The sequence below is a fragment of the Nocardia sp. NPDC023733 genome, assembly GCF_040639775.1.
In the GTDB taxonomy this organism is placed as follows: Bacteria; Actinomycetota; Actinomycetes; order Mycobacteriales; family Mycobacteriaceae; genus Nocardia; species Nocardia rosealba.
In genome coordinates this window covers 2059090-2171944 of the sequence record NZ_JBFAAN010000001.1, presented here as the reverse complement: position 1 = coordinate 2171944, position 112855 = coordinate 2059090, and the positions used below count along the sequence as shown (strand labels likewise).

The 112855-nt window shown below is 68.7% G+C and carries 110 protein-coding genes (2 of these 110 running past the window's edge); 54 read left to right on the top strand and 56 right to left on the bottom strand.

Annotated features, from left to right (window positions below):
- From AB0F86_RS10065 to AB0F86_RS10055, 3 genes are all read left to right on the top strand, one after another.
- On the top strand, window positions 1-683 hold the 3' end of the coding sequence (locus AB0F86_RS10065; protein ID WP_356983331.1) for an aldehyde dehydrogenase family protein. Its footprint begins 826 nt before the window's first position; only the last 683 of its 1509 coding nucleotides appear in the window; its start codon lies off the left edge, out of view; its stop codon occupies window positions 681-683.
- A 29-nt stretch (window positions 684-712) separates the two neighbouring features.
- Window positions 713-1858 carry an acyl-CoA dehydrogenase family protein gene (locus AB0F86_RS10060; protein ID WP_181697360.1) on the top strand — a complete coding sequence of 382 codons (1146 nt, stop codon included), beginning with the start codon at window positions 713-715 and terminating at the stop codon, window positions 1856-1858.
- 79 nt (window positions 1859-1937) lie between these two features.
- On the top strand, window positions 1938-3311 hold the full coding sequence (locus AB0F86_RS10055; RefSeq protein ID WP_356983330.1) for an FAD-dependent oxidoreductase: 1374 nt from the start codon (window positions 1938-1940) through the stop codon (window positions 3309-3311).
- A 5-nt stretch (window positions 3312-3316) separates the two neighbouring features.
- Here the strand turns inward: AB0F86_RS10055 and AB0F86_RS10050 are convergent, their stop codons facing one another.
- From AB0F86_RS10050 to AB0F86_RS09995, 12 genes are read right to left on the bottom strand one after another with little or no spacing between them, the layout of a single operon-like run.
- Complete coding sequence (locus AB0F86_RS10050) at window positions 3317-4546, bottom strand: TetR/AcrR family transcriptional regulator (protein WP_225279510.1); 1230 nt, start codon at window positions 4544-4546, stop codon at window positions 3317-3319.
- Window positions 4547-4598: 52 nt separating this feature from the next.
- Window positions 4599-5201, bottom strand: a complete 603-nt coding sequence (locus AB0F86_RS10045; RefSeq protein ID WP_356983328.1) for a hypothetical protein — start codon at window positions 5199-5201, stop codon at window positions 4599-4601.
- 12 nt (window positions 5202-5213) lie between these two features.
- The gene (locus AB0F86_RS10040) at window positions 5214-6398 is read right to left on the bottom strand and encodes an MCE family protein (RefSeq protein WP_356983327.1); all 1185 of its coding nucleotides are present in this window, start codon (window positions 6396-6398) and stop codon (window positions 5214-5216) included.
- Window positions 6395-7510 carry an MCE family protein gene (locus tag AB0F86_RS10035; RefSeq protein WP_356983325.1) on the bottom strand — a complete coding sequence of 372 codons (1116 nt, stop codon included), beginning with the start codon at window positions 7508-7510 and terminating at the stop codon, window positions 6395-6397. The genes AB0F86_RS10040 and AB0F86_RS10035 overlap by 4 nt, the downstream gene beginning before the upstream one ends.
- Window positions 7507-8607, bottom strand: coding sequence for an MCE family protein (locus AB0F86_RS10030; protein WP_356983324.1), 1101 nt, complete (start codon window positions 8605-8607; stop codon window positions 7507-7509). Before AB0F86_RS10030 ends, AB0F86_RS10035 begins: the two co-directional genes overlap by 4 nt.
- On the bottom strand, window positions 8607-9620 hold the full coding sequence (locus AB0F86_RS10025) for an MCE family protein (RefSeq protein ID WP_356983323.1): 1014 nt from the start codon (window positions 9618-9620) through the stop codon (window positions 8607-8609). The genes AB0F86_RS10030 and AB0F86_RS10025 overlap by 1 nt, the downstream gene beginning before the upstream one ends.
- A complete protein-coding gene (locus AB0F86_RS10020; RefSeq protein WP_181697368.1) occupies window positions 9617-10639 on the bottom strand; it encodes an MlaD family protein in 1023 nt (340 codons plus the stop codon). Before AB0F86_RS10020 ends, AB0F86_RS10025 begins: the two co-directional genes overlap by 4 nt.
- The gene (locus AB0F86_RS10015; RefSeq protein WP_356983321.1) at window positions 10636-12060 is read right to left on the bottom strand and encodes an MCE family protein; all 1425 of its coding nucleotides are present in this window, start codon (window positions 12058-12060) and stop codon (window positions 10636-10638) included. Before AB0F86_RS10015 ends, AB0F86_RS10020 begins: the two co-directional genes overlap by 4 nt.
- 9 nt (window positions 12061-12069) lie before the next feature.
- Window positions 12070-12933, bottom strand: coding sequence for an ABC transporter permease (locus AB0F86_RS10010; RefSeq protein WP_356983319.1), 864 nt, complete (start codon window positions 12931-12933; stop codon window positions 12070-12072).
- 1 nt (window position 12934) lies between these two features.
- Window positions 12935-13786 (bottom strand): ABC transporter permease, encoded by an 852-nt coding sequence (locus tag AB0F86_RS10005; protein WP_181697371.1) that lies wholly within the window; start codon window positions 13784-13786, stop codon window positions 12935-12937.
- A complete protein-coding gene (locus tag AB0F86_RS10000) occupies window positions 13783-13980 on the bottom strand; it encodes a hypothetical protein (protein WP_181697372.1) in 198 nt (65 codons plus the stop codon). Before AB0F86_RS10000 ends, AB0F86_RS10005 begins: the two co-directional genes overlap by 4 nt.
- Window positions 13980-14204 carry a hypothetical protein gene (locus AB0F86_RS09995; protein WP_181697373.1) on the bottom strand — a complete coding sequence of 75 codons (225 nt, stop codon included), beginning with the start codon at window positions 14202-14204 and terminating at the stop codon, window positions 13980-13982. Before AB0F86_RS09995 ends, AB0F86_RS10000 begins: the two co-directional genes overlap by 1 nt.
- Window positions 14205-14562: 358 nt before the next feature.
- Here AB0F86_RS09995 and AB0F86_RS09990 point away from each other — a divergent pair, with 358 nt between their 5' ends.
- Complete coding sequence (locus tag AB0F86_RS09990; protein ID WP_181697374.1) at window positions 14563-15726, top strand: thiolase family protein; 1164 nt, start codon at window positions 14563-14565, stop codon at window positions 15724-15726.
- Between the two features lie 46 nt (window positions 15727-15772).
- Window positions 15773-16621: an oxygenase MpaB family protein gene (locus AB0F86_RS09985; protein ID WP_356983316.1), complete on the top strand. Its 849-nt coding sequence runs from the start codon at window positions 15773-15775 to the stop codon at window positions 16619-16621.
- A gap of 26 nt (window positions 16622-16647) precedes the next feature.
- On the opposite strand, the gene AB0F86_RS09980 is transcribed toward AB0F86_RS09985, so the two are convergent.
- The 4 genes from AB0F86_RS09980 to AB0F86_RS09965 are packed head-to-tail and all read right to left on the bottom strand — an operon-like array spanning window position 16648 to window position 21123.
- Complete coding sequence (locus AB0F86_RS09980) at window positions 16648-17388, bottom strand: oxygenase MpaB family protein (RefSeq protein ID WP_356983315.1); 741 nt, start codon at window positions 17386-17388, stop codon at window positions 16648-16650.
- Complete coding sequence (locus AB0F86_RS09975) at window positions 17385-18179, bottom strand: DJ-1/PfpI family protein (protein WP_356983769.1); 795 nt, start codon at window positions 18177-18179, stop codon at window positions 17385-17387. The genes AB0F86_RS09980 and AB0F86_RS09975 overlap by 4 nt, the downstream gene beginning before the upstream one ends.
- Window positions 18180-18184: 5 nt before the next feature.
- Entirely contained in the window at window positions 18185-19480 is a 1296-nt protein-coding gene (locus tag AB0F86_RS09970; protein ID WP_356983314.1) for a helix-turn-helix domain-containing protein, read from the bottom strand.
- Complete coding sequence (locus tag AB0F86_RS09965) at window positions 19477-21123, bottom strand: AMP-binding protein (RefSeq protein WP_356983312.1); 1647 nt, start codon at window positions 21121-21123, stop codon at window positions 19477-19479. The genes AB0F86_RS09970 and AB0F86_RS09965 overlap by 4 nt, the downstream gene beginning before the upstream one ends.
- A 270-nt stretch (window positions 21124-21393) precedes the next feature.
- Between AB0F86_RS09965 and AB0F86_RS09960 the strand changes: the two genes are divergently transcribed.
- Window positions 21394-22398, top strand: a complete 1005-nt coding sequence (locus AB0F86_RS09960) for an oxygenase MpaB family protein (protein ID WP_181697377.1) — start codon at window positions 21394-21396, stop codon at window positions 22396-22398.
- A gap of 25 nt (window positions 22399-22423) precedes the next feature.
- Here AB0F86_RS09960 and AB0F86_RS09955 read toward each other — a convergent pair whose 3' ends face one another.
- Both AB0F86_RS09955 and AB0F86_RS09950 read right to left on the bottom strand, forming a co-directional pair.
- Window positions 22424-23578: a hypothetical protein gene (locus AB0F86_RS09955; RefSeq protein ID WP_356983311.1), complete on the bottom strand. Its 1155-nt coding sequence runs from the start codon at window positions 23576-23578 to the stop codon at window positions 22424-22426.
- Window positions 23579-23590: 12 nt separating this feature from the next.
- On the bottom strand, window positions 23591-24517 hold the full coding sequence (locus AB0F86_RS09950) for a metal-dependent hydrolase (RefSeq protein ID WP_225279526.1): 927 nt from the start codon (window positions 24515-24517) through the stop codon (window positions 23591-23593).
- 139 nt (window positions 24518-24656) lie between these two features.
- On the opposite strand from AB0F86_RS09950, the gene AB0F86_RS09945 reads away from it, so the two are divergent.
- Window positions 24657-25283 (top strand): TetR/AcrR family transcriptional regulator, encoded by a 627-nt coding sequence (locus AB0F86_RS09945; RefSeq protein WP_067488834.1) that lies wholly within the window; start codon window positions 24657-24659, stop codon window positions 25281-25283.
- 270 nt (window positions 25284-25553) lie between these two features.
- Complete coding sequence (locus AB0F86_RS09940; RefSeq protein ID WP_255284010.1) at window positions 25554-25676, top strand: hypothetical protein; 123 nt, start codon at window positions 25554-25556, stop codon at window positions 25674-25676.
- Window positions 25677-25687: 11 nt separating this feature from the next.
- Here AB0F86_RS09940 and AB0F86_RS09935 read toward each other — a convergent pair whose 3' ends face one another.
- Window positions 25688-26389, bottom strand: a complete 702-nt coding sequence (locus AB0F86_RS09935; protein WP_356983308.1) for a class I SAM-dependent methyltransferase — start codon at window positions 26387-26389, stop codon at window positions 25688-25690.
- A gap of 111 nt (window positions 26390-26500) precedes the next feature.
- On the opposite strand from AB0F86_RS09935, the gene AB0F86_RS09930 reads away from it, so the two are divergent.
- Window positions 26501-27319 (top strand): hypothetical protein, encoded by an 819-nt coding sequence (locus AB0F86_RS09930; protein WP_181697381.1) that lies wholly within the window; start codon window positions 26501-26503, stop codon window positions 27317-27319.
- Between the two features lie 4 nt (window positions 27320-27323).
- Here the strand turns inward: AB0F86_RS09930 and AB0F86_RS09925 are convergent, their stop codons facing one another.
- Window positions 27324-28106 (bottom strand): crotonase/enoyl-CoA hydratase family protein, encoded by a 783-nt coding sequence (locus AB0F86_RS09925; protein ID WP_356983768.1) that lies wholly within the window; start codon window positions 28104-28106, stop codon window positions 27324-27326.
- A 185-nt stretch (window positions 28107-28291) separates the two neighbouring features.
- Between AB0F86_RS09925 and AB0F86_RS09920 the strand changes: the two genes are divergently transcribed.
- The 3 genes from AB0F86_RS09920 (at window position 28292) to AB0F86_RS09910 (ending at window position 31449) form a co-directional block, all read left to right on the top strand.
- On the top strand, window positions 28292-28711 hold the full coding sequence (locus tag AB0F86_RS09920) for a YciI family protein (protein WP_181697382.1): 420 nt from the start codon (window positions 28292-28294) through the stop codon (window positions 28709-28711).
- A 4-nt stretch (window positions 28712-28715) separates the two neighbouring features.
- A complete protein-coding gene (locus AB0F86_RS09915) occupies window positions 28716-29987 on the top strand; it encodes a DUF6596 domain-containing protein (RefSeq protein WP_356983305.1) in 1272 nt (423 codons plus the stop codon).
- A 79-nt stretch (window positions 29988-30066) separates the two neighbouring features.
- On the top strand, window positions 30067-31449 hold the full coding sequence (locus AB0F86_RS09910; RefSeq protein ID WP_220139185.1) for an MFS transporter: 1383 nt from the start codon (window positions 30067-30069) through the stop codon (window positions 31447-31449).
- Between the two features lie 4 nt (window positions 31450-31453).
- Here AB0F86_RS09910 and AB0F86_RS09905 read toward each other — a convergent pair whose 3' ends face one another.
- The 6 genes from AB0F86_RS09905 to AB0F86_RS09880 all read right to left on the bottom strand — a co-directional run bounded on the left by AB0F86_RS09905 (window position 31454) and on the right by AB0F86_RS09880 (window position 37701).
- Window positions 31454-31918, bottom strand: coding sequence for a nucleoside deaminase (locus tag AB0F86_RS09905; protein ID WP_356983304.1), 465 nt, complete (start codon window positions 31916-31918; stop codon window positions 31454-31456).
- On the bottom strand, window positions 31915-32895 hold the full coding sequence (locus tag AB0F86_RS09900) for an ornithine cyclodeaminase family protein (protein WP_356983302.1): 981 nt from the start codon (window positions 32893-32895) through the stop codon (window positions 31915-31917). The genes AB0F86_RS09905 and AB0F86_RS09900 overlap by 4 nt, the downstream gene beginning before the upstream one ends.
- A gap of 24 nt (window positions 32896-32919) precedes the next feature.
- Window positions 32920-33846 carry an ABC transporter permease gene (locus AB0F86_RS09895; RefSeq protein WP_356983300.1) on the bottom strand — a complete coding sequence of 309 codons (927 nt, stop codon included), beginning with the start codon at window positions 33844-33846 and terminating at the stop codon, window positions 32920-32922.
- Window positions 33843-34898, bottom strand: coding sequence for an ABC transporter permease (locus AB0F86_RS09890; protein ID WP_356983766.1), 1056 nt, complete (start codon window positions 34896-34898; stop codon window positions 33843-33845). Before AB0F86_RS09890 ends, AB0F86_RS09895 begins: the two co-directional genes overlap by 4 nt.
- Before the next feature lie 149 nt (window positions 34899-35047).
- Window positions 35048-36703, bottom strand: coding sequence for an ABC transporter ATP-binding protein (locus tag AB0F86_RS09885; protein ID WP_356983299.1), 1656 nt, complete (start codon window positions 36701-36703; stop codon window positions 35048-35050).
- A gap of 5 nt (window positions 36704-36708) precedes the next feature.
- On the bottom strand, window positions 36709-37701 hold the full coding sequence (locus tag AB0F86_RS09880; RefSeq protein WP_356983297.1) for a BMP family protein: 993 nt from the start codon (window positions 37699-37701) through the stop codon (window positions 36709-36711).
- Between the two features lie 160 nt (window positions 37702-37861).
- On the opposite strand from AB0F86_RS09880, the gene AB0F86_RS09875 reads away from it, so the two are divergent.
- Entirely contained in the window at window positions 37862-38581 is a 720-nt protein-coding gene (locus tag AB0F86_RS09875; RefSeq protein WP_356983296.1) for a GntR family transcriptional regulator, read from the top strand.
- On the opposite strand, the gene AB0F86_RS09870 is transcribed toward AB0F86_RS09875, so the two are convergent.
- A complete protein-coding gene (locus tag AB0F86_RS09870; protein WP_181697390.1) occupies window positions 38582-39484 on the bottom strand; it encodes a LysR substrate-binding domain-containing protein in 903 nt (300 codons plus the stop codon).
- A gap of 70 nt (window positions 39485-39554) precedes the next feature.
- Here AB0F86_RS09870 and AB0F86_RS09865 point away from each other — a divergent pair, with 70 nt between their 5' ends.
- A complete protein-coding gene (locus AB0F86_RS09865; RefSeq protein ID WP_356983294.1) occupies window positions 39555-40436 on the top strand; it encodes a dihydrodipicolinate synthase family protein in 882 nt (293 codons plus the stop codon).
- Here the strand turns inward: AB0F86_RS09865 and AB0F86_RS09860 are convergent.
- Entirely contained in the window at window positions 40427-40858 is a 432-nt protein-coding gene (locus AB0F86_RS09860; RefSeq protein ID WP_356983293.1) for an SRPBCC family protein, read from the bottom strand. The genes AB0F86_RS09865 and AB0F86_RS09860 overlap by 10 nt on opposite strands.
- Before the next feature lie 251 nt (window positions 40859-41109).
- On the opposite strand from AB0F86_RS09860, the gene AB0F86_RS09855 reads away from it, so the two are divergent.
- The 7 genes from AB0F86_RS09855 to AB0F86_RS09825 all read left to right on the top strand — a co-directional run bounded on the left by AB0F86_RS09855 (window position 41110) and on the right by AB0F86_RS09825 (window position 46773).
- Window positions 41110-42498, top strand: a complete 1389-nt coding sequence (locus AB0F86_RS09855) for a sensor histidine kinase (RefSeq protein ID WP_181697392.1) — start codon at window positions 41110-41112, stop codon at window positions 42496-42498.
- Window positions 42476-42886 (top strand): roadblock/LC7 domain-containing protein, encoded by a 411-nt coding sequence (locus tag AB0F86_RS09850; protein ID WP_181697393.1) that lies wholly within the window; start codon window positions 42476-42478, stop codon window positions 42884-42886. Before AB0F86_RS09855 ends, AB0F86_RS09850 begins: the two co-directional genes overlap by 23 nt.
- On the top strand, window positions 42886-43236 hold the full coding sequence (locus AB0F86_RS09845) for a DUF742 domain-containing protein (protein WP_067488806.1): 351 nt from the start codon (window positions 42886-42888) through the stop codon (window positions 43234-43236). The genes AB0F86_RS09850 and AB0F86_RS09845 overlap by 1 nt, the downstream gene beginning before the upstream one ends.
- A complete protein-coding gene (locus tag AB0F86_RS09840) occupies window positions 43211-43813 on the top strand; it encodes an ATP/GTP-binding protein (protein ID WP_181697394.1) in 603 nt (200 codons plus the stop codon). The genes AB0F86_RS09845 and AB0F86_RS09840 overlap by 26 nt, the downstream gene beginning before the upstream one ends.
- A 35-nt stretch (window positions 43814-43848) precedes the next feature.
- Entirely contained in the window at window positions 43849-45021 is a 1173-nt protein-coding gene (locus AB0F86_RS09835) for a cytochrome P450 (protein ID WP_181697467.1), read from the top strand.
- Window positions 45022-45430: 409 nt separating this feature from the next.
- Complete coding sequence (locus AB0F86_RS09830; RefSeq protein ID WP_356983290.1) at window positions 45431-46261, top strand: carbohydrate-binding protein; 831 nt, start codon at window positions 45431-45433, stop codon at window positions 46259-46261.
- A gap of 119 nt (window positions 46262-46380) precedes the next feature.
- Entirely contained in the window at window positions 46381-46773 is a 393-nt protein-coding gene (locus AB0F86_RS09825) for a hypothetical protein (protein WP_356983289.1), read from the top strand.
- A 54-nt stretch (window positions 46774-46827) separates the two neighbouring features.
- Here the strand turns inward: AB0F86_RS09825 and AB0F86_RS09820 are convergent, their stop codons facing one another.
- A complete protein-coding gene (locus AB0F86_RS09820; RefSeq protein WP_356983288.1) occupies window positions 46828-49386 on the bottom strand; it encodes an ATP-dependent Clp protease ATP-binding subunit in 2559 nt (852 codons plus the stop codon).
- 282 nt (window positions 49387-49668) lie between these two features.
- Between AB0F86_RS09820 and AB0F86_RS09815 the strand changes: the two genes are divergently transcribed.
- Window positions 49669-51735 (top strand): AMP-binding protein, encoded by a 2067-nt coding sequence (locus AB0F86_RS09815; protein ID WP_225279541.1) that lies wholly within the window; start codon window positions 49669-49671, stop codon window positions 51733-51735.
- A gap of 25 nt (window positions 51736-51760) precedes the next feature.
- On the opposite strand, the gene AB0F86_RS09810 is transcribed toward AB0F86_RS09815, so the two are convergent.
- The 3 genes from AB0F86_RS09810 to pruA form a co-directional block, all read right to left on the bottom strand.
- Window positions 51761-53188, bottom strand: a complete 1428-nt coding sequence (locus tag AB0F86_RS09810; protein ID WP_181697399.1) for an amino acid permease — start codon at window positions 53186-53188, stop codon at window positions 51761-51763.
- A gap of 114 nt (window positions 53189-53302) precedes the next feature.
- A complete protein-coding gene (locus tag AB0F86_RS09805) occupies window positions 53303-54265 on the bottom strand; it encodes a proline dehydrogenase family protein (protein WP_356983287.1) in 963 nt (320 codons plus the stop codon).
- Window positions 54265-55908 carry an L-glutamate gamma-semialdehyde dehydrogenase gene (gene pruA, locus AB0F86_RS09800; RefSeq protein ID WP_356983286.1) on the bottom strand — a complete coding sequence of 548 codons (1644 nt, stop codon included), beginning with the start codon at window positions 55906-55908 and terminating at the stop codon, window positions 54265-54267. Before pruA ends, AB0F86_RS09805 begins: the two co-directional genes overlap by 1 nt.
- Window positions 55909-56039: 131 nt before the next feature.
- Here pruA and AB0F86_RS09795 point away from each other — a divergent pair, with 131 nt between their 5' ends.
- Window positions 56040-57659, top strand: coding sequence for a helix-turn-helix domain-containing protein (locus AB0F86_RS09795; protein ID WP_356983284.1), 1620 nt, complete (start codon window positions 56040-56042; stop codon window positions 57657-57659).
- Window positions 57660-57692: 33 nt separating this feature from the next.
- On the opposite strand, the gene AB0F86_RS09790 is transcribed toward AB0F86_RS09795, so the two are convergent.
- Window positions 57693-58490, bottom strand: coding sequence for a VOC family protein (locus tag AB0F86_RS09790; protein WP_356983282.1), 798 nt, complete (start codon window positions 58488-58490; stop codon window positions 57693-57695).
- Between the two features lie 243 nt (window positions 58491-58733).
- Between AB0F86_RS09790 and AB0F86_RS09785 the strand changes: the two genes are divergently transcribed.
- The gene (locus AB0F86_RS09785) at window positions 58734-60776 is read left to right on the top strand and encodes a CocE/NonD family hydrolase (protein ID WP_225279546.1); all 2043 of its coding nucleotides are present in this window, start codon (window positions 58734-58736) and stop codon (window positions 60774-60776) included.
- A 7-nt stretch (window positions 60777-60783) separates the two neighbouring features.
- Here AB0F86_RS09785 and AB0F86_RS09780 read toward each other — a convergent pair whose 3' ends face one another.
- Entirely contained in the window at window positions 60784-61701 is a 918-nt protein-coding gene (locus AB0F86_RS09780) for an LLM class F420-dependent oxidoreductase (RefSeq protein ID WP_356983280.1), read from the bottom strand.
- A gap of 97 nt (window positions 61702-61798) precedes the next feature.
- Here AB0F86_RS09780 and AB0F86_RS09775 point away from each other — a divergent pair, with 97 nt between their 5' ends.
- The gene (locus AB0F86_RS09775) at window positions 61799-62281 is read left to right on the top strand and encodes a gluconokinase (RefSeq protein WP_225280322.1); all 483 of its coding nucleotides are present in this window, start codon (window positions 61799-61801) and stop codon (window positions 62279-62281) included.
- On the opposite strand, the gene AB0F86_RS09770 is transcribed toward AB0F86_RS09775, so the two are convergent.
- Entirely contained in the window at window positions 62272-63018 is a 747-nt protein-coding gene (locus tag AB0F86_RS09770; protein ID WP_181697406.1) for a M50 family metallopeptidase, read from the bottom strand. The two genes, AB0F86_RS09775 and AB0F86_RS09770, sit on opposite strands and share 10 nt — an antisense overlap.
- Window positions 63019-63143: 125 nt before the next feature.
- Here AB0F86_RS09770 and AB0F86_RS09765 point away from each other — a divergent pair, with 125 nt between their 5' ends.
- Together AB0F86_RS09765 and AB0F86_RS09760 are read left to right on the top strand one after the other, a co-directional pair.
- Window positions 63144-64130, top strand: a complete 987-nt coding sequence (locus AB0F86_RS09765) for an SMP-30/gluconolactonase/LRE family protein (protein ID WP_356983278.1) — start codon at window positions 63144-63146, stop codon at window positions 64128-64130.
- A 56-nt stretch (window positions 64131-64186) separates the two neighbouring features.
- Window positions 64187-64918, top strand: coding sequence for a glutamine amidotransferase (locus tag AB0F86_RS09760; protein ID WP_356983276.1), 732 nt, complete (start codon window positions 64187-64189; stop codon window positions 64916-64918).
- On the opposite strand, the gene AB0F86_RS09755 is transcribed toward AB0F86_RS09760, so the two are convergent.
- The gene (locus tag AB0F86_RS09755) at window positions 64896-65492 is read right to left on the bottom strand and encodes a pyridoxamine 5'-phosphate oxidase family protein (RefSeq protein ID WP_356983275.1); all 597 of its coding nucleotides are present in this window, start codon (window positions 65490-65492) and stop codon (window positions 64896-64898) included. The two genes, AB0F86_RS09760 and AB0F86_RS09755, sit on opposite strands and share 23 nt — an antisense overlap.
- A gap of 122 nt (window positions 65493-65614) precedes the next feature.
- Here AB0F86_RS09755 and AB0F86_RS09750 point away from each other — a divergent pair, with 122 nt between their 5' ends.
- A complete protein-coding gene (locus AB0F86_RS09750) occupies window positions 65615-66433 on the top strand; it encodes an NADPH-dependent oxidoreductase (protein ID WP_356983273.1) in 819 nt (272 codons plus the stop codon).
- 6 nt (window positions 66434-66439) lie between these two features.
- Here the strand turns inward: AB0F86_RS09750 and AB0F86_RS09745 are convergent, their stop codons facing one another.
- A complete protein-coding gene (locus tag AB0F86_RS09745) occupies window positions 66440-67432 on the bottom strand; it encodes an LLM class flavin-dependent oxidoreductase (RefSeq protein ID WP_356983272.1) in 993 nt (330 codons plus the stop codon).
- 144 nt (window positions 67433-67576) lie between these two features.
- Between AB0F86_RS09745 and AB0F86_RS09740 the strand changes: the two genes are divergently transcribed.
- Window positions 67577-68992 (top strand): amino acid permease, encoded by a 1416-nt coding sequence (locus AB0F86_RS09740; protein ID WP_356983270.1) that lies wholly within the window; start codon window positions 67577-67579, stop codon window positions 68990-68992.
- 132 nt (window positions 68993-69124) lie between these two features.
- A complete protein-coding gene (locus AB0F86_RS09735; protein WP_356983268.1) occupies window positions 69125-70390 on the top strand; it encodes a hypothetical protein in 1266 nt (421 codons plus the stop codon).
- 158 nt (window positions 70391-70548) lie between these two features.
- Here AB0F86_RS09735 and AB0F86_RS09730 read toward each other — a convergent pair whose 3' ends face one another.
- Both AB0F86_RS09730 and AB0F86_RS09725 read right to left on the bottom strand, forming a co-directional pair.
- On the bottom strand, window positions 70549-71958 hold the full coding sequence (locus tag AB0F86_RS09730) for an MFS transporter (protein WP_356983266.1): 1410 nt from the start codon (window positions 71956-71958) through the stop codon (window positions 70549-70551).
- Between the two features lie 89 nt (window positions 71959-72047).
- A complete protein-coding gene (locus AB0F86_RS09725) occupies window positions 72048-72794 on the bottom strand; it encodes an IclR family transcriptional regulator (protein ID WP_356983264.1) in 747 nt (248 codons plus the stop codon).
- A 210-nt stretch (window positions 72795-73004) separates the two neighbouring features.
- Between AB0F86_RS09725 and AB0F86_RS09720 the strand changes: the two genes are divergently transcribed.
- Genes AB0F86_RS09720 through AB0F86_RS09685 form a run of 8 tightly spaced genes read left to right on the top strand, consistent with a single transcriptional unit; the run spans window position 73005 to window position 80565 of the window.
- On the top strand, window positions 73005-74042 hold the full coding sequence (locus AB0F86_RS09720; protein WP_356983262.1) for an NrtA/SsuA/CpmA family ABC transporter substrate-binding protein: 1038 nt from the start codon (window positions 73005-73007) through the stop codon (window positions 74040-74042).
- Between the two features lies 1 nt (window position 74043).
- Window positions 74044-74859, top strand: a complete 816-nt coding sequence (locus AB0F86_RS09715; RefSeq protein WP_225279556.1) for an ABC transporter permease — start codon at window positions 74044-74046, stop codon at window positions 74857-74859.
- A complete protein-coding gene (locus tag AB0F86_RS09710) occupies window positions 74856-75611 on the top strand; it encodes an ATP-binding cassette domain-containing protein (RefSeq protein WP_356983261.1) in 756 nt (251 codons plus the stop codon). The genes AB0F86_RS09715 and AB0F86_RS09710 overlap by 4 nt, the downstream gene beginning before the upstream one ends.
- Window positions 75608-76633 (top strand): ABC transporter substrate-binding protein, encoded by a 1026-nt coding sequence (locus AB0F86_RS09705; protein ID WP_356983259.1) that lies wholly within the window; start codon window positions 75608-75610, stop codon window positions 76631-76633. The genes AB0F86_RS09710 and AB0F86_RS09705 overlap by 4 nt, the downstream gene beginning before the upstream one ends.
- Window positions 76630-77724 carry an LLM class flavin-dependent oxidoreductase gene (locus AB0F86_RS09700; RefSeq protein ID WP_356983258.1) on the top strand — a complete coding sequence of 365 codons (1095 nt, stop codon included), beginning with the start codon at window positions 76630-76632 and terminating at the stop codon, window positions 77722-77724. The genes AB0F86_RS09705 and AB0F86_RS09700 overlap by 4 nt, the downstream gene beginning before the upstream one ends.
- Window positions 77721-78890, top strand: a complete 1170-nt coding sequence (locus tag AB0F86_RS09695; RefSeq protein ID WP_356983256.1) for an LLM class flavin-dependent oxidoreductase — start codon at window positions 77721-77723, stop codon at window positions 78888-78890. The genes AB0F86_RS09700 and AB0F86_RS09695 overlap by 4 nt, the downstream gene beginning before the upstream one ends.
- A gap of 14 nt (window positions 78891-78904) precedes the next feature.
- Window positions 78905-79624, top strand: a complete 720-nt coding sequence (locus tag AB0F86_RS09690; protein WP_356983255.1) for a class II aldolase/adducin family protein — start codon at window positions 78905-78907, stop codon at window positions 79622-79624.
- Window positions 79621-80565 (top strand): ABC transporter substrate-binding protein, encoded by a 945-nt coding sequence (locus AB0F86_RS09685; protein WP_356983253.1) that lies wholly within the window; start codon window positions 79621-79623, stop codon window positions 80563-80565. The genes AB0F86_RS09690 and AB0F86_RS09685 overlap by 4 nt, the downstream gene beginning before the upstream one ends.
- Before the next feature lie 8 nt (window positions 80566-80573).
- Here AB0F86_RS09685 and AB0F86_RS09680 read toward each other — a convergent pair whose 3' ends face one another.
- Window positions 80574-81122, bottom strand: coding sequence for a hypothetical protein (locus tag AB0F86_RS09680; protein WP_181697424.1), 549 nt, complete (start codon window positions 81120-81122; stop codon window positions 80574-80576).
- 109 nt (window positions 81123-81231) lie between these two features.
- Between AB0F86_RS09680 and AB0F86_RS09675 the strand changes: the two genes are divergently transcribed.
- The 4 genes from AB0F86_RS09675 (at window position 81232) to AB0F86_RS09660 (ending at window position 83817) form a co-directional block, all read left to right on the top strand.
- Window positions 81232-82380 carry a histidine kinase gene (locus AB0F86_RS09675; protein WP_356983250.1) on the top strand — a complete coding sequence of 383 codons (1149 nt, stop codon included), beginning with the start codon at window positions 81232-81234 and terminating at the stop codon, window positions 82378-82380.
- Window positions 82377-83018 carry a response regulator transcription factor gene (locus AB0F86_RS09670; RefSeq protein WP_181697425.1) on the top strand — a complete coding sequence of 214 codons (642 nt, stop codon included), beginning with the start codon at window positions 82377-82379 and terminating at the stop codon, window positions 83016-83018. The genes AB0F86_RS09675 and AB0F86_RS09670 overlap by 4 nt, the downstream gene beginning before the upstream one ends.
- 195 nt (window positions 83019-83213) lie before the next feature.
- A complete protein-coding gene (locus AB0F86_RS09665) occupies window positions 83214-83504 on the top strand; it encodes a hypothetical protein (RefSeq protein WP_174550258.1) in 291 nt (96 codons plus the stop codon).
- Between the two features lie 61 nt (window positions 83505-83565).
- Window positions 83566-83817 carry a hypothetical protein gene (locus tag AB0F86_RS09660; protein WP_356983248.1) on the top strand — a complete coding sequence of 84 codons (252 nt, stop codon included), beginning with the start codon at window positions 83566-83568 and terminating at the stop codon, window positions 83815-83817.
- A 9-nt stretch (window positions 83818-83826) separates the two neighbouring features.
- Here the strand turns inward: AB0F86_RS09660 and AB0F86_RS09655 are convergent, their stop codons facing one another.
- The 8 genes from AB0F86_RS09655 to AB0F86_RS09620 all read right to left on the bottom strand — a co-directional run bounded on the left by AB0F86_RS09655 (window position 83827) and on the right by AB0F86_RS09620 (window position 93064).
- The gene (locus tag AB0F86_RS09655; protein ID WP_356983247.1) at window positions 83827-85077 is read right to left on the bottom strand and encodes a serine hydrolase; all 1251 of its coding nucleotides are present in this window, start codon (window positions 85075-85077) and stop codon (window positions 83827-83829) included.
- 347 nt (window positions 85078-85424) lie between these two features.
- On the bottom strand, window positions 85425-88145 hold the full coding sequence (locus AB0F86_RS09650) for a fumarate reductase/succinate dehydrogenase flavoprotein subunit (RefSeq protein ID WP_356983246.1): 2721 nt from the start codon (window positions 88143-88145) through the stop codon (window positions 85425-85427).
- Window positions 88142-88876: an ABC transporter ATP-binding protein gene (locus tag AB0F86_RS09645; protein WP_356983245.1), complete on the bottom strand. Its 735-nt coding sequence runs from the start codon at window positions 88874-88876 to the stop codon at window positions 88142-88144. The genes AB0F86_RS09650 and AB0F86_RS09645 overlap by 4 nt, the downstream gene beginning before the upstream one ends.
- The gene (locus tag AB0F86_RS09640; RefSeq protein ID WP_225279568.1) at window positions 88873-89775 is read right to left on the bottom strand and encodes an ABC transporter permease; all 903 of its coding nucleotides are present in this window, start codon (window positions 89773-89775) and stop codon (window positions 88873-88875) included. Before AB0F86_RS09640 ends, AB0F86_RS09645 begins: the two co-directional genes overlap by 4 nt.
- Window positions 89772-91199, bottom strand: a complete 1428-nt coding sequence (locus tag AB0F86_RS09635; RefSeq protein ID WP_356983243.1) for an ABC transporter substrate-binding protein — start codon at window positions 91197-91199, stop codon at window positions 89772-89774. Before AB0F86_RS09635 ends, AB0F86_RS09640 begins: the two co-directional genes overlap by 4 nt.
- Before the next feature lie 17 nt (window positions 91200-91216).
- Window positions 91217-91444, bottom strand: a complete 228-nt coding sequence (locus tag AB0F86_RS09630) for a ferredoxin family protein (RefSeq protein WP_019046727.1) — start codon at window positions 91442-91444, stop codon at window positions 91217-91219.
- Window positions 91445-92215, bottom strand: a complete 771-nt coding sequence (locus tag AB0F86_RS09625; RefSeq protein WP_181697431.1) for a GntR family transcriptional regulator — start codon at window positions 92213-92215, stop codon at window positions 91445-91447.
- A 177-nt stretch (window positions 92216-92392) separates the two neighbouring features.
- On the bottom strand, window positions 92393-93064 hold the full coding sequence (locus tag AB0F86_RS09620) for a PaaI family thioesterase (protein ID WP_356983240.1): 672 nt from the start codon (window positions 93062-93064) through the stop codon (window positions 92393-92395).
- A 67-nt stretch (window positions 93065-93131) separates the two neighbouring features.
- Here AB0F86_RS09620 and AB0F86_RS09615 point away from each other — a divergent pair, with 67 nt between their 5' ends.
- Window positions 93132-93815 (top strand): HAD family phosphatase, encoded by a 684-nt coding sequence (locus tag AB0F86_RS09615; RefSeq protein ID WP_356983239.1) that lies wholly within the window; start codon window positions 93132-93134, stop codon window positions 93813-93815.
- Here AB0F86_RS09615 and AB0F86_RS09610 read toward each other — a convergent pair whose 3' ends face one another.
- Window positions 93816-94340 carry a DinB family protein gene (locus AB0F86_RS09610; protein ID WP_225279572.1) on the bottom strand — a complete coding sequence of 175 codons (525 nt, stop codon included), beginning with the start codon at window positions 94338-94340 and terminating at the stop codon, window positions 93816-93818. It lies immediately after the preceding gene.
- A gap of 96 nt (window positions 94341-94436) precedes the next feature.
- On the opposite strand from AB0F86_RS09610, the gene AB0F86_RS09605 reads away from it, so the two are divergent.
- A complete protein-coding gene (locus AB0F86_RS09605) occupies window positions 94437-94913 on the top strand; it encodes a hypothetical protein (protein ID WP_181697434.1) in 477 nt (158 codons plus the stop codon).
- A 45-nt stretch (window positions 94914-94958) separates the two neighbouring features.
- On the opposite strand, the gene AB0F86_RS09600 is transcribed toward AB0F86_RS09605, so the two are convergent.
- Complete coding sequence (locus AB0F86_RS09600; protein WP_356983237.1) at window positions 94959-95219, bottom strand: hypothetical protein; 261 nt, start codon at window positions 95217-95219, stop codon at window positions 94959-94961.
- Window positions 95220-95393: 174 nt separating this feature from the next.
- Between AB0F86_RS09600 and AB0F86_RS09595 the strand changes: the two genes are divergently transcribed.
- From AB0F86_RS09595 to AB0F86_RS09580, 4 genes are all read left to right on the top strand, one after another.
- Window positions 95394-96395, top strand: coding sequence for a putative sulfate exporter family transporter (locus AB0F86_RS09595; protein WP_356983235.1), 1002 nt, complete (start codon window positions 95394-95396; stop codon window positions 96393-96395).
- A gap of 59 nt (window positions 96396-96454) precedes the next feature.
- Window positions 96455-97039 carry a YdcF family protein gene (locus tag AB0F86_RS09590; protein ID WP_356983234.1) on the top strand — a complete coding sequence of 195 codons (585 nt, stop codon included), beginning with the start codon at window positions 96455-96457 and terminating at the stop codon, window positions 97037-97039.
- Entirely contained in the window at window positions 97036-97956 is a 921-nt protein-coding gene (locus AB0F86_RS09585) for a LysR substrate-binding domain-containing protein (RefSeq protein WP_356983232.1), read from the top strand. Before AB0F86_RS09590 ends, AB0F86_RS09585 begins: the two co-directional genes overlap by 4 nt.
- A 100-nt stretch (window positions 97957-98056) precedes the next feature.
- Entirely contained in the window at window positions 98057-98887 is an 831-nt protein-coding gene (locus tag AB0F86_RS09580; protein ID WP_181697438.1) for an IclR family transcriptional regulator, read from the top strand.
- Here the strand turns inward: AB0F86_RS09580 and AB0F86_RS09575 are convergent, their stop codons facing one another.
- Window positions 98888-100579, bottom strand: coding sequence for an FAD-binding dehydrogenase (locus AB0F86_RS09575; protein WP_356983229.1), 1692 nt, complete (start codon window positions 100577-100579; stop codon window positions 98888-98890).
- Between the two features lie 92 nt (window positions 100580-100671).
- On the opposite strand from AB0F86_RS09575, the gene AB0F86_RS09570 reads away from it, so the two are divergent.
- From AB0F86_RS09570 to AB0F86_RS09555, 4 genes are all read left to right on the top strand, one after another.
- The gene (locus tag AB0F86_RS09570) at window positions 100672-100884 is read left to right on the top strand and encodes a hypothetical protein (RefSeq protein ID WP_067488734.1); all 213 of its coding nucleotides are present in this window, start codon (window positions 100672-100674) and stop codon (window positions 100882-100884) included.
- 316 nt (window positions 100885-101200) lie between these two features.
- Window positions 101201-101731, top strand: a complete 531-nt coding sequence (locus AB0F86_RS09565) for a cutinase family protein (RefSeq protein ID WP_308017121.1) — start codon at window positions 101201-101203, stop codon at window positions 101729-101731.
- A 43-nt stretch (window positions 101732-101774) separates the two neighbouring features.
- Window positions 101775-102353: a sugar O-acetyltransferase gene (locus AB0F86_RS09560; protein ID WP_356983227.1), complete on the top strand. Its 579-nt coding sequence runs from the start codon at window positions 101775-101777 to the stop codon at window positions 102351-102353.
- Between the two features lie 51 nt (window positions 102354-102404).
- A complete protein-coding gene (locus AB0F86_RS09555) occupies window positions 102405-103283 on the top strand; it encodes an NAD(P)H-binding protein (protein ID WP_356983226.1) in 879 nt (292 codons plus the stop codon).
- 114 nt (window positions 103284-103397) lie between these two features.
- Here the strand turns inward: AB0F86_RS09555 and AB0F86_RS09550 are convergent, their stop codons facing one another.
- The 5 genes from AB0F86_RS09550 to AB0F86_RS09530 form a co-directional block, all read right to left on the bottom strand.
- Window positions 103398-105416 carry an SDR family oxidoreductase gene (locus AB0F86_RS09550; protein ID WP_356983224.1) on the bottom strand — a complete coding sequence of 673 codons (2019 nt, stop codon included), beginning with the start codon at window positions 105414-105416 and terminating at the stop codon, window positions 103398-103400.
- 246 nt (window positions 105417-105662) lie between these two features.
- Entirely contained in the window at window positions 105663-106769 is a 1107-nt protein-coding gene (locus tag AB0F86_RS09545) for a glycosyltransferase (protein ID WP_356983222.1), read from the bottom strand.
- The gene (locus AB0F86_RS09540) at window positions 106766-108097 is read right to left on the bottom strand and encodes a glutamate-1-semialdehyde 2,1-aminomutase (RefSeq protein ID WP_356983220.1); all 1332 of its coding nucleotides are present in this window, start codon (window positions 108095-108097) and stop codon (window positions 106766-106768) included. Before AB0F86_RS09540 ends, AB0F86_RS09545 begins: the two co-directional genes overlap by 4 nt.
- A complete protein-coding gene (locus AB0F86_RS09535) occupies window positions 108097-109488 on the bottom strand; it encodes a GNAT family protein (protein ID WP_356983218.1) in 1392 nt (463 codons plus the stop codon). The genes AB0F86_RS09540 and AB0F86_RS09535 overlap by 1 nt, the downstream gene beginning before the upstream one ends.
- Before the next feature lie 6 nt (window positions 109489-109494).
- Window positions 109495-110505 carry a hypothetical protein gene (locus AB0F86_RS09530; RefSeq protein WP_356983216.1) on the bottom strand — a complete coding sequence of 337 codons (1011 nt, stop codon included), beginning with the start codon at window positions 110503-110505 and terminating at the stop codon, window positions 109495-109497.
- A gap of 227 nt (window positions 110506-110732) precedes the next feature.
- Here AB0F86_RS09530 and AB0F86_RS09525 point away from each other — a divergent pair, with 227 nt between their 5' ends.
- Together AB0F86_RS09525 and AB0F86_RS09520 are read left to right on the top strand one after the other, a co-directional pair.
- Entirely contained in the window at window positions 110733-111560 is an 828-nt protein-coding gene (locus AB0F86_RS09525) for a glycosyltransferase (protein ID WP_356983214.1), read from the top strand.
- Between the two features lie 6 nt (window positions 111561-111566).
- On the top strand, window positions 111567-112855 hold the 5' portion of the coding sequence (locus AB0F86_RS09520; protein WP_356983212.1) for an O-antigen ligase family protein. 82 nt of this gene lie beyond the right edge of the window; only the first 1289 of its 1371 coding nucleotides appear in the window; its start codon is at window positions 111567-111569; the stop codon falls past the right edge of the window.

Genomic DNA, 112855 nt, shown 5'->3' with positions numbered 1-112855 from the left:
GGCAGACCTGCGTGGGCACCGAACGCTGCTACGTGGTCGCCTCGGTGTACGACGAGTTCCTGACCGAACTGACCAAGCGGGTGCGCGAGCTCGTACCGGGCTCCGACGGTGACGCCGCCTACGGGCCGATGACGTTGCCGGCCCAGGTCGATGTGGTCGCCGAGCACGTCGACGCCGCCCTCGCCGACGGCGCGACCGCCCTGGTGGGTGGTGCCGATTCGATCGAGGCGCCGTTCGTCCGCCCGATCGTGCTCGTCGACGTCCCGGAGAACTCCCTCGCGGTGCGCGAGGAGACCTTCGGCCCGACCCTGACGGTGCGCAAGGTGGCGGATGTGGCCGAGGCGATCCGCCTGGCCAACGACTCCCGCTACGGACTCGCCTCGTCGGTGTTCTCCCGCAAACGCGGTATGGCCATCGCGCGCGAACTGCGGGCGGGCGCCACCTCGGTGAACAGCCCCGCCGCCTACGCCGCCATTCCCGCGCTGCCCTTCGGCGGCGTGGGGGAGTCCGGCGTCGGCCGGATCCACGGTGCGGCCGGGCTGCTCGGCTTCACCCGCCCGCATTCGATCGCGCGGCAGCGCTTCGCGATCCCCGGCATGGCGCTGCAGTCGTTCGCCAGAACCGAATCGACCATCGCGATGGTCAAGAAACTCACCGTGCGCCGCTTCGGCCGCGCCAAGTAGACCCAGCAATCAGGAAGCAGAGGAACAGTATGGGCGTCGAATTCACCTCGGAACAGAAGGATTTCGCCGCGGCGGTCGCCGCGTTCGCCAAGCGTGAGGCGGGCACAAGGGCCCAGCGTGACGAGCTCACCGATCACGACACCGAACAGCACAACCCGGCGGTCTACGCGAAGATGGCCGAGCTCGGCTGGCTGGGGCTGACGGTGCCCGAGGAGTACGGCGGGTCGGCGGCCTCGATGGTCGACATGTGCATCCTGCTCGAGGAGACCCACCGGGGCATGCTGCCGATCGGCGCGATCGGGCCGACCCTCATCACCGGCGGCGCCTACGCCAAGTTCGGCACCGACGCGCAGAAGGAGAACGTGCTGCGCGGCATCGTTCGCGGTGCGTCGCAGTCGATCTCGATGTCGGAACCCGAGGCGGGCTCGGATGTGGGCAACCTGTCGACGAAGGCGGTCAAGACCGCCGACGGCTGGCTGATCAACGGCCAGAAGACCTGGTGTTCCAACGCCCACATCTCCGAGAACATCCTGCTCGTGGCCCGCACCTCCAAAGAGGGCGGAAAACACGAGGGGCTCACCATGTTCCATGTGCCAGCCGACACCCCGGGGCTGCAGATCACCCCGATCGAGCTGATGGGCAACCAGAAGGAAACCAACGACCTGTACTTCACCGACTGCGTGCTCCCCGAGGACGCGGTGGTCGGCGAGGAGGGCAACGGCTGGCGTCAGCTGATGACGGGCCTGAACTTCGAGCGGCTGATCCTGGCCGCGATGAGTCTCGGTGCCGCCGAGCGTGCTTTCGCCGACACCCTGGAGTTCGTCACCCAGCGCAAACAGTTCGGCAGGCCGGTCGGCACCTTCCAGGCGCTGCGGCATCGGCTGGCCGATCTGGCCACCGAGATCGAGTGCACCAAGCTGCTGATCTACAGCGTGGCCCGCGAGGCCGACGCGAATCCGGACAAGATGCTGGCGCGTGAGGCCTCGATGGCCAAGCTCAAGGCCACCGAGACCGCCAAGCGGGTGGCGCTCGAGGGCATGCAGATGATGGGCGGCTACGGGTACGCGCGCGAGTTCGACATGGAAAAGCATGTGCGCGGCGCCCTGGTGTCGACCATCTTCGGCGGCACCAGCGAGATCCAGCGCGACATCATCGGGCGCACGCTGGGCCTGTGAGCTGCCGGGTTCTCGCCGCCGCTGTCGTTGGGGGGTGGCGGCGAGAACCCGCGCGCGCGGCTCTCGTACCGTGGGCGGCATGGCCGAACGCATGGTTGTCATCGGCGCCGACGCGACAGGCATGTCGGCGGCCTCGCAGGCGCGCAGGCTGCGCGGCGCCGACGAACTCGAGATCGTGGTGTTCGAGAAGGGCAGGCACGCCTCGTATTCCGCGTGCGGCATTCCGTACTGGGTCAGCGGTGACGTCCCCGAGGCCGACGACCTGATCGCCCGCACCCCCGAGGAACACCGCGCCCGCGCGATCGATCTGCGCATGCGCACCGAGGCGATTGAGCTCGATGTCCCTGGGCGGCAGGTGCGCTCGCGCGACCTCGACACCGGCGCCGAGACCTGGACCGGTTACGACAAGCTGGTGCTCGCCACCGGCGCCACCCCGATCCGCCCGCCCCTGCCCGGCATCGACGCCGACGGTGTGTTCGGCGTGCAGACCCTCGACGACGGTGAGGACCTCATCGAGGCGCTGGTTTCGGCGCCGGGACGCGACGCCGTCGTCGTCGGCGCGGGCTATATCGGTGTCGAGATGGCCGAGGCGCTCATCCGGCGCGGGTTCCGGGTCACCATGGTGACCCGGGGTCCGGAGCCCATGTCGACTCTCGATCCCGATATGGGTGCGCTGGTCCGAGAAGCTATGGACGGGATGGGAATCCGGTTGGTCACCGACACCGAGGTGACCGGTATGCGCACCGACGCCGACGGCCACGTGTGCGCGGTGACGACCGCCGACACCGAGTACCCGGCCGACGTGGTCGTCCTCGGCATCGGCGTGCGGCCGGCCACCGATCTCGCCCGGCGTGCAGGACTGCCGCTCGGCGAATCCGGTGGTCTGCTCACCGATCTCGCGCAACGCGTCCGCGGCCACGACAACATCTGGGCGGGCGGTGACTGCGTGGAGGTACTCGACCGGGTCTCGGGCACAATGCGCCACATCGCACTCGGTACCCACGCCAACAAACACGGTCAGGTCATCGGCACCGGCATCGGCGGCGGGTACGCCACTTTCCCCGGCGTCGTCGGCACCGCCGTCAGCAAGGTCTGCGATCTCGAGGTGGCCCGCACCGGGCTGCTCGAGCAGGACGCCGAGCGAGCCGGCCTGCAATTCCACGCCGTCACCATCGAATCCACCGGGCGCGCGGGCTATTTCCCCGGCGCCGAACCGATGACGGTGAAGATGCTCGCCGAACGTCGCACCGGCAGGCTGCTGGGCGCGCAGATCGTCGGGCGCGAGGGCGCGGCCAAGCGCGTCGACATCGCCGCGGTCGCGCTCACCGCGCGGATGACGGTGGAGCAGATGACGGCCCTCGACCTCGGCTACGCGCCGCCGTTCTCGCCGGTGTGGGATCCGGTGCTCGTCGCCGCCCGCGCCGCCACCCGTGCGGTGGCGCGCGGCGACTGAACGAATCAGCGGGGGAGTGGACGACCGAGGGTGACGGTCTGGAGCAGCCGGACCACAAGATCCTGCGGGCAGATCCCGTCGTCACCGAAGACCCGTCCGAGGTCGACCACCAGACTGAACGCGGCATGGACCAGGATCCTGGCCTCACCGATCGACAGCTCCGGCCTGGCCTCGGCGACGAGTTTCGCCCACTCGGTGATGATGAGTTGCTGCAGGTGACGCAAGGTCACCTGATCGGCCTGGTCGACATGGGTGAACTCGGCGTAGTAGACGAAGGTCAGCGCCCGTTCGTCGAAAGAGCCGGCGACATAGAGATCGATGAGCGTTCCCAGCGCCTCGGCGGGCATCTCGGCGGTATTGATCGCCGTCGGGATCGCCGCCGACACCCGGTCGGCGGCACGCCGGAACGCCGCCGCGAGCAGGTCGCTCTTGCTGCGGTAGTAGCGGTACACCGCGGAGGCCGCCGACAGATCGGCGGCTACGGCGATGTCTTCCATGCTCACATTGGGATAGCCACGCTCGTGGAACAGCTCGACCGCTTTGCGCAGCAGCAGTTCGTGTTTGAACGGTTGCGGCAGGTCGGGGCCCCGCCGCGCCGACGCCGTGCTCGGCTCACCGCGCAGATCGGCGTCGACCAGCGCCCAGCAGGTCGACTTCAGCAGCTGGGCAAGGGTTTTCGCCGACAGGCTCGCGTGGTGGTCGCCGATGCTGCTGACCACCGCGAACACCGACACCGCGCGCACGGCACGGTCGTGCCCGTCGAGTTCGGGGCGCACGTCACGGATCAGGCCACGCAGTGCGGCGATCGCGGTGACGAACTGCCCGGTGAAGTCCGTGAAGTCGGCGGGCTCGAGATAACGCCGCTCCCACCGGGCAAGTGCCACGGTCGGCCGGTTGGTGACGGTGGCGGCGATGATCGCGTCGAAGACATGATCCAGCCGTTCCCTCGCTGACCACCCCTCGGCCTCGGGCGGCAATTCGACCGCGGCGAGCGCCAGCCCCGACAGCCGCAGCAATTCCTCCCGGAACAACGCGTACTTGCTCGGGAAGTGGCGGTAGAGGGCGGCGGAACTGATGTCGAGCCGACGGGCGATGTCGTCCATGCTCACGCCGTGGTAGCCGTGCGCGCCGAAGGCCGCCGCAGATTCGGCCGCGATCTGGGCACGCCGGTTCTTCGGCCTGCGCCGGATCTGCCGCGTCGGGGCGGCGGGTTCGTCGATCTGCTTGCTCGTCATCTCGCCTGTCATGTTATCGCCTGTGCGAACCTGGTCAGCTCAGCTGATCGGGTCACTGGGCCGGCATCGCCGTCAGCGGGGAGTTCACCTTCTCGACCAGCCAGCGGCCACCGTCGTTGTGCAGACTCATCACCATCGACAACTGGCCGGGCTTGGCCTTGTGCTCGGTGCCGAGACTCGAGATGGTCGTGCCGATCACCACGATGGCCTCGGCGGAGTCCTCGTCGCCGGCGCGCAGCGCGCACTGGGTGTCGGTGGCCTTCGAGGTGACCTGGCCCTGGGTGAGGGCATCGCGCAGCTCGGTGCTCGTCGCTTCGAACTGCTTCTTCCAGTCGCCGGTGGCGCCGTCGAGGACGGCCTGGAAATAGCCGTCGAGGCTCTTGCTGTCGTAGTCGGCCAGGACCGGGGCGTAGCGGCAGGCGGCTTCGCGGGCGCCCTGCTGGGCGGCGAGCAGGTCCTTGCTCTCCTTGTTCTCGAGGAACAGGATCACCGAACTCGCCACCGAGGCGCCGACGACGAGTGCTGCCGCCGCGCGCAGGACGAGGGACTTGCGCCCGGCGGTCCACCGCGCGGCGCCGGCCGCTTCGGGCTTCGTGGTCTCCACGGCAGGTGCGTCGGCTTCGGTTGTGCCGGTGTCTTTTTCGTCTGTGCTCATGGGGTCATCTCCTCATCGGGGTGCGGGCACCGCGGGCTGGGACAGTTCGTCGCCGGTCACACCGGGCGGCGGGCCCGCGCCGTTGTCGGGGCCCGGGGGTCGTGGCGCGTTGGCCGAGCCGCGCACCTGCAGTGCGGGGTTGTCGGTGACGCAGTAGTTGTAGAGCCGCACCCTGGTGTCGGTGGTCGGCGTGGTCGGCACGATCGGGACCGTGTCGTAGTCGCAGGTCGGGCGCGGCCACGGATCGACGAGGGTGAAGAAGGCGTTGTCGTGGGCCGGGATGCCGACCGCTTCGGCGAAGCGGCTCAGCGTGGGGAAGAGCAGCTCGATGGCGGGCTGGCGCAGTTTGGCCGCCCGGGTGATCGCGACGAAGTTCGTCACCAGGTCGGTGATCGGGTCCTGGGTACGCGAGACGAACCCACCGAGCGTGGCCAGCTGCCCCGGCCCCTCCTCGAGCAGGTGCCGCAACTCCGCGTCGGCGGCGGTGAACTGCTGGAACAGCGCGCTGCCCGCGTGGGTGATGGTGCCGAGGTCGGGTTGGGCGTGCGCGGTGGTCGAGGCGATGACCTCCAGATTGCGCAAGAGGTGCTCGGTCTGCGGGAGCAGATCGGTGAGCCCGGCCATCGCACGGCTGAGCCCGGAGATCATGTTGCGCAACCCGTCGGGTCCGCCGGCGAGGGCTTTGTCGAGCTCGTCGACGATGACATTGAGCCGCTCGGGATTCAGCCCGCTCACCAGGCCGGTCATATTGGCCAGCACCGACTGCACCTGCACGGGCACCGCCGTGTCGGCGCGGGCGATCACGGCGCCGTCCTCGAGATAGGGACCGGTCTCGGTTTCCGGGCGGAAATCCAGGTACTGCTCACCGGCCGCCGACAGGCGGGCGACCGCCACCCGGCCACCCCGCGGGATCCGGGTGCCCTCCTCGATCTGTGCCACGGCGGCGATGCCGTCACCGGAGACACGCACGTCCTGGACCCGGCCGACCCGGACCCCACGGAACGTGACATCACTGCCCGCCGTGAGCCCGCCCGAGGTGGCCAGCTCGACGGTCACCTCGTAGGGCGAATCGGTCGGGTCGATCCGCAGGACCACCCCGCCCAGGTACAGGGCGCCGAGCACCAGGACCACGACGAGGCCGGCATTGGCGACCGCGACGCGGCGCCGCACCAGCCACTGCCACAAGGGTGAGTTCATCGCGGACCCTCCTGCGGTGTGCTGTTGAGACGGCCGGTGACCTTGGCGATCACCTCGGCGAGGCTGCCGATGAAGGCGGGCACATCGGTGCCGTCGGGCCAGCGGCTGCCGGTGGGATCGGTGACCGCGCCGACATCGAGGTAGGACAGGATCGCCCCGACCGAGAGGTTCGGCCCCCGCATGCTGTCCATCACCGAGGGATAGATCTGGTTGAAGCCGTCGAGGGCGCCGGTGAGGTCGTCGCCCATTCCCACGAACCCGTTCATCAGGTTCTGGATGCTCTGGAACAGGCTCACGAACTGCGGCCCGTTGGTGGCGCTGAAGTCACCGAGGGCGTCCATGGTGATCGCGACCCGGTTGATGAGATCGACGATCGCCTGATTGTTCTCGGCGAACAATCCGATCAACTGGGGGAAACTGTCGGCCGCCGCACCCAGTTCGGCTTTGCGCCTGGCCAATTCGCCCGTGAGCACCTGCAACCCGCCGAGGGTGGCGTCGAGATCGCCGGTGCGCTCGTTGAGCGCGGTGATGACCGAGGTCATCTCGCCGATCAGGTGCTGCAGCTGGGGCGCTTTGCCCGCGAAGATCGAGTTCAGTTCTGAGGTGATCTCGGCGGCCTGATTGATGCCGCCACCGTTGATGAGCATCGAGACCGACATCATGAGCTGTTCGACCGAGGCGGCCGAGGCGGTGTGCTCGGTGCCGATGGTCGCGCCCTCGCGCAGCGGCGGACCGGCGTTCGCTTCGCTCGGCAGGGTCATGGCGACGAAGACGTCGCCCAGTGGCGTCGCCTGCCGCAACTCCACGGTGGTGCCCTGCGGCAGCCGGATGTCCTCGCGGATGAGCATCTCCACATCCGCCAGGAACGAGGTGGTCGAAATACCGGTCACCACACCGATATCGGTGCCGCCGATCTTCACATGGGCCCGGTCGGGCAGGTTGAGTGCGTCGCGGAAGGTGGCGTGCACGGTGTACCCGGGACCGCCGATCCCGGGCTCGGGCATCGGCAACTGGGCGACGGTCATCGAGCAGCCGGCGCTCGATGCCGCGACGGCGGCCGCGCACAGGGCGGCGGCGACGGTCCTGCGCAGTGTCTTTGGGTGCATGGTCATTTCGTGAGTCCCAACAGCGCGGCGGTCAAGCCGAAATCCGGGCCCATATCGGAGATCTTGCCGGTGCGGCAGCCGTCCAGACGCATCTGCACGCGCTCACAGAACGTCGCGAGGATCTCGCTGTCGAGCACGATCTTGTCGAGCAGGCCGTGCAGGCGAAGGGCTCGATGTTCCCGGCTGATCGCGTTGTCGAAGTTCTGGAACATCAGCGGGCCCACGTCGATGATCTCGGTGAGATTGCGGGCGTTGGCCCGCATCTGGGCGGCGATGTCGACGAACTTGGTGAGCGCGCCCGCGAGCTGAGTCTCGTTCTGGCCGACCAGCGAGGACGTGTTGGTGATGAAGTCGTCGAGTTGCTTCAGCACCGCCTGCAAGCCGGGAGACTGCTGGGCGAACAGCGCGACCAGTTCGGTGATCCGCCCGCTGAAATCGCGCACGGTCTGGTCGTTGTCGGCGATGATCTGGGTGATCTCGCCGAGCCGGACCACGGCATTGGCGATCTGGTCCTTGTTGGCCAGGGTCACCTCGAAGGCCGCCGACAGTTCGTCGAGCGTGGTGCGCAGCCGGTCGCCGTTGCCGTCGAGCAGCGGGAACAGCACCCGGCTCGCCATCGGCCCGCTCTGGCTGTCGCCCTTCAGCGCCTCACCGAGCTGATCGAAGTTGGCCAGGATGCGGTCCAATTCGACCGGGGTCCTTGTCTTTCCGAGCGGAAGATGGGCGCCGTCGGCGAGCTCGGGACCCGACCCGGTGTAGGCGGGTGCCAGTTCGACGTGCCGGTTGGTGATCAGCTGCGGGGAGATCAGGGCCGCCATGGCGTCGGCGGGAATGCGTACATCGCGATCGACCTTCATCACCACCTCGACATAGCTGCCGCGTGGAGTGACCGAGTCGACGATGCCGACCGGGACCCCGAGCACCGCGACCTCGTTGCCCGGGTACAGCCCGGACACGTTCTCGAAGTCGGCGCTGATGGTCTTCTGCTCACCGAGCGCGCGGTCGGCGAACCCGGACACACTGTCGGGCACCAGAGAACAGCCGGTGGTCACGGCCAGAGCCAGGCACAGCGCGGCCAGTTTGCTCGAACGTGTCGTCCTCATCAGTTGCACCCCTGTACGGCCTGCGCGAAGCACAGCCAGTTGTCCGGGAAGATCCACGGTGCCCAGATCTCGCCGTAGGGGCCGTTGCCGAGCAGATTGTTGAACTGCCGCAACGTCACCGGGGCGATCTCGTAGAGCCGGTCCAGGTTCTCCTTGTTCTTGGTCAGGCCGTCCGCCATGGTGTTGAGATTGGTGATCAGCGGTGCGAGCTCGCCGTTGTTCTCGACGCCCATCTCCTGCAGCAGCCGCGACATCTGCGCGACGTTGTCGAGCAACTGGGTGAGCAGGGTCTGGCGTTTCTGCACGGCAGCGCCGATCGCCTCGCCCCTGGTGATCAGGACGAGCACGCTGTTGCGGTTGTCCGACACCAGTTGCGAGACCTGATCCAGGCTCTTCAGCAGGGTGTCGACCTCGTCGCGCCTGCTGTTGATGACCTGGGCCAGCGCGCCGATGCTGTCGAGGGCCTGCACCGCCATGGCGGGGGAGTCGCCCAGCTGGCTGCTGAACACATCGAGCGCGGTGCGCAGCTTGTTCGGGTCGATGCGTTCGATCCGCTCGAACGACGACGAGTACTTCGGGTCCTGGATCACCTTGCTCAGGTTGTAGGGCACGGTGGTGTTCTCGAGCTTGATCCGGTTGTCCGGCAGCCCTTTTCCGTCGCCGGGGCGCAGGTCGATGTGCAGCCTGCCGAGGATGGTCGACATCTCGATCGCCGCGTGTGCGTCGGCGCCGAGGCGGATGTCACGACGGATGCGCAGCGCCACGTCGACCCGGTCGTTCACCAGTTCCACCGACTGCACCTCGCCGACCTCGATGCCCGAGATGTCGACGGTCGCACCGGGCCGCAACCCGGCGGCTTGGGCGAATTCGGCATGAATCGTCTTGTCGCCCAGCTGGATCCGGGCGAGCAGATTCGAACCACCGAGCAGCACGAGCACCGAGGCGGCCGCGATCAGACCGAGGCGCAGATTCCGGTTGTGCCGCAAGAATTCCGGGACGCGGGGCCGGTTCATCGGCACACCCCCGACTGCGCGTTGCCGCCGACCTGCGAGAACAGGCCCTCGGGCAGCAGCACTCCCCACAGCGACACATCGAGGCGGCACAGGTAGGCATTGCCGTAGGTGCCGTACTGGGTGAAGCGGGCCACGCCGTTGAGGAAGTCGGGCAATTGCACCGCGCCGCGATCGAGGGCGGCACCGTTGGCCAGCAGCATCGCCACGCCCGTCGTCGCGTTGCGCTGGGCGTCCGATACACCGGGCTTGACCTGTTCGATAATCGTGACCAGCGAGTTCGTCGCACCGGCCACCCGTTCGACCGAACTCTTCAACGATTCTCCTTCGGTGTAGAGCCCGTCCATCAGGCTGCGGGTCTGGGTGATCAGGGTTTCCAGTTCGCCGCTGCGGTTGGCCAGCCCCGCCATCACGGAACTGAGATTGCTCAGCACGTCACCGAGGATCTGATCGCGTTCCCCGAAGGTGGCGGCCAGCTGGGCGGCCTGGGTGATGAGCGCCGACAGCGACACCTCGTTGCCCTGCAGCGCCTGGATGAGTGTTTCCGACAGCGAATTGATCTGGTCGGGCTGCAGCACGCTGAACAGCGGCTCGAAGCCCGACAGCAGCGCGGACACGTCGAACGACGGTTCGGTCCGCTCGAGCGGAATCTCCGATCCCGGTGCGACGACGGTGCCACCGTCGGTGCCCGGTGCCAGCGCGAGATAGCGCTGACCGATGAGATTCTGATACCGCACCAGCGCCTTGGTCGTGTCGGTCAGGCGCTGGCGTTCCTCGATCCGGAAATCGACACGGGCGGTGTAGTTGTCGGCGAAATCGATCTTGTCGATCCGCCCAACGCGCACGCCCGCCATCCGGACGTCGTCGCCGACGCGCAGCCCGAGCACATCGGTGAACACCGCCGAATAGCTGCTGGTGTTGCCGGGCACGCTGCGTTGCAGCGTCGACCAGATCGTGTAGGTGAGCACGGTCGCCAGGACAGCGAAGAGGCTGAACCCGATGAGTGCTTTGGTGGATTTCACTGTCGGACACCGTCTTCTGTGTCGGGAACGAGGGGCGTGTCGCCGAGGATCGAGCTGAGCAACAGCAACTGGCTGAACGTCGGCCTCCCGCCGACCAGCGCCGATATGGCGTCGATGCCGGTGAGCCGTTGTGCGGCCGGGGTGGCGGCGGGTGTGGGTTCGACCGCCGCGGCCGGTGCCGTGATCCCCGGGATGGCGGGCAAGCCCGGGATCGGGGGCAGGCCGGGGATCGCCGGAACGGTGATGCTCGGGAGCGCGGGGAGCTGCGGCACCGCGGGCACCACCGGTGCGGGCCCCGCGGCCTCGAGCCGATTCGGCAGCATGCCGGGCGGATACTCCTGCGGTGGTGCGACTTCCGGGACGGTCGGGCCGCCGCAGCGGGGGCCGGTCATCTCGCCGTAGCGGGGGCAGTCGGCGGCGGTGTATTGCTGGAAGGGCGTGAACGTCACATCCATTCGCCAGGTCATCTGCCTGCGCGGCCCGAAGTTGAAGACCTGCTGCAGATTACGCAGCGACACATTGAGGTTGGCCGCTGTCGTCTGCAGTGCGCCGGGATCGCGGGCGATGCCGCCGAGCAGGTCGTCCAGCCCCGCGACGAGTTCCTTGCCCGCGTTCGGGTTCGCACCGAACAGCACGTTCACCGATTCCACGGCACTGTTGCCCTGCACGAGCAGTTCGATCAGGTCGGTGCGGTGCTCGTTGAGGGTGCGGGCGGAGTTCACCGAATCGGCGAGCACACCGACCAGTTCCGGCGCCGACTGGCTCAGCGCCGTCGACGCGCGGCCGAGATTGCCGAGCAGGTCACCGATCTCGGGAATCTGGTGCACGGTCGTGAGCCACTGATCCAGGCGCTCGATCGTCGAGCCCGGCACGCGACCGGACGGCTCGAGCGCCGCCGACAAGGTGGCGAGCACCCGGCCGAGCTTCTCCGGCTGGATGGTGGTGAGCACGTCGCGCAGGGTGTTGAGCGTGGTCTGCAGCTGGATGGTCGCCTCGCTGGTGTCCTCCGCGATCACCGCACCCGCGCGCAGGCCCGAGGCGGCGGCGCCGTTGTCGACCAGTTGGATGGACGAGACACCGAAGATGTTGTCGGGCACCACACGGGCGGTGACGGTGTCCGGAATCGTCTCGGCCAGGCCGGGTTTCAGCTCGAGAGTGGCTCGCTGGCGTTCGCCTGCCGCGACCATCTCCACCGAGCCGACGACGCCGACGATCATGCCGCGGAACTTCACATCCGCGCGCTGCGGTAAGCCGTCACCGGTGCTGGTGAGGTCGGCGCCGACGGTCACCGTTTCCTCGAACTCGCCGTTGTAGCGCAGGGCGAGCAGATACAGCGCGACCGCGAACGCCGTGATCACCGCCAGGCCCGCGGCGGTGAGCTGCACGGGTTTGGGGCCGCGGCCGCTGAGATCGAGAATCATCCGATCGACCTATCCCGAGATCCGGAACCCGGGGTCGATGCCCCAGATTGCAAGCGTGAGAAAGAGATTCGTAAAGACCATGACGACGATGACCATCTTGATCGCGCGTCCGGCCGCCACTCCGACGCCTTCGGGCCCGCCGGTGGCGACGAAGCCGTAGTAGCACTGGATGAAGGCGGCGATCAGCACGAAGACCACCACTTTGAGCAGTGAGAAGAAAACGTCGGGGCCGAGCAGGAATTGGTAGAAGTAGTGGTCGTAGGTGCCCGCGGTCGTGCCACCGAGGAACAACACCGACAGCTTGGTCGCCACATAGGCCACCGCGAGACCGACGGTGTAGAGCGGAATGATGGTGATGGTCGCCGCGAGCATCCGGGTGGTCACCAGGTACGGCAACGGCCGGATGGCGATGGACTCGAGCGCGTCGATCTCCTCGGAGATCCGCATCGAACCGAGCTGGGCGGTGAACCGGCAACCCGACTGGATGGCGAAGGCGAGCGTGCCGAGGATCGGCGCGATCTCCCTGGTTGTCGCGAAGCCGGAGATCGCGCCGGTGAGCGGGCCCATGGTGAGCAGGTTCAGCGCCGAGTAGGACTCCATGCCGACGGTGATTCCGCCGAACGCGCACAGCACGATCACCACGCCGACCGTGCCGCCACCGACGATCAGCGACCCGTTGCCCCAGCCGACATCGGCGACGAGGCGGGCGACTTCCTTGCGGTAGTGGCGCAGCGTGAACGGGATCGCCAGCAGCGCCTGGAAGAACACGATGGCCTGATGACCGAGCCGCTGATTGGCCTGGATCGGCACCTTGGCCGTGGCCGCCAGCGCCTGCACCGGCCGCATCGCGGGTGGGATGTATTCGGCGGCCACGTCACACCACCTTCGCCGGGAAGAGGGCGTTGTAGAGCTGGGTGACGATGATGTTGGTGGCGAACAGCATCAGCGCCGAGGTGACCACCGCCGAGTTCACCGAGTTCGCGACCCCGCCGGGGCCGCCCTTGGTGTGCAGGCCGATATCGCAGGCGATGATCGCGGTGAGCGCACCGAAGATCGCCGCCTTGAACAGCGCGACCAGCAGGTCGTTGGCCACCGCGAACGAGGCGAACGAACTGATGAACGAACCCGGTGTGCCGTGCTGGGCATACACATTGAACAGGTACGCGGTGGCGAAGCCGACGAACACGATGAACCCGCACAGCAGCATGCTCACCACCACCGCGGCCACCAGGCGGGGTGCCACGAGCCTGCGCACCGGGTCGACGCCCATCACCTTCATCGCGTCGATCTCCTCGCGGATCGTGCGCGAGCCGAGGTCGGCGCAGATGGCCGAACCGACCGCGCCCGCGATCATCAGCGAAGTCACCAGCGGTGCGCCCTGACGGATGATGCCGAGGCCGGCGACCGCGCCGATGAAGGTGGTCGCACCGACCTGGTTGACCAGCGCACCCACCTGGATCGAGACGACCACGGCGACCGGGATGGCGACGAAGACGGTCGGCAGGGCCGAGACATTGGCCATGAAGGCGCACTGTTTCACGAACTCCTGGAACGGAAATCGTCGCCGCACCAGCGAAAGGAACAGTTGCACGATCGCGGACCTGCCGAGCAGGACCTGCCTGCCGAGGGTCTCGACCGATCGCTGGGGATGTCGTCGCCAGAGCCCGGTGGCGCTGTCGATGATCCGTTCGACCTCGGACGGTTCGGTGGCCGGTTGTGACGTCATGCGGCACCGATCCTCGTGCTGAGCCAGTGGTCGAGCAGGACGACGAGTCCGGCGAGGGCGGCGAGGCCGAGCCCGAACGCGCACAGAACGGCGATCCACATACCGAATCGGAGCACCGGATTCACCTCGGTACGTCCGCCGAGGATCTTGACGATGGTCACCACCAGATCGATGACCCAGACCAGCGCCATCATCAGGTCATCGTCACATTCGCGAAGGTGAGCACCGGCCAGCACACGATCGACCCGAGGAACGAGATAACCAGGTCCGCGCCGTGGAGATCGCGCAGGTGGCTCGTGTGGGTGAGGGTCCAGATCACCCCGACGAGACCGTAGGGGATCGCGAGAATGATCAGGGTTCCGAGAAATTCGGACACCTTCATCTCGTAGCTGAGAAATCTGTCCAGCCGTCGCAACATGGCGTGCCGCTGTTCCTTCCTGCAGGACCGTGGATCAGCGGGGGCCGGTGGGCGGCCGACGTCGCTGACGGTCGAGTGATGTTGCTTGGTGTTCGGTGGGGAGAAAGGAATCGGCTATTCGGGATCTTCCCCTGGATCATCGGATAGCGTTGGGATTACGGTGCTCACCTACGGCTCCTGCACCGATTAAGTTACTACGCATTCCTCGCGCTGTGACGAGAATTACGGGTAACATAGCGCAAGAATCGCCGATTGCCTATAGGTAGTCGACCAGGAGCTCATCTGGTTGTCGTCGGCGAGAATGGCTAGTAACTTATCGGTGATGTCGCCGCTGGGGTGGCTGTGCAGGAGGAACGCAATGTCCGCAGTGATCGTCGATGTGGTTCGCACCCCCTCGGGGCGGGGCAAACAAGGCGGTGGGCTCTCGTCGGTGCACCCGGCCACCCTGCTCGCGGGTGTGCTCGCCGAGCTCGTCGCCCGCACCGGCATCGACCCCGCCCTGGTGGACGATGTGATCGGCGGTTGCGTGACGCAGAGCGGCGAGCAGGCCAACAACATCTCCCGTACGGCGGTCCTCGCCGCCGGGTTCCCCGAATCCGTGCCGGCCACCACGGTCGACCGGCAGTGTGGATCCAGCCAGCAGGCCGTGCATTTCGCCGCTCAGGGGGTGCTCGCCGGCGCCTACGACGTCGCCATCGCCTGCGGTGTCGAGTCGATGAGCCGGGCACCGATGTTCTCCAACACCCAGGGCAAGGACTCCTTGCGCGGTCCGCTTGCCGTGCGCTACCCCGACGGGCTGATCGGCCAGGGTATCGCGGCCGAAATCCTTGCCGCGCGGTGGAAACTGGACCGGGCGACGCTGGACGATTTCGCCGCTCGTTCGCATCGTCTCGCAGCCGCCACCGCAGCGGCGGGCGGGTTCGATGCCGAACTGGTGTCCGCGGGCGAACTCACCGCGGATGAGACCATCCGGTCCGGCACCACGGTGGAAGGTCTGGCCGGCCTGCGCCCCGCGTTCACCGATCAGGAGATGGGACAACGGTTTCCGGAGATCGACTGGTCGGTGACAGCGGGTAATTCCTCGCCGCTCACCGACGGTGCCTCGGCCGCGCTCATCATGAGCGAGGCGATGGCGGCGAAGCTCGGCCTGACCCCGCGCGCCCGGTTCCATTCGTTCGCGGTCGTCGGCGACGACCCGACCCTGATGCTCACCGCCGTCGTCCCGGCGACCCGCAAGGCACTCGAGCGCGTGTCGCTGACCGTCGACGACATCGATACCTTCGAAGTGAACGAGGCGTTCGCGCCGGTGCCGCTGGTGTGGCAGCACGAACTCGGCGCCGACCCGGAACGGGTGAACCCGCGCGGTGGCGCCATCGCGCTCGGCCACCCGCTCGGCGCCTCGGGCACGCGCCTGCTCGCCACCATGGTCAACCACCTCGAGCAGACCGGCGGCCGGTACGGGCTGCAGACCATGTGCGAAGCGGGTGGCCTGGCCAACGCGACCATCATCGAACGGCTCTGACGCGCTCGCGCCTCGATTCCGTGATCAACCAGACCCTGGAGTAGTCATGCGTCGTCGGACCGCAGCGGTACCAACATCGGAACCGTCGGGCGACCGGCGGCGTTATATGGCCGGTCCGGCGGCGCTTCTCGGCGGCCCAGCGAATGTGATCATGCAACTGAGCTGGGCGCCGGTCGGTCGCGGTGTCGTGGAAAGCACCGTGACCAGTGGGCGTTTCGATCTGCGTCCACGGAAGCGGGGACGAACCACGTTGACGTACCTGGCGGTCGCGATGCTCGGCACCGAGGAAGATCGGGTCGCCTTCCGTGCGGCCGTGAACACCGCGCACCGGCAGGTGCGATCCCGGCCCGACAGCCCGGTGCGCTACAACGCCTTCGATCCGCGGCTGCAACTGTGGGTGGCGGCCTGCCTCTACCGTGGCACCCTCGATTCGGTGACCTTCCTGTTCGGTGCGCTGGACGAGGAGTCGGCGGACGAGTTGTACTCGGAATCGGCGAGATTCGGGACAACGCTGCAGGTGCCCCAGGAACTCTGGCCCCCGGATCGTGCCGCTTTCACCGAATATTGGGAGTCCATGCTCCCCGGCCTCTCCTTGGACGACGAGGTACGCGAATATCTGGTGAGCCAGGTGGTCGACATGGGCCCCTACCGGCCGTGGGAGCGACTCCTGTTCCGCCGGGTGAACAGGTTTTTCACCACCGGCTTTCTGCCGCAACACTTTCGCGATGAACTCGGGTTGCCCTGGAGTGGTCGCAAGCAGCGCGCGTTCGAGATCACGATGCGGGCGATCGGCCGCGTGCTGTCGGTGCTCCCCGAATCCTGGCGGCTCTACCCCTTCGAGACATATCTGCACGACATGCGCCGCCGACAGGCGCGCGGCATGCCGTTGGTGTGAGCGGCCTGCCGCGGATCCGTGGACTGCTACCGAGCGACCGGCAGACAGCGAACCGCACGAGGCGTCAGATGGCCCGCGCCCCGCAGCGTCGTGGCGTAGGCGCGGAGGGCGAGGCGGTCCTTGCGGGTCACCGTGAGACCGAGCAGTCGCGCGGCCTGATCGTGCAGCAGCGCGGGGATCGCGGCGCTCGGCGTGAACCGCGGCAGCCAGGCGTCGGGCCGGAGTGCCTGCGGCGCAAGGGTATCGGTGGCTGCGGTTACCTGCAACATCGTCGAACAAGCCTGATCGAAGTACGTGCGGAAGTCGGCCCAGGTGGTCGGCATGGGGCGGGTCGACAGCTCGTATCGCCGGTACCACTCGCAGCATTCGGCGTAGAGCCGTTCGCGCTCGTCGGCCGACATCGGGCGGATGAACGTGTCGACGGCGGTGAACAGAGTCTCCACGTAGGTGGCGTGCTGGAAGTGGAAGACCTCGGGATGCAACGCGTGGTATCGGTGCCCGAGGTCGTCACGACCTTTGACGTGTTCGTGCGCGGCGCGGATCACGAAGCGGGCGTCCGCACCGGTGTAGGCCAGCCGGATCATCTGTGAGACGGAACGTTGCTTGTGCCACCACAGCCGGTAGGACACATGATCGACGAGGCCGGCCGCGATCGCCGGATGCAGAACCTGCAGGGTGACCGCCCGGGGCAGGGCGAGTGCGAAACGCCGATCGCCCAGATAGCGAAGCAACAGCGAATCTGTCGAGGCGAGCTGCCGCGACATCATCGACAACCGTCGGCCGGTAGCTCGGATGTGCTGCGCGGGAGGTCGTGCACCGCGGGCTCGGCCTCCGCGGTGGTGCCGCGCCGGATCCTGCGTATCGCCGTGCGCCACAACAGTAACGGCACCGAGCCGGCGATCTGGGGTGCCATCCCGGAGCTCAGGCCGAGCCGCCATTGATCGCCGAGGGCCGCGCGACGGATCGATGCCGATGTTTCGGTCGGTCGTGGCATGTCGAAGGGCGGTGCGGGGTCGTACTCGATGTCCAGCTGAATGATCCGGGCCCGCTCGGTGCCGCACATTCTGCCGACCAGCCAGAGCGCCAGATCGATCCCCGCGGAAACGCCTGCGGCGGTGGCGATTCGGTCGGTGTGGACGAACCGTTCGCCGGGTCGGGGGTGGGCACCGAGTGTGGCGAGGGCTCGCTGAGCCGCCCAGTGGGTGGTGGCAGGTCGGCCGTCGAGCAGGCCCGCGGCGGCGAGGATCAGCGCGCCGGTGCAGACCGACGTCGTCCAGGTCGATGTCTCGTGGACTCGGCGAAGCCAGGCCAGCACTTGTTGGTCCGTCGCGACCACCGTGGCGGCGGGGCCGCCGGGCACGACGACGATGTCGGGATGCACCGTCTCGTCGAGCGTGTGGGTCGCGCCGAGCAGGAGGCTGCCGCTGTCGGTGACGATCGGACCGACCTCATGCCAGACGAATCGGATGCTCGTCGCCGGCATGAACCGGAGGACCTCGTACGGGCCTATCGCGTCCAATGCGGTCATGCCCGGGTAGATCAGCACGGCGATTTGCAAGTGGTTCACCACCGTTTATCGGCGTGGAACGCGCGGGCGACCATGGCCGACTTCAGCTGCCAGAGCCCGGTGGCGCCGGTCGCATCGATCCCGGTCAAGGCCGCGATCCGGCCGAGCCGGTAGATGATGGTGTTGGTGTGCACGTGCAGCTGCCGCGCGGTGCGCTGGCGATTCATATTGTTGGCGACGAGCACCCGGACGGTCTTGGACAACGCGGGATGATCGTCGAGCGGTGCGAGCAATTCGCCGAGTTCGGCCAGGCCGGGTCCGGGCCGGGTGAGCTGGTATTCGAGCGCGAGGTCTTCGAATCGGTAGAGCGCAGGTGGATAGCGGAGTCGGCCCGCGATGTCGAGAAGTTCGTGTGCGAGCTGTGCCGCGTCGGGAATGTCGGCGGTCCCGCTGACGACCACGGCCGCGGTGATCTTGGCGCGCGCAGCGGTCGAGAGTGTCTCGACGAGGCTGTCGAATCGGACATCATCGGTGTCGTCACCGGGGATCAGGATGGTGCCGCCGTCGGACGACAGCATCGCGAGAGCGGTATCGATGTGGCGCTCCAGTGCCTTGTGGACGCGGTGGAGTCGTCGCCGTGCCGTGTCGCCGGTCTGCCACTGCTCCGGAGATCTGCGGGGAATCGACACGGCGAGCACCCGATAAGCGTCCGCGATGTGCACGCCAGACTCCCGGGCCATCGTCGTCGTCGCGCGGCCGGCCAGCAGCGCCGAGGTGACGGTGCGCATCGCGGTGTGGTGTTCGCCTGCGACCACGCGGTATTCGCGCAAGTACGCGCTGATCATCGTGGTGGACAGGAGATTCGACAGTCGTACGGATGCCCGCAGCCCCTGGGCGAGCGTGTCGTCGTCATCACCGTTGCGGGGCGAGAACACCGTGTCCACGCTCGCCCACAGCGCCTCGTGGAAGGCACGGAGGATGTCCTCGATCGACAGCCCTTCCCTGGCCCAGACGGCCGCGGCGGTCGTGAGCCAGTCGAGTTCGCCCGCGACAACCTCGTCGTCGACGATGCCCCGGCCGATGCGCGCACACATGCCGGTGGCCGCGGTGATCTCGTCCGAGATCGCATCACCGAGCAGCGCACGGCGCCTGGCGAGGTCGCGGACGAAGTAGCTGACGACCCGTCCGGTCATGACGGCGACATCGGGCTGCGCACACCGCAGTGGTCGGTCGGCCAGGTCGAGCGGCATCGCCGGATCCTCCTCGATGGCGCCACCCGCGGCGCCGTGGGTGCGGCCGAGTGCTGAAGCCGGCCTGAGCGGTGGTGCCGTCTGTGGTTCTCGGATCGTCATGGTGTGTCCACGGCTTCCAGTCGGTGTCGCAGGACTTTGCCGGTGGCATTGCGCGGCAGGGCGTCGACGAACCGCACCTCGCGGGGAACCTTGTGTCGCGCAAGGGTTGTGCGCACGTACTCCTTCACCTCGCGCTCGGTGCACGCGGCGCCCGGGGCACGCACCACATAGGCGCGCAGGCTCTGCCCGAAATCGCGGTCGGCGACGCCGACGACGGCCGCCTCGAAGATGTCGGGCCGGTCGACGAGCAGGTTCTCGACCTCGAGCGGGTAGACGTTCTCCCCGCCGGAGACGATCATGTCGTCGTCACGTCCGTCGATGAACAACCTGCCCTCGGCGTCGACATGGCCGAGATCGCCGCTCGAGCACAGCCCGTCGATCATCTCCTTGCCGGTGCCGTCGGTATAGCCGCTGAAGCTGAGGCCGCTGGTGACGAAGACGGTCCCGACCACGCCCGGCGTGGTGATCCGGCGACGTTGCTCGTCGTAGATCGCGACCCGGCAGCCCACGGGCGGGCGCCCGACCGTGCCCGGCGCCTCGCGCAGATCCCGCGGTGTGGCGACGGCGGCCACGGCGACCTCGGTGGAGGCGTAGAGGTTGTAGAGCACCTCGCCGAAATGCTGTGCGGTGCGCCGGCTCAGGTCCGGTGCCAGTGCCGATCCTGCCGAGAAGATCACCGTCAACGCGGAGGTGTCGTATTCGGCCAGCACCTCTTCCCCCAGATCGACGATGCGCTGCAGCATGGTCGGAACCAGGACGAGCGCGCTCGCGCGGTGGCGGGCGACGGCGGCAAGGGTGTTGCGCGGATCGAACCGGTCCGGCAACAGCACCACCGCGTTGCCGAGCGCCCAGCCCAGAATCAGCTGCGACAGGCCGGTGCCGTGGAACAGGGGCGCGGCGAGCACGATGGTGCTCGCCTTGGGTAGCGGGATGCGATCCAGGAACTGTGCCGACTGCAACGGCGAAACCTTGCCGCGCGGAGCACCTTTCGGTGTTCCGGTGGTGCCGCTGGTGAGCACGACGATGCCACCGGTCGAGGCAGGCGCGGGCAGTGGAACGCCGGAGTGCCACGCCGCGACGGCATGGATCGTCGGCCGCCCCGGCCGATTGGTGTCGCCCGCACGCGTGAGGATGATCGGCACCTCGCGCGCGAGATCGTCGAACAGGTCGGCGAACTCGGCGTCGACGAGCAACATCTCGATCCGCTCGCGCTCCACGACCGTGCGCAGTTGCGGGCCTGCCATGCCGGTGTTGAGCAGGACGATGCGTGCGCCGAGCTTGCCCGCTGCCAGCAGCGACAGAATGAAGCCGCGGTGGTCGCGGCACAACGCGCCGACCACTGTCTCGGCCGTGACCCCTTGCGCGGCCAGGCCGTTGGCGAGGCGGTTGGAGGCGTGATCGAGCTGTTCGAAGGTGATCGGTCCGCGGTCGTCGATCAGTGCGGTGGCCGAACTCGCGACGCGGGTGGCGTGCGCCAGCGTGGTCACGGCCGGACCGAGAGCGGCGGCGTCACGGGCTGTCCGTAAGAGCTCGATCGGGTGCCGGAGTTCGATCGCGCCGCGTCGGTGCAGGACAGCGGCGGCGGCCAGGGAGTCGGCAACGGCGCGGACGACCTCGGTCGGTGCGAAGGAGACGGACGGCACGGATACCTCCGAGGGTCGGTCGTCGGCAAGGAGCTGCCGCCGGCTAGGCGGAATGGAAGCCAGCCTAGCAGTCGCGAGAATTGCGGGTAACTTATTCGCGGAAATCGCGAGAGCGGCCGACATGGCGCAATGAGAGTCCGGTCGGGTTCGACGCAAACTGGCCCGAAGACGTAAGAATTGTCAGTAACATAAGCTCGACGTCGAGGCGTGCTCGGCGGTGATCCGCGCTCGCGAGATTCCGGGGCGAGACGCCTCTGGGAAAGGATGACGATGACCACGGCAACGAAGCCCGGCGAACCCGACTACTCGGACCCGAACAGCGAGGGATATGTCGACGAGAGTCCGGGCGGGCACTGGCGACCCACCGCCGGACCGGCCACGGGATCGGGACTCGCGCCGGTTCCCCGCGAGCTGACCCTCGACCGGGTACGCATCCACATCCCCGACACCTACCGATCACCGCGCAAGCGGCCCGCCCGGCTGGCCGACGCCCTGGACTTCTGGATGTTCGCCGGTGCGGCCGCGAACGTGGCGATGCAGTTCGCCCATCAGGGTGTGGCCGCCGGTGTCATGGAAAGCCAGGTGGAATCCGGTGCCCTCATGGTGCACCCGTGGAAGCGGCTGCGCACCACCTCCGCCTACCTTGCGGTGGCCATCCTCGGCACCGACGAGGACAAGAAGGCGATGCGCGAGGCGGTGAACGTCGCGCATCGGCAGGTCAGGTCCCGGCCTGAATCCAAGGTGAAGTACAACGCCTTCGACCGCAATCTGCAGCTCTACGTCGCCGCCGCCATCTACATCGGCTTCGAGGACACCCACCAGTTGCTGTGCGGCAAGATGACCGAGGAAGAGCTGGAAGCGTTCTATCAAGGCGCCGACACCTTCGGTACGACCCTGCAGGTCCACCCCGACATGTGGCCCAAGACCCGCGCCGACTTCGACGAGTACTGGCTCGAGGCGTGCGAGCAGGTGGTCTGCGACGACGAATTCCGTGCCTACATCGACGATCTCGTGCACCTGCGGATGATCCACTGGTCGCTGCGGCTGCTGTTCGGCGGCCTCCTGGAGTTTCTGACCTCCGGATTCCTGCCACCGCACTTCCGTGAGCAGATGGGGATCGAATGGAGCGAATCCGACCAGCGCCGGTTCGAGAACCTCTTCCTGTTCGTCGGTTTCGTCAACCGGTTCATCCCGAAATTCATCCGGTTCGCCGGTACCCACTCGATGATGCGTGACGTGCGGCGCCGCATCCGCAAGCAGAAACCGCTCATCTGAGGCGGGCCGCACGTCGTCGCATCGGTCAGCTCCGCACCTCCGAGGCCGTCGGAGCTGAGGTGCCGGGGTCGGCCGATCGGCCGGCCGGCAGCGTGTAGGTGGCCGCGATCGACAACACCGCGACGACGAAGCAGGCGGCGGTGTACCAGAGGTTGCCGATGGGGTCACCGTTGCCGGTCTCGCCGTCGGTCGCCGCGAAGAAATCGGGGAGGGCGGCGAGCCAGAGACCGGCGAAGACCAGCAGGTAGAAGCTCGCGAAACGCTGGACGAAGGGATCGGTGTAGCCGGGGTCCTCGGTGGCGCCCCGGCGCAGGTCCGACCACTGGCGGAACATGACGATCGAGGCGACCACCATCAGCACCGCGAGTTCCAGCGCGTACACCACCCCGCGCACCGTGGTGCTGCTCATGCCGAGCACGGTCGCCGGAAGCGGCAGCAGGAAAGTGCCCACCGAGGCGAGCAGGCCGATGACCACAGTGCGCCAGGTCAATTCGATGCCCGTGAACCGCCGGCCCGCGTCGACATGCCGTCCGACGAAGTACTGCACGCAGAACGCCAGCGACATCGGCCACAGCGCGGCGAACACCACCACGCTGCCCATCGGCACCGAATCGAACATCGGCTGGTTGATCGGATTGTCCACCGACCACTCCCACCAGCGCAGTTGCGGCCCGAGGTGGTCGAAGATCTCGTAGAAGGCGTGGTGCACGAAACCGACGCAGGTGGCGCCGATCAGCACGCCGAACCGGCGGAAGATACCGAGCATGCGCACCAGGCCGAAGGCCATCGTCGCCATCAGCGGATAGATCGCGATGATGTAGATCGGCAGGCGGCCCCACAGGAAGTCGACGGTGAACACGTTGTGCGCGAACATCGTGTCGACGTGGTCCTCGATGCCGAACGCGGCGGGGAAGTACAGCGGCGGCTCGATGATGAACAGGTACGCGGTCGCGCCGAACCACAGGACGAGGTTGGTCGGGTCGCCGTGGCGGCGCAGGCGGACGATCGCGAACCAGAGCGCCAGCACCGCACCGAGCACGATGATCAGTTCGAGAACGGGCAGGGTCCAGTTCTCCAGCCCGAACGGGCTGCGGAACTCGACGAGCCCACCGGCCTCCTCGCAGGAGAAACCGAGCTGGACCGCGAGGTCGGCGAAGGTGGGGGAACAGTGTTCGGCCATGGGTCGGCCCTTCTAGGAGCTCACGGAATCGGCGGTGTACCAGCGGGTGACGTCGTAGCCCTCGTCGTAGCGGCGGAACCACTCACCGGCCAGGTCGGGCAGTTTCTCGTGCGCGGGGTTGTGGCCCGGCGTCTGGCTGCGGATGATCCCGCCAAGGGCGACGAGCTGTTCCTTCAGGCCGAGATCGTCGAAGGCGCGCGGCATCGTGCCGTTGTCGGCCGGGCGCAGGCCGGGCAGCAGCCGGCGCAGGGTCTGCTGATTGCGGTAGCTCGCGAACATCGACAGCGCGTCGACCTGCCGGTCTTCCAGTGGCACATGTTCGTTGAAGCCGGCGCAGGCCACCCGGATCACCCGCAGCACGTGCCGGAACACCGACGGCGCCACCCGCATCCGGTACAGCTCACTGTTCACCACCGAGTTGAAGATGATCAGCGCCGAACTGCGGTGCTCGACCTCCTCGACGAAATGCCAGATGAACAGCGAGGCCACCCGGTCGTCGCCGGGGGCGAACAACGTGGAGTCGTTGTCGAGCATCAGCTTGAACACCGGGGTGAAGGTGGCCTCGAGGTCGGCGGTGTAGGCCAGGCGGTACTTCACCGGGGTGCTCGCGGTGAGTTCGTCGAACTCGCGGATCACGGCGTCGAGGGTCTGCTGCAGGCCCGGGTAGCGACGGATCAGACCTTTCACATGCTGGCGGTGCGCGGTGGAATGCTGACCCTCCTGACGCATGAACGCGTCGGCCTCCTCGGCCACCTCGGGGTCGGTGATCTGCGGTTTCGCCTGGTTGATGAGCTGCACGATCATCTTCTCGAAGCCGATCGCCAGGAACGAGACAGCGTTGGCCATCGAGGAGAACGCCGGGTTCTGTGGGTTCCACAGAAACGGCACGTCGTAGTCGGCGAACGCGAAATCCATCTTGCGGACGTGAAGTTCGGTCACGGTGAGTACCTCGTTGTTCGGGCGTGCGCCGGTCCGGCCGCCACTCGGTTGGGTGAGGTAATCATACGACTGTACGTTCGTCTGTATGATTACTTTGGCGGAATCCGCTGTGACCTGCGCTTGTGCTAGCGTCCACCGGGTGGCGCGCAGACGGGGATGGGGCGGTAGTCCGCCGGGGGACGACGCGGAGGCGACGCGCCGGATCGTCGCGGCGGCAGTCGAATTGATCGGGCGCACCGGGGCGGAGATCAGCATCGCCGATGTCGCGGAATCGCTCGGTGTCATCCGGCAGACGGTCTACCGGTACTTTCCGAGCGCCGACGCGCTGATGACGGCCGCCGCGATGGCGTCGGTGGAGGGTTTCCTCGACCGGCTCGCGGCGCAGGTGCGCGGGCTCGGTGATCCGGTGGAGGCGATGGTCGAGGCGGTGGTCTACACGCTGGCCGAGGTGCGCCGCACACCGCACCTGGGCATCCTGCTGTCGAGTTCCTACTCCAACGTCCGCCCGGACAGCCTCACCTCCGAGGAGGCGCAGGCCTTCGGCATGACCATGATCCGGCGGTTCGACGTGGACTGGGCCGCGCACGGCTACGACGAGCAGGCGCTGCGGGAACTGGTCGAATACGTCCTGCGGACCATGCAGTCGTTCTTCTTGTCGCCCGGTGACCCGCCGCGCACCGACGACGAACTACGCCGTTACCTGCGGCGGTGGATGGGCACGGCCATCAGCGCTCAGACCGCGGCCGGACAATTCCTCGAGCGCTGAGGCCGCTGCTGTTTTCTGGCGTGTCCCGCGGGGGCGGCCGACGAGGACTCCGTGCGATGACGTCGTTGGCATCGCGGTGGAGCGTCGGCCCGACCCCGCGGGTGCACCGGTGTCGACACCGTGACCGAAAAACATTGCTCTCCCGGACCGTTCGGCGCCTCGTACAACGGGCCGGTCGAGCACCACATCAGGGTGGTTCCCGCTGGGTGACGGCTCAAACGTGGTTCGCCGTGGCTGGTTGAGGACGGATTCACCGGGTAGGCAGCGGATATGGAGATTCTCGTGATTCTCGCCGTGGTCGTCGTGGTGGCGGCCGTCGTGCTGTGGCGCAAGACGCGCGGTGGACCCAAGCCGCCGGACGAGCCCGAATGGACGGGCAATCCGCCCCGCTGAGCGTTTTCGGCTCAGGGCTTTCTCGCCACGGCCAGGACGTTCTTCCCGAACAGCTTGCCGGTCACCGACTGCAGGGCCTTGCTGAGCGGGAAGACGACCCGGTCGTAGAACTTGAGCGCGCGCACATTGATACTGCCGTCGTCGTTGCCGAGCAGCTTGTAGGCCATGGTGGCGAAGAACCCGATCGGATCGCAGTAGCGCGAATCCACCACCTCGAGCCCGGCATTGCGCAGAATCCGGTTCAACTGCGTGCGCCGGTAACGGCGGTAGTGCTCGACTTTCACATCCATCGAGGAGAACAGCATCTCGAGCGCGGGCACGTAGATCACCATCGTGCCACCGGGCCGCAGCAGTGACGCCAAGTGTTCGGCGGCTTCCTGGTCGTTCTTGATGTGCTCGAAAACGTTGAAAGAGTAGATGAGTCCGTATTTTTCGGCCTCGGGCGGTTCGGTCTCGCAGTCGACGACTTTGTAGCCCTTCGCCAGCAGCACCTTCTGCAGGTCGGGGTCGGGTTCGAGACACTCGGGGAAGATCTCGCGTTCGGCGAGCAGATCGGCGTAGGTGCCCTGCCCCGCGCCGAAATCGAGCACCCGCAGATCCGGTGTGGTGACATGGTTTTCGACGCAGTCGAGGAGAAATTTGTTGTAGTTGATCGCTTCGGCCATCACCTCGAGGTTGTCGCACCCGGTGTAGGCGAAATTGCTGCTGGTCACGCTCGGTCCCCTCAATTCATCGAAATGTGTGAGTCCGTCCGTTCGAGCGGCCATGATGCCACGTCGCGGTCACAATGGTCGTCGAACACCCGTACCGAGCAGGGAGTGACCGTGTCCACCGTCTTCGAAGAATCGGGCGCGGTCGCGGCCCGTCGCCTCGTCGTTGCCCTCGGCGCGGCGATTGTGCTCGCCGTCGCGTTCGTGCTCGCGCCGCCCGTCGTGGCGGGGTGGTTGCCCGGTGCCGATTTCGCCGACGAGCACGCACTGCGCGCCGGTTTCCGGTCCGCGTTCGTCACGTATTGGCAAGCAGGACAGGCGGAATTCACGCCCGAGCTGCAGGCGGCGGTGGACTACTGGTTCTGGTACCACCTCGTGAAGGCGGCGGTGGCGTTCCTGTGGTCGATCGTGCTCGTCGCGCTCGGGGTGATGCTGTGGCGGTCCTCGCTGGGTACCCGGCAGCCGAAGCGAACGATGTTCGCGGTGGCGGGGGTGATCACCACGCTGGTGCTCGCGGTAGCCGGGGTGGCGGTGCTCGCCAATATTCAAGGGGCCGTGACACCGTTCGCGTCCTTGCTGCCGATGGCGGTCGACGGTGCGGCCGACGCGCCGCCGGCCGGGGTACTGACCGAGGTGGGGCAGGGGCTCGACAGCTACCCCGGTGGCCCGGCGCCGCTGGAGGTGATGGTCGAGGACTTCGCGCGCTATCACGTCGCGATGGCCGTGCTCGCTGCGGTGGCGTCGGCCGGACTCCTCGGGCTCGGTGTCGTGCTGTGGCGGCGTCGCGCAGGCGCGGCCGGTCGCGTCCTCGGTGCCTATGCCCTGGCAGCGGCGGCCCTCGGCCTGCTGTTCGCGGTGGTCACGGTCGCCAACGTGACCACCGCGCTCGATCCGGCCCCCGGGCTCGCCGCCCTGATGACGGGTGGCTGGTAGTCAGTCAGCGAGCCTGCCAGTTCGGGCTGCGTTTCTCGACGAACGCCATCAGGCCTTCGCGGACGTCCGCCGAGCGCGTGAGTTCGGCGATCTCGCGGTCGGACCGGTCCCAGGCGTCCTCGTCGGGCAGGGCGCCGTCGACGATGCCGAGCGCTACCCGCTTACTCGCCTGCACCGCCAGCGGCGCGTTCGCCGCGATCCGCGTGGCCAGCTCCAGCGCGGTGTCGAGGACCCGGTCGGCGGGCACCACCCGGTTGACCAGACCGAACTCCAACGCGCGTGCGGCGGTGATCGGCTCGCCGGTCAGGATCATCTCCATGGCGACCTTGCGCGGCAGCTGTTCGGGCAGCCGGAACGCGCCACCCGCGGCGGCGAAGAGACCACGTGCCACCTCGGGCAGCCCGAACGTGGCCGTCGACGCGGCGACGGCCAGGTCGCTGGCCAGCACCAGCTCGGTGCCGCCACCGAGCGCGAGCCCGTTCACGGCCGCGATGGTCGGCTTGCTGATGGGATGGCGCATGTAACCACCGATGCCCCAGTGTTCGTGTCCGGCCGCCAGAATCGACTCACCGCGCCCGAGTGCGCGCAGATCCGCCCCGGCGCAGAAGGCCCGGTCGCCGGCGCCGGTGAGGACGAAGGCCCGCACGGCCCGATCGTTGTCGGCCTGTTCCAGGGCCGCGCCGAGCTGGGCGCTGACCTCCCCGTCGATCGCGTTCATGGCCTCGGGCCGGTTGATGACGGCGACGAGCACATGCTCGTGCATCTCGACGAGAACGGCGCTCACGATCGACTCCTGCCTTCGTTGTCCCGGCCGGTCGTGGACGGAACCCGACCGACAAGTACCACGCCGCAAGTAGGCTCCGAAAAAAATTCGCGAAAGAATTTCCGGCGGGTGTCGATTCGCGTGGTGCCCGTTCGACCTACGGATGAACGCAGCGCCCACCAGGGGCACCGACCCGAAGGAGACACACCATGAAGTACATGCTGATCATGCGCGCTACCGACGAGGCCTTCGCCGAGTTCGAGAACGTGAGTTTCGAGGAGATGCTCGACACCATGGGCAAGTTCAACGACGAACTGATCCGCGCCGGCGTGCTCGTCGCCGCGGAAGGGCTCGAAGACGCCGCCGAAGGTGTTGTCGTCGACTACTCGTCCGAGCCGCCGGTGGTCACCGACGGTCCCTACGGCGAGACCAAGGAACTGTTCGGCGGGTACTACATCCTCAACGTGGCATCGAAGGAAGAGGCCGTCGAGTGGGCCAAGCGGATGCCGATGACCGGTCCCGGCATCAAGACCGAGATCCGGCGGGTGCCCTCCATCGACGAATTCCCCAAGGACAACGTCTGGGTTCAGAAGGAACGGGCCTGGCGCGAGTCCACCGGACAGCTCTGAGGCGATGACGGAGCACACCGGACGTGCGGCGGTCGCCGCCGTATGGCGGATCGAATCGGCGCGCATCGTCGGCGCGCTGGCCCGCTACACCGGCGACTTCGCGATGGCCGAGGACCTCGCCCAGGAAGCACTGGCCGAAGCCTTGGTGACGTGGCCGCGCGACGGTGTGCCCGCGCATCCGGCCGGGTGGTTGCTCACCACCGGACGACGGCGCGCGATCGACGCGTTCCGTCGCCGTGCCGCCCTGGACGAGCGCTACACCGCCCTCGCCACCGGACTCGGCGAGGGCGGTGCGTTCGCCGGCGGCGAGTCGGTCCCCGCCGGTGAACCGGTGTGGGATCCCGAGCAGATCGACGACGACGTCCTCGCCCTGATCTTCATCGCCTGCCACCCGGTGCTCTCGCGCGAGGCGCGGCTGGCGCTGACCCTGCGCGTGGTCGGCGGTCTGACCAGCGACGAGATCGCCGCGGCCTGCCTGGTGCCGACCGCGACCGTGCAGGCACGGATCACCCGGGCCAAGAAGACCCTCGCCGCGGCAAGGGTTCCGTTCGAGGTGCCACCGCTCGCCGAACGTCGCGAGCGGCTCGGCTCGGTGCTCGGCGTGATCTATCTGATCTTCACCGAGGGATCGACGGCGAGCAGCGGCGGCGACCTGATCCGGTTCGACCTCGCCGGGGAAGCGCAGCGCCTGGCGCGGGTGCTCGCGCGGCTGATGCCCGGCGAACCCGAGGTCTTCGGTCTGCTAGCCCTGCTCGAACTCACCGCCGCCCGGTTTCCCGCCCGCACCGGACCCGACGGCGAACCGGTGCTGCTCGAGCAGCAGGACCGGCATCGCTGGGATCGGACCGCGATCCGGCGCGGCCGTGCCGCCCTGGCCAAGGCCGAACAGGTCGGGCGTGGGCTCGGTGCCTACGGGCTGCAGGCCGCGATCGCCGAGTGCCATGCCGTCGCCCCGTCGGTCGAGCGGACGAACTGGGAGCGCATCGTGCTGCTGTACGAGGCACTCGGCAGGCTCGCGCCCTCACCGGTGGTCGAGCTGAACCGGGCCGTCGCGGTGTCGATGGCCGCCGGAGCCGCTGCGGGGCTCGCCGTCGTCGACGAGCTGTCGGCCGGGGGAGCGTTGTCGTCGTCGCATCTGCTGCCGAGCGTGCGTGGGGAACTGCTGATCCGCCTCGGTCGCGTCGAGGAGGCGCGCGGCGAGCTCACCGAGGCGATCCGACGCTGCCGCAACGACCGCGAGAAGGCCGTGCTCGCGGGCAAACTCCAGGCACTCTGACCACAACGACACACAAGCGTAAAGTTTTGTCCGCGTACCGATCGGGTAGTCCGGAATGGCGACGACGAGAGGTTTGTGGATGTCTCAGGAATCGAAATCGGTGTTGCACCGGGCAATCGGTGCATCGGCGATCGGAAATGCGGTCGAATGGTTCGACTACGGCGTCTACGCCTACCTCGCCACCTATATCGCGGCATCGCTTTTCCCCGGTGACGGTACCGGATCCAGCGTTATCTATACGCTGCTCGGTTTCGCGGTCTCCTTTCTGATCCGCCCGATCGGCGGCATGATCTGGGGCCCGCTCGGCGACCGCATCGGCCGCAAACGCGTGCTCGCGATGACCATCATGCTGATGGCCGGTTCCACCCTCGCCGTCGGTCTGATCCCGAGTTACGAGGTCATCGGCATCGCCGCGCCGATCCTGCTGTACGCGCTGCGCATGGTCCAGGGTCTGTCCGCCGGCGGCGAATACGGCGGCGCCGCAACGTTCATGGCGGAATACGCGCCCGACCGTAAGCGCGGTTTCTACGGCAGTTTCCTCGAAGTCGGCACACTCGCCGGTTTCACGCTCGGTAATCTGACGGCGCTGCTGCTGGTGAATGTGCTCGATGGTGCGAGCATGGAATCGTGGGGCTGGCGCATTCCGTTCCTGATCGCCGCACCGCTCGGCCTGATCGGTATGTATCTGCGCAGCCGGGTCGAGGACACCCCGGTATTCCGCGAAATCGAGGCGAAAGACGAGACGGAGGAAACGGTCGGGGTCTATCGCGATCTGCTGACCAAATACCTGCGCCCGGTGCTGACTCTTTTCGGTCTGGTCATCGCCTTGAACGTGGTGAATTACTCGCTGCTGAGCTACACACCGACCTATCTCGGCAACACCATCGGTATGGCGGAATCCGACGCGCTGCTCGTGCCGCTGATCGGCCAGATCGTGATGCTGCTGACCCTGCCGTTCCTCGGTGCGCTGTCGGACCGGATCGGTCGCAGGCCGATGTGGTTGTTCTCCTGCGCGGCGCTGATGATCACGGTGATCCCGGTGTACATCCTGATCGGCACCTCGCTCACCGGCGCCATCGTCGGCTTCGCCATCCTCGGCCTGCTCTACGCGCCGCAGCTGGCCACCATTTCGGCGACCTTCCCGGCCATGTTCCCCACCATCGTGCGGTTCGCGGGTGTGGCGATCGGCTACAACGTGGCCACCTCGATCTTCGGTGGCACCGCGCCGGTGATCAACCAGTCGCTCATCGAGCTGACCGGCGACAACCTGTTCCCGGCCTACTACATGTTCGGCGCGTGTCTGGTGGGTCTGATCGCGGCCTACTTCCTCATCGAGACCAAGGGCATGTCGCTGCGTGGCACCCAGGTGCCCGGTACGCCGGAAGCCCTCGAGGAACAGCGCGAGCTCGGCGAGCCGGTGGAACTCGTCGAGGGGCTGGACCCTGCTGTCCCGGTGAAGTAGGCCCTCAGGACCGGAATACCGCGAGTGCCTCGTCGCCGAGGTGCGGCCCGCTCACCTCGATGGCCACATTCGAACTGGCGACCACGTCGGCGCAGCTCAGGGTGAAGCTGGGTCCCGGCCCGAGGATGGGCCCGAACTCCGAGGCCGCCGCCGCGAACACGATGCGCCCCACCTGGGCCCACACCATCGCGGCGGCGCACATCGGGCACGGCTCGCCGCTGGCGTACACGGTGGCGCCTTGCAGCGCCTCCGCCTTGCCGGTGGCGGAGGCGACGGTGATCGCGACCAGTTCGGCGTGGGTGGTGACATCGCCGGTGGTGGCGACGGCGTTCGCGGATTCGGCGAGCACCGTACCGTCGCGATCGACGGTGACGGCACCGAACGGCCGGTCACCGAGCACCGCCGCCTGGGCAGCGAGGTCGATGGCCCGGCGCAGGTGGGCGATGTCGGTGTCGGTGAGTGTGGTCATGCGCTGAGCTCCACTTCCGTTCCGCGGCCCTCGGCGCGGGCCTTGTCGATGAGCAGGCGGGCGGTGACGAGATCTTGCAGGCCGATACCGACCGAGTTGAACAGAGTGATGTCGCCTGGGTCGGCCCGGCCGGTCGCCCGGCCGAGAATCACCTGGCCCAGTTCGGTGCCCACCTCGGTTTCGGTGATCGCGCCGTCGGCGATGGCCAGCAGCGTGTCGCCCGACTTGGTGAGCGTTGTCGCGACCGAGTCTACGATCACGCGCGCCCGGCGCATGGCAGCCCCGTCGACCTCGCGGTGATCGGCGCGTGGCGGGGCGCCGACCGCGTTCACGTGCAGCCCCTCGCCGAACCAGGCACCGCGCACGATCGGCTCCCGTGCGGGGGTGAGGGTGCACAGCACGTCGGCCGCCCGTGTCACCGACTCCGGTGACGGCATCGCCCGCACCTCGAGTCCGAGGTCGGCGATCGCACCACGGAACCGCTCGACGGTGGCGGCGGACCGCGACCAGACCAGCACGGCCTCGATGTCGCGCACCCGGGCGACGGCGCGGGTGTGCTCGATCGCCAGCGCGCCGGCCCCGATCAACCCCAGTGTGGAACTCTCCTGCCTGGCAAGGTATTTGGTTGCCACCGCGCTGGCGGCGGCAGTACGCACGGCGGTGACGAGCCGGCCGTCGACGAGCGCCTCGCAGCCGCCGTCGAGTGCGGAGGTCACCACGATCACCGAGCGTTGCACCGGCAGTCCACGTTCCCGGTTGGCGGGGAGGTCGGCGAGCAGTTTCACGGCGGCCGCCCCGGCGGTTTCGGCGGCGGCGACCATCGGCACGAAGGCGGTGGCGCCGACGCTCACCGCGGGCGGCGCGGGGACCACCGCCGTGCCGAGCGCGAGGTCCGCGTGCGCGCGTTCGACGGCGGCGAGCACCGCCGCGCGATCGATCAGGGCGGCCACATCGGAATGCGACAGGATCAGAGTCATCGATGGCTCCTCGGAAGCGCTGGATCAGGAGGTTCGGGCGAAGGCGACGGTCAGGTCGCGCGGTGAGCGGCTGTTACCGACCAGACCGCTCACGGCGACGATCGCGATCAGATACGGCAGCATCACCAGCAGCGCGAACGGCACGTCGACACCGAGCGCGGGCAACGCGAACTGCAATGCCTGGGCGATGCCGAAGAACACCGATGCCCAGATGACGCCGAGCGCCCGCCACCGGCCCGCGATCACCGCGACCACGGCCAGATACCCGATGCCGCCGGTCATGTTGTCGCTGAACGAGTGCACTTCCGACAGCGCCAGCTGCGCACCGCCGAGGCCCGCGGCGAACGCGGCGAGCAGCACGCAGCCGTAGCGGACGGCGCGCACGGGCAGGCCGGTGCGATCGGCGGCCACGGCGTCCTCGCCGATCGCGTCGACAACCAGGCCGAGTTTGGTGCGGCGGGAGAACACGAACGCCGACCCGGCGACAAGGGCGATACACAGGTAGCCGAGTGCGGTCTGCCCGAACAGTGCCGGACCGATGACCGGAACATTGTGCAACACAGGAATTCTCAGTGCCGCGAAGCCAGGAACGCTGTGACCTTTGCCATCGGCGAGCAGCAGGCGGGCGCCGTAGGTGGTCGCGCCGAGGGCGAGTGCGTTGCTCGCGATGCCGACGACGATCTGGTCGGCACGCAGTCCGACACTCCAGACGGCCTGTAGCGCACCGAATATCACTGCGGCCAGCACAGCGGTGGCCGTGCCGAGCACGGGCGACCCGGTGGCCACCGCACCGAGTACGCCCGCGAACGCGCCGGTGAGCATCATCGCCTCGAGACTCAGGTTGAGCACGCCCGCCCGCTCGCTGACCAGCTCACCGCTCGCCGCGATGAGGATGGGCAGCGTGAAGCCGATGCCGCTGGTGGCGATGTCGGTGACCGTGTCGAGGCTCATCGGCTCGCTCCTGCCGGTTCGGGGGTGTTTGTGTTGGGAACTGGTTGTGGTGCAACGTATTTGCGTGTTCGCGATGTCCAGATGGCAGCGCCGGCGATGAAGACGATCATCAGGGACTCCACGATCGCGATGGTCGAGGCAGGCACGTTCGCGGCCAGTTGCAGGTTGATCCCGCCGGAGACGAGGAACCCGAGTAGCAGCGACACCGCGACGACGGCGCTCAGGGAGCCACGCGCCAGCAGCCCGACGACCAGCCCGGAGAACCCGTATCCGGAGGAGAACCCCTCGGCGAGGACGAACGGCGCCGTCGCCACCAGCAGCCCGCCCGCGACACCCGCGAACGCGCCCGCTGCCGAGAGGCTGAGGAAACGTAGTCGGCCCACCGGCAAACCCAGCCGCGCCGCCGCATCGGGATTGAGCCCGACCGCGCGCAAGCGGGTGCCGAGTGCGGTGTGGCGCACCAGGATCGCGGTGCCGAACGCGGCGACCACGGCGATCCACAGGGCGATGGTCGCGGGTGAGCGTTCGATGCCGAGCAGCGGCAGATGCGCGGCCGCGGTGAGCTGCTCGGATTGCGGCAACGTCTCCGAGGAGGTCACCGGCTGACGCAGCAGCGCGGGCTCGTGCACGACGAGCAGCACCAGCGCCAGGCCGACGAAGTTGAGCAGCAGCGTGGTGATGATCTCGCTGGTGCCGCGGGCGACCCGCAGATACGCCGCGATCGCGGCCCACAGCCAGCCCGCGGCCGCCGCCCCGAGCAACACGGTTGGCACCGTGATCGCGGCGGGCGTGCCGGTGAGGGTGGTGCCGATCGCCGTGGCGGCGATCCCACCGGCGCAGATCTGGCCCTCACCACCGACATTGACCAGCCCGGCGCGGTGGGCGATGGTGAACCCCACGGCCACCAGCATCAGCGTGGCCGCGACATTGAGCGAGGCGCCGACCGCGTAGTCGCTGCCGAACATGCCCTCCCACAGCGCTGTCATCGTGGCGCCGGGGGCGGCGCCCGCGACGGCGGCCAGGATCAGCCCGATCGCTCCGGCGGCCAGCATGGCCGCGACAGCGACGACGAGCGGGTGGTGCGCCCACCGGCTCACTCTTGTCGGCTGCTCCCTCGCAGAGAGCTTGCCGGGGCCGCGCGGAACGCCCCGCGACGCCGGTCGAGATGGGGTCTCGGTCGCTGTGGTCCGACCAGGTGCGCTCATGCCGCGACTCCCATCATCAATTCGCTGATCTGTTGTGCGGCATCGGGATCGGTGGTTTCGACGGGCCCGGCCAGTTCCCCGCGATAGGCGACGAAGATTCGGTCGCACAGGGCGAGCAGTTCGGGTACCTCGCTCGATACCACCAGCACGCCGCAGCCACGCGCGGCCGCGTGCCGCAGCTGCGTCAGCACGAAATCGACTGCGCCGATGTCCAATCCGCGTGTCGGCTGGGCAGCGACCAGGCAGCGCAGGTTCGCCGCCGACAGTTCGCGCGCCAGCACGACCTTCTGCTGATTGCCGCCCGACAGCGATCCCATCGGCACCCACGGACCGGCCGCGCGTACATCGAAGCGGTCGAGTTCGGCCTGCGCGGCGCGACCCATGGCCTGTTTGTCGAGGAGGCCGAAGCGGCGGAACCGGCCGAGGCTGCCGAGGAAAAGATTCTCGGCCAGCGTCATGTCGGCGACCATGCCGTCGCGGTGGCGATCTTCGGGGACGACGCCGAGACCGAGCGATGTTCGGGTGGCGGGGTTCGCTGTGGTGATGTCGGCTCCGGCGAGCGCGACAGTGCCCGCCCGCACCGGGGTGCCACCGGCCAGCACCGCGACGAGCTCGCTCTGCCCGTTGCCCTCGACGCCCGCGATCCCGACGATCTCGCCCGGCCGCACGGCCAGGCTCGCTTCGTCGAGCGCGATACTGCCGTCGGCCCGGTGGACGGTCACCCCGTCGACGGTGAGAACCGCTGCGGGCGGGCTCGATTCGTGCGGTACGCCGGATTCGCTGCGGCGTCGGCCTGTGGTCCTGTGCTCGCCCGCAGCCGGGCTCGTGGTGTGGCCAGTGGCGACCGGGGTGGCTGGACCGGGTTCGGTGAGGGCCTGGGCCGGCTCGCCCGGATCCAAGCCGATCGTCGCCGCCACGGTCGGGTCGAGATCGGTTGCCTCGCGGCCGACCATCGCGGTGAGCAACTCGGCGATACCGGTCTCGGGTAGCGGTCCACCACCGGCGACCGTGCCACGGCGCAGCACGGTCGCGGCATCGGCGACCCTGGCCACCTCGCCCAGTTTGTGCGTCACCAGGACCACGGCCTTGCCGTCGGCGGCGATGGCGCGGCAGGTGTCGATCAACGCGTCGATCTCGGCCGGATCGAGCACTCCCGTCGGTTCGTCGAGCAGGATCAGCGCCGGATCGCGCAGCAGGGCCTTGACGATCTCGACCTTCTGCCGGGCGCCCACCGGCATCGTCGCGACCTGCTGGTCGAGATCGATGCGCAGACGATAGCGCCGGGCGATCTCGTCGAGACGGCTGGTCAGATCCCTGCGGCGCAACCGCAACCCGTGCTGGGTGAGCAGCAGATTCTCCGCGACGGTCATGGTGGTCACCAGGCTGAAGTGCTGGTGCACCATGGCGACGCCCGCCCGCATCGCGGCGGCGGGTGAGTCGGGTCGGAAGGCTTTGCCGCCCAGTTCGATTCGTCCGGTATCGGCGGGATAGCCGCCGAACACGAGATTGCACAGCGTCGACTTGCCCGCGCCGTTCTCGCCGAGAACGCAGTGGACGGTGCCGGATTCGACGGTGACGTCCACGTCGTGCAATGCCCGGACCGCGCCGAAGCTCTTTCCGACCCCGTGCAGGGTCAATGCGGGAGTGCTCATCGCCATCAGTACGGCTTCACCGCGCCGGTGGACAGTGCCGTCTTCGCCTTGGCGAGCGCGTCGGCGACCGCGGGCTGCTTGTCGCACAACACGAAATCGGTGCCGTCGTTGGGCGAGGTGAGCCCGAAGCGCACGTTCTCGGCCTTCCACGTGTTGTCGAGCGCCGCCTTCACCGCGTACTCGACCTCGGCGCCGATATCGGTGTGCACGTAGCCCAGATACACGGGATCGGTGCAGTCACCGGGGATCGGACCGCCGACCAAGGTGGCACCGGCCTGTGCCGCTGCCTGCTCCAGGCCCGCCTTGCCCAGGTTCACGATCTGGCCGAGCGTGCCCGCGCCCGCACCGTAGTCGGCCAGCGCGGCCTGCTTGGCCTTGGCCGGGTCGTTGAAATCGCCGACGTACTGCGGAGTGAGCACCCGGGCGTCCGGCTTCGCGAACCGTGCGCCGTTACCGAAAGCGTTGGCGGCGTTGACGATCGCGGGCAGTTCGACGCCGCCGACGAAGGCCACCGCGCCGGTCTTGGATCCGGCCGCGGCCACCGCGCCACTGAGGAACTCGGCCTCGGCCTGCTGCGGGTCGTAGTAGGCCAGGTTGGCCATCGGCTTCGCGTCGGCGGGCCCACCGATCTCCACGAACTTCACACTCGGGAACTGCGGTGCCACCTTGCGCACATCGGCATCGGTCTGGCCGCCGAGCGCGATGACCAGATCGTTGGTCGAGGCGAAACGGACGAGCGCCTGCTGGTAGTCGGCCGCCGCCACCTGCTCGACCTTGCTCAATTCGACCTTGTCGCCGAGGGCTTCGGCGACGCGCTGGTAGCCGAGATACCCCGACTGCATGAAGCCGGTGTCGGAGAGCGAGCCGGGGAAGAACACGCCGACCTTCAACTTGCCGCCCGCCGCGGCGGTATCGGCGGAACCGCAGGCCGACAACAGAGCAGCGGCGGCGAGGGCGGCCGAGCCGAAGGCGATCGCGCGCCGGGTGGAGTTGTGCACGAGGTACTCCTTGATCGAACGAACCGCTCACTTAGCGGTATACCGTTAAGTGTCAGCGTGCGGTCCGCGAATGACGGCCGGATTACCGAAAAGTAAGAATCGGTCGCTCGGTGCGCGCGGGGCTACCGTGGAGTCGGATGCGGGGCGGAAGGATGGTGTGGTGGCGGAACCGGTCAAGAAGTCGCTGCGAGATCAGGCATACGAGGAACTGCGGGATCGGATCATCGATCTGCGGTTGAGTCCGGGGCAGCGGTTGGTGGAACGCGATCTCGCCACCGAGCTCGACATCTCCCGGATTCCGCTGCGCGAAGCGCTGCATCTACTGGAACGTGAAGGGCTGGTGGTGATCGTGCCCCGGCAGGGCGCGATCGTCGCCCCGTTCACGGTCGCCGATGTGCGCGACCTGTTCGACGTGCGCGAGAGCCTCGAGGTGCTGGCTGCTCGGCTGGCCGCCGAACGAGCCGAATCCGCCGACCTCACCGCGCTGCGCGGCCAGCTCACCGCCGCCCGACGGGCCACCGAACGCGGCGAGCAGGCCGCCATCGCGGCCGCCAACGCCGGATTCCACGCGCTCATCGTGGAGATCTCCGGCAACCCGCTGCTGCAATCGCTGTTGCGGCCCTTGGAGTCTCGCGTGCGGTGGCTGTTCCACCTCACCAAGGAACGCGACCCGGGCACCCAATGCGACGAACACGAAGCGCTCTACGCCGCGATCGCGGCAGGCGATCCGCAGGCCGCGGCCGACATCGCCTATCGCCATGTCGCCTCCGGGCGCGAACCCAGCCTGGCTCTCGCCGAGCAGTGGGCGACGCCCGCCATCGACCCGGTCAGCGCCACCCGCACGCGTCAGCGCACCACGAACCGCGACAAATCGGCGTGATCAGCCGCCGCCCGCCGGTGCTCGGCCGGCGGCGGCCGCACGATGGAGGGCACTGCGTGCCGCGCGCACGGCCGGATGGTCGCCGGTGCCGTTGCGGTAGGCGAGACGGGTGCGGCGGCGAATCGGCAATGCGGTGAGGGCGAGCCGCTCCGGCGGTGCGTACAGCGCCAGGCCCGGGATGATCGCGGCGCCCGCACCGGCGGCGACCAGGGCGAGCACCGTGTCGAAGTCGTCGGCGTGATGACGCACGCGCGGTGTGAAACCCGTGGCTTGACAGGCGCGGATCGTCATCGTGTGGCACAGCGTGCCGGGGGTGCCCGCGATCCAGGGTGAGTCGCGGTTGGCGCGCAACGGATCGTCGGCGGGCGCCGGGTCGCGGGTGGCGAGAAAGACCGTTTCGGTGTGCAGCGGTTCGGTGTGCAACGCCCGGTCGGTGTCGGCGGGCACCAGGTCGTAGTCGTGGGTGAGCGCGATGTCGAGGGTGCCTGCCCGCAGGGCGTCTGGTACGTCGGCCGGGTCGATCTCGGTGACGGTCAGTTCCAGGCGGGGGTGTTCGGTGCTGAGGGCGACCAGGGCGGGGGAGAGCAGCGTACGCGCGGCGGTGGGGAACGCGCCGATGCGCAGGGTGCCGACCAAAGCGGTCCGCGCACCGGCCAATTCGGCGTCCGCGCGTTCGAGGGCGGCGAGCACGGTCTCGGTGTGGCCGACCAGCAGGTGGGCGGCGGGGGTGAGGGTCACCCGGCGGCCCGATCGCTCGAGCAGTGCGACGCCCGCGTCCTTCTCCAGCGCGCTGAGCTGCTGGGACACCGCCGACGGCGTGTAGCTGAGCGCTTCGGCGACCGCCGCGATGGTGCCGCGGTGAGCGAGTTCGCGCAGCAGCCGGAGTTTGCGGACATCGAGCATCAGTTCAGCTTACGTTCTTCGTCATGAACGTGAACTGGACCTTACGGTCGCGGGATTCGACGATGGAGTCATGACATCGCTGCACGGTCTGTTCGTCCCCCTCGTCACACCTTTCACCGCCGACGGGGCCCTGGCTCCCGACGCACTCCGCGCGCACGCGCACACGGTCCTCGACGCGGGCGTCACCGGGCTCGTAGCGCTCGGCACGACCGCCGAACCGTCGGCGTTGACGCCCGCCGAACGCGCCGAGGTACTCGACATCTGCGCCGCGGTGTGTGCCGAACGGGACGCGCCGTTGATCGTGTGCGCGGGCGGCAACGCCACCGCTGAGGCCGCCGCCGCGGTGGCTGCCGTGCCGTCGTCCGCGGCCGCGGTGCTGTCGGTGGTGCCCTACTACGTCCGACCGAGCGAGGAGGGCGTGATCGCGCACTTCACCGCACTCGCGGCCGCGAGTCCGGCGCCGATTCTCGTCTACGACGTGCCGTACCGGACCGCGCGCCCGCTCGGCGCCGCAACGCTGATCCGGCTCACCACCATCGCGAACATCGCCGGTTTCAAGCACGCGGTCGGTGGCATCACCGATGCCACCGTGGAACTGATGGCGACCGTGGGGGATCGGACCACTGTGCTGGCGGGTGACGACCGTTTCGCCTCGCCGCTGCTGGCGCTCGGTGCCGACGGCGCGATCCTCGCCGCGGCCAATGTCGCGCCCGCCGGGTACGCCGAACTCGTGCGAGCGTGGGGGACCGGCGACCTCGCGCGTGGCCGCGCGGTGGGTAGTCGTCTCGACGCCCTCGGTGCCGCCCTGTTCGCCGAACCGAACCCCACGGTCGTCAAGGGCGTACTCGCCGCGCGGGGCGAAATCCCCAGCGCGGCGGTGCGTCTGCCGTTGCTGCCCGCCTCGACAGAATCGGTCGCGGCGGCGCTGTCGGCGGCCGGGACTCAGCCGTAGAGTTCGACGAACTTCGCCAGCGACCGTTCGAAGTCGCCGCGCAGTGCCTTGGCCACGGTCGAGCCGATCGGGCCGAACAGCGGCGCGCCGCCGAGTTCGACGGTCAGGTCGACCGCCGAACCGTCACCCTTGGCCTGCACGGCGAGATCGATGCCGAACTTGGTGCCGCCGATGCCCGCGCCGGTCAACTTCAGCTTGTGCGGCGGCTGGGCCGTGCGCACTGTCCAGGTGACCTTGTTGCGGAACCCCTTGACCCGCGCCACGCCCACCAGCACGGTGCCCTCGGTGAGCTCTTCGGGGACGGTGCCGCGCCAGGCCTCGTGGATCGCCAGCCAGTCGCCGAGGTGCTCCAGGTCGGAGGCATGGTCCCACGCCTTGTCCGGGGCGAGGGGGACGTCGATGGTGAGCTTCAATTTGGCCACCGCGGGATAGTATCCGGTACTCCCGGTTCCGCGACCGCCGCATCCGGACCCTCGTGTCTTTCGACAACCCCGCGCCTGCGGAAATTGGGTAATATCAGCGGCAATTCCCGTGCCTGACAGCAGGTTCCATCTCGAATCGGTCACAGTGCTGCTACTGTGTGCGGGTCGCTGGAAGCGGGGACTGTCTATCGGGTATCCGGGATGGTTCCGTCGAGGGCGGCTGCCCGGGTGGAACGACGACGAAAGATCAGATGAACTCCGGAATCGCGGTGCTGTCGCTCATCATCGGAGCCCTGGTGGTCCTCGCGGCCATCGCTGTGGCTGTGCTCGCCATGCACAACGAGCGCAAACAACGCGCACGCGCCGACGCCGCCAAGCGGGAGCGTGAACTGTGTGAGGCGGCGGTACATCACCTCGCCCAGATCACCCTGCCCGCCATCACCGATGCCGTACGGCGACACGACATTCCGTCGGTCGCGGTGGAACTGCCCGCCGAACTGCGCGACGCACCCCTCGGCGAGTCGCTGCAGGCGATCGCGACCGGCCACGCCGACGACCTGCGCGTCGTCGCCGAGGAAACACGGGCCATGGTCGAACGCTACGGCGAGCAACGCCGCGTCGCCGAGATCCAGGCCGCCCGCGAGGAGACCCGCACCGAACTGCAGGCGTCGTCCCGCGCGGCGACCAGTGCGGCGGTCCGCTCGTTCGGCACCTCGGTGGTGAGCCTCGGCACCGACCTCGGCCAGGTGGTGAGTACCGCGCTGCGCGAGCACCGCGACGACGCCGTCTACGAGACACTCACCCGCATCGACCACACCGTGCAGCAGATGATCCGGCAGGCGCAGTCCTACGTGATCGTCTCCGGTGGTCTGCCCGGCAGGCGCTGGCCACAGCAGTCGCTCACCGACGTCGCGGGCGGCGCCACCGGGCGCGTGCGTGAGTTCCTCCGGGTCCATTCGGCCCAATCGGAACGCATCGTCATCAGCCGCGCCGTCGAGCCGCTCGTGCACACCCTGGCCACCCTGCTCGACAACGCGCTGCGGTACTCGCCGCCGTCTTCGTTCGTCGAGGTCGGGTTCCAGGAAGGCCATCACGGCGTCACGATCATCGTCGACGACGCGGGCATGCGGATGAGCCCCGAGCAGCTCGAGGACGCGCGTCTGGTGCTCAGCGGTGAACGCTCGGTCGACATCCACGACCTCGGGCCTGCGCCCAAGGTCGGTTTCCCCGGTATCGCCGCACTCGCACGCCGCTACGGCTTCTCCGTGCATGTCGACGGTCCCAATATCTACGGTGGCATGCGCGCGATGGTCTATGTGCCGTCGGCGCTGTTGGTGAGCGGAGAGGCGCCGAGAATCCCCGAACCCGAACTGGCCGCGCCCGCGCACATCCCGGTGCCCGTGCCCGACCCTGTCGAGACCGACGGCCCACGCGCGGCCGTGCACGAAATCACCAGCGGTGGGCTGCCCAAACGGCGCCGCCGCCCGGTCGCCCCGGATTCGGCGGGGGTGACCACGGAAGTGGGGCAGGCTCGCCCCGACCTCGCCGCTGCCTGGCACAGCGGTTCCCGCAGCGGTCGTGCCGCTGCGGCCGAGCGATCCACGGAAGGAACAGCCGATGAGCACACCGGTAGCCGATAGCACCAACCGTTTGGCATGGCTGCTCGAGGATCTCGAGATCCCCGGCGTCCGCTTCGCCGTGTTGCTATCCGACGACGGCCTTCGTATCGCCCACTCCCGTGGCATCGCCAAGGACGATGCCGAACGGTTCGCGGCGGCCGCTTCCGGTCTACGTTCGCTCGGTAAGGCCCTCGGTGAGTTCTGCGGGTCACCGGCGAACACAGTGCGCCAGAACATGACCGAATACGACGAGGGCATGATCATGATCACCGCCGCCGGTGTCGGCGCGCTGCTCGGTGTCGCGACCACCGCCGATGTCGACGTGGCGCTGGTGGCGCACCGGATGAACGAACTGGCCGCGCGGGTCGGCCACGAGATCGGTGCGGCGCCACGGCACGGTGTCAGGTAATGAGCCGAGGCAGGCGTGACCCCGACCTGGTCAGGTCCTATGTGCGCACCGGCGGCCGGACAAGGGCCGCGCACGAACTCGATCTGGTGACCCTCGTACGCGCCGTCGCAGACCCGCGTGCCGATCACCGACCCGACGAGCGCCGGGTACTCGCGCTCACCAGCCGCCGTGGCGCGCTGTCGATCGCCGAACTGTCGGCGTATCTCGACCTGCCCGCCTCGGTGGTGAAGATCATCGTGTCCGATCTGCTCGACAGCGGACATCTACACTGCCCCACCCCGGCCGAGGTGAAGCCGGAGCTGGCGTTGATCAAGGAGGTGCTCCATGGTCTCCGTGTCCTCGCAGGCTGAGGTCGACTACGTCGCCGAAACGGTGACCAGGTCGGTGAAGATCCTGGTCGCCGGCAATTTCGGCGTCGGCAAGACGACGTTCGTGTGCGCCGTGTCCGAGATCCGGCCGCTGCGCACCGAGGAGACGATCACCGAGGCGAGCATCGGTATCGACGATCTGGCCGGCCTCGGCAGCAAGGTGCAGACCACTGTCGCTCTCGATTTCGGCCGGCTCACGCTGAATCCGCAACTGGCGCTCTATCTCTTCGGCACGCCGGGTCAGGAGCGGTTCGCGCCGCTGTGGGAGGAGCTGGCGCGCGGTGCGCTCGGCGCCCTCGTCCTGGTCGACACCCGGCGCATCGAGAAGGCCGACGACGTGCTCTCGGCGCTCGAACAACGCGGCGTCCCCTACGCGGTGGCGGTCAACGAGTTCGAGGGTTTCCGCCGCTACCCCCTCGACGAGGTGCGTGAGGCGCTCGACCTCACCCCCGACACCCCGGTGATCGCGGTCGACGCGCGACGCCGCGATCACGGTCTGCGTGCGCTGATCACGCTGGCCGAGTACCTATTTCAGAGGCAGGAAGCGGCAGTTCGGTGACCTTGCAAGACCTCGCGGCCGATGTCCGGGTACCGATGTATTCGCCCGAATTCGCGGCCGACCCGCAAGCTGCCTACCGGCAGATGCGGGAACGGTTCGGATCCCTTGTCCCCGTTGAACTCTCACCGGGAATCCGGGCCACCCTGGTGATCGGCTATCACACCGCGGTACGGATCCTCAACGATCCCGACCACTTCCCGGCCGACCCGCGCATGTGGGAACGCAACATCCCCAAGGACTGCCCGGTGCTGCCGATGCTGCAGTTCCGTCCCGCGGCCCTGCGCACCACCGGTGCCGAGCACGCCCGCTACCGGCAGGCCAATGTGGCAGGTCTGGCCGGGGTCGACCTGTACGCGATGCACAGCACGGTCGAGCAGTTCGCCATCCCGCTCATCAACAGTTTCTGTGCCGCCGGCTCGGCGGACCTGTTGAGCCAGTACGCGTTTCCACTGGTGTTCCAGGCGCTGAACTCGATGCTCGGCTGCACGCCGGAGATCGGTCAGCAGGTGGCCACCGGGATGTCGCAGATCTTCGAGGGCGGCACCGACGCCGAGGCGGGCAACAATCTGGTGGCCAACGCCCTGGCCGACCTGGTCGGGCTGCGCAAACACGAGCCGGGCGACGATGTGGCGACCCGGCTGCTGCAGCACCCGGCGGCGCTCACCGACGAGGAACTGGTGCACCAGCTGCTGGTGCTCTACGGCGCGGGCATCGAGCCCATGCTCAACCTGGTGGTCAATACGCTGCGCCTGATGCTCACCGACGACCGCTTCGCCGGCGATGTACTCGGCGGCAGTATGTCGACTCGCGACGCCCTCGACGAGGTGTTGTTCACCGACCCGCCGCTGGCCAACTTCTGCATGACCTACCCGAGGCAGCCGACCCTCATCGAGGACACCTGGCTGCCCGCGCACGAACCGGTCGTCATCAGCATGGCGGCCTGCAACAACGATCCGGCCATCGCGGGCTTGGACGTGATCCACAATCGCGCCCACCTGTCGTGGAGCACCGGCCCGCACGGTTGCCCCGCGAAATCGGTCGCGTACCTGATCGTGCAGGACGCCATCGATCAGCTGCTCGACGCTCTGCCGGAGATCCGTCTCGCCGTACCCCCCGAAGAGCTGGTCTGGCGTCCCGGCCCGTTCCATCGGTCCCTGGCCGCGTTGCCGGTCGTCTTCCCGAATACACCGCCCCTGCCGATGCCCTGATCGAGTCGACGCGGAATTTCAGGAGTCGCTCGAGATTCGCTCATACCGCCCATCACCGGAACTGCCGGGTGGTGGGCGGTTGTCGTTTGTCCCCGAGCAAACTGTCGACAACGTCCGGCAAACAGCGCCGATTCTCTCAGCTGCCTAATTAGCCGAGATTTTGCCGGGAGAGCGAACCGGTTGGTTCTCCTGAGGGAATTCGCTGGATTCGCAGAATGGTCCTTTGTGTGGAAATACCGGCGGGTAAGCAAATTCTTTGCCGACGCGCCTGTTGACCGCTGATCTTCTTGCGCCTACTGTCCCAGTCAGTTCGAATCGAACTGTTCTTTATCGCCGCTCGAAATGGTCCACGGATGGCACGCCGGCCCCTGCCATCCATTTCCGTGTGTGTTTCAAGGGAGTATTGATAGTGAGAAGTCGAATTGTCGTGGTCGCCGGCGCGCTCGCCTTGGTGCCCGTCGCTACTCTGTTCACCCCGCCCTCGGTCGCGAATGCGCACGGCTGGGTCACCGGCCCGGCCAGCAGGCAGGAACAATGTGCGCGCGGCCTCGTCTCCTGCGGCGCGGTGAAATACGAGCCGCAGAGTGTCGAGGGGCCGAAAGGCCTCACCAATTGCAGCGCGAACAAATATCCGGAACTCGACGACGACAGCCTCGGCTGGATTCCACAGCGGGTTTCCGGCAGTGTCACATTCACCTGGAAGAACACCGCCAATCATCGCACCGCCGACTGGGAGTACTTTATCGGGAATACTCGGGTCGCCGTGATCGACGGGCGAAACGAGCAACCCCCGATGGAGGTCACCCATACCATCGACCTGTCGCAGTACTCCGGTCGGCAGAAATTGCGGGCGGTCTGGAACATCGGCGACACCGCAGCGGCCTTCTACAGTTGTGTCGACCTCGAGATAAGTGGCGGCACCCCACCGGCCACGACCACGCAGCCGCCGGCGCCGACCACCACCCCGCCCGCGCCGCCGACCACCACGAAACCGCCGGTGACCACCACGAATCCACCGGCCACCAGCACCGCGCCGCCGACGACATCCCGGCCGGGTGGTGGACACGAACACCCCACAACGACAGCACCGGCGGCATCGGCGTGGCGTCAGGGCGCCACCTACGCCATCGGCGACAGGGTCACCTACCAGGGCATCAGCTACACCTGCCGCCAAGCCCACACTGTCCACGACCCCAACTGGACCCCGCCGAACACCCCGGCCCTCTGGTCGCGGGGGTAGCTGCGCGAATGCGAGCGATTCGGGTGTTTCTCCCACCATCGGTGTGCGGATGGGGCCAGGATTGGGAAAACCTCGCCGGCCTCGCGTTCGGCCGGCCTCGCAGCACAAGGACGTGAGATATGAGTGACAGGATTTGCGGTGTGGCCGTCGCGGCCGTCGGAACGGCCGTCGCGGCAGTGATGTTCGGTGCGCCGACGGCTTCGGCCGGGGTGTCACAACTGACGGTGAACCCCAGCCTGAGCGTGGGAAGTTCCACGAACTACGGCACCGGGTGCACGCACTACCTCGAGGCTCGGCTCAGTGTCGGCATCGTTCCTGTCGCGTTCTACGACAACGGCACGCTGCTCGCGGTCGTGAACCCCACCGACGGCATCGCCACCATGCCGTGGGTGCCGTCGAGTGCCGGAGCGCACACCCTGGCCGCCGTCCAGGACGGCATCGGTCGTGCCGTCGACGTGAGCGTCGGCCGTGGGTACCGCTTCGGTGAGTCCTGCGTAGTCACCGGCGGCTGACCCGCTGAGCCGACAGTGGCCCGGTCCTTCCGCGGACCGGGCCACCGTGGTTGGTCACTTCGAGTCGACCAGCTTCTTGTCGGAGCCCTTCTTCTTGGAGCTCTTCTTCGGCGCCTCGCCGTTGCCCGCGGACGGGTTGTCGGGCATGGTCGCGGTGACCACCAGATCGTCGCCCGAGGTGTCGACGTGCACCGTGCCGCCGGACTCGAGCCCACCGTCGAGCAGCAGCCGCGACACCCGGTTGTCGAGTTCGCGCTGCACCGTACGACGCAACGGCCGGGCCCCGAACTCGGGCTGGAAACCCTTCTCGCCCAACCAGTCCACCGCCGACTGGCTGATGTCGAGTTCGACGTCCTGGGCCGCGAGCATGCGCCGTGTGCGGTCGAGGATGAGCTCGACGATCTCCTCGAGCTGCGACTTGTCGAGCCGGTGGAACACGATCTGCTCGTCGATCCGGTTGAGGAACTCCGGCCGGAAGTGCGACCGCAGCTTCTCCTCGAGCTGGGGCACTATCGAATCCAGATCACCGGCGGGCGCGTCGAGAATCAGCTGCGAACCGATATTGGAGGTCATGATGACGATGGTGTTCTTGAAATCCACCGTGCGGCCCTTGGAATCGGTGACGTGCCCGTCGTCGAGCAACTGCAGCAGCACGTTGAACACATCGGGGTGCGCCTTCTCGACCTCGTCGAACAGGATCACCGAGTACGGCTGACGGCGCACCTTGTCGGTGAGCTGGGCGGCATCGTCGTACCCGACATATCCGGGCGGGGCGCCGACGAGCCGCGAGACCGTGTGCTTCTCCTGGAACTCGCTCATGTCGAAGCGGATCAGCCGATCCTCGTCGCCGAACACCGCCTCGGCCAGCGCCTTGGCCAGCTCGGTCTTGCCGACACCGGTCGGGCCGAGGAACAGGAACGACCCGATGGGCCGGTTCGGGTCCTTGAGCCCGGCGCGCGCCCGGCGCACCGCCTCGGCGACCGCGACGATCGCCTCGTTCTGCCCGATCACCCGCTTGTGCAGCACGTTCTCCAGCTCGAGCAGGCGCTGCTTCTCCTCGGCGGTCAGATCGGCCACCGGAATACCGGTGCGCCGCGAGATGACCTCGGCGATGTCGACTACCTGCACCTCCGGTTCCGCGGAGGTGGCACCGGATTCCTCCAGCTCCTCCTCGGCGGCGGCGATCTCGGCCTTGAGCGCCTTGGCCTTCTCGTAGTCCTCGTTGTCGACCGCCGCGTCCTTCTCCCGGTACAGCCGCGCGATCTCGTCTTCCTTGGCCTTGACCTCCGGGTCGGCGGTGCCCGAACGCAACCGCACCCGCGCGCCTGCCTGGTCGACCAGGTCGATCGCCTTGTCGGGCATGAACCGGTCGGTGATGTAGCGATCCGACAGTTGCGCCGCCGCGACCAGCGACTCGTCGGAGTAGCGCACCTGATGGTGTTCCTCGTACACGTCGGCGAGTCCGCGCAGGATCTCGATCGTGTCGGCCACCGAGGGTTCGGCGACCATCACCGGCTGGAAGCGGCGCTCGAGCGCGGCGTCCTTCTCGATGTACTTGCGGTATTCGTCGATCGTCGTCGCACCGACGACGTGCAGGTCACCGCGCGCGAGGGCGGGCTTGAGCAGGTTGCCCGCGTCCATCGAACCCTCGCCACCACCACCGGCGCCCACGATGGTGTGCAGTTCGTCGATGAACACCACGAGTTCGTCCTTGTGGGCACGAACCTCGTCGAGGATCTTGGTGAGCCGTTCCTCGAACTCACCGCGATACTTGCTGCCCGCCACCAGGGAGCCGACGTCGAGGGCGATCACCCGGCGGTCCGCGAGCGAGGTCGGCACGTCGCCGTTGACGATGCGCTGGGCCAGACCTTCCACGATCGCGGTCTTGCCGACACCGGGATCACCGATCAGCACCGGGTTGTTCTTGCGTCGCCGGGACAGGATCTCGATGGATTCCTCGATCTCCTCCGCCCGCCCGACCACCGGGTCGATCAGGCCCTCGCGGGCCTCGGCGGTGAGGTCGCGACCGTATTCGTCCAGCGTCGGGGTATCGGTCTTGCGCTGCTGGCGTTTGGCCTGCGCGGCTGCCGTGCTCGGTGTCGGGCCGCCACCGCTCTGGCTGGCCGCCAGACCCGCGACCAGTGTCTGGGCCGCGATGCTGTCGGACAGCGAGGCGATCCCGAGCAGGATGTGTTCGGGCCCGATGTAGGTGCTGCCGGACTGCGCGGCCTGGCGCTGGGCGGCGCGCATGGCCAGCTTGGTCGCCGGGCTGAGGGTGATGTCGGCCAGGTCGTACCCGCCGGCCGCACCGGTGTCGAGATAGTCCTGCATCTGCTCGGCGACCTGGTCGGCGTCGAGGCTCAGCTCATCGATCATGTCGCGCGCGGGTTCGGTCTCGGCGGCGGCGTAGAGCAGGTGTTCGGGCGTGATCTCCGGATTGCCCCATTGCTGGGCCGCCTGCCGCGCCGCACCGACCAGCAACTTCGCGTCGTCGGTCATCAGACGGCTCAGGTCGATGCGTTGCACCGGCGGTTTCGCCGACATCCCGGAACCGAAAAAGCGCTGGAAGATGTCGTCGAAAGGATCGCTCGAACCGGGCCAGCTCGCTGTCATGTCCGCACCTCTTCGTTCGTCGTGCCGCAGCCAGCGGCGACTCCTGTAGATCGGGACCGTGCTTCCAGCAATACTTCGGCATCCTCCGGTGCTGTGCAAGCCATTGGGCAGTTTCACATCCGCGTCGTCGAGTCGATGGCGGACCGACCAAAATCCGGTGGAAACCGTCCGATACCACCGGATTTGTCTGATTCTTGGTGCTGGGACGGCGCTCGACGGTAGCGTGACGACCCGCACGACGGGATCGACCGTCGTGCCCGGTTGTTGGGAAGAGCACGGAGTTTGGTCACCGACGTCATCGATGTCAGCGCGGATTTCACCATCGCCAGGCAAGCCCTCTGGGATGTCCTGCTCGATCCGCAGAGTTATCCACGCATGTTCACCGGAATCGGCGCCTGCGAGCGCATCGATCACCCCGACGGTGCGGTGGTGTGGCAGGTCCGGGTCGGCTCGGTGGACACCGGCATCCACACCCACGAGTTCGTCCTCGGCATCGGCCGCTGGTACGAGAGCTTCGAACTGCGCAGCCCCGCGCTCGGCAGCTTCGCCTCGGTGCGGCTGCGTGGCGACCAGCAGCGCACCCGGCTCGACATCACGCTGTTCGCCGCCGCCCGGGTGCATCCGATGCTCGAGCAGCGCAGCAACTCGGTGGTCACCGACTGGGTGAAGGCGGGTCTGCGCCGCACCGCCGACGTGATCGCGGGGACCAGGTCGTCGGTGGTCGTCAACGCCGAACGCTCGCCGCTGCGCCGCAATGCGGGGGTGGCGCGTTCCATCGCGGCGACCGGTCTGATGCGTCCGGAACCGGTGTCGATCCTCAAACAGCTTCGCTCCCTGTCGAAGTGGGGCTTCAACCTGGCGGGCGGTTACGCCGCAGGGGCCGCGCACTCCCCGGACCGGGTCGCGGTGCTCGATCGGTTCGGCACCCGGACCTACCGCGAGATCGACACGCGATCCGACGCCCTGGCCGGTGCCATGTACGAACTCGGCATGCGCGCCGGTGACGCGATCGGGTTGCTGGCCCGCAATCACGCGGGCATGGTCGAGACCATGGTCGCCGCGGGCAAACTCGGCGTCGACGTCGCGCTGCTCAACGCGGGACTTTCCGGGCGGCGCATCGAGGAGATCGTGCAGCGTCATCGCCTCAGCGCGGTGTTCGTCGATGGGGAACTCGAAACGCTGATCCGCTACCTGCACAGCGAGATACCGCGTTTCACCACCGACGCCGATCCGCCCGATCCGCAACGCGCGACCATCGAGGGCCTGATCGCCGCGGGGGTCGAGGACTTTCCCGTGCCCGCCCATCCCGGCAGGCTGATCGTGCTCACCTCGGGAACCAGCGGCTCACCCAAGGGCGCCCGCCGCCCGCACGCCAAGGGCTTCGGCACCATCGCCGCCCTGCTGTCGCGGATTCCGCTGCGCGTGGAGGAAGTGGTGCTGGTGCCCGCACCGCTGTTCCACACCTGGGGGCTGGCCGGGCTGCAGCTCAGCACCGCACTGCGCGCCACCGTCGTGCTCAGCGACGGCTTCGACGCCGTCGAGTGCCTCCGCTCGATCAGCGAACACCGCATCACCACCCTGATCGTGGTGCCGACCATGGTCGAACGCCTCCTCGACGTCCCCGACGACGTCCGCGCGAGCTTCGACCTGTCGAGTCTGCGGCACGTGGTCAGCTGCGGCGCGCCGCTGGCCGGTGCCACGGTGCTGCGGTTCCTCGACACCTACGGCGACGTGCTCTACAACGTGTACGGCTCCACCGAGGTGTCCTGGGCCAGTGTCGCCACCCCCGCCGACCTGCGGGTCTCGCCGACCACGGCGGGCCGTCCGCCGTTGGGTACCCGGGTGGGGGTGCTCGGTCCCGATCTGCGCCCGGTGCCGGTCGGCACGGTCGGGCACATCTTCGTCGCCAACCACATGCTCTTCGACGGGTACGTCAACGCCGCACCGCCGGAGGAGGCCGACGGCATGCTCGACACCGGCGACCTGGGGTATCTCGACGCCTCGGGCAGGTTGTTCGTGGCGGGCCGCGACGACGAGATGATCATTTCCGGCGGCGAGAACGTCTTCCCGCGACCGGTGGAGGAGGCGCTGGCCCACCTGCCGCAGATCACCGAGGTGGCCGTGGTCGGCGTCCCCGATCGCGAGTTCGGGCAGCGCTTGGCCGCGTTCGTGGTGAAACGGGAAGGGGCGGGCCTGGATCCGGACATGATCCGCACCTATATCCGCCACCGTCTGAGCCGGTTCTCGGTGCCGCGCGATGTCACCTTCATCAACGCGCTGCCGCGTGGGGAGACCGGCAAGATCCTCAAGTGGATGCTCGTCCGGCCGGAGCAGGCGCTGAGCGAGTGATCGCGCGGCGCCTGCCCAGGTGGGTCTAGGTGATCTTTTCCGGTGCGGGCCGGTTCAGCAGCGAATGTTTGCGCGAGTAGGCGAAATACACCACGAGCCCGACGAGCAACCAGCCCGCGAAGCGCACCCAGGTCTCCCACGGCAGCGACCAGATCAGGTACGCCGAGAAGCCGATCCCGATCAGCGGGATCACCGGCATCAACGGCAGCCGGAACGAGCGCGGCGCGTCGGGCCTGGTGCGGCGCAACACGATCACGGCCACACACACCACGATGAACGCCATCAGGATGCCGATATTGGTGAGTTCGGCGACGGTGTTGATCGGCAGCACACCGGCCAGGATCGCCGCGCCGATGCCGACGATCCAGGTGACCCTGGTCGGCACCTTGCGGGTGGGATGGGTCTTGGCGAACCAGATGGGCAGCAGCCCGTCGCGGCTCATCGCGAACCACACGCGGGTGACACCGAGCATGAAGGTGAGCACCACGGTGATGATGCCGACGATCGCGCCGACGGCGATGATATTGGCGACCCCCGGCATCCCGACCGATTCGAAGGCGGTGGAGAAACCGCTGGTCGGGCTGATCTCGGTGTATTTCTGCATGCCGGTGAGCACCAGCGTGCACAGCACGTAGAGCACCATCGCGATGGCGAGGGAGTAGATGATCGCCTTGGGCAGGTGCTTGCGTCCGTCGACGGATTCCTCGGCCGCGGTACTCATGGCGTCGTAGCCGAACACGGCGAAGAACACCGTCGCCGCGCCGGTCCACACCGCGCCGGTGCCGTAGGGGAAGTACGGGTCGTAGTTGGCACTGTCGATGTGGAACACACCGAGCGCGACGATGAGCACGACCAGGGCGACCTTGATGCCGACAGCGACAGTCTCGAACCGGCCGACGCTGCCGATACCGCGCGAGAGGATCCACGCCGTGCCCAGGCAGAAAAGTACCGCGAACAGGTCGACGACCCGGCCGTCACCGGTATCGGGCGCCCCGAGCATCCATTCGGGCAGCGTCAGGCCCACCTGCTCGAGCAGGAACCCGAAGTAGCCCGACACCCCGATCGCCACCACCGCCGCGACCGCGATGTACTCGAGCAGCAGGTCCCAGCCGATGAACCAGCCCGCCAGCTCACCGAGGGAGACATATCCGTAGGTGTAGGCCGAACCGGCTTTGGGCACCATGCCGGCGAACTCGGCGTAGCACAGCGCGGCGGCCGCGCTGGCGACACCGGCGATCAGGAACGAGATCAGTACCGCGGGGCCGGTCACCGAGTGGGCGACCGATCCGGCCAGGGTGAAGATGCCCGCGCCGATGATGCCGCCGACACCGATGGCGGTGAGCTGCCACAGGCCGAGTGATTTGGCGAGGCGTTCGTCGCCGGGAATCTCGTCTTCTACCTCGACGAGTGGTTTACGGCGCAGCATCTGGGCGCGCAACTCTGCGAAAGACATCGCTGTTCCTTCCGTCGGCGGCCTGGCCGCGTGATCAGTACACCGCCGCGTGGCCGTTCCCGACCCCGAGAATGAATATTGTTCAGTGGTAGTGCCCGAATGGAGAGCGGCTCGTTACCCGCGTCCGCCTGCCAGTGCGCGCAGGAAGAAGGCGAGATTGGCGGGTCGTTCGGCCAGCCTGCGCATGAAATAGCCGTACCACTGGTCGCCGTAGGGGATGTATACGCGAACGTGGTTGCCCTCGGCGGTGAGTCGCTGCTGTTCGTCGTCGCGGATGCCGTACAGCATCTGGTACTCGTACTCCTCGCACTTGCGCCGGGCCGCCGCGACGGCCGCTCCGGCGGCGGCGATGATCGTGGGGTCGTGGGAGGCGATCATCGGATAGCCCTGCCCGGCGGCGAGTACGCCGAGGCAACGCAGATAGGAGGCGTCGACCTCGGCGCGGTCGCGGAACGCCACCGACTCCGGTTCGTCGTAGGCGCCCTTGCACAGCCGGATCCGTGACTGCGGGCCCGCCAGAGCGCGGCAGTCCTCCTCGGTGCGGCGCAGGTAGGCCTGCAGAACGGTGCCGAGCCACGGGAAATCCGCGCGGAGCTCGGTGACGATCGCGAGAGTCGAATCGGTGGTCGTGTGGTCTTCGGCGTCGACGGTGACCCACAGTCCGGCCGCCTCGGCGGCGGCGCAGATCTGGTGCGCGTGCTCGCGGGCGACGGCGTGGCCGTCGCGGGGGAGGGCCTGGCCGAGCGCCGACAGTTTGACCGAGACCTCCAGTGGCCGAACGGCTCCCGGCGTGGTCTCGGCCTGGGGGAGACGTCCGAGGGCGGCGATGAGGGTGCGGTACTGCTCGACCGTCGCCTCGGCGCGCGCCAGATCGGTGGTGTCCTCACCCAGGTAGTCGATGCTGACGAAACGTCCTGAGCGGAGCAGGATTTCGGCGGCGGCGACCACCTGTTCGGTCGTGGTTCCCGCCACGAACCGCGACACCACATCACGGCTCACCGGCAACCGGGTGACGGCGCGTTCCAGTCGTGCCGAGCGCGCCGCACCGAGCAGCGCCGAGCGCATCAGTGCCGACATCAGTTGGCCTCCGATTCCTGGTGGGGGTAACCGTGCTCGGTGGGCGGGGTGAAGGTCTCCTTGATCGTGCGTGCGGAGGTCCAGCGCAGTAGGTTCTGGGCCGAGCCCGCTTTGTCGTTGGTGCCCGAGGCCCGTCCGCCGCCGAAGGGTTGCTGGCCGACGACCGCGCCCGAGGGCTTGTCGTTGATGTAGAAGTTGCCCGCCGAGAAGGTGAGCCGCTCGGTGGCGGCGGCGATGGCGGCGCGGTCCTGGGCGATGATCGAGCCGGTGAGACCGTAGGCGCCCGCGTCGACCAGGTTCATGGCGTCCTCGAAACCCGAGGGTGTGGAGTCGTCGTAGACGTGTACGGCGAGAATCGGACCGAAGTACTCGGTGTGGAAGATCTCGTCGCCCGGGTCGTCGCCGACCACCACCGTCGGTTCCACGAACCAGCCGACGCTGTCGTCGCTGTGCCCGCCCGCGACCACGGTGATCCCCTGGGTGGCCTTGGCCCGCTCGAGCGCGGCGGTATTGCGGTCGAAGGCGCGCCGATCGATCAGCGCCCCACCGAAATTCGTGAAGTCGGTGATATCGCCGTAGCGCAGCGACGCCGTCTTCTCGATCAGGTCCTCCGACATCGCCGACCACACCGAACGCGGCACATACGCGCGCGAGGCGGCCGAGCACTTCTGGCCCTGGTAGTCGAACGCGCCACGCAGCAGCGCGGTGGTGAGCACGGCCGGATCCGCCGACGGATGCGCGAGCACGAAATCCTTGCCGCCGGTCTCGCCGACCAGCCGGGGATAGGTGCGATAGCGGTCCAGGTTCGTCGCCACTTCCCGCCACAGATGCTGGAAGGTGGCGGTCGACCCGGTGAAGTGCACACCGGCCAGGCGCGGATCGGGCAGCACCACCTCCGAGACCTCGGGTCCGGCGCCGTGCACGAGGTTGATGACGCCGGGCGGCAGACCTGCCTCCTCGAGCAGGCACATCGTCAGATACGCGGCCACCGCCTGCGAACGCGCGGGCTTCCACACCACCGTGTTGCCCATCAGCGCGGGCGCGGTCGGCAGATTGCCTGCGATGGCGGTGAAGTTGAACGGGGTCACCGCGTAGACGAAGCCCTCCAGCGAGCGGTATTGCATGCGGTTCCACACCCCGCGCGAGGACAGCGGCTGTTCGGCGATGATCTTGCGCGCGAACGACACATTGAACCGCCAGAAGTCGACCAGTTCGCACGGTGCGTCGATCTCGGCCTGATACGGCGACTTGGACTGGCCGAGCATCGTTGCCGCACAGATCTTTTCGCGCCACGGACCGGCGAGCAGATCGGCCGCGCGAAGGAATACCGAGGCGCGGTCGTCGAACGACATCGCGCGCCAGGCGGGTGCGGCCTCGGTGGCGGCTTCGACGGCAGCGGCGGCCTCGGCGGCGGTCGCGTCGTGCAGGGTGCCGAGGACGGCGCTGTGGCGGTGCGGTTGAACGACCTCGAACGCCGGTCCGTCGCCGGGGAGGTGTCGACCGCCGATGACGTGGCAGATCTCGGTCGGGGTGGCGGCCAGTTCGGTGAGTGCGGTCCGCAGCCGGGTGCGTTCGGGTGTGCCCGGCGCGAAGGTGCCGACGGGCTCGTTCACCGGCGGCGGGGTGGTCGCTATGGCGTCCATGAGTGCCTCTCCTGCGTCGTACGGCGGTAGCGGGATGTGACGTAGTCAACACCCCTCGGCATCGGTCATAATCGGCTGATCGGACGAAGTTCTGACCAATCATTAGTCCGATCGGACAATGGAGCGCGCGTATGGATACGACCCTGGCCGAGCTGCTCGGCGCGCTCGACCACACCGTGGCCACGCTGGTCGACGCACCGGCGGGGGAGCAGGTGGTCGTGCGCACGGTCGCCCTCGCCGAGCCCGCCGACCTGGCCGAACACCTCGAGGCCGACGGTGTACTGGCGCAGGTGTATCTGCTGGTCGGCGTCGATCCCGAACAGACCGTACGGTGGCTGCGCGGTGTCGGCGCCCGCCCGCTCGCGCAGCGGCCGCGACTGTTGATGACCAAGCGCGCCGACGACTCACCGGCAGTGCGTGCGGCCGCCCATGCGGCCGGGATCGCGCTGGTGCAGGTGCACCGGCATGCCCGCTGGGACCAGGTGTTCGGGCTGGTCCGCCGCATGCTCACCCGAGCACCAGGCGGCCGGACCGAGGCCGGGGAACCCGACCTGCTCGCCCCCGATACGGACCTGTTCGGGCTGGCCCAGGTGGTGGCGGCCGAAACGGGCGGCATGGTGAGCATCGAGGACCCGCACTCGCACGTGCTCGCCTATTCGGCCTCCGACGCCGCCGCCGACCAGTTGCGCATCCGCTCGATCCTCGGCCGTGAGGGCCCGGCCGACTACCTGCGGATCCTGCGCGAGTGGGGCGTGTTCGACCGGGTACGCCGCACCGACGAGGTGGTCGACGTCCCCGACCACCCCGAGCTCGGGATCCGCCGCCGGCTGGTGGTCGGTATCCGGCGGGCCACCGTCGGCGCCGAGGACCGGATGCTCGGCACGATCTGGTTGCAGCAGGGCGACCGGCCACTGCGCCCGGACGCCGCCCAGGTGCTGAGCGGTGCGTCGGCGGTTGCGGCACGCATCATCGCGCGGGCACTGGACGCACCGTCCACCGAGGCCGTGCTGGTGCGCAGGCTGTTCGGTGCGCACGGCGAAGGAGTCGACGTGCCGTCGGTGGTGGCCGCCCTGCGTCTGCCCGAAGCGGGTCCCGCCGCGGTGATCGGTTTCGCCGCGCTCGGTCCGGCCGCCGAACTCGCCGCCTCCAGCGGCCTGATCCGGTTGCACGCCAGTGCTTTTCGTGGTGATTCGGTCACCGAGGCGATCGGTGAGCGGGTGTATGTGCTGCTGCCCTCCTATCACTCCGAGCACGGCGTCGGGTCGTGGGTGCGTGAGCTGGTGGCACAGCTCGAGCAGGCGCGTGGGCTGGTGGTCCGGGCGGCGGTGGCCGCGCCCGTGGCCGGGCTGACGGCCGTCGCCGGAGCCCGCGGTGAGGTCGACCGCGTGCTGGACAGCCCCGCCCCCACCGCCGAGGGCAGCCGCGTGACCACCCTGGCCGAGGCGAGAACGGCGGTGCTGCTCACCGAGATCGTCGAGCTGATCGGCGACCACCCCCACCTGCACGACCCGCGACTGGCCGCCCTCGACGCCTACGACCGCGACCACGGCGCCGACCTGCGCGCCTCCACCCGCGCCTACCTGCGCGCCCACGGCGAGGTGAGCACCGCGGCCGCCGCTCTGCGCGTCCACCCGAACACCTTGCGCTACCGCCTGCGCCGCGTGGAATCCATCCTCGGCATCGACCTCGACGACCCCGACGACCGCCTGCTTCTGGAAATCCAGCTCGTCGCCTGCCCACCGCGCGCGTGACGAACCGCCCCCGCGCCACGCCGAACCGCGTCGTCACGCTCCAGTCGGAACCTCCCCGACGGCTTTCGCCGGGTCGATCACACCGAGCACCTCGCCCTGGGGTGCCGCCAGGATGCCCATGCGCCCGAACGGGCTGTCGTCGGGCCCCATGATCACCTTCGCGCCCAGTTCGGTCGCCTTGTTCAGTGCGCCGTCGGCGTCGTCGACCTGGATCCAGGTGAGCCAGTACGGCGGATTGCCGAACGACGAGGCGTCCATCATCCCGCCGACCTCGTGCTTGTCGCCGGGCAGCGAGAAGGTGGAGTACGTGAAGTTCACGCCGTCACCGATCTCGGTGTAGTTCCAGTCGAACACGCTGTTGTAGAACTCGTGTGCCTGGTCGTAGCCGGGGGTGTGCAGCTCGTTCCAGCAGTAGGCGCCGTGCTGGTTGAACACTCCGGCACCGATGTGGCGCTTGGCTTCCCAGACACCGAAGGCGCCGCCGGTCGGATCGGCGGCGACGAACATCCGGCCGACGTCGAGGACGTCGAACGGCGGCACGAACACCTGGCCGCCGGCCTTCGTGACGCGCTCGGCGATCTCGTCGGCCCGTTCGGCCGCGAAGTAGGTGGTCCACACCGACGGCATCTGCCGCATGGCGTCGGGTTTGGGTCCGATGCCCGCCGCGGGCCTACCGTCGAGCATCGCCATGAGATACCCACCCCCGCCCGCGTCCTGGATGTCCCAACCGAAGAGCGCGCTGTAGAATGTGCGGGCGGCGGCGGGGTCGTCGACCTGACAGTCGACCCAGCACGGCGTGCCCTGGGGCCACGGTTCGTCACGTGTCGGCATTGTCGAACGTCCTCCTCGTCGATGAATGACACCGGCCGGGTCGGTCGGCACGCGCCAAGTCAACCACTGCCCACCGACACGTCCGTCGCCGAGGATAACGCCCTGAACTGGAACGATACGTGTTCACTGCGACCCTCCGAGCGGTCCGGCGCTGCCGGCCGCAAGTCGTTACCACTGTTACAGTTTCGGCGCCGATCTGCGGTGGCTAGGTCAACGATGAACGAACCGGTCGGGAGCGACTCGATGACGTTGAGAGGTTCCGAACGTGGGCTCGTCCGTGTGCTGACGGCGATTCTCGCGATCACAGCGGTGCTCGCCTGCGGTGCGGGCCAGGTGTCGGGCAAGCCGGGCGGCGACGTGCCCGGCGTGCGCTGGACCGCCCAGCACGACGCGCCGGGCACCTATCCGGAAGTGCGCGTGGAGCGCGGCGTGCACATCACCATGAGCGACGGCGTCGTCCTCAAGGCCGACGTGTACCGCCCCGCCGACGCGGCAGGGGTGATCGAGCAGAAGCCGCTGCCGACGATCGTGAGCCTCACGCCCTACTCCAAGCTCATGACCGGCCTGATCGAGGCAGCCGCCGCCACGCCCGGTCTGCAGTCGACCGCCGTCGACATCGTGCGCCGCCTGAACCTGTCGAGCACACCCATCAGCGGTTTCGGCGATCTGATGCAGGCACTGGACGGCGGCATGATCCAGACCATGCTCGGCGTCGACCGCAAACTCATCGGCAGCGGTTACACCGTCGTGGTCGCCGATGTGCGCGGAACCGGTCAGTCGCAGGGCAAGTGGGATACCCTCGGCGCCCGCGAACAGCTCGACACCCGTGAGGTGATCGAGTGGGCGGCCGCCCAGCCGTGGTCCAACGGCCGTATCGGCATGAGCGGCGGCTCGTATTCGGGCATCAACCAGCTGCGGGCCGCCGAAGACGCGCCCGCCGCGCTGCAGGCCATCTTCCCGGTGGAACCCGGCAGCGATCTGATGCGCGACGTGGTCGCTCCCGGCGGCGGCGTCGGCACGACGTTCCTTCCGCTGTGGCTCAATTCGGTCAACCAGCTCAAACTCGTGCCCGATGTGGCGTCGATGATCCAGGGCACCTTCGACTGGACCTGGTTCAACGATCGCATCGCCGACCCGACGACCAATTTCGACCTGCTCGCCCAGGCTCTGCTCACCCCGTCGCTCGAGGACATGCCGCCCGCTCTCGACGGTGCGCTCGACGAGACCTCCGCGTTCCGCGAGGCGATCATGGGTCACCCGGAGAAGGTGAACGTGCCGACGTTCGTCTACGGCGGCTGGCACGACATCTTCGCCAACAGCGCGACCAAACTCTACGAACAGCTCCCGCTGCCACCGGGCCGCAAGCAACTGGTCGTGGGCGACACCTATCACGCCAATCCCGGTGCGGGAACCGGTGTTCCGGGGGCGCCGCCGCGGCTGGACGTGCTGCAGCGCGCCTGGTTCGACAAGTGGCTCAAGGACATCGACAGCGGTGTCGAGGCGTTCGGCCCGGTGACGGTGAAGCAGCAGGGTGGCGGCTGGGTCACGCTGCGCGAGTGGCCGCAGCCGGGTGTCACGCATCGGCGGGTGTACCTGTCGGCCGATCCGAGCGGGTCAACCGAGGACAGCCTGCACGACGGTTCACTGCGTCCCACGGGCCCCGGCGCGGTCGAAAACCTGACAGTGGCACCGGGTTTGAGTACGGTCTGCTCGCGGGACGCGGCGCAGGGTTCGGCCGGGATGACCGCCGCGCTCGACGCCTGCGCCAAGGACTCGCGCATCGCCGAGCGCAACGCACTCACCTTCACCAGCGCTCCGGTCGCCGAGGAGACGGTGATCTCGGGTCCGATCAATGTGCGGCTCAACACGGTGCACACCGGCAGCGACGGATTCTGGAACGTCACCGTCAACGATGTCGCTCCCGACGGCACCTCGACCGTGCTCACCACCGGTCAGCTCACCGCCTCCATGCGCGCCATCGACGAACGGCGCAGCGCGCGGTCGGTGAACGGGGATCTCACCGCACCGTTCAACCCGCTCACCCTCGACCGGTTGCTGCCCGTGGTCCCCGGTGCGCCGACCGAGATCGACATCGCCGTCATCCCGACCCAGGCCGTGCTCGCGCCGGGGCACCGCGTGCGGATCGACGTGTACGCGGGTAACGCGCCCAAGGCGCTGCCGTTCCGCCCGATGCTCGACGCCTCCGGGCTGGAACCGCAGCAGGTGCGCCTCGACCCGGCGGCACCGAGCTTCGTCAACCTGCCCACCGACAAGCCGATCCCGTGAGGCGCACTCAGAGCTGCGATTTCACCTCGGCGGCGATGAGCTCGAGGTGGTCGAGATCGGCCAGGTCGAGGATCTGCAGGTAGATCCGGCTCGCACCGATCTCGCGGTAGCGGGCGATCTTGTCCACCACCTCGGCGGGCGAGCCGGCCAGCCCGTTGGTCTTCAGCTCGTCGACCTCACGACCGATCGCCGCGGCCCGGCGCGCCACCTCGGCGTCGGTGCGCCCGACGCAGGCCACGAGCGCGTTGGAGTAGACGAGTTCGTCGGTGCGCCCGGCCGCGCGCACGGCGTCGCGGACCCGGTCGAACTGGGCGGCGCTGTCGGCCACCGAGGCGAAGGGCATATTGAATTCGGTGGCGTAGCGGGCGGCCAGGCGTGGGGTGCGGACCTTGCCGTTGCCGCCGATCACCACCGGCACGGGATCCTGCACCGGTTTGGGCAGTGCGGGGGAGTCGGTGAGCTGGTAGTGCTCGCCGTCGAAGGAGAAGGTATCGCCGAGCTTGGTCGACCACAGCCCCGTGATGATCGCGAGCTGTTCTTCGAGCAGGCCGAACCTGTTGTCGGGGAAGGGAATTCCGTAGGCGGCGTGTTCGGCGGCGAACCAGCCGCTGCCGAGCCCGAGCTCCACGCGGCCACCCGACATCTGGTCGACCTGGGCTACCTGGATGGCCAGCGGCCCGGGCAGCCGGAACGTCGCGGCGGTGACCAGGGTGCCCAGGCGGATGCGGGAGGTGTCGCGGGCCAGGCCCGCCAGGGTGATCCAGGCGTCGGTGGGGCCGGGCAGGCCGTCGGCATCGCCCATGGCCAGATAGTGGTCGGAGCGGAAGAAGGCGTCGAAGTCGAGATCCTCGGCGGCGCGCGCCACGGCGAGCAGCGTGTCGTAGTCGGCGCCCTGCTGCGGTTCGGTGAAGATGCGGAGGTCCATGATCACCATCGTGCCCGAGACGCGCGTGGGTGTGTGAGGCTGTAGGGGCAACGGCTCGGCGGAGGAGGATGCGGTGGGAGAACCTGTCATTGTCGTCATGGGCGTCTCCGGGTGCGGTAAGACGACAGTCGGGGCCCTGCTCGCCGACCGCCTCGACGTGCCCTACGCCGAGGGCGACGACTTCCACCCGCTGGCCAATATCGAGAAGATGGCGGCCGGGATCCCGCTCACCGACGAGGACCGGTGGCCGTGGCTCGACACGGTCGCCACCTGGCTGCACGAGCACAGCGAGACGGGCGGGGTGGCCAGCTGCTCGGCGCTGCGCCGGGTGTACCGCGACCGGCTCCGGGCCAAAGCGCCCGACACGTACTTCGTGCATCTGGCCGCCACCCGGGTGGAGCTGATGCGCCGGATGACCGGTCGCCTCGGCCATTTCATGCCGACCATCCTGCTCGACTCGCAATTGGCCACGCTCGAACCGCTCGAGCAGGACGAAGCCGGTGTCGCCCTCAACGCGCTACAGCCGCCCGGGGTGCTCGTCACCGAGGCGGTCGAGAAGTGGAGAGCCGATCACCGCTGAAACAGCGGATGCAGTTGCTCGACGGGCGCGAGCATCAACCACCCGCCGATCACGGCCGCCGCCAGGCACACCAGCGCGAAGAACGCGACCCACAGCAGCGCGGGCAGGTGCGTGAGACGGGCCAGCTGATCGGCATCGGAATCGGTGCGCCCGGGTTGTCTGCGCCTGCCGCGCTGCAGCTCGAGCACCGGACGGACGGCGGCGGCCAGCAGGAACCACGCGGCCAGGTACGCGAACCCGGCCTGGAGCAGATCGCTGCCGTACCAGGACACCCCGAACACCAGCGCGCCGAGCACGAGCACGGTCACCAGACCGTACACATTGCGCACCTTCACCAGCACCGCAACCAGCATCGCGAGGGTGGCCCACAGCATCACCGACACCCGGCCGGAACCCAGCAGCGCCGCGTAGCCCGCGCCGAGCAGCGCGGGCGCCGGATATCCGGCCATCGCGGTGAGGATCATGCCGGGACCGGTGGGTTTGCCACTGGACACCGTGAGACCCGAGGTGTCGGTGTGCAGCGTGATGGCATGCAACCTGCGCCCGGTGAGCAGCGCGAACAGCGCGTGCCCACCCTCGTGCGCCACCGTGACGGCGGCCCGGGTGATCCGCCACAGCGGCCGATATCCGACGAGGATCAGCGCCAGCGCCGCGGTGACGAGCACCAGCCACCACGGCGGCGCGGGTTGCGGTGCGAGTAAACGTTCGAACGAAGAGCTGACCGATCCGGTGTCCACCGCCGCACTGTAGCCGCGATTCGTCACGCCCACGCCCCGGTCAGCGCATGATGCGCCGATAACGTGTTCGCGCAATGCTTTCCGGGCAACAACCGCGTCCGCGCGTGGTAGCAAAGGGCATGCAGATGCGACCGCACCGATGGACCCCGCCCCGCGCGACCGCCCGGGCAGCACAGACACAGAGCACCCCCGCGCTGCCCGAGGTCCGGCTGATACCGCTCCCTGGTCAGGGACCGGAAGATGTCGTGCTGACGGCCGACGGACACGTGGTCACCGGCACCGAGGACGGTGCCATCTGGCGCATCGACCCGGCCGACGGCACCGTCGAGAAGATCGCGCAAGCGGCGGGCAGGCCGCTGGGAATGCACGCGGACGCCGACGGTTCGCTGCTGATCTGCGTCGCGGGCCACGGCGTACTCCGACTGACCGAGGCCGGTGCCGAACTCGAACCGGTGATCACCGAAGTGGACGGGGAACGCATCATCTTCCCCAGCAATGTGGTGCGCGACGACGACGGCACCGTCTACTTCTCGATCTCGTCGCGACGCTGGCCGTTCGAGCAGTGGATGGGTGACATCCTCGAGCATTCCGGCAGCGGCAGGCTGGTCCGCCGCGACCCGGCGGGACAGGTGGAGGTGCTGATCGACGGACTGCAGTTCGGCAACGGGGTGGTGCTGGCGCCGGACCGGTCTTGTGTGCTGGTCGCCGAGACCGGCGCCTACCGGATCACCCGGTATTGGCTGTCGGGTCCGCGCGCGGGCACCGTCGATCGTCTCGTCGAGAACCTGCCCGGTTCGCCGGACAACATGTTCCTCGGCAGCGACGGTCTGGTCTGGGTCGGGATGGTGGCACCACGCAACGCGCTGCTGGACCGGATGCTGGCCCTGCCGGGCATCTTCCGGCGCCTGACCTGGGCGCTGCCCGAATGGCTCCGCCCGGCGCCCGCCCGCTCCGCGTGGGTGATCGCGCTCGACCTGGACGGCACGGTGGTGCACGACCTGCAACGGCCGGGCGACGACTTCGCGATGGTCACCTCGGTGGCCGAGCACCAGGGCACCCTGTATCTGGGCAGTCTTTCCGAATCGGCCCTCGGGGTGAGCGCGGTGCCGTGACGTGCGCAGTATCGTCGGTAGCCGACCCGATGAGACTGCGGAGGGATGGCTCGACGATGTCCAAGCCCTGCCTGTTGCTTCAGCTTCGTCCCGAACGTGCCGCGTCCGACGACGAGTACGCCGCGCTGCTACGCGCGGCCGAACTCACCGACGACGAGGTGGTGCGCATAGAGATGGATCGGGGGCTTCCCGAGCTCGACCTGGACGACTTCTGCGCCGTGATCGTCGGCGGCGGGCCGAGCAATGTGAGCGCACCGGAGCAGGACAAGTACGACTACCAGCGGCGGTTCGAACCGCCGCTGCGCGCGCTGCTCACCGAGATCGTCGACCGGGATTTCCCGTACTTCGGCGCCTGCTACGGCCTGGGCATCCTGGCCGACGTGCTCGGCGGTGAGGTCGGCCCCGACCGCTACGGCGAAGCTGTCGGCGCGAGCACGGTCGTGCTGGTCGACGGCGCCGAGGACCCCTTGCTCACCGGCATCCCGCGCTCGTTCCGCGCCTTCGTCGGACACAAAGAGGCCTGCCAGGACGTGCCGCCGGGCGCGGTGCTGCTCGCCGGTTCCGATGGTTGCCCCGTGCAGATGATCCGGGTGGGGCGCAATGTCTACGCCACCCAGTTCCATCCCGAACTCGACGGCACCGGGCTGGCCGTGCGGATCGAGGCCTACCGGCACGCGGGCTATTTCGACCCGAGCGAGGCGGACATGCTGGCCGAACTCGGCCGTCGTGAATCGGTGCCGGTGCCGCGGGAACTGTTGCGGCGCTTCATCTCGCGCTCTCGCGGGTAGCCCGGACGGTGGACGGCAGCGGGTGGTCGGGTTCCAGCGCGGGCAGACCGTCGATGCTGGCGGAGTTGTCGCCCGCGATGCGCCGCGCGAAGTCCTCGTCGGTGCGGCGGGTGTGGGCCTCGTCGAGAACGGAACGCTCCTCGACCAGGTCCATCCTCGGCACCGACCAGCCGCACGAATCGGCGATGCGGTCGACCGAGACGACGATCACCGCGCGGATACCGGGATGCTCGGTGCCGAATCGCGCACGCAGCGTGTCGAATTCGGGGGAGTCGGGCCGCACGACCCGCCCGGTGCCCAGCAGGCGCAGAATGCGGGCGACGCGGGAGAACGAGCAGAACATCACGGTGATGCGGCCGTTGTCGCGCAGGTGCGCGATCGTCTCCGAGCCGCTGCCGAACAGATCGAGGTAGGCGACGGTGTGGTCGTCGAGGACGGCGAAGGTGTCGCGGTATCCCTTGGGGGACACATTGATATGACCGCCGGAGGAGGGTGCGGTCCCCACGAAGTACATCGGCTGGTCGGCGATGAATGCCCGTAACTTGTCGTCGATCCGGTCGAACACCTTGGCCATGACGCACTTTCCGGTCCCGCCGGGCGGCGAGCTCCCCGTGGTCGAGTGTATCGACCACGAGGTTGGATTCACGGTGAGAGTTATCGCAGACGGCGCCCATGGTGGTGACCGACGATGGGGCCATGACGCAGACCGCTCCCCACCCTGTCCAGCAGCGCTACGCGGACCCGGCCGCCGTCGTTCCCGCGCAGTGGAACTCTGTGCTGCAGGTGTTGCACGAACACAAATCGGTCCGGCGCTACCTGCCCGATCCGGTCGAACCGGAAACGATCCGGCTCCTGGTTTCGGCGGCCCAGTCGGCCCCGACCTCGTCGAACCTGCAGGCATGGAGCGTGATCGAGGTCCGTGATCCGGCGCGGCGGGCCCGGCTGGCGGCGGTGGCAGGCGGTCAGGCACACATCGAGCAGGCGCCGGTGCTGTTGGTCTGGACCGTCGACTTCGCGCGATTGCGTCAGCTCGCCGACGATCACCGCGCGCCTCTCGACGGCGCCGACTATCTGGAATCCAGTTACGTCGGCGTGGTCGATGCCGCGCTCGCCGCCCAGAACGCCGTGATCGCCGCCGAATCGCTCGGGCTGGGCACCGTCTACATCGGTGCGTTGCGCAACGACCCCGAGCGGGTCGCGGCGGAACTGAACCTGCCCGCCCACGTGTTCCCCATCTTCGGGCTGGTGGTCGGCCACCCGGATCCGGCGGAGGGCGCGCGGGTCAAGCCGCGACTGCCACAGGCGGCCGTGCTGCACCGGGAGACCTACGACCTGCCGCGTCAGCGCGGACCGGTCGCCGAGTACGAGCAGCGGATCGGCGCGGTCTACGGCGACCAGGGCCTCCCGTTCTCCTGGACCGAGCGGGTACTGGCCCGGCTCGGCTCCGAAGCCTCGCTCAACGGCCGGCACCGGCTCCGGGAGTCCTTGGCGGCCATGGGATTCCGGCTCCGCTGAGGCGGTTCAGCCGTTGATCGCCTCGGCGGTGAGTTCCAGGGAGCGGACGCGGGTGTCGATGTCGTAGACGAGGGTGGTGAGCATCAACTCGTCGGGACGGGTGTCCTCGATGAGCTGGGCTGCCTGGGCGCGCACCGTCTTCGGCGAACCCTGCAGTTGGCCTGCCTTGCGCTGTGCGGCGAAGTGGCGTTCGGCATCGCTGCCGGGGAACCCGTCGGCCTGCTCGGGGGTCGCCAGCGCCTGCGGGCGGCCGGCGCGCAGATTGACGAAGGCCAGGTCACGGGGTGCGGCGAGTCGGTCGGCCTCGGCATCGGTGTCGGCGCAGATCGCCGAGACCGCGACCATGCTGTACGGCTCGGCCAGGATCGCCGAGGGCCGGAAGTTGTCCCGGTAGAGCGCGAGCGCGGCGGCGGTGTTCTCGCCGGCGAAGTGGTGCGCGAACGCGAACGGCAACCCCAGCACCGCCGCGACCTGCGCGCTGTACCCGCTCGAGCCGAGCAACCACATCTCGGGCTGTGTACCGCGACCAGGGGTGGCGACGATGCCGTCCGCATCGGTGCCACCGAAATATCCCATCAGGGCGGTCAGCTCACGGGGAAACGATTCGGCGCCGAGACCTTCGGCGTGCCTGCGCAGCGCGCGAGCGGTAGCCGGATCGGTGCCGGGCGCGCGACCGATACCGAGATCGACGCGGCCTGGATGCAGCGCCTCGAGGGTGCCGAACTGTTCGGCGACGACCAGCGGAGCGTGGTTGGGCAGCATCACGCCACCCGAGCCGACCCGGATGCGCGAGGTCGACGCGGCGAGATGCGCCAGTACAACGGCAGGCGCCGAACTGGCGATGCCGGGCATGTTGTGGTGCTCGGCCACCCAGAAACGGCGCATTCCCAGCTCCTCGGCGCGCTGGGCGAAGCGGGTCGTCGCGTGCAGGGCCTCGCCTGCCGTCGCGTCGGCCTGCACCGGTGCCAGATCGAGAACCGACAGCGTGACCGGGCTCATGAGTCTCCTTCGCGTGAAAATCCCCTCAGTAGGCCAACCGGCACGGCGGCTCCGGTATTTCCGCGCGAGCGGTAGGGGTGATCGGCGGCACGGTTGCGGCGCGGTAGCGTGCAGGACTGTTCGACACGAAGGAAGGATCCCTCCATGTCCGCTGACGGTCCCGGCCTACCCACCGCCGCGCCGACCGAAGCCCCCACCGCTCCGTCGGAAGAGGGTTACGCGCGCGGGCTCAATCCGCGCACGATCCAGATGATCGCCATCGGCGGCGCCATCGGCACCGGCCTCTTCTACGGCTCCGGTGCGGCGATCGAGCAGGCGGGCCCCTCGCTGATCCTGGCCTACCTCGCCGCCGGACTGGCGATCTTCGTCATCATGCGCGCGCTCGGTGAGCTGCTCACCTACCGTCCGGTGTCGGGCAGCTTCGCCGAGTACGCGCACGAGTTCCTCGGCCGGTTCGCCGGGTTCGCCACGGGGTGGTCCTACTGGGCGGTGTGGGTGTCGACCTGTATGGCCGAGATCACCGTCGCCGGGCACTACGTGCAGTACTGGTTCGACATTCCGCAGTGGGTGACCGCGCTGGTGGTGCTTGCGGTGCTGTTCACCGCCAACCTGATCTCGGTGCGGATCTTCGGTGAGGGCGAGTTCTGGTTCTCGGCGATCAAGGTGACCGCGATCCTGGCGATGATCCTGATCGGCATCGGCGTGCTGGTGTTCGGGTTCGGGCACGCCGCCGATCCGACGGTCACCAACCTGTGGGCCGACGGCGGGGTGTTCCCGCACGGCTTCGGACAGACCCTGCTGGTATTGCAGATCGTCGTCTTCGCTTATGTCGGTGTCGAATTGGTCGGCGTGACGGCGGGGGAGGCCCGGGACCCGAAGACCACCCTGCGCAAGGCGATCAACACCCTGCCCTTCCGCATCGGCCTGTTCTATGTGGGCGCGCTCGTGGTCATCATGTCGGTGGCGAGCTGGCGCAGCTTCCATGCCGGGCGCAGCCCGTTCGTCGAGGTGTTCGAGCAGATCGGCATCCCGGCCGCGGCGGGCATCATCAACTTCGTGCTGCTCACCGCCGCGCTGTCGTCGTGCAACTCCGGCATCTACTCGACCGGCCGGATGCTGCGCAGTCTCGCGTTGCGCGACGAGGCGCCGGGCGGGTTCGCGAAGCTGAGCAAGCAGTCGGTGCCCTTCACCGGTATCTGCGCCTCGGCGGCGGCGATGGTGATCGGTGTGGTGGTGAACGTGATCTCGCCGGACAAGGCTTTCGCCTACATCACCTCGGTGAGCACGGTCGGCATCATCGTGGTGTGGAGCGTGATCCTGGTGTGCCACTTGAAGTATCGCGCCAAGGTTCGCGCCGGGGAACTGCCCGCCAGCGACTACCGCCTGCCCGGCGCGCCCGTGACCACCTGGGCGGCTCTCGGTTTCCTCGGCCTGGTCGTGATCCTGCTGCTGTGGACCGACGGTGGGCGCACCGCCCTGGTCGTCGGTGCAGTGTGGGCTGCGTTGGTGTGCGTCGGCTACTACACCTTCGGCCGCAAGGGGGCCGCGCACACCCGCTGAGTCCGTCGGCCCCCGTTTGCTGGAAAGCCGCTGGCAGACAAGCGATTTCTGTCATACCCCATCGGTATCGTCGAAGTGTCACACAACTGGCCCGGCGAGTGTTGCCGGGCGGTGCGAGAACGGGGGCACGACATGAGTGACGACTTCCGCGGCGATCTGCGTCCACCACGCAGGCACGGAACCACCTGGCGCGAATCGGAATACCGGATCCTCGCCGACGACTTACGGGCGGGTGTCGATCTGGCCCGCACCGCGCGAACGCTCGGGCGCACGGAATCGGCGGTACGCACCGCGCTCCGCAACTTCGTGCCACCCGAGGACCGGATATCCACGGCCGAGCGTGAACGGTGGGTGCGAACGCGCCTGGTCGCCGAACCCGAATGGGATTGGTGGGCGGTGGTGATCGACCAGCATCGCCGCTCCGGCAGCCGCTTGTGGTTCACCCGCCACGAACACTGTGCCCGGATCGGCTGGCGCCGTAAGACGCCCATGCCCGCGCTCGCCCAGGAACTCGACACCTCGGAACTCTCGGCCGCCGAGTTGCTGCGCTCCCTCGGCCTCGTCGAGAGCATCGAGGAAGCCGCCGACCGACTCGGTGCCACCCCGGGACACGCACTCGCCGAACGGGTTTCGGCCCGCCGCGACCGCGCCGTCGGCGCCCGCTGGATCCTGGTCGTCGACGGCGCGGCGGGCACCACCCACCCCCGCAACGCACCGACCCGCCGCCACATCTCCCTGCACGAGACCCGCGCCGCCGCCGAAGCCGAACGCGACCGCATCCTCGCCTGGCACCAGCGCCTCACCGCCTCGGCTCGGCGTAGCGGGCCGGCAACCGGGCAGGACATCGACAGCCCGTACACATACGGCGACACGACAGTCCTGCGTGACCATGGCGCACCCGCACCCGCACCCGCACCCGCACCGGCACCGGCACCGGCGGACCGGTCGCATCGGTCGGCGCATTCGGACCAAGGCACCGCGGCTCTGCCCAGCGTCGGCGATCTCGCCGAGACGGCCCGGCCGCACCGGCAGGCGCGTGCCGATGGCGACGCCGCGGCGTCGTCCGGGCCGGGCGATGCCCGCGAGTCGGTGTGGTGGACCATCGCCGAACGCGGGCTCGGCGCCAGCACCGGACCGACTCGATGCGGTGAGTTCGCCGCGGTGGGCAGCGGTGGTGAGGTCGCCGCGGAGGCGCTGGCGGTGGGCGACATCATCAGGGTGCCGGTTCCCGACGGGTTCCTCCAGGACCGCATCATCGCGATCGCTCGCGCGGGCGCGGGCGCTCCGGTCACCGTCGACCTCGCGCCCGTCGCGAACTCGCGGATCCGTCGTGTCGTCGAGTTCGGGCCGCAGGAGCGGGTCGAGGTGGTGCGGCACACCGAGCAACGATCCGCCTGACCGCGACCACGAACCGACGCTCGCGGCGGGCGTCGACCGGACACCCTGGTATCGGCGGTGCCCGCACACCCGCCGCGTGCGCGACACCGGTGACGCCTCGGCGCGGGCAGCCGTCGGTCCGGGTGTGACCGGATGTCGGTTGCCGCCGGGGTGGTCCGTCAGTCGGCGGCGGTACGTCCGGGCATGGTGGCGGCCGCCGCGAACATGATCACCGCCATGGTCAGGATGGCGGCGAACACCAGGTGGATGCCGGAGGCCAGTTCGGTGGGAGTCGGGTGGTCGGGGTCGGTGATGCCGGTGTTGACGATGGCGCCGAACACCGCGACTCCGAGGGCGCTGCCGAGGGAGCGGGCGAACATGTTGGCCGAGGTCACCACGCCCCGCTCCTGCCAGGGGGCGCTGTTCTGCGCCGCGATGAGGGTGGGGGAGGCGACCAGACCCATGCCGCCGCCGATCAGGAAGCACGAACCCGCGATCTGCCACGGGCTGGTCCCGGCGTCGATGAACAGTGTTGTCGCGCAACCGATAACGGCGAGTGTGCTGCCGAGCAGACCGGCGATGCGGAATCCCCAGCGCAGGTACAACCGGCCCGACAGTGTCGCCGCCAGCGGCCAGCCGAGGGTGAGTCCGCCGACGGCGAGCCCGGCGACGAGGGCGGTGGTGCCGAGCACTCCCTGGGCGAAAGTCGGGACGTAGGAAGTCAATCCGAGCACCACCGCACCGACGAGCAGCGACACCGTACTGCTGGCGATCACGATCCGCCGCGTGAAAACCCACAGCGGCAGGACCGGATTGGGCACCCGCAGTTCGACGACGGCGAACAGCGCGAGCACCACCGCGCTGCCCGCGAACAGAGCGATCGACACCGGCGAACCCCACGCCCACGCCTGCCCGCCTTCGAGCAGCGCCAGGATCAGCGCCCCCGCGCCGAGCGTGAGCAGCACCGCGCCGAGGTAGTCGATCCGCTGACGGGTCCGCGGCGCCGATTCGGCGAAGTGCCGCACCAACATCCACGCCGCGACCGCGCACAGCGGCAGGTTGATCAGGAAGATCCACCGCCAGTCCGCGTGATCGGAGAGCAGCCCACCCAGCAGCGGACCGAGCACCGCCGACCCGGCCCACACGCCCGCCATGTATCCCTGAACCCTGGCCCGTTCGGTCAGGCTGTAGAGGTCGCTGGCGATCACCATCGTCATCGGCTGGATCGCCCCCGCCCCGACGCCCTGCACGGCACGGAAGACGATGAGCGCCAGCATGCTCGAGGCCAGTCCGCACAGCAGCGAGCCGACCGCGAACACGGCGATCCCGAACAGGATCACCGGCTTACGCCCCACCATGTCGGCGAGCTTGCCGTAGATCGGCACCGTCACCGCCTGTGCCAGCAGGTAGATCGAGAACAACCACGGGAACATCGCGAATCCACCGAGCGAGTCGGTGATGGTGAGCACCGCCGTGGCGATGATGGTGGAGTCGAGCGCGATCAACGAGGTCGAGAGCATGAGCGAGGCGAGTACCGCACCCCGTTCGGATCGCAACCCGACAGCCGTGTCCGCCGTATCGGTCGCCACTGCGGTCCTTTCCTCGACTAACCAATCGATCCACGGTATCCGGCGCGCCCGCGTTCGCGCGCGGGGATTTCCGTGCCGGACGGGTCCGGTCAGACCGCCGCGAACTTGGCGGCGATCTCGGCCGCGGTGACCTTGGCCAACTCCACGAAGAACGGCACCCGTTCGTCGATCATCAGCGTGACGGGTCCGCGCAGGCCGAGCGCGAATCGGCAGCGGCCCTCGGGGTCGAGGATCGGTAGGCCGATGGTGCGGAATCCGGGGTCGAGTTCGCGGTCGTTGAACGCGTAGCCGCGCTCGCGGGTGGTGACGAGTTCGGCGCGCAGTTCTTCGGGTCCGGTCACGGACCGTTCGGTGCCTTCTTCGTAGGGCAGCGAACGCAACTCGTCGTCATCGACGTCGGACCAGGCGAGCAGTGCTTTGCCGAGCGCGCTGGCGTGCAGCGGCAGCCGGACACCCTGCAGCTTGTGCCCGTCGCTCTCGCGCCACCGGCTGGTGCCGAGCAGGACGGCGTGGATTCCGTGGCGGGTGGCGACCGAGCCGGTCGCCCCGGTGGTGGCGGCGAGCTGTTCGAGGCAGGGCTCGGCGAGGTAGATCTTGTGCTGGCGGTAGGCGATCTGGCCGTACTCGGCCAGTGCCCCGCCCATGCGATACCGGCTGGACTCGGCGTCCTTCTCCAGGAAGCCCGCCTGTACCAGCGCGCCGAGCAAGCGGTGCGTGGTGCTGACCGCAAGTCCTTGTGCGCGTGCGACTTCCGAGACACCGCGTTCCTCGCCACCGCGGAAGCAGTCGAGTACAGACAGGGCTCGGGTGACAGTCTGCACGCTGGAGGTCTCCACGAACCGAAGGTAACACAGGCATTGTGCGCAAGCCTGTCGGTGTATTCCGATATATGGAAAGCATTGCGGCGCGGTCACCGCGCAATTGCCATAAATCTGCGGATGCCTTCGTGTCAAGCTTTCCGATCCACGGAAAGGCATACCTCGTTTCGCACGATGCGCGCTCATACGCTCCGAGGGCATCGACCCCGTCCCGAACAGGAGCCCCGAATGTCCCGCAGGCTGTCGGCCTTCTCGCGGATCGCCCTCGCGATCGCCCCCGTCGTCGCCCTCGTCGCGGCATGTGGCTCCGGCTCGACGCCGGAACAGGGGGCAGACACCCCCTACGTCCTCAAGGTCACCGACCCGGGCAACAGCGGCCCGCTGGCCGTCGGCAAACGCGACGGAACCTTCGACGCGGCCCTCGCACCGCTGGGCGCCAAGATCCAATGGGTCAGCACCACACCGGGCTTCAGCTCCATGCTGAAGCTGTTCAACACCGGCGAACTCGACGTGTCCGGCGCGGCCTTCAGCCCCGTGGTCGGCGCGCTGTCCAAGGACGTCGGCGTGAAGATCGTCGCGGTGGCCGATCCGGCGGGCCAGGATCAGAGCGGCATCGTCGTCCGGCCGGAGTCGGGGGTGACCTCGGTGGCCGGCCTGGCGGGCAAGCGGATCGCGGTGAACCCGGCGGGTAAGGGCGAGTACATCACGCTCAAAGCCCTTGCCCAGGCCGGTATTCCGGCCGATCAGGTCACCCGGGTCCCGCTGCAGCAGAAGGATGCCGCCTCGGCGTTCGCGACCGGCAAGGTCGACGCGTGGGCGTCGTTCCTGGTGCCGTACCAGGAGGCCAAGGCCGCGGGCGCGGTGGAGATCACCACCGAGAAGCAGATCGGCTCCAAGGACAACTCCGTGGTGGTGTTCCGCACCGAGATCCTCGACGAGCGCCCGGACGTGGCCGCGAAGTATCTGGAAGTCCTGCAAGGCCTCACCGCGAAGCAGAAGGACGCACCGGCCGACTTCGAGAACGTCTTCGACAAATCCGGTCCACGCGCGCTCACGGGTGAGCGCCTGGCCGACGCCGTCCGGGTGGGCGCGCAAGCGTCCGTGCCCCGGTTGCCCGTCGACTCCGACGCCACCGACCTGGCCGATGTGGTGAACACCTTCGCCGACAACGGTGTCATCGACCGCCGTATCACCGCCGCCGACATCTTCTACGACCTGAAGTCCAAGCTGACCCCCGAACAGCTCGCCGCGCTGAAGGACAAGTGAGGTGAGCACTCTCGTCCTCGCCCCGCCTCGTGTCCGGCGCACCCGGGAGCGGCCACGCTGGTTGTCGCTCGGTCTGCGCGCGCTGCTACCCGTCCTCATCGTGCTCGCCTGGTGGGCGGGTTCGGCAAGCGGTGCGATCTCGCCGCGGGTGATCGCCGGACCCGGTGCCGTCTGGTCGGCACTGGTCGAGCTGGCGGGGAGCGGTCAACTGCTCGACTTCGCCCTCGCCTCGTTCGGCCGGGCAGCCGCCGGGGTGGCGATCGGGGTCGGCGTCGGACTGGTGCTCGGGCTGCTTTCGGGGCTGTCCGCGCTCGGCGAGGAACTCGTCGACTCGACCATGCAGATCGTGCGTGCGGTGCCGTTCCTGGCACTGGTTCCGTTGTTCATCGCCTGGTTCGGCATCGACGAGCTCTACAAGGTGCTGCTGATCGCGGTGGCGACCACCGCCCCGATGTACGCCTACACCTACCTGGGCGTGCGCAATGTCGACCGCAAGATGGTCGAGGCGGCACGCAGCTTCGGGCTCACCGGAACGCGGCTGGTCGTCGAGGTGATCGTGCCCGCCGCGCTGCCCGGCATCCTGATGGCGCTGCGGGTGTGCTTGTCGATCAGCATCACCGCGCTGATCGCCGCCGAACAGGTCGGCACCCAGCAGGGCGTCGGCTACCTGGTGACGCTGGCCCAGGAATACAACCGCACCGACTACATGGTGCTGTGCGTGGTCCTCTACGCGCTGCTCGGTCTGGTGTTCGACGCACTCGTACGGCTCGCGGAACGGTACGCGATGCCCTGGCGCAAGCAGGTGGCGATCCGATGACGACAACAGCAGCCGCCCCGATCGAGGTAGCGGCGGACCCGGTGGCGGTGTCGATCACCGGACTGCACAAGGCCTTCGGGGACAAGACCGTGCTCGACGGCGTCGACCTCACCATCCGTCGCGGCGAATTCGTGGTGCTGCTCGGCCCGAGCGGCACCGGCAAGACCACGCTGCTACGCCTGCTCACCGGGCTCGAAACACCGGACGCCGGTGAGGTTCTCGTACCGCCGCGCCGCACGACCGTGTATCAGGAACCGCGCCTGATCCCGTCGAAGCGGGTGCTGGCCAACGTGATCGTCGGCCTGCGACGCGGCAAGGCGCAGCGCGAAGCCGGGCTGCGCGCGTTGACCGAAGTGCACCTCGACGGCAAGGCAGGGCAGTGGCCCGCCACCTTGTCCGGTGGCGAGGCGCAGCGCGCCGCCCTGGCCAGGGCCCTGGTGCGCGAACCGGAACTGCTGCTGCTCGACGAGCCGTTCGCGGCGCTGGACGCGTTGACCCGGCTGCGCATGCAGGACCTGGTCGGCCATCTGGTCGCGCGTCACCGGCCCGCCGTGCTCATGGTCACCCACGATGTCGACGAGGCGATCCGGCTCGCCGACCGGGTGATCATCCTCGACCGCGGCCGTTTCGCCGTCGACGAGACCGTCGACCTACCCCACCCGCGCGATCACGCGGCACCCGAAACCCTCGGCTACCGAACGCGATTCCTCGCCCAACTCGGTGTCGGACCCCATGCAAGGAGCCTGTCATGACCGAAACCCTGTGGTACACCCGCTGCCCCGTGCCCACCGCCAGCGGGCTCGCGCACAGCCTCGGCTGGCTCGGTGAGACCGCCGCGCACGCGGGCCTCGAGTTCGGCGTGCTGCAGGACGCGGGCCCCGAACTCGCCGGGCACCACTTCCTGCACGACCTGTCCGGCCTGATCCGCGAGGGCGGAAATGTGCCGGCCCTGGCCGCACGCGCACAGGGCTCACCGACCCGCCTGATCGGGCTCACCTGGATCGACGAGTCCCAGGCGATCCTGGTCGGCCCCGATTCGCCGGTCACCGACGCCGCCGGGCTGGCCGGACTGCGCATCGGCGTCCCCGCCTGGGCGCAGGACCAGGCCCGTAGCTTCCCGCGAGCGATGGCGCTGCACGGCTTCGCCAACGCCCTGCGCCCGGCCGGGCTGACCTTGTCCGACGTGCGTGTCGTGGAACTCGCGGTCGAGCGGGATCCGCAGGTGCGCACCGAGATCCAGAGCGCTCGTCGCTCGACGACCTGGGGTGTGGACGAACTCCTCGACGGCAGGGTCGACGCGATCTACGTCAAGGGCGCTCGCGCCAAGGAGGTGGCGGCCGAGCACGGTCTGCGCGTGGCGGTCGACCTCGACGCCTCGGCCACCAAGCACCTGCGGGTCAACAACGGCACCCCGCGCCCCATCACGGTCCACGCCGACCTGCTCGAATCCCGGCCCGAGGTCGTCGTCGGTTTCCTCGCGCAGAGCCTGCGCGCCGCCGACTGGGCCGCCGGTGACCTCGACGGTGTCCGCGCTGTGCTCCAGCGCGAAACGCTGTCCGGCCCGGCCGGTGTCGTCGCGGCCTACGGCGCCGAGTTCCACCGCGGCCTGCATCCCTCGCTCACCGACGAACGGATCGAACTGCTCGGTGTGCAGAAGCAGTTCCTCTACACCCACGGCTTCCTGGCCGCCGATTTCGATCTCGAATCCTGGGTCGCCCCTGAGCCGTTGGCCCGAGCGCGTGAGATCGTCGCCGCCGAGCGGGTGCCGGCATGACCGATTTCCTGTGGCGGCTGCCCAGCCGTGGTGACGGACGCCGCGCCGATCCGGCGCTGCGTGGCCGCGGCGGATTCGGACCGCCGAATCCGGCCGTCGAGACCACCGATCTGCGGCCCGGTCGCTTCGGTCCGTTCGACGACCTCGCCCAGATCGTCGACGCCGCCGAGCTCACCGGCTTCGACGGCGTACTCGCACCCTACGACCCGCTCGGCGAGGAATCCTGGATCGTGGCGGCCGCAGCCCTGCGCGCCACCCGCTACACGCGGGTGACGGTCGAATTCCAGCCCGCGTTCGGCACCCCGGTGTATGCGGCGAAGGTGTCGGCGACGCTGCAGCGGCACTCGGCAGGCCGGCTGAACTGGCGGTTGGCCGTCGACACCGACGAGGCCGAGGCCCGTGCGCGCGGTGACCGTCTCACCGGCGACGAACGCTACGACCGCGCCGCGGAATTCCTCACGGTCGCCCGCGGTGTCTGGAACGAGAACGAGGTCGGCGCAGCGGGTTTCGCGGGCACCGGCTTCGATTACGCGGGTCGCCACTACGACGTCGTCGACGGTGGTTTCCGTGGCATCCTGTCCGGTCTGCCGTTCCCGGCGGTGCATCTGAGCGGCACCACGCCCGCCGCGCTCGCCCTCTCGGCCGCGCACGGCGATGTCCATCTGTTCGCCGAACACGAAGACGGAATCACCGGTGCGGTCACCGAATTGGGGGAGCGGGCCGCCGCGTCCGGCCGCAGCGTGCGGGTCGGCCTCGAGTTGCCGATCATCGCGAGGGAGACCGAGGACGAAGCCTGGGCCAGAGTGCATCGGCAGTGGGCCGAACTCGACCGCCCCGAGAACGTCGCCGACCACATCCTCGGTGACGGACGCTGGTCCGGGTTCCACGCGTTCGGCTACGACCAGCGCATCGGCCTGGTCGGCAGCTATGCACAGGTGGCACAACGCCTTTCGGAGTACATCGCTGCGGGCGTGCAGACCTTCGTGCTGTCGGGCCACCCCGCGATCGAGGAAATCCACCGCGCGGGCGAGCATCTGCTGTTCCTCGCCGACCCGACCGCCCGCACCCTCGCTCAGGAGGTCACCGCATGACCATCGACGTCTACTGGCGCATCGGCATGGAAGGTGATCACGCCTCGCTGCGGACCCCACGCCGCTACAACCGGGGCAACGCGGGCGGCTACGGCCCGGGCAATATCGCACCGGCCGTCCGGAACGGCGCCCTCGACGAGTACACCTACCTCGATCACGTAGCCGCGGTCGCCAAGGCCACGGAATCGGCGGGCTTCCTCGGCGGATTGCTGCCGTCGTTCCCGGTGACCGACGACCCGTGGGCCTTCGCCGCCGCGCTGGCCGCCGAGACCACCACCTACCGCTTCATGGTCGCGTTCCAGCCCGGCTTCCTGCACCCGGTGCAGGCGGCGCGCATGTCGGCGAGCCTGCAACGCGCCACGGGCGGGCGGCTGGTCTACAACATCATCAGCGGTGGTGGCGGTCCGGCCCAATTGTGGTGGGGCGACAAGGTTTCCCACGACGACCGCTACGCGCGCACGAGCGAGTTCCTCGACGTGCTGCGCGGCGTCTGGGATGGTGAGCCCTTCGATCACGACGGCCGCTTCTTCCGCACCGAAGGCGCCGCACTGCCACCGGGCCTGGCCGGGCAACCCTTCCCCGAGGTGTACTTCTCCGGTTCGTCGGGTGCCGCCGTGGCCGCCGCGGGCCGCCACGCCGACTACTACCTGTCCTGGCTCGAGCCCTACGCCGACCTGCGCGCCAAGTTCGACGGTGTCCGCCGCAATGCCGAAACCACCGGGCGCACACCGAAGTTCGCCGTCCGCATCGACATCGTCGCCCGCCACACCGAGGAAGCCGCGTGGGCCGAGATCGAGAAGGGCTGGGCTTTCGTCGACCGCGACGCCGCCAACCGCGCGGCCCAGGGCGACTCGGTCGGCGCTGCCCGGATCAAGGGCTGGGTGCCCGAGAACATCACCGGCTACCGCGATCTGGAAGTACAGCCCAATGTCTGGTGCGGTTTCAGCCTGATCCGGGGCGGCCCGGCGTTCGGCCTGGTCGGCAGCTACGAACAGGTAGCCCAGCGGCTCGACGAATTGATCGACCTCGGCGTCGACGCCTTCATCCTCGCGGGCAACCCGCACCTGGAAGAGGCCTATCGGGTCGGCGAGGAAGTACTGCCGCTGCTCGGCCGCTCCCGGCTCACCGCCCCACCCACCGACACCGTCCTCGCGACGGCCCGATAACCACAGGAGTCCCTATGACCACCACCGAAACCCTGCTGACGGAGACCGTGACAGCCTTCGTCGCGGCGGCCACCCGCGACGCCGAGACCGCGTTCCGGGTCTTCCGGGAAACCGGAACCGTCACCGGCAACGGCACCGTCAACTTCGTCGAGCGCGTGCCAGGCACCGAGATCGCGGTCGCCCTCAACGAACCCGGCCCCTGGGCCACCGACCGCACGGTCGAGCCCGTCGTGGCGAGCTTCGACGGAGAAGTGCTGTCCGGCAAGGGATCCGCCGGGTTCGTCACCGGCTACGCGAAGGTCTTCCGCGCACACCCGGAGATCACCTCGGTCGTGCACATCCACACGCCGTGGCTTGGTGGCTGGGCCCAGACCCACCGCACCCTGCCCATCCGCTACGCCGCCTCCCAGCGGCTCACCCTGTCGCGCGAGATCCCGCCGCACATCGACCGCACCATCGGGGCGGGCGAGTTCATCCTGAGCAAGCTCGAGACCGACCCGCACCTGGCCGCCATCTTCGAGGCGAACGGTGGGGCCAACGTGATCGGCCGTGCCGGTCTGCTGGAACTGGCGAAATTCGTGGTGCTGCTCGAGGAGGGCGCGCAGTATCAGGCGATCGCCGAAACCCTCGGCGGCTCGGTCGAATTCGATCCGTCCAACCTGGCGGTGCAGTGGCAGCGCAGCGGGCTGGCCGACGAAGCCCGCCGCCTCGGCCTGATCGGAGACGCGCGATGAGCATCCGGGTCGGCTACTTCCCGCACAACAATTCCCTGTTCGTCCTGCGCCACCGTGGCATTCTCGAACGGCTGCTGCCCGAGGTCGAATGGGTCGACCTGCGCGAACTGCCCCGGCCTGCGCGCGTCGACCCGAAAACCGCATTGCCCGGCGAACATTCGGACTGGCTGTTCACCGAAGGCGGCTACGACATCATCGGCACCGGCTTCACCCCACCACTCACGGCGCTGGCCAACCAGCGCGACATCGTCTACCTCGGCATCTCGGGCCCGCGGGTGGAGAACGGCAGGCTGGTCGCGACCGCCGCGAGCGGCATCACCTCCGCCGCCGATCTGCACGGCAAGCGGGTCGGCATCGCGCACGGCTCCTGGCAGACCACGCTGCTGCTGTTCGCTCTCGACAAGGTCGGCCTGACCTGGGCCGATGTCGAACCGATCGACGTGGACGTGCGCGGCGGCGGCGCGGCACTGCTGGCCGGTGAGCTCGATGCCTGGGTCGGCACCTACCCCGGTCTGCACGAGATCGAGGCAGCCACCGAACTCATCACACTGGTCGACACCGCCTCGGTCTTCAGCCACCCGTCCCTGTGGTTCACCCGCCGCGATCTTGCCGAAGGCGATCCCGACACGGTAGAGGCGGTGCTGGCGGCGCTGCGCGAATCCGACGCCTGGATCGCCGAGAACCCGCGGGCCGCGGCGCAGTATTTCGTCGACGACGCGCTTCGCCACGGGATCCCCGCCGACCTGGACGCCTGGGAAGCGGCCCTGCGCGGCCGACCGTTCGGCGTGCACCCCGTGACCGAGGACTTCCTCGACGAACAGCAGCGCGCCGCCGACCTGCTCGCCGCGAACGGGCTGCTCCCGCGCGCGATCGAGGTCCGGTCGGCGGTGCTCCCGTGGATCGGGGAGCTGATCGACGAACAGGCCACCACCACGGTCTGAGCCTCGGATCAACTCCGCCGCGACCCCGTGACCCACACCGGTCCCGTGAGCAACCAGATCACCGTGATCACGCCGAGCGAACCGAAGATCCCCATCAGCTGTTCGCGCTGCTCGGCGTCGGCCACGGTGTAGCTCAGCGCCAGGGTGAGCGCGCCCGCGATGGCCGCGGCGCCGAGCCAGCGGGCGAAATCGGCCCACTCCTTGCGGGTGCGTTCGGGTCCGTATTTCGGCACCCGGACAGGCGCGGGTCCGCCGGCGAAACGGTGGGCGAAGCGTTCGTCCAGCCACCGGATCATGCGCGGTCCGAACATCACCGTGCAGCCGAGGTAGATCCCGGCGATCCGGTGCGCGAACGTCACTTCGCCACCCCGGTGCAGATCGATCGCCACCGCGACCACCAGCACCACGTCCAGCGCCGGGACCAGCGCCAGGGTGACGGTGCTGGCGCGGCGCAACCGCAGCAGGTAGCGCAGAGCCAACCCGCCCACCACCAGCACCCAGAAGCCGATCTCACACCCCGCGATCGTCAGCAGGACCGGATTCGTCAGTTCGTTCATGTACCTCAGCGTGCCGAACCGGGTCCTGGTGACACATCCGGCTTCCGGTCGCGGGCGGGTCCGTCCTTCGGGGGACGTCTACCACCGCCCGATGTGCTGGAATGAGCAGATGCCCACCGTCCGCGCGCCCATGGACCGGCTCGTGGAGGCGTTCGACAGCGCCACCTCCGCGGCCGTCGGGGTCTTCCTCGTCGGGTTGCTGCTGTGGGGAGTCGGTGGCTGGTCCATCGTCGCCGACCGCGATCTCTATCCGCCCGCCGCGAAACTGGCACTGCTGTTCGCCGCCCTCGCCATCCAGCTCACCGCGCAACGCAGGCCCGCCCTCGCGTTCGGGCTGATGATCGCGTTGCTGGCAGGCGACTTCGTCTTCGGGCCCTCGTTGCCGCTGTGGATCGCGCTCACCGATGTGATCTTCCTGGCCGTGAGCACCGGGTCGGCCCGTCTGTCGGTGGTGGTCGGCTGGTTCGCGTTCCTGGTGACCGTCGGTGGCGCGCTGCTCGCCCTGGCCCTGCTCGGGGTGCGTGCCGGGCTCTACGCCGGTCTGATCGGGGTGGCGCTCACCTGGTCGCCCCTGGGTTACGGCCGGGCCGTGCGGGCCTCCCGGCGGATGGTCGACGCCGAACGCGACGCCGGTCGCGCCGAACTCGCCGCGCGCGACGCCGAACGCTCCGCCGCCATCGGGGAGGAGCGCAGGCGCCTGGCCCGCGATCTACACGACGCGGTCGCCGGTCACGTCTCGGCCGTCGCCATCCTCGCCGAGGTCGCGCAGCGCGACCCGGGCAATATCGGTGTCCTGCAAACGATCCGGTCGAGCAGCCTGGCCGCCATGGAAGAGATGCGCACCACCATCGAACTGCTCACCGGACCCGACGACAGCGCCGTCACGACCCGGCTGGCCTCGCTGGACGGCCTGATCGAGGCGGCCGAGGCGGCGGGCGGGTCGGTCTCGCTGCGCAGGCCCGACGACCTGTCGATGCCGCTGGCGATCGAGGCCGTGGTCACCCGGATCCTCGGCGAGACCATCACCAACGCGACCAAACACGCACCGGGCGCACCCTTGGACATCGAACTGCGCCGGGAGGGCGCCGGGTTGGTGGTCGAGGCGAGCAATCCCCTCGGTTCCGAGGTGGCGACAGGCCACGGGAACGGGTTGCGCAACATGATGTTCCGTGCCGAATCGATGGACGGCACCGCGACGGCGGGCGCCCGCGACGGCCGCTGGCATGTTCGGGTCCGGATTCCCCTGGAGGCCAGATGACGGTGACCGTGCTGGTGGCCGACGATCACGCCGCGATCCGCGCGGGTCTGAAGATGCTGCTCGAGGCCACCGGGGAGGTGCGGGTGGTCGGTGAAGCGGCCGACGGTGCCGCGGCCGTCCGCCAGGCCAAGGCACTGAGCCCCGACGTCGTCCTGATGGACGTGCGCATGCCCCGCGTCGACGGCCTGGCGGCCACGGCGGCCGTCGTCGCCGAGACCAGCGCGAAGGTCCTGGTCCTCACCACCTTCGCCATCGACGACTACGTGCTCGGCGCGCTGTCGGCAGGCGCCAGCGGGTTCCTGCTCAAATCGGTGGGCGGCGACGACCTGGTCCGCGCCGTCCAGGCGGTGGCCGACGGCGACGCGGTACTCGACCCCAAGGTGACCCGTGCCGTGATCGCCGCCCTCCCACGCACCGAGGAAACCACCCCACCCGACCTATCGGCCCTCACCGACCGCGAACGGCAGGTGCTGGCCGGTCTCGGCGCCGGCCTGTCCAACATGCAGATCGGCACCCGCCTGCGGATCGGCGAGGCGACGGTGAAAACCCACGTCTCGCGGGTGCTGAGCAAGCTCGGCGTGCAGTCACGCGTGCAGGCCGCTGTCATCGCGGCACAGGTCGGTCTCGAATTTCCGTGACGCCAATTCGTGCCGTTTGAAACGGGCACGCCGGTTCAATACCCATGTCAGGGCGCGGACGTGGCCTGCGGAGTGTCGCGCACGCCACCCGACCCGCCTGAGGTTGAATATTCAATAGATCTGGCTCTACCGCGTCACGCGTTCTCGACATCGGCGTCACCACGAACAACCGACGAAGGAGCAACGATCGTGAGCATGATCCTGGCCGCTGTGCACGACACCTATGGCATCGTTCTCGCGCAGGTGGGCAACCCGACGCCGGAGGCGCCGCCCATGGCCGACAAGGTGCTGCAGCTCGGCCGGTACTTCACCTGGATGATCCTGCTGTCCGGCGTCACCGCCATCACCTACGGCGGCGGCCGCTTCGCCTGGGAGAAGTGGAACGGCGGCGGCCTGCAGTCACCCAAGATGATCGCCAGCGCGATGGCGGGCGGCGCGGTCGCCACCAGCGCGGGCACCATCATGAACGCGGTCATCGGAGCCTGACACAGCACTGAGGGCCGGAAGCCTCTGTTTCCGGAGAAGAAGCCGACCGTACCGTGGACAAATGGAGTGGTTCCTGATCGGCGTCTGCGTGGTCCTCCTCATCCTGCTCGCCGGCGCCGTTGCCGCGGCGATGATGTGGTTTCGGGCGAAGCGGGAGTGGCGCGCGGAAGCTGTCCGCGCCCGGCGGTATCGACAGACCCGGCCACAGACCGGGCACGGTTCCGGGCACGCCAGCTCGTCGAGCGGCCGCGGCTACCCCTCCCCGCCGAGCAGCGGCAGCAGCGGGGGAACCTCCCTGGGCGGCATGATCTGACCTGCTGATTCAGGGCCGGAAGAGTCGCTCGGTCGGAGCGAGCGGGCGCAGGGTTTTCGATACCTGGGCGACCAGTCGCCACGGCCGATCGGTGTCGGTGGAGGCTTTGCCGCTGGTGAGGATCGCGCCGGACAGGCCGCGATCGGGGTCTGCCCACCCGTACTGGGTGGTCAGCCCGCTGCGGCCGAAATGGTGGGCGGTGTCCGGCCCGAATTTGGAACGGCGAGCGCCCAATTCGAAACCAGCCCGGCTGACCCGGCCCGCGAGTCCCGGCATCCGGTCGGCCTGCCCGATCGCGGTGCGTACGGTGTCGGGGTCCATGATCCGCACTCCGTCCAATTCGCCGCCGCGGGCGAGGATCTCGTAGAACCGCGACAGCTCGTACGCGGTGGTCACGAGATTGCCCGAGGGCAGTTCGGCGGTGAGGAAGGCGTCGTTGGTCGCCTTGGAGGCCTTGTCCATCCGCCCGCCGACCGCCTTGTTCGTCAGGAACAGCATCAGCCGGGACGGCGGGGGACCGGTTTTCACGCTCGGCACCACTTTGTCGACATCGGCCGGGTCGACGCCGAAGTTGTTCCATCGGAAACCCAAGGGTTCGAGCACCTGCTCGGCGAGATGCTCGCGCATCCTTTTGCCCGTCGCCCGCTGCACGAGCAACCGCTGGACGAGTCCGCTGGTCAGCGCGTGGTAGACGCGGAAGCGGCCCGGCGGCCAGCTGGGGACCAGCGCGGTGAGCGCTTCGAGCGCGAGATCCTCGTCGATCACCAGCTCCGCCCCCTGGTACGGCGGGGTGATGAACGGGATGCCCGCCGAATGCGAGAGCACGTCGCCGATGGTGATCACACCCTTGCGGTGCGCCGCGAACTCCGGGATGTAGTCGCACACCGCGTCGTCCGCCGCGAACGCACCCTGCTCGATGAGCATCGACATCACCGTCGCGGCCACGCCCTTGGCGGTCGAGAATCCGCAGAACGGGGTGTCGGGGGTGACGAGGATCTTCTCCGCGTCCGGCTGCTCTCGCGGGGTATTGCCCCAGCCGTGCCCGATGGCTCGATTCAGCACGATCTTGCCGTTGCGGCGCAGACACACCTGGATCGCCGGGGTGGTCCCCATCGAATACCACGCCCGCACCGACGACCACAGTGCCTCGACATCGGCCCGCGATGACCCCGCATCGGCGGGGTCGTCCTCGTGCCCGATCGTCGTCACCGAGTCCAGATCATCGGCAACCTGCACCAATGTGCCAGCGAGTGCGTTCATCGGGCCAGCCTACCGACGCCGGCTACAGTCCCGCCCCGTCAGCCAGGGCGTCGTGCGCGTCAGCGATCTGCCCGGGCGAAGGGCGCGGTCGTCGCCTCGCCTGCTGCCTCGGTGGAGGACGTGACCGGTGCGGAGCGAGTACATCTGATCGAGGACGCGAAGGACAAGGAGTGCTGGCGCGGCCTCGACCGACATCGCCGGGTGCGCGGTTTCCCGGCGATGTCGGTCGATACCACCCGCGGTGAACGAGCAGTCGACGCGGCGCAGGTCGACGAGTTGGTGGCGACCACCGTCGCCGCCTGCGCCACCGTCGACCAGCCGGGCAGCGTCAGCCGACGTACGGGTTGTCAGGCGACAGCATCGGCCGGGAGCGCGTCGGCACCGGGAGTCCGGCCCGCCGCTGTGACCGCCCGACGAGCGTACGCGCGGACATCGGCGTCGGGGTCTTCTACCGCGGACTCGAGGGCGTCGAGGGCAGTGCTGCTGTCCGGCCAGGTGGACAGTGACAGGACCGCTGCCTTGCGGACATCGAGGTGGCGATCGGACAACGCCGCGCGCAGCGGTTCCACCGCAAGGTCCGGGCTGGCACCCGCTAGGCCCTTGGCGGCACCGACGCGCACCTGCCAGGCCGAGTGGCCCAGGGCCGCAACGAGTTCGGTGATGTCGTCGGTGCCGAGGGCGGCATAGGCGGTGAGCGCGGCGGCACGGACCAGGGGGTCCGGGTCGGCGACCAGTGTCCGGATCACCTCGTGTCCACCCGCGCCGATCGAGGCCAGCCCTTGGGCGACCGCGATGCGCACCTCCCGGTTGGCGTCACCGGCGATCGAGGCGACGGCGTCGGCGTCGTCGAGCGAGACAAGCGCCCGCACCGCTTCGATCCGCACCCGGTGATCCGGATCGCGCAGTGCCGCACGGAATGCCGTGACGGACCCGGCCCGTAGCGCACGCAACAGGTCGACGACCGTGGCGCGCACCAGCGGATCCGGGGAGCCGAGGTATTCCGCCAGCGCACCGGGCCCCGGCAGCACCTCCACCAGTTCCCGCAGGCTCTCGGTGGCGGCCCGGCGCACCGAGGCGCCCTCGTCACCGAGGGCCCGCACCAACTCGTCGGCGAAACCGTCGGGGGTGTTCTCGGTGAGCACCGACAGCGCCGCGACACGGACGACCGGATCAGGATCGGTCAGGAAGCTCGAAACGTCTTCGAGTACAGGCGAATCCAGCGCGAGCAGGGTGACCAGCCGGGGCGAGGACGGCGACACCGGCGCGCCTACGGTGCGGGCAGGCGCCGCACGCTGAGGCGCCCGGGTACCGACCAGTTCCGGCTGGGCGATCACCTCGACGATCGGCTCAGCCGACGGCACGTCGTCGAGGCCGGGCACCGGCACCAGATAGGGCGCCACCGACCGTTTGACGAACTCCATCTCCCCGTCGGCGGTCTTGCGCAGATTCAGGTGGAAATTCCACGACTCGTCGTCGCGGTCGGGCAGGTCGGCGCGATCGTGGTAGAGCCCCCAGCGCGATTCCGTGCGCGTCAGCGAACTGCGCGAGGCCATCTCGGCGCAGTCCCGGATGAACTGGACCTCCACCGCGCGCATCAGCTCGTGCGGTGTGGTCGCACCGATCCCGTCGACCTCGGCGCGCATCCGCTCGAAGGTCTCCACCGCGATCGACAGTTTCGCCGCCGTCTTCGGTGGCGCCACATAGTCGTTCACGAACCGGCGCAGCTTGTATTCGACCTGGGTCTGCGGCGGCCCCTCGGGCTGCCGCAACGGGCGGTAGACGAGTTCGTGTGCCTCGGCGAGCTGATCGACGGGCAGCGAACCCGGTGCCTCGACCTCGGCCAGCGTGGACGCCGCGTGCGCACCCGCGAGGTCGCCGTAGACGAACGCGCCGATCATGTAGTTGTGCGGCACGCACGCCAGGTCACCGGCCGCATACAACCCGGGCACCGTGGTGCGCGCGTTCTCGTCCACCCACACACCCGACGCCGAATGCCCACTGCACAAACCGATTTCGGAGATGTGCATCTCGATGTCGTGGGTTCGGTAGTCGTGACCGCGGTTGGCGTGGAACGTCCCGCGAGTGGGGCGTTCGGTGGTGTGCAGGATCGATTCGAGGGTGGACAGCGTCTCGTCGGGCAGGTGCGACACCTTGAGATAGATGGGGCCGCGCGCGGATTCGATCTCCTGCTTCACCTCGGCCATCATCTGGCCCGACCAGTAGTCCGAATCCACGAACCGTTCACCCTCGGCATTGACCTGATAGCCGCCGAACGGGTTGGCCACATACGCGCAGGCCGGGCCGTTGTAGTCCTTGATCAGCGGGTTGATCTGGAAGCACTCGATGCCCGAGAGTTCGGCACCGGCGTGATAAGCCATCGAGTACCCGTCGCCCGCATTGGTCGGGTTCTCGTAGGTGCCGTAGAGGTAACCCGAGGCAGGCAGCCCGAGCCTGCCGCACGGACCCGTCGCCAGGATCACCGCCTTGGCCGCGACCTCGACGAATTCACCGGTGCGCGTGTTCAACGCGGCCGCACCGACCGCGCGGCCCTCGGCGGTCAGCACCCGCACCGGCATGAGCCGGTTCTCGATCCGGATCCGCTCCCGCATTTTGCGCTGACGCAGCACCCGGTACAGCGCCTTCTTCACGTCCTTGCCCTCGGGCATCGGCAACACATACGAGCCCGAGCGGTGCACCCGGCGCACCGCGTATTCGCCGTACTCGTCCTTCTCGAACTTCACCCCGTAGCGCTCGAGTCGTTGCACCATGGCGAAACCTCTTGTCGCCGTTTGGTACACGGTGCGCTGGTCGACGATGCCGTCGTTGGCGCGGGTGATCTCGGCGACGTAGTCCTCCGGTTCGGCCTTGCCGGGGATGACGGCGTTGTTCACGCCGTCCATTCCCATGGCCAGCGCACCGGAGTGGCGCACATGCGCCTTCTCGAGCAGCAGCACGTTCGCACCGGATTCGGCGGCGGTGAGCGCGGCCATGGTGCCCGCCGTTCCGCCACCGATCACGAGCACATCGCAGTCGAGGCGGACGCGGTCGTCCAGATCGGGAATGTTCACAGCGACTCCAGGATTCGGGACCTCAGCGCGCTCCGGTCGACCGGTTCGCGCGGGTCGGGGACCTCGACGACCGCCCGCAGCGTGCCCGCGCCGAGCACGGCGATCCGGTCGCCGAGGCGCAGCGCTTCGTCGAGGTCGTGGGTGACGAAAACGATCGTGGTGGGATGTGCGCGCCAGGTGTCGACGAGCAGGCGCTGCATCTCGGCGCGGGTCTGGCTGTCGAGCGCGCCGAAGGGCTCGTCCATCAGCACCGCGCGCGGCGAACCGGCCAGGCTGCGGGCGAGTTGCACACGCTGACGCATCCCGCCCGACAGATCGCGAGGCAGGTATTCGGCGTACCCGGTGAGCCCGACCTCGCCGAGCCAGCGCAGCGCCTGTTCCCGGCGCTCCGCTCGCGCGACACCGCGAAGACGCAGCGCCAGTTCGACATTGGCGCGAGCCGTGCGCCACGGCAGCAGCGCGTCGTCCTGGAAGACCAGTGCCCGATCCGCCGACGGCCGGGTGACGACATCACCGTCGGCCCGGATCGTCCCCCCGCTCGGCTCGCGCAGTCCGGCGATCGCACGCAGCAGGGTGGACTTACCGCAGCCGGACTTGCCGACCAGGACGAGGATCTCCCCGGCGCCGATCGACAGATCCAGGTCGCGGACAACGGTTCTGGTGCCGTAGCCGACGCGCACCGATTCCAGATCGAGGCGCATGCCGGTCGAGACGGCGGTGGCGATGGTCATGAGGCGACCTCTCTCGGCAGCCAGCGGGTGGCCCGCCGACCGGCCAGTTCGACGATTCCGGAGGTGAGGAAGCCGAGCACGCCGATGGTGATCATGCCGACGAACACGGCCGGGTAGTCGACGATGGTGTAGGACTGCCAGGTGCGGTAGCCGATCCCGAGGCGACCGGAGATCATCTCCGCGGAGATCAGGCAGATCCAGGCCACCCCCATACCCACCGACAATCCGCTGAACACGCCGGGCAGGATCCCGGGCACCACCACCCTGGTGAGCACCTCACGCCGCGACGCGCCGAGGGTGCGGACCGCGTCCTCCCAGATGGTCGGCAACGCGCGCGTCGCGTGCCGGGTGCTCACCAGCACCGGGAACAACGAGGCGGTGAAGGTGATGAAGACGATGCCCGACTCGTCGCTGGGAAACAGCAGGATCGCCACCGGGACCAGCGCGATCGCCGGAATCGGCCGCACCAGTTCGGCCAGCGGACCGAACACATCGGCCAGCAACCGGGACCGGCCAAGGCCGATGCCCGCCAGCACCCCGACGACCGCGGCCAGCCCGAACCCGGTGACGATCCGGATCAGCGATTGCGCCACATCCAGGTAGTACTGTCCGCTGCCGAGGTGCTCCCCGAATTCGGCGACGATCTCGGTCACCGTCGGCAGGGTGTCGAACCGCAGTCCGGCCCGCACATCGCCTGCGGTGAGCACCTGCCACAACCCGATCGCCGCCACCACCGACCCGACCCGGATCAACCGCGAAGTCCACCCCGAGGAGTCGGCGGTGGTTACGTCACTTCCCGTGGTGGACAGTGTGCCGACCGGCGTTTCCGGCGATGCGGGAGCCGCCGTGGCCTCGATGGTCGGGGTGGGTGCCGCGGCAGCGCGGGCGGTGGGGGTCATCCGCGGACCTCCGCGACGGCCTGGTCGTAGGTGACAGCGGTGGCCGCCGGGTGGGTACCCCGATACCGGTCGGCTGCGGCCTGGGTGGTGAACGGCAGGTACCGGGTGCCCTCACGCAACCAGATCGCCTTGTCCGCGAACCAGCGGGTGCCCAGCTCCGCATCGGGAACATACGCCGCGCGAACGGTCTTGCCCTGCGCCTCGGCGGCTTGGACTGCCCCCAGCAGGCAGTCGGGATTCGCGGCGGGCTGTGGCTTTTCGGCGCCCTCGACCCACACCTCACCGGCTAGGGCCGGATCAGTCACGGGCACAGCGCACACCGGGTCGGTGCCGGTGACCTTGCTGGGGTTGGTCGACTCGGCCAGGGTCGCGTCGTAATCGCGGCCGGTCTCGGCGAATGCCTGCCGCAGCGGCCCGTCCTCGACGAACGCGTCGATGTCGAGGTCGGCGAAGTCACCGATCGACTTCAGATAGTTCACGTCGTCCTTGAACGCCGCGATCAGCTTCGCCTTGAGAGTCGTGTCGAAGCTCGTGCCGCCGGGCCCGTTGTAGAGGTACACGACCTCCTGCGGCAGCCCGGACCCCTTCGCGACGAGATCCGCGGCCTCGAACGGCTTTTCGTTGAGGAAGGCGGTCGCGTCCAGCTGTGCGGCCAGGAACGCCTGCAGCACTTCGGGATGCTCGGCCGCGTACGCCCGCCGGGCGACCACCCCGTGGAAAGTCGGCACATTCAGCTCGGCACCGTCGTAGAGCAGCTTGGCCTTGTTCTGCTGCACCAGCAGACCCGGCCAGGCCACGAACTGCGACAGCGCGCTCACCTGATGCGATTCCAGTGCCGTCGCTCCGACCTGGGGTTGCTGGTTGAGCACCTCCACGCCCTTCGCCGGATCGATTCCCGCCCGGCTCAGCGCCTGCACCAGAGTGCCGTGACCCGCCGAACCCACACTGGCCGAGATCTTCTGCCCGGCCAGGTCGGTCAGCGAGCGCGCAGGCGAATCCTGCGGCACCACAACCATGTTCAGCGCACCCTTGGGGTTGTAGCCGGTGATCGACACCAGCTCGGTGCGGGAACGCTCGGCGGCCTGGGTGCGTGAACCGTTGATCAGCAACGGGTAGTCACCCATCGACCCGATATCGATCTTCTCCGCCACCATCTGGGCGGTGATCGGCGCACCGGTGTCGTAGTCCTGCCACTCCACCTGATATTTCGCACCACCCGCATCGGTGATGCGCTGCAGGCGCTGTTCCAGGTAACCCTGCGCGCGCAGCAGCGTGCCCGCGGTGACGGTGTTGATGGTCTTGGACTGATAGCCGATGACGACCTTGACGGTGCCCGCCGGTGCGGCGGTGGAACTTTCGAGTGAGCACCCGGCCGCGGCGAGGGCGACGGCAAGGGCGACGGGCAGCAAACGAGTGATCTTCATGCGTGGGGTTCCCGGGTTCAGCGGAGCAGGTAGGGCATGTTGACGGTGACGGCGCCGGTGGGGCAGCGTGCGGCGCACGGGCCGCAGTACCAGCACTCGTCGACATGCATGTAGGCCTTTCCCGAATCCTCGTGAATGGCAAGGGAATCGAGCGGGCACATGTCGACGCACAACGTGCAGCCGGTGATGCACAGGGATTCGTCGATCGTCACGGGGACGTCGGCGCGCTGGGGTACGAGGGCCATCTAACGGACCTTCCATTCGGGTGCGCTGCGCACGAGGCTGCCGCGCATGGTTATTCGATCGCCGCGCATGCGGATGTATTCGAGATCGACGGGTCTGCCGTCGTCGAGGCGGGTGAGTCGCTCGAGCATCAGCAGCGGAGCACCGGCCGGGGCGTCGAGGGTGACGGCGGTGTGCGGGTCGGCGGCCACCGCCTCGAGGGCGATCTCGGCGTCGCCGAGCGAGCGTCCGGTGATCTGCTCGAGCAGGACGAACACATCGGTGCTCGCGAGATCGTGGGCCAGCACCTCGGCGCCGATGTCCGGGACCAGGTAGGTGAGGTCCAGGCTCAGCGGCAGGTCGGCGAGGAAGCGCAGCCGCTCGATGTAGACCACCTGCTCGCCCGGCGTGAGCCCGAGCTTGCGGGCCACGGCCGGCGGCGCGGTGACGGTGCCCGCCACACGCACTTCGTTGCGCACCGTGCCGTGCTCGGCGAGGGTTTCCTGCAAACCGAGCAGCACGTCGAGTCCGTGGTCGAACTTGCGGGCCGCCACCCGGGTGCCCACCTTCGGGGCACGGTCGATGAGTCCCTCGTCGCGCAGCAGCGCCAGCGCCGCGCGGACGGTGTTGCGGGAGGCGCCGTGTTCGGCGGCCAACTCCTGCTCGCCGGGCACCGTGCCGTCGAGCGCGCCCGACAGGATCTGGTGGCGCACCACGTCGGCGACGCGACGGGCCCGATCGGCGCGCCGGTCGTGCCCCGGCTCTTTGGTGCCTGTTCTCTCGCTGACCTGCATGAACAGCGACGATAGTGGCGATTACGCCGGTGCCCGCGGCGCGCGGATCGGCACGAAATCGTGCCGATGTGTTTGCGCCGGGTGGCTACTCGCGCGACCTGCGCGAACCCGGCCCGCTCCGGGTATTGCGCCACCCGGCGCCACTAGGACGGCCTTGGAATCAGGCCGATCGTAATGTCAGGGCTGGCCCGGCTTGAGCACGATGAACAGGCCGTTGGCCTCGGCACAGAGGCGGTCACCGTCGTGCATGGTCGCCTTCAGGTACACCTTGCGGCCGTCGCGCCGTTCGGCATGGGCGCGCACGGTGAGTTCGCGCTCGAGCGGGGTGACAGACCGGTAGTCGACGGTGAGTGAGGCCGTGCGGGTCACCGCGCCGGTGGCCAGGGCGGCGGTCATGCCGAGGATGTCGTCGAAGGCGAGTGAGATGTGCCCGCCGTGCGCGGCTTGGTTGCCGCCCAGATGGAAGGTGCGGAAGGTGACCTTCGCGGTCACCCCGTCGCGGTCACCGCTGACCACCGTGTACGGCGGCAGGGTGATGTTGCCGCGCGCGGGTAGATCGGTGCGCGTCCAGCTCGGCGAGGACCACTCGTCGACCACGGCCTCGTCCAAACGGGCATTGAGCTGCTCGAGCGCGACGATCGTCTCCTTGGCCAGCTCGTCGGACGGGTTCGCCAGTCGCGCGCGGTCCATCAGCTCGCGCACCTGCTCGATGAACTCGCCGTAGTGCGGTCCGCCGATCAGGGTGTCGCTCTCGCTCGCGCGCGCTTCGATGAGCTCGGCCATCGGCCGGAAGCCGCCCTCGTGATGCGTCTGGTCGGGCCGCGAGTCGCCGACGTTCTTCTCGTCCATATGCAACACGTTATCGTTTCCGAGCTGGGCGTTCGCGCGGGGGACCGCCGCCGGTCGGTTAGGCTCGATGCCGATCATCATCGACGGCGAGAGGCTTGGCATGAGTATCGCGGCGGTTGTGTTCGACATGGACGGTGTGCTGATCGACTCCGAGCCCGTCTGGGAAAAGGTCCGCAAAGATTACGTCACCGTCAATGGTGGTCGCTGGCAACCGGATTCGCAGCAGCGCATGATGGGCATGTCGACCGTGGAGTGGTCGTCGTATCTGGCCGACGACCTCGGTGTCGCTCAACCGGCCGACAAGGTCGCCGCCGACGTCATCGATCTGATGGCCGACGAGTATGCCCAGCACCTGCCGCTGCTGCCCGGCGCTGTCGACGCCGTGCGGCGCTGCGCGGATTCCTGGAAGCTCGGGCTCGCCAGTTCTTCTCCTGCCTCCCTGATCGCGCTCGTCTTGGAGAAGGCGGGGTTGATGCAGAGTTTCGCGGTCGTGCTGTCCACCGAGGAGGTGGGTCGCGGCAAGCCTGCGCCCGATGTGTACCTCACCGTCGCACAGCGGTTGGGAGTCGACCCGAACAACTGTACGGCGGTGGAGGATTCGACCAACGGTCTGCGATCCGCGCACGCCGCGGGGATGCGGGTGATCGCGGTGCCGCGCCCCGAATTTCCGGCCTCGGCCGAGGCACTCGCCCAGGCCGAGGTGGTCATCGACGGTCTCGATCAGCTCACCGCCGACGTGATCACCGGTTGATCAGAAACTGCCGGTGACACCGTCGATGCGTTCGCGCAGCAGGTCGGCGTGCCCGTTGTGGCGGGCGTACTCCTCGATCATGTGCAGATACACCCAGCGCAGCGTGTAGCCGTCGGAGCGCCACGGCACCTGGAACACATGGTCGAGGGGGAGGTCGGCGACCGCGGCGTCGCAGGCGGCGACTTCGGCGTGGAACAGGTCGAAGACCTCCGGCGCCGGGCGCGAGTCCAGGTCGTCGAAGTCGGCGTCGGGTTCGAGTTCGGAGGCGTACACCGGGCCGATGTCCTCGCCGGCGGCCGAGACCCGGAACCAGCCGCGTTCGACCTCGGTGAGATGACGAACCAGCCCGAGTAGCGACAGATTCGACGGCGGAACCGAACGTTTCGCCAGCTGCGCCGCATCTAGCCCACCGCATTTGTTGAGCAACGTCTGACGGTGGAAGTCCAACCAGGACTGCAACATCGGGCGTTCGTCGGCGCCGACCAGGGTGCGGGTCGGCACGAGTTCGGGCGCCTGCCAGGTCATGGGTGCGAGGCTAGTCGCCGTCGTCCGATCGCGCAGTCCGATTACCGCGACGATGCCGGTCACGGGTCTCGGCGCGCAGTCCGGCACACTGGCCGGATGGGTGCCGAGCATGTCGACCTGCCCGAGGTCGTGGTCCACGTCGGTGACGGTTCGGGCGCGCCACGCGCCGTCGACCCCGCCCGGCCCGGGGCCGACGCCGTGAACCCGGCCCCCGACCACCCTTTCCTCCTGCTCACCCGGGGACCGGACCACATCCAGGCGCGCTACCTGCCCGACGGCACCTACGAGATCGAACACATCGCGGGCACCGACCACCGTCACCTGTTCACCACCGACGCGGTGCTGGTGCGCGATGTCGTCTGGTCCTGGATCCAGCGCGACACCTGGTGGTCGGACACCGTCGCCTGGACGACCGTCGACCCCGCCCTCGCCGAAATCGACGCCCTCCGCGCCGAACTCACCGACATGCTCGACGGCATGTCCCTGCTCGACAGCGTCACCGACGACCTCGACGCGGCACTCGCCCGAGCCGACGAACTACTCACCGCCGAACCGGATTTCGACGACGGGTGACGGCGGAAAGGTCGCCGCGGTGACGAACCCGCGGCGACCCTCCCGTCAGTCCTCGTCGCCCTCGCACCAGTCGTCGAATGCCTCGAACTCGGCCTCGTACTGGGGTGGGACGGAGTCTTCGACCGCGTCCTCGATGGGATCCCACACCCGGTTGCAGTTCTCCGGTGCAGGTGGCCAGGACTCGATGTACTGGACCAGCGGGGTCTTCGGCGCTTCGGGTTCCTCGGCGTTCGCCACTGCGGCCGAGCTCAGCGCGAAGGCACCCGCGACGGCCACGGCGGTGACGACCCGGTAACCAGCTCTCACAACATCCTCCTGTCTTCGACGGCACTCCATGCCGGCTCGATTCTGCCTCCGCCTTACCCACGGACCGCTCGTCCAAGCACGCCGGCGCTGTCGTGTCGCGACATAAGACACGCTTATGTGCTCGTCGTGGATCGGCATCTACCCGGGAATGCGCGGCCCGGCGATGGTGGGAGGGTGAATCGCGTAGGAACTGTCGTGCCGGGCCTGGCCCTGGCACTGCTGCTGGCCGCCGTCGCCACCCCGGTGGGCAAGGCGCTGCCGATGGCCGGAGCGCCGGTGGTGGCCCTGGTCGCCGGTGCGGTGACCGGAATGTGGTTGCGGCGCCGGGGGAGTGCGAGGTTCGAGCCCGGCCTCGATATAGCCAGGCAGCGGGTGCTCGGGTGGGCCATCGTGCTGCTCGGTCTCGGTCTGCCGATGGGTTCGGTGCTCGGTGTGGGGCGTGAGACCGCTGTCGTACTGGTCGGCACCCTCGTCGCCGGTGCCGTCGCCGCGTTCGTCGTCGGGCGGATGCTCGCTGTAGATCGTGAGTCGGCCACTCTGATCGCCGCCGGGTCGACCATCTGTGGTGCCTCCGCCATCGCCGCCGCGACAGCGGTGCTGCGCCCCGACCGCCAACGGGTGGCCTACGCGCTCGGCACCATCTTCGTCTTCAATGTCGTTGCGGTACTCGTCTATCCGCCGCTGGGCCGGGCGATCGGGATGTCGCCGCAGGCGTTCGGCCTCTGGGCGGGCACCGCCATCAACGACACCTCCTCGGTGCTGGCCGCCGGTGTGGTGTTCGGGGCGGGCGCCGCGCAATTCGCCGTCGTGGTGAAGCTGGTCCGCAGTCTGGCCATCGTCCCGCTCTGCCTCGGCCTGCATCTGGGGCGCCGGCGGCTGGCCGAGCGCACGGGCACATCGCCCGGCTCCCTGCGCGAGAGCTTCCCGCTGTTCGTCGTGATGTTCGTGGCGGCCTCCATTGTCGCCGCCACCGGGATCCTGCCCTCGGCTCTCACCGAGCCGCTCGCCGCGACGAGTGGCTGGTTGATCACCGCCGTCCTGGCCGCCATCGGCACGTCCCTGAGCCTGGACCGCCTGCGGTCCGCGGGTCCACGTCCGCTGCTCCTCGGCGGCGCCATCGGCGTGGTGCTCGGCACCTCGAGCCTGGCGCTGATGGCGCTCACGGGCTGGTGCTGAAACCCGAGGTCAGGTGCGCAATCGCCGCCCGGGCGAGATCATCGTGGTTTGCTGGAGAGGTGCGCACACGAAGCCGGATCGCCGTCGCCGCCCTCGGCGCCATGCTGTGGGGCGAGTGGGTGAACTGGCGTGCGTCCCGAACCGAGGCGCGCCCCGACACCGGCGGTTCGGAAGCGGTGGTCGTGCTCGGATACCGCAACGCCGGTCGCAGCGCCAACGCCATGAACCGATGGCGAGTGCGCGCGGGTCTGCGTTCCCTCGACCCAGGGGCGAGCGAATCGCGGCTGGTCCTGTGCGGCGGTGCCTGCGCGGGGCCCGACACCGAGGCATCGGTGCTGGCCCGCTACGCACGCGAACGCGGGTACACCGGAGAGCTCGTGCTCGAGGAGAACAGCCGATCCACCTGGGAGAACATCGCCTTCGCCCTCCCGTTGCTGAAGGACGTCGATCGGATCAAGATCGTCTCCCTGCCGACGCACGCCGCCGTCGCACGCCGCTATCTCGCGGAGCAGAGTCCCGAGCTCGCCACCCGTCTGGTGCGTGGACGCGACTACCGCTTCGGGGAGTGGATGCCGCTCAAACCGGTGATCGCGCTCTACGGGGTCGCGAAGAACCTGCGCCGCGCACCGGTGACCGGTGCGTGATGCTGCCACCGGGAACCCCCGACCTCGACGTTCTCGATCTGCTGGTGTCGGTCGCCGAGCTGGGTAGTCTCGGCGCCGCCGCGCGCCGACACGGCATCACCCAGCCCGCCGCGAGCATGCGCATCAGCGCCCTGGAACGACGAATGCGGGTCAAACTGCTCGACCGCGGGCCGACCGGCTCGGAACTCACCGACGTGGGCCGCGCCGTCGTCGAGCACGCGCGGCCGGTGCTCGCGGCCGTGCGCGACCTCGTCGACGACATCGACCGGCTACGTGCCGCCCAGGCCACGCGCCTGCGGATCGCCGCATCGAAAACCATTGCCGATCATCGCATTCCGCATTGGCTGGCGGCCTTGCGCACCGACCACCCCGAGGTCGTCGTCGCCCTGGACGTCGAGAATTCCACCCAGGTCGCCGCCCTCGTCCGCGACGGCGCCGCCGACGTGGGTTTCGTCGAGGGTCCGCACCCGCCCGCCGGGCTGGGCAGCCGGGTGCTCGGCGCCGACGAACTGGTCGTCGTCGTGGCGCGTGATCACCCGTGGGCGCGCCGGAAGACCCCCGTGACGCTCGCCGAGCTCGCCGGCACCGCCCTGCTCTGGCGTGAACCCGGCTCCGGCACCCGTGACACCGTCTGGGACCTGCTCAGCAGCGAGGGCGCACCGGCGGGCCCGGCCGCCGAACTCGGCTCGGCCGCCGCCCTCGTCGCCGCCGCGCGAACCGGGATGGCCCCGGCGGTACTGAGCCGCCTGATCGCCGCACCCGACCTGGCCACCGGTGCCCTGGTCGAGGTCTCCTCGACCGATGCCACTCGCCTCACCCGCAAGTTCCGGGCGATCTGGCGGCGTACCAGCCCACCGACCGGCCCCGCCGAGCTCCTCGTCGAGCGCGCCGCCCGCCTCGAAGCGGCCCGCCGCTAGCGAATTCGGCCGGTGTGTACCGCTCGGTCCAGCGAAATGGTGCGTCGTCGGCGCGGACAGCTCTAGGCTGTATTCGCTACACACTGTGGAGGTTGGATCTATGACGGTCGACATCGTGACCGAACCGGCGACGGAGGAACTGTGGACCGGATCGGCCCGGCCGGCCGGGGCACCGCCCACGTCGATGATCGAGCGGATGACACTCATCCTCGACGCCTTCGACGCGACCACCCCGACCCTCACTCTGCTCGGTCTGGCCGAGCGCACCGGCCTGCCCAGGTCAACGGTGCATCGCATCCTCGATCAGATGATCCGATTGCGTTGGCTCGCACACACTCCCGGCGGTTACCGCCTCGGGCTGCGAGTGCTCGAACTCGGCGGACTCGCCGCCGAGCACAACGAACTGCGTGAAGTGGTCGGCCCGCTGCTCTACGACCTCAGCCAGCGCACCGGCCTGGTCGGGCACCTCGCCGTGCTCGACGGCCGCGAGGTGCTGTTCCTCGACCGCGCGGGCAGGCGCGGGCAGGTGGCGATCCCCACCCGCATCGGCGGCCGGTTGCCTGCGCACTGTACGGCCCTCGGCAAAGCGCTGCTGGCCACGCTCGAACCCGGCATCGCCGAGGCTTCGCTGCGCGGCAACACCGTCGCCCGCACGGCCCGCACCATCATCGACCGGGTGGAACTGCACCGCGAACTGGCCCGCATCCGGCACCGTCAGGGCGTTGCCGTCGACACCGAGGAATCACTGCCCGGCGTGGGCTGTGTCGCGGTGCCGATCCGTGGCCGAGGGGTAGCGGTAGCCGCGATTTCGTTGTCGGGCACCGTGAACGGCGACCGCGCCGCCCTCGACACCGCTCGCCTGGCGCGCGCCCTCGCCGAGGTGGCCAACGAGGCGTCGCGCGCGCTGACACCCCGGCACGGGCGCGGCTGACTAACTCCGGCGCGCCATCGCCCGGCCCGCGGCACGGCCGGAGAAGATACAGCCGCCGAGGAACGTGCCCTCGAGCGCGTTGTACCCGTGCACACCGCCACCGCCGAACCCGGCGACCTCACCAGCGGCGTACAGGCCGTCGAACACCGAACCGTCCGGGCGCAGCACCTGCGAGTCGAGGTCGGTCTGCAAGCCGCCCAACGTCTTGCGGGTCAGCACATTGAGCCGCACCGCGATCAGCGGGCCGTGGGCCGGATCGAGGATGCGATGCGGGGAAACCACCCGCTGCAACTTGTCGCCGATGTACTTGCGGGCGGCGGTGATCGCCGCGATCTGCGCGTCCTTGGTGAAGGGGTTGGTCACCTCGCGATCGCGAGCGACGATCTGCCGTTCCAGTTCGGCGGCATCGAGCTTGGGCCCGCGCGCGATCTCGTTCATGCCGTCCACCAGGGCGGGGAGCGAGTCGGCGACCACGAAGTCCACACCGTGCTGCTTGAACGCCTCGACCGGACCCGGTGCACCCTTGGCCAGGCGGCTGCGCAGCGTGAGCTTCCAGTCCTTGCCGGTGATGTCGGGGTTCTGCTCCGAGCCGGAGAGGGCGAACTCCTTCTCGATGATGGTCTGGTTCAGCACGAACCAGGAGTAGTCGTAGCCGGTCGACAGGATCTGGCGCATCGTGGCATTGGTGTCGAAGCCGGGGAAGCACGGTGCGGGCATGCGCCGGCCGTTCGCGTCGAACCACAGCGGCGAGGGACCGGGCAGGATGCGGATGGCGTGATCGGGCCACACCGGATCCCAGTTGTTGATGCCCTCGGTGTAGTGCCACATGCGATCGCGGTTCACCAGGGCCGCGCCCGCGCTCTCGGAGATGCCGAGCATCCGCCCGTCGACGTAGGCGGGTACGCCCGAGATCATCGTCTCCGGGCACGGGCCGAGGCGCTCGGTCGGCCAGTTGCGCCGGATGATGTCGTGCGCGTGCCCGATGCCGCCCGTGCTCACCAGCACCGCTGGCGCCTGGAAGTCGAAGTCGCCCACCACTTCCCGGTTCGAGGCGACACCACGCTCGGTGTCGCTCGGCGCGAGCACGCTGCCGCGCACACCGCTGACCGCGCCGTCGGCGACGACCAGTTCGTCGACCCGGTGGCGGAACGCGAACCGCACCAGGCCCTTGGCCTCACCCGCCAGCACGGGCTCGAGGAACACCCGCAGAACCTCCGGGCCGGTGCCCCAGGTGAGGTGGAAACGGGGAACCGAATTGCCGTGGCCGTCGGCGAGGGAGCCGCCGCGTTCGGCCCAGCCGACGATCGGTGTGATGCGTAAACCCAAGGCGTGCAGGTAGTCCCGCTTCTCGTCGGTCGCGAAGCGCACGTAGGCGCGCGCCCACTCCACGGCCATGCTGTCCTCGCCGTCGAGGCGATCGAAACCGGCCGACCCCATCCAGTCCTGCAGGGCGAGGTCGTAGGAATCCTTGATGCCGAGGCGGCGCTGCTCGGGGGTGTCGACCAGGAACAGCCCACCCAGCGACCAGAACGCCTGTCCGCCCAGATTGGCGCGGTTCTCCTGATCGACCACGAGCACCTTGCGTCCGGCCAGCACCAGCTCGTGGGTGGCGACCAGGCCCGCGAGCCCGGAGCCGACCACGATCGCGTCGGGGGAGAAATCATCGGTGGGCTGGGGTGCTGCGCTCGGCATGTAGGAAAGCTAGCATTGCTGCGACGGTGACCGGGGGGAGTCCTGGAATTCACCTGACCAGCGATGTTCACCGAAGAAAGGTTCGAGAAACCATGAAGGTCCGGATCCGCGCGGGCGCCGCCGTGCTCGCGCTCGCCGTGCTGGCGTCCCTCGGCGCCACCTCCTGTGGCAAGTCACGCTGGTGCGAACGCGACCTCGGCGATGTGCACGTGGCCGACTCCTACTGCGAGAAGAACACCCCCGGCTACGAGTGGGAACCCGACAACGACAAGCCGAAGTACAAAAAGAAGTCCAAGAAGAAGTAAATTCCCTGGGCGGCCCTGTGCCGCAGGCGATCCGAGACGCAACCGTGGCGCAAGGGATGCGCAACGCATGCCGTGCCGATGCCGTTGACCGGGTATTCCACCTCTGAGCACGCCGAATGCCGTTGAGGCAGACGGTAACTGCTCGGTTCTCTATTCCTCACAACGGCGTGAGCAGGTGGTCCCCATGGCCTATCGGAAGGTAATGCGTATCGGTTGGAAGCGCACAGCGACAATGCTGTCGGTGTTGCTTCTCGCCACGGGAATCGGTTCGGCGATATCGCCCGGACCTACGGCGTGGGCACAGGGTTGTGCCGCGGTGGACGTCGTAATCGCCCGTGGCACAACAGAGCCCGGATATCTAGGGGCCGCCGTCGGGGACCCGCTCTACGCGGTCCTGCGCGAGCACCTGGCAGTGGACTCCAGTGCGCACCGTGTGGAATATCCCGCCGATCTGTTGGTTCCGTCCTCGGTGAGCGACGGAACCCGCGCCATGACCGGGCATCTCGTCGCCCGCTCGGCCGCCTGCCCCGACCAGCGTTTCATTCTGGTCGGCTATTCACAGGGTGCGGTGGTCACCCACGGTGTGCTGGGTTCGCCTGCCGCACTGGTGCTCCCGGGCATGTGGACCCTCCCGCCCGAGCTGTCACACCGTGTCCTCGCGGTGCTGCTGTTCGGCGACCCACTCCGCCTCGTCGGCGGAACGGTCCACCCGTGGTACGCGGATCGCACGCAGAACTATTGCGCCGCAGGCGATCCGGTGTGCGCGGGCGGCATCTTCCCCGCCGCTCACGGCACCTACGAATGGGCCTTCGCCGACGCGGCGGGACAGGTGAACGCCCGGCTGTGAAGTCGACCTCCGGGGTCGGCGACCGGTGGTCCAGAATCGGGAGATGGCGAGCGAGAACATGATGCTGATCCACGATCCCGAGTTGCTGGAGCAGGGGGAGCGGGTGCTGGGCGAGGAGTTCCGGGCGATGCACGAGCGGGTGCTCGCGGTGACCGAGATGACTTCCCGGCTCAACGCGTTGCCCTTCGACGACGAAACGAGAAAGGCGGAACTGCTCGAGCAGATCCTCGGGCGTCCGCTGCCCCCGAAACTCACCATCTACCCGCCCTTCTACACCGACCACGGACTCGGTCTCGACATCGGGGAACGGGTCTTCGTCAACCAGGGATGCACGTTCCTCGACTACGCGGGGATCCGGCTGGGCTCCGGGGTGATGATCGGTCCCAAGGCCACCTTCATCACCATGGGGCACCCGGTCGACCCCGAGGAACGGCGCCGGTTTCTCACCGGCGGGCCGATCGATGTGGCCGAGAATGTCTGGATCGGCGCCGGGGCGACAATTCTGCCCGGCGTCAGTATCGGACGCGACTCGGTGATCGCGGCCGGCGCGGTGGTCGGTGACGACGTGCCGGAGCGGAGCCTGGTGGCCGGTCCCAAGGCGTCGGTCCTGCGGACGTGGTGACACCGGCATTCGCGGACGGAAAGTGACCGCGATGGCTTCTATCGTGCGGTTATGGGAAATCGAACGAAGAGGATCGTGGTCACCACGCCCACGGGACATGTGGGGTCGCGGGTGGTGCGGCTGTTGGTGCAGGCGGGAGTTCGGCCGCGGGTGCTGATGCGGCACCCGGGGCGGCTCGACGATGCGGTTCGGGAGCTGGTCGATGTGGTGCAGGTCGACCAGGGGGACGCGGACGCCGTGGTGCGGGCCACCGAGGGGGCCGATCGCTTGTTCTGGGTCGACCCACCCGCGCTGGTGGACGGTGATCCGGTAGCCGGTTACGCGCTGATGGGCGCCTCGGCGGCGCGGGCCGTAGTCGAGAACGGCATCGAGAAGACGGTGTTCCTCAGCAGCGGGGGAGCCGAGAAACGTACCGGCGCAGGAGAGATCGACGGGCTCGCACGCACCGAGGAGCTTCTCGACGCCACCGGTGCGGATGTGCTGCATCTGCGATGCGGGTACTTCTTCACGAACCTGCTGCCCCAACTCGACGAGATCCGGGCGGGCACGCTGTCCACGCCGTGGCCGCTGGACCATGCCATGCCGTGGGTCGATCCGCGCGATATCGGTGAGGTCGCCGCGCTGCGGTTGCTGTCCGACGACTGGTCGGGCCGGGTAGTCCAGGCGGTCCACGGACCCGAGGATCTCACCTTCGCGCGCGTGGCCGAGATCCTCGGCGCACAACTCGGCCGCGACGTCACTCCGGTCCACCTCACCGACCGGGAGTTCCGGAACGCCCTGCGATCAGCGGGGCTCGGTGACGGCCAGATCGACGGAATCGCCGGAATGGCAGCGGGTCTCAGCACGGACTACATCCCGGAGGATCCCCGAACCCTGCTCACCACCACGCCGACGACTTTGGCCGAGTGGGTCTGCCGTCAGCTGCGCTGATCACCTGGGTTGTCCCGCCCCCACACGACGTGGGCGAGGCTGCGGGATGTGTGCCCGACCCGACCCGGTCACGACACCCCCCGACAAAGGCGAGTGTCGTGACCGGGACTCAGGTCACCAGTGGACGCCGGGCAGCATCCGGCTCATCCGCGCGGCGGGACTCGGAACGACCATCAGCGGGGCGAGGACCGGTCCGAGGACCGTGAGCGGTCCGCGTGACGGTTCGGCCGCCTCGGCGGGCTCCGCGATGACCGGTTCCTGCTTGCCCTGCGCGGCGGTCGATTCACCGAACAGGCGGTACCCGGTGTGCATGATGGTCCGTTTCAGCGACGGCAGGAACATCTCGACCGCCTGCGAGAACGTGCCGACAGGTGTGTCGATGCGGTCGGGGCGTTCGAGCAGGGCGCGGACCACGATGCCCGCCGCCCGCTCCGGATCCGGCAGCGGCAGCGCGCGGTAGAGCTCGGTCGGCGCGATCATGGGTGTGCGGACCAGCGGCATCCGGATGGAGGTGAAAGTGATTCCCGCGTCACGGTTTTCGACCGCGGCGATGTCACTGAAGTTGTCCAGCGCCGACTTGCTCGCGGCGTACGCGGCGAAGCGCGGCACCTTGGTCTGCACGGCGATCGAGGAGATGTTCACGATGTGGCCGAAGTGGCGTTCCCGCATCGACGGCAGCAGCGCGAGGATGAGCCGCACCGCCCCGAAGTAGTTCACCGCCATGGTCCGCTCGAAATCGTGCATGCGGTCCACCGAATTGGCCACCGAGCGCCGGATCGAACGGCCCGCGTTGTTCACCAGGTAGTCGACGTGGCCGTGCTCGGCGAGCACCGTCTGCACCAGCGCGCCGACGGCCGTGGCATCGGTGATATCGCACGGGTAGGCGAAAGCCGACCCACCGTCGGCACGAATGGATTCCGCTGCGGCAGTGAGGTCTTCGACACCGCGCGCGACCATCAGCACCACCGCACCACGACGCGCGACAGCATGCGCGGTGGCCAGCCCGATGCCCGACGAGGCGCCGGTGATGAGCACCGTGCGGCCCGAGAGCGGATGCGCCCCGGACTCGACACGGCCACGCTGCGGATCCAGGTTGGCCCGCCAGAATTCCCACAGCCGGGCGGCGTAGGTCTCGAAGGCAGGCACCGCGAGCCCGGGCAGCAGCGCCCGCGTGGAGTCCGAAACGAACTCGGCGGTGAAACCGACATGCGGGGCCACCTCGGCGGGGATGCCCGCCTGCTCGAACAGGAAGTCGCGCACCGCGTGTGCGCCGGGCACCTGCCCGAGCCCGCGCAGCGCGAACGCACTGCCCGGCACGGTCCCGATCCCGGTCGGCCCGCCCGCCGCGCTCGCCAGCGCACGGTAGATCTCGCCGAACGGCTGCGGCTCCGGGTTGACCAGATGGAATGTGCGCCCGTCCAGCCCCGGGCGGCGCACCAGGCGAACCATCGCCTCGGCCACGTAGTCGACCGGAACCACATTGGTGGCACCCAGATCGGGCAGCGGCAGCGGCAGTTCGGCGGGTAGGTCCGACAGCGCCGCGATCGCCGGGAAGAAGTAGTACGGGCCGTCGATCTTGTCCATCTCACCGGTACGCGAATCACCGACCACGATCGCGGGGCGATACACCCGCCACCGCACGTCGCCGGCCTCGCGGACCAGCTTCTCGGCCGCGAACTTGGTGCGGTGGTACGGCGAGGTGAGGTTCTGGCCGAGGTCGAAATCCTCCTCGAAGAACTTGCCGTGATGATCGCCTGCCACCGCCACCGAGGACACGTGGTGCAGGACCGCACCGAGCCTGCGGGCCAGCTCGATCACCGCGCGGGTGCCGTTCACATTGGCCGCGTGGGCGGATTCCTCGTCGGCGGTCATGTCGTAGACCGCGCCGAGGTGCAGCACATGGTCGGCGCGCGGCGGCTCGTCGCCCAAGCCGAGTCCCTCGGCGGTCAGGTCGCCGACCAGCGCGAATACGCGATCGCCGTCGGGGTGCTGCGCATTGAGCGCGGTAAACTTGGCCAGCGACTCGGCGCGCACCAGCACGTGCACGATCGCGGCCGGGTCGGCGGCGAGCAACTCACGTACCACTCGCCGACCGAGAAAACCGGTACCGCCCGTCACGATGTAGGAAACCATCGCCCCTCCTGAAAATGTCTCGAAACACGGTGTGCGCAAAAGTGATCCGGCATGCGGCGGTGGATGTGGGGATCACGAGAACCCGGGAACATCGTCGTCCGGGTGCGGCTAACCGTACTCGTCGGTAACAAAGGGGGCAAGCGGCGGGGTGTCTGTCACCGTGTGGGAATTGTCACCCGTCGTCGCAGGTCAAAGGGTATGTGTGACAGTTGATTTCCGTAACTCCGAGTTTCGGGCAACTTCTCGCTAACGGTGTGCGGCGAGTACTCCGGCGACCGTGTCGGCCATCCTGGCGCGGAATTTGTCGGGAGCGAAGCTGTCGGCGTGCGCGCGGATCTTCGCGGAATCGTAGGTGCCCGAATCGAAGTCGCGCATCCGTTCGGCGAGGGCGGCGACGACCGCGTCGTCGTGGCCGGGTGGTACGTATTCGCCGGTCACGCCGGGTCGCACCGTGTCGAGCGAGCCGCCCGCACCGACCGCGAGCACCGGCGTTCCACAGGCCATGGCCTCCACGGGGACGATGCCGAAGTCCTCGATGCCCGGCATCAGCAGGGCACGGCAGCGCCGGTACATGTCCTGCAGGACGTCGGCGGAGGTGGCTCCGAGGAACGTGGTCTCCGGCCCGGCGAGCTCTTCGAGTTGGTCCCGGAACCGGCCTTCGCCGAGGACGACCAGCCGCACGCCCGCGCGCTGGGCGGCGCGGATCGCCAGATCCGCGCGCTTGTAGGGCACGAGCCTGCCTGCGCACAGGAAGAAGTCCTCCCGCGCGACCCCCGGATCGGGCGTGAAGCGGGCGACCTGCACCGGTGGATTCACGACAGAGGCGGGCAGACCCCACCAGTCCCGTACCCGGTCGGCGACGGCATGCGAGTTGGCGATCACATGGGTGAGCCGGGGCGCGGCGCGCAATTCGCCACGGCGAGCGAGTGTTCCGAGGGCACCGAGGGCGAGCTGACCCAACCGGCCGCCCGCCTCCTGGGCGCGGAATTCCCGATCCCACGCCCACCGTGCCGGGCTGTGCACATAGGCGACCACGGGTGCGTCGGTGGCGAGCGCGGCCTGGGTGGCGAAGGCATGGTGGCTCACCACGACCACGTCGAAGTCGCCGAGCGGCATGCGCCGCAACGCCCGCGGCACCAGCGGTAGCAGGGGAGCGTGTCTGCGGCCGGTGACGGTGTGGGCGCGGCTGAGCCAGGTGTCGTGCACCGCGCGCACCGGCTCGCGCAACCCGCCGGGCGCCACGATGGGCGCGAAAACCTCGGCGTCGGGCCAGGTTTCGACGAACTCGCCGACCACGGCCTCCGAGCCGCCGAATTCGGTGAATCGTTCATGGACGATGGCGACACGGGTCATGGGGAGGTTCTCGTTTCGATCTGGCGGGGTGCGGCGGTGCGGCGCAACGCGGGCGCGACCGGGCGGCCACGCAGCAGCCCGTCGACGGAGCCGCGCTCGATCGCGCGGCGATACACCTCGGCGGCCCTTGCACACGCGGAGACCGTGTCGTCGACGGCCTCGGCGTCGTGGGCGGCGGAGGTGACGAAGGACTGTCCGAGCACGCCGTGCTCGAGCAGTTCCTGGAGAAACAGGGTCCGAAACGCCTGCGACGGCAGGCCTTCGGCGTCGAGGGTGCGGAAGATCAGGCACGAGGGGCGCCCACGCACCTGGAGATGGTCGGTGATGCCGTGCTCGGCGGCGACGGCGTTCACTCTGTCTGCCAGGGTCCGGCCCGCCTCTTCCATGCGGGCGATCGGGTCCTCGGTGCGGTAGGCGTGCACCACGGCGCGGAACGCGGCGAGTGAGGCGGTTTCGGGGCCGTGGGTGGTGGAGAGCAGGAACACCCGGTCGCGATCGGTGCGCAGGCCGCCGAGTTCCATGTACTCGCGTTTGCCCGCGAGTGCGGACAGCGGGAATCCGTTGCCCATCGCCTTGCCCCAGCACGACAGATCGGGTGTCACCCCGTAGACCGCTTGGGCGCCGCCCGCCGACCACCGGAAGCCGGTGATCATCTCGTCGAACACCAGCAGCGTCCCGTGCCGATCACACAGTGCGCGAACACCTTCCAGAAATCCGGGTAGCGGCTCGGCCAGCGCGGTCGCCGCCTCGAGGAAGACCGCCGCCACCGTCTCGCCCGCCAGGACCGCCGCGAGGGCGTCGAGATCGTTGTAGGGGAATGTCACGGTGTCGACGGCTGGGATGCCGCCGGACATCTCGGTGGTGCCGATGAACCAGTCGTCGACGGAGAAGAACGGCTGTGCGCAGACCGCGACGGTGGTGCGCCCGGTGACCGCGCGGGCGAGGCGAACGGCCGCCGTGGTGGTGTCGGAGCCGTTCTTGGCGAACTTCACCATGTCGGCGCCCGGCACCAGGTCCAGGAAGGCCTGTGCGGCAAGCAGTTCCAGTTCGGTGGGGCGGGAGAAGCTCATGCCGTCGGCGGCGGCCTCGACGGCCGCGCGCAGCACCGGTTCGTATCCGTGGCCGAGGGTGACCGACCGCAATCCCATTCCGTATTCCACGAACTCGTTGCCGTCGGCATCCCAGACGCGAGCACCCTTGCCGCGCACCAGTACCGGCGCCATCGACTCGGGGTACTGGTCGGCGCCACGGGCGTAGGTATGGGCTCCGCCGGGGACGAGGTCGTGCAGGCGTGCCTGGATTTCGGTGCTGCGGGTGAAGTCGCGCATCAGGTGAGCCCCCAGAGGTCGTGATCGGCACTCGGTCCGCTCGGCCCGCGATGGGCCCTGAGCAGCCCCTCGTGGGCGAAACCGGCGGCGGCGACCACTGCGGCGGTGACGGTGTCGCCGACGGGAATCTCGGCGGCCATCCGCTGCACGCCCAGCTCCGTGAAGGCGTGCTCGACGACCTTGCGCAGGGCTGCCGCCCACAGTTCGGGTTCGACCCGGAGTGGATCGACCCAGATGTAGAGGCCGGTGGCCTGGCACGGCAGTGGTGAATCGTAGAGGTGGAATTCGCCTGCGTAGGCACCGTTCACGTCGAGCACGAGGCGCAGTCCGCTCGGTGATCGTAGGCCGAATCGGCTGTGCCACAGTGTGCGATACCACTGGGCGCGGCTCTTCGATCGGTCTTGCCCAGCCGAGGAACCTCCCTCGGTGCCGAGCCCCTGCCTGGACCGAGGGAACGAGCTCGTTGCCGTCACCCTTGTGCGTCCCACCTGAGTCCACTGCGCCCTGTCCATGCGAGTCAGGGTGCGCACCACCGTGTTCGGACGCTCCCGGACGATCAGCGCAACCGGGGCGGCGGGACGGTAGCGCCGCAGCTTCTCCCGTACAGACCACACCGACCATCGCAGGGCGGCCAGCGCGACCACCGCGCGCGGTACGCCGCTATTCGCCGAGCCTGCGCCCGGTGCGGTGCTCGGGGGGTAGGTCGCCCGGGCGGCCGATCTGGAAATCCTCGGCTCCACGATGGGAACGTCCGCTGGATCGGCCGGAACGAGCGGCGGCAGCTGCGCGGCGGCCAAATCGGCGGGGGTGAGTGCCCACAGCGTGTGGTCCTTGCGCGCACCACCCGCGTCGTAGGCCAGGACCATCGTCGCCTCGTGCCGGAAGCCCAGTCCCCGTAGGCAGCGCAGCGCTGGGTCGTTGTCGGTGGACACCGGGGCGAGCACCCGCGCCACACCGTGCACACGGAACATGTAGTCGCACAACAGCAACAGGGCACAGCCGATCAGCCCGCGACGGGCCGCGTGGGCATCGATCCAGGCGCCGGCCTCCGCCGTTGCGGAATCGGCGTCGATGATCGTGTACTCGACCTGCCCGGCGAACCGCCCGTCGACCTCGATCACGCCGACGAACCGGCGACCGGCCCGCATATCGGCCCAGGCCACCAGGCACTCGCGCGCCCAGATCCGTGACGTGTGCCGCTGCTCCCAGCTCAGCGGTGAGGTGCCCCAGTGCGGTTCGATCCAGGCCCGGTCACGCAACCTGATCTCACGCCACCGGCCGAAGTCCGACAGTCGCGGCGGGCGCAGGCGAACGAGGCTGTCGCCGTGGCGAACCGGGCCGAAGGTCAGGCTCGGCATCACGGTCGGCGCCTCGGTGGTCGTGCGCGACACTGCGCCTCAGTTCTCGCGCGGACCGGAGGACTTCGGCACCGGTGCCGCCCGCACCGGCCATTGCCGTGGCAGCACCGTCGTCTCGGGGTCGTAGTGGACACTCGGGCTGCCGGTCACGTGCGGCACAGTCGCGGTGTCGGTGCGCGCCGGTGGTGTCGGCGTGGCGGGCTGTGACTCAACGGGTTCCGGCTTCTTCAGATCCGGTGTCGGCGAGGCCTGCGCCGGATCCGGCTTCGCCCCGCCGCGACGAAGACCACCACGCCGGACGATCGCGCCACGAGCAAGCACCACCGACTCCGCGACGATGATCAACGTGGCCAGCGCTGCGAACAGGCCCTCCTGCACCGGATGCGGGGCCACGAGTTCCGAGCGGGGGTTCGCCACCACCGTCAGGCGCGGCATACCGAGCACCTGCCGGAATTCCATCTCGCGGGCCACATCCCTGGCATCGAAACTCAGTTCGGGGCGCAGCGGGTCGTCGGAGAGGCGTTTGGTGAAGGTGTCCTCCACCGCACGCCGATGCGTCTCGAGGTCGGCCGCCGAACGGGCGATGGCCTCGGTACGCATCTGCGAGGCGACACTGTCCAGGGACTGCTGCACCGCGAAGACCAGCTTCTCGGCCTGCTCGGGCGACCCCGCCTGCGCCTTGATGATCAACAGCGAGGGCGCGGGACCGGTCATGGCCGAAACCCGTGGCCGCAGATCCTGTTCCGACGGCGCGAGCCCGTTCTTCACCACATCCGAGAGCACCCGGCTCTCGGTGACGAGCACGATGTAGGGCTGGGTGAGTTCGTTGAAGACCGCGCCGATCGACTGCTGTGAGATCTGCGCGGTCAGGCTGGCCTCATAGGTGCGTGGACTGCCGTCGCGCACCACCCACACCACACCACCGACGATCGCGGCGACGACCAGAGCGATCGGCAGGGCGCGCAGCAGCTTGCGCAGATGGTCGGCGATGTTCACCCCGGACATGGCGGGGGAATCGGCGCCCGTGTCCGCCGGGTCGGTCTCGCTCACGCTGTCCCCACATTTCGCCGATCTTGTGCAGCGATGTTAGCTGGGGTTCCGCTGTCTAGCGAACTCTGAGCACTGTGGCGAGCGTCATGAGTACCCGTACTGGGAATCGTGAAACATTATCGCCCGTCCGCTCGATGTGAATGTCGATTGCTCGGCGGGTACTGTGCACGCAAACGGGCACCCGACGCGCGACGCGGGCCTGCTGAATGCTTGGAGGATGTGCTGTGGTGGGGCTGCCCGTATCGGTCTGTGTCCCGGCATTCAACGCGGCGCGCACCATCACCGAGACCATCGATTCGATCCGTGCCCAGGAGTTCGGGGATTTCGAGATCGTCGTCCTCGACAACGCCAGCACGGACGGCACCGGTGAACTGGTCCGATCCATCGACGACGAACGGATCCGGCTGCACACCAACGACACCGTGCTCCCGATGACCGAGAACTGGAACCGGGTGATGAGCCTCGCCGGTGGCGAGCTGGTGAAACTGGTCTGCGCCGACGACCTCATCACCCCGGATTGCCTGTCGGCACAGGTGGAGACGTTGCGCGACCGACGAATCGCCGTCGCGGGCGCGAAATTCGACATCATCGACGACGACGGCACCGTCCTGGCCCGAGCTCGTGGGCTGGCCGGGTTGATCGGGCGCAAGTCCTCGCGAGCGGCGGTACGCACCTTCGTGCGCAGGCTGCCCGACGACCTGTGTCCCACCGCCGCGTTCCTGTTCCGCCGCCGCGAGTTCGAGGCGACCGGCGGCTTCCGCACCGACTTCTTCTACGCCATGGACATCGACCTGATCGCCCGGTTGTGCGCGCACGGCGGCTTCTACGGCCACAACCGCCCGCTCGCGGTGAACCGGGCGTCGATCTTCAACCATTCCTCCACCACCTCGACCCTGAGCAAGTTCTCCGACGTGGTGCGGTTCAATCATCACGCGCGCCGCGAATACCGGGATCTGGTGCGCCCGGTCGACGTGCTCGCCGGCGATGCCACCGTGGTCCGGCAGGCGCTGGTCCGCCTCGGCGCGCGGGCCAGGCAGCTGGCCGGGCGGGGCTGAGGCGCGATGAGCTCGCTGCTGTACCTGGCCGCCGTCCCGGTGGGCTGGGTCTTCCTGCGCTGGATTCGTTTCCGGCCTCAGCGCGGGGTGCTGCTGGTGGCCGCGCTCGTCCCGTTCAACGGTCTGCTCGAGATCGCTCCGGGCTGGATGCAGGTGGCGGGGTGGAAAGAGGCGCTGCTGTGTCTGACGCTCGCCGTGGCGCTGTTCGTGCCGCACCGGCTGACCGAGCCGCGTCCGACGCTGCCGTGGGTGCCCTTCGGTGCCGCGCTGTGTGTGTTCGGTGTGGTGTCGGCGTTCGTCACGGCCGGAACGCTCGGGCTGTTCGCCATCAAGATCACGTTCTTCTACTTCGTCGTGATCCCGCTGATCCTCTACCTGCGGCCCTTCACCCCCCGCGACCGCGATCTGCTGGTGACGATCATGATGGTCGAATCGGTGGGTATCGCGTTGTTCGGCCTGGCCCAACAGGTGATCGGCGGTGCCGGGCTGGCGAAGATGGGCTACGAGTACAACGAGACGATCCGCTTCGCCGGTGGTCTGCTCCGTTCCTTCAGCACGTTCAATCAGCCGTTTCCCTATGCCTTCTACCTGGTGACGGTGTTGCTGGTGGGTGGTTCGGTGGCGCTGGCCGATCCTCGGCGCGCCCGCAACCGGGTGTTCCTGATGACCACCCCGATCCTGGTGCTCGGTGCCGCCGCGAGCGTGGTGCGGGCGGCGCTGGCCGGCTTGCTCGTCGGGGCGTTGCTGCTGGCGGTCGTGCGGTATCGCCGTCAGCTGATGCCGGTGATCCTCGGGTCCGTCGCGGTGGTCGTCGTCGGTGGGATCGCGGTGTCGTCGCAGGCCAGTAGTTCGCTGTTCTCCTCGTCGAGCCTGGCCGACCGCAGTACCGGCTGGAACACCGTGATGCGCACGGTCGGCAGCCATCCCTTCGGTGACGGACTCGGTTCCACCGGTGCGGCGGCGGCGCGGCTGCTCGTCGAAGAACTCGGGCCGATGGCGGGGGAGATGCCGTACGCCACCGGCGAGGTCCAGATCTACGGGCGTCCCTATCAACCCGACAACTACTACGTGAAGCTGCTCATCGAGCTCGGCCCGATCGGGGTGTGGCTGTTCTGCGCCATCCTCGTCGCGATCTTCCTGCTCGCGTTTCGTGGTGCCCGTGCGCTGCGCGGCCCGGATTCGGCCCTGGCGCTCGGTGTCGCGGCGTCCGTGCTCGCCAGCGCGGTCGCGGCGGTGGCCTCGAGCTACTTCGAGATCTTCCCGACCGACTTCTATTTCTGGCTGCTCGCCGCGGT

Excerpts from the sequence above, each read along its gene's own strand:
- AB0F86_RS10060 (WP_181697360.1), top strand. The coding sequence starts at position 713 with ATGGGCGTCGAATTCACCTCGGAACAGAAGGATTTCGCCGCGGCGGTC.
- AB0F86_RS10055 (WP_356983330.1), top strand. The coding sequence starts at position 1,938 with ATGGCCGAACGCATGGTTGTCATCGGCGCCGACGCGACAGGCATGTCG.
- AB0F86_RS10050 (WP_225279510.1), bottom strand. The coding sequence starts at position 4,546 with ATGACGAGCAAGCAGATCGACGAACCCGCCGCCCCGACGCGGCAGATC.
- AB0F86_RS10045 (WP_356983328.1), bottom strand. The coding sequence starts at position 5,201 with ATGAGCACAGACGAAAAAGACACCGGCACAACCGAAGCCGACGCACCT.
- AB0F86_RS10040 (WP_356983327.1), bottom strand. The coding sequence starts at position 6,398 with ATGAACTCACCCTTGTGGCAGTGGCTGGTGCGGCGCCGCGTCGCGGTC.
- AB0F86_RS10035 (WP_356983325.1), bottom strand. The coding sequence starts at position 7,510 with ATGACCATGCACCCAAAGACACTGCGCAGGACCGTCGCCGCCGCCCTG.
- AB0F86_RS10030 (WP_356983324.1), bottom strand. The coding sequence starts at position 8,607 with ATGAGGACGACACGTTCGAGCAAACTGGCCGCGCTGTGCCTGGCTCTG.
- AB0F86_RS10025 (WP_356983323.1), bottom strand. The coding sequence starts at position 9,620 with ATGAACCGGCCCCGCGTCCCGGAATTCTTGCGGCACAACCGGAATCTG.
- AB0F86_RS10015 (WP_356983321.1), bottom strand. The coding sequence starts at position 12,060 with ATGATTCTCGATCTCAGCGGCCGCGGCCCCAAACCCGTGCAGCTCACC.
- AB0F86_RS10005 (WP_181697371.1), bottom strand. The coding sequence starts at position 13,786 with ATGACGTCACAACCGGCCACCGAACCGTCCGAGGTCGAACGGATCATC.
- AB0F86_RS10000 (WP_181697372.1), bottom strand. The coding sequence starts at position 13,980 with ATGATGGCGCTGGTCTGGGTCATCGATCTGGTGGTGACCATCGTCAAG.
- AB0F86_RS09995 (WP_181697373.1), bottom strand. The coding sequence starts at position 14,204 with ATGTTGCGACGGCTGGACAGATTTCTCAGCTACGAGATGAAGGTGTCC.
- AB0F86_RS09990 (WP_181697374.1), top strand. The coding sequence starts at position 14,563 with ATGTCCGCAGTGATCGTCGATGTGGTTCGCACCCCCTCGGGGCGGGGC.
- AB0F86_RS09985 (WP_356983316.1), top strand. The coding sequence starts at position 15,773 with ATGCGTCGTCGGACCGCAGCGGTACCAACATCGGAACCGTCGGGCGAC.
- AB0F86_RS09980 (WP_356983315.1), bottom strand. The coding sequence starts at position 17,388 with ATGATGTCGCGGCAGCTCGCCTCGACAGATTCGCTGTTGCTTCGCTAT.
- AB0F86_RS09970 (WP_356983314.1), bottom strand. The coding sequence starts at position 19,480 with ATGACGATCCGAGAACCACAGACGGCACCACCGCTCAGGCCGGCTTCA.
- AB0F86_RS09960 (WP_181697377.1), top strand. The coding sequence starts at position 21,394 with ATGACCACGGCAACGAAGCCCGGCGAACCCGACTACTCGGACCCGAAC.
- AB0F86_RS09955 (WP_356983311.1), bottom strand. The coding sequence starts at position 23,578 with ATGGCCGAACACTGTTCCCCCACCTTCGCCGACCTCGCGGTCCAGCTC.
- AB0F86_RS09940 (WP_255284010.1), top strand. The coding sequence starts at position 25,554 with ATGGAGATTCTCGTGATTCTCGCCGTGGTCGTCGTGGTGGCGGCCGTC.
- AB0F86_RS09920 (WP_181697382.1), top strand. The coding sequence starts at position 28,292 with ATGAAGTACATGCTGATCATGCGCGCTACCGACGAGGCCTTCGCCGAG.
- AB0F86_RS09915 (WP_356983305.1), top strand. The coding sequence starts at position 28,716 with ATGACGGAGCACACCGGACGTGCGGCGGTCGCCGCCGTATGGCGGATC.
- AB0F86_RS09910 (WP_220139185.1), top strand. The coding sequence starts at position 30,067 with ATGTCTCAGGAATCGAAATCGGTGTTGCACCGGGCAATCGGTGCATCG.
- AB0F86_RS09905 (WP_356983304.1), bottom strand. The coding sequence starts at position 31,918 with ATGACCACACTCACCGACACCGACATCGCCCACCTGCGCCGGGCCATC.
- AB0F86_RS09900 (WP_356983302.1), bottom strand. The coding sequence starts at position 32,895 with ATGACTCTGATCCTGTCGCATTCCGATGTGGCCGCCCTGATCGATCGC.
- AB0F86_RS09895 (WP_356983300.1), bottom strand. The coding sequence starts at position 33,846 with ATGAGCCTCGACACGGTCACCGACATCGCCACCAGCGGCATCGGCTTC.
- AB0F86_RS09890 (WP_356983766.1), bottom strand. The coding sequence starts at position 34,898 with ATGCTGGCCGCCGGAGCGATCGGGCTGATCCTGGCCGCCGTCGCGGGC.
- AB0F86_RS09885 (WP_356983299.1), bottom strand. The coding sequence starts at position 36,703 with ATGAGCACTCCCGCATTGACCCTGCACGGGGTCGGAAAGAGCTTCGGC.
- AB0F86_RS09870 (WP_181697390.1), bottom strand. The coding sequence starts at position 39,484 with ATGCTCGATGTCCGCAAACTCCGGCTGCTGCGCGAACTCGCTCACCGC.
- AB0F86_RS09865 (WP_356983294.1), top strand. The coding sequence starts at position 39,555 with ATGACATCGCTGCACGGTCTGTTCGTCCCCCTCGTCACACCTTTCACC.
- AB0F86_RS09855 (WP_181697392.1), top strand. The coding sequence starts at position 41,110 with ATGAACTCCGGAATCGCGGTGCTGTCGCTCATCATCGGAGCCCTGGTG.
- AB0F86_RS09850 (WP_181697393.1), top strand. The coding sequence starts at position 42,476 with ATGAGCACACCGGTAGCCGATAGCACCAACCGTTTGGCATGGCTGCTC.
- AB0F86_RS09845 (WP_067488806.1), top strand. The coding sequence starts at position 42,886 with ATGAGCCGAGGCAGGCGTGACCCCGACCTGGTCAGGTCCTATGTGCGC.
- AB0F86_RS09840 (WP_181697394.1), top strand. The coding sequence starts at position 43,211 with ATGGTCTCCGTGTCCTCGCAGGCTGAGGTCGACTACGTCGCCGAAACG.
- AB0F86_RS09835 (WP_181697467.1), top strand. The coding sequence starts at position 43,849 with ATGTATTCGCCCGAATTCGCGGCCGACCCGCAAGCTGCCTACCGGCAG.
- AB0F86_RS09825 (WP_356983289.1), top strand. The coding sequence starts at position 46,381 with ATGAGTGACAGGATTTGCGGTGTGGCCGTCGCGGCCGTCGGAACGGCC.
- AB0F86_RS09820 (WP_356983288.1), bottom strand. The coding sequence starts at position 49,386 with ATGACAGCGAGCTGGCCCGGTTCGAGCGATCCTTTCGACGACATCTTC.
- AB0F86_RS09810 (WP_181697399.1), bottom strand. The coding sequence starts at position 53,188 with ATGTCTTTCGCAGAGTTGCGCGCCCAGATGCTGCGCCGTAAACCACTC.
- AB0F86_RS09805 (WP_356983287.1), bottom strand. The coding sequence starts at position 54,265 with ATGTCGGCACTGATGCGCTCGGCGCTGCTCGGTGCGGCGCGCTCGGCA.
- pruA (WP_356983286.1), bottom strand. The coding sequence starts at position 55,908 with ATGGACGCCATAGCGACCACCCCGCCGCCGGTGAACGAGCCCGTCGGC.
- AB0F86_RS09795 (WP_356983284.1), top strand. The coding sequence starts at position 56,040 with ATGGATACGACCCTGGCCGAGCTGCTCGGCGCGCTCGACCACACCGTG.
- AB0F86_RS09790 (WP_356983282.1), bottom strand. The coding sequence starts at position 58,490 with ATGCCGACACGTGACGAACCGTGGCCCCAGGGCACGCCGTGCTGGGTC.
- AB0F86_RS09785 (WP_225279546.1), top strand. The coding sequence starts at position 58,734 with ATGACGTTGAGAGGTTCCGAACGTGGGCTCGTCCGTGTGCTGACGGCG.
- AB0F86_RS09780 (WP_356983280.1), bottom strand. The coding sequence starts at position 61,701 with ATGGACCTCCGCATCTTCACCGAACCGCAGCAGGGCGCCGACTACGAC.
- AB0F86_RS09775 (WP_225280322.1), top strand. The coding sequence starts at position 61,799 with ATGGGCGTCTCCGGGTGCGGTAAGACGACAGTCGGGGCCCTGCTCGCC.
- AB0F86_RS09765 (WP_356983278.1), top strand. The coding sequence starts at position 63,144 with ATGCGACCGCACCGATGGACCCCGCCCCGCGCGACCGCCCGGGCAGCA.
- AB0F86_RS09760 (WP_356983276.1), top strand. The coding sequence starts at position 64,187 with ATGTCCAAGCCCTGCCTGTTGCTTCAGCTTCGTCCCGAACGTGCCGCG.
- AB0F86_RS09755 (WP_356983275.1), bottom strand. The coding sequence starts at position 65,492 with ATGGCCAAGGTGTTCGACCGGATCGACGACAAGTTACGGGCATTCATC.
- AB0F86_RS09750 (WP_356983273.1), top strand. The coding sequence starts at position 65,615 with ATGACGCAGACCGCTCCCCACCCTGTCCAGCAGCGCTACGCGGACCCG.
- AB0F86_RS09745 (WP_356983272.1), bottom strand. The coding sequence starts at position 67,432 with ATGAGCCCGGTCACGCTGTCGGTTCTCGATCTGGCACCGGTGCAGGCC.
- AB0F86_RS09740 (WP_356983270.1), top strand. The coding sequence starts at position 67,577 with ATGTCCGCTGACGGTCCCGGCCTACCCACCGCCGCGCCGACCGAAGCC.
- AB0F86_RS09735 (WP_356983268.1), top strand. The coding sequence starts at position 69,125 with ATGAGTGACGACTTCCGCGGCGATCTGCGTCCACCACGCAGGCACGGA.
- AB0F86_RS09720 (WP_356983262.1), top strand. The coding sequence starts at position 73,005 with ATGTCCCGCAGGCTGTCGGCCTTCTCGCGGATCGCCCTCGCGATCGCC.
- AB0F86_RS09710 (WP_356983261.1), top strand. The coding sequence starts at position 74,856 with ATGACGACAACAGCAGCCGCCCCGATCGAGGTAGCGGCGGACCCGGTG.
- AB0F86_RS09705 (WP_356983259.1), top strand. The coding sequence starts at position 75,608 with ATGACCGAAACCCTGTGGTACACCCGCTGCCCCGTGCCCACCGCCAGC.
- AB0F86_RS09700 (WP_356983258.1), top strand. The coding sequence starts at position 76,630 with ATGACCGATTTCCTGTGGCGGCTGCCCAGCCGTGGTGACGGACGCCGC.
- AB0F86_RS09695 (WP_356983256.1), top strand. The coding sequence starts at position 77,721 with ATGACCATCGACGTCTACTGGCGCATCGGCATGGAAGGTGATCACGCC.
- AB0F86_RS09690 (WP_356983255.1), top strand. The coding sequence starts at position 78,905 with ATGACCACCACCGAAACCCTGCTGACGGAGACCGTGACAGCCTTCGTC.
- AB0F86_RS09685 (WP_356983253.1), top strand. The coding sequence starts at position 79,621 with ATGAGCATCCGGGTCGGCTACTTCCCGCACAACAATTCCCTGTTCGTC.
- AB0F86_RS09680 (WP_181697424.1), bottom strand. The coding sequence starts at position 81,122 with ATGAACGAACTGACGAATCCGGTCCTGCTGACGATCGCGGGGTGTGAG.
- AB0F86_RS09675 (WP_356983250.1), top strand. The coding sequence starts at position 81,232 with ATGCCCACCGTCCGCGCGCCCATGGACCGGCTCGTGGAGGCGTTCGAC.
- AB0F86_RS09670 (WP_181697425.1), top strand. The coding sequence starts at position 82,377 with ATGACGGTGACCGTGCTGGTGGCCGACGATCACGCCGCGATCCGCGCG.
- AB0F86_RS09665 (WP_174550258.1), top strand. The coding sequence starts at position 83,214 with ATGATCCTGGCCGCTGTGCACGACACCTATGGCATCGTTCTCGCGCAG.
- AB0F86_RS09660 (WP_356983248.1), top strand. The coding sequence starts at position 83,566 with ATGGAGTGGTTCCTGATCGGCGTCTGCGTGGTCCTCCTCATCCTGCTC.
- AB0F86_RS09655 (WP_356983247.1), bottom strand. The coding sequence starts at position 85,077 with ATGAACGCACTCGCTGGCACATTGGTGCAGGTTGCCGATGATCTGGAC.
- AB0F86_RS09645 (WP_356983245.1), bottom strand. The coding sequence starts at position 88,876 with ATGACCATCGCCACCGCCGTCTCGACCGGCATGCGCCTCGATCTGGAA.
- AB0F86_RS09640 (WP_225279568.1), bottom strand. The coding sequence starts at position 89,775 with ATGACCCCCACCGCCCGCGCTGCCGCGGCACCCACCCCGACCATCGAG.
- AB0F86_RS09635 (WP_356983243.1), bottom strand. The coding sequence starts at position 91,199 with ATGAAGATCACTCGTTTGCTGCCCGTCGCCCTTGCCGTCGCCCTCGCC.
- AB0F86_RS09630 (WP_019046727.1), bottom strand. The coding sequence starts at position 91,444 with ATGGCCCTCGTACCCCAGCGCGCCGACGTCCCCGTGACGATCGACGAA.
- AB0F86_RS09625 (WP_181697431.1), bottom strand. The coding sequence starts at position 92,215 with ATGCAGGTCAGCGAGAGAACAGGCACCAAAGAGCCGGGGCACGACCGG.
- AB0F86_RS09620 (WP_356983240.1), bottom strand. The coding sequence starts at position 93,064 with ATGGACGAGAAGAACGTCGGCGACTCGCGGCCCGACCAGACGCATCAC.
- AB0F86_RS09615 (WP_356983239.1), top strand. The coding sequence starts at position 93,132 with ATGCCGATCATCATCGACGGCGAGAGGCTTGGCATGAGTATCGCGGCG.
- AB0F86_RS09610 (WP_225279572.1), bottom strand. The coding sequence starts at position 94,340 with ATGACCTGGCAGGCGCCCGAACTCGTGCCGACCCGCACCCTGGTCGGC.
- AB0F86_RS09605 (WP_181697434.1), top strand. The coding sequence starts at position 94,437 with ATGGGTGCCGAGCATGTCGACCTGCCCGAGGTCGTGGTCCACGTCGGT.
- AB0F86_RS09580 (WP_181697438.1), top strand. The coding sequence starts at position 98,057 with ATGACGGTCGACATCGTGACCGAACCGGCGACGGAGGAACTGTGGACC.
- AB0F86_RS09575 (WP_356983229.1), bottom strand. The coding sequence starts at position 100,579 with ATGCCGAGCGCAGCACCCCAGCCCACCGATGATTTCTCCCCCGACGCG.
- AB0F86_RS09570 (WP_067488734.1), top strand. The coding sequence starts at position 100,672 with ATGAAGGTCCGGATCCGCGCGGGCGCCGCCGTGCTCGCGCTCGCCGTG.
- AB0F86_RS09560 (WP_356983227.1), top strand. The coding sequence starts at position 101,775 with ATGGCGAGCGAGAACATGATGCTGATCCACGATCCCGAGTTGCTGGAG.
- AB0F86_RS09555 (WP_356983226.1), top strand. The coding sequence starts at position 102,405 with ATGGGAAATCGAACGAAGAGGATCGTGGTCACCACGCCCACGGGACAT.
- AB0F86_RS09550 (WP_356983224.1), bottom strand. The coding sequence starts at position 105,416 with ATGGTTTCCTACATCGTGACGGGCGGTACCGGTTTTCTCGGTCGGCGA.
- AB0F86_RS09545 (WP_356983222.1), bottom strand. The coding sequence starts at position 106,769 with ATGACCCGTGTCGCCATCGTCCATGAACGATTCACCGAATTCGGCGGC.
- AB0F86_RS09540 (WP_356983220.1), bottom strand. The coding sequence starts at position 108,097 with ATGCGCGACTTCACCCGCAGCACCGAAATCCAGGCACGCCTGCACGAC.